The organism is Cupriavidus sp. WGlv3 (genome assembly GCF_023952475.1).
Classification (GTDB): Bacteria; Pseudomonadota; Gammaproteobacteria; order Burkholderiales; family Burkholderiaceae; genus Cupriavidus; species Cupriavidus phytorum.
In genome coordinates this window covers 1-115,343 of record NZ_JALHRX010000009.1, presented here as the reverse complement: position 1 = coordinate 115,343, position 115,343 = coordinate 1, and the positions used below count along the sequence as shown (strand labels likewise).

The 115,343-nt window shown below is 69.6% G+C and carries 89 protein-coding genes (1 of these 89 running past the window's edge); 49 read left to right on the top strand and 40 right to left on the bottom strand.

Annotated features, from left to right (window positions below):
• The 4 genes in view from MKD38_RS16565 to MKD38_RS16550 are tightly spaced (at most 27 nt apart) and all read left to right on the top strand, a layout consistent with a single transcriptional unit that may run on beyond the window.
• Positions 1-97, top strand: partial view of a LamB/YcsF family protein gene (locus MKD38_RS16565; protein WP_501985976.1) — the 3' portion only. It extends 2 nt beyond the left edge of the window; the window shows 97 of its 99 coding nt (coding positions 3-99); its start codon straddles the left edge of the window (only 1 of its three bases is visible, at position 1); its stop codon occupies positions 95-97.
• A gap of 20 nt (positions 98-117) precedes the next feature.
• On the top strand, positions 118-936 hold the full coding sequence (locus MKD38_RS16560; protein WP_252678344.1) for a putative hydro-lyase: 819 nt from the start codon (positions 118-120) through the stop codon (positions 934-936).
• 27 nt (positions 937-963) lie between these two features.
• On the top strand, positions 964-2,634 hold the full coding sequence (locus MKD38_RS16555; RefSeq protein WP_252678342.1) for a 5-oxoprolinase subunit B/C family protein: 1,671 nt from the start codon (positions 964-966) through the stop codon (positions 2,632-2,634).
• A complete protein-coding gene (locus MKD38_RS16550; RefSeq protein ID WP_252678339.1) occupies positions 2,631-4,361 on the top strand; it encodes an acetyl/propionyl/methylcrotonyl-CoA carboxylase subunit alpha in 1,731 nt (576 codons plus the stop codon). The genes MKD38_RS16555 and MKD38_RS16550 overlap by 4 nt, the downstream gene beginning before the upstream one ends.
• A gap of 31 nt (positions 4,362-4,392) precedes the next feature.
• Here the strand turns inward: MKD38_RS16550 and MKD38_RS16545 are convergent, their stop codons facing one another.
• The gene (locus tag MKD38_RS16545) at positions 4,393-5,280 is read right to left on the bottom strand and encodes a LysR substrate-binding domain-containing protein (RefSeq protein ID WP_252678337.1); all 888 of its coding nucleotides are present in this window, start codon (positions 5,278-5,280) and stop codon (positions 4,393-4,395) included.
• 123 nt (positions 5,281-5,403) lie between these two features.
• Here MKD38_RS16545 and MKD38_RS16540 point away from each other — a divergent pair, with 123 nt between their 5' ends.
• The 3 genes from MKD38_RS16540 (at position 5,404) to MKD38_RS16530 (ending at position 9,231) form a co-directional block, all read left to right on the top strand.
• Complete coding sequence (locus tag MKD38_RS16540; protein WP_252678336.1) at positions 5,404-5,889, top strand: (2Fe-2S)-binding protein; 486 nt, start codon at positions 5,404-5,406, stop codon at positions 5,887-5,889.
• The gene (locus MKD38_RS16535; RefSeq protein WP_252678335.1) at positions 5,886-8,030 is read left to right on the top strand and encodes a xanthine dehydrogenase family protein molybdopterin-binding subunit; all 2,145 of its coding nucleotides are present in this window, start codon (positions 5,886-5,888) and stop codon (positions 8,028-8,030) included. Before MKD38_RS16540 ends, MKD38_RS16535 begins: the two co-directional genes overlap by 4 nt.
• Before the next feature lie 169 nt (positions 8,031-8,199).
• Positions 8,200-9,231 (top strand): patatin-like phospholipase family protein, encoded by a 1,032-nt coding sequence (locus tag MKD38_RS16530; protein WP_252678334.1) that lies wholly within the window; start codon positions 8,200-8,202, stop codon positions 9,229-9,231.
• Here MKD38_RS16530 and MKD38_RS16525 read toward each other — a convergent pair.
• From MKD38_RS16525 to MKD38_RS16515, 3 genes are all read right to left on the bottom strand, one after another.
• Positions 9,212-9,853 (bottom strand): HD domain-containing protein, encoded by a 642-nt coding sequence (locus tag MKD38_RS16525; protein WP_252678333.1) that lies wholly within the window; start codon positions 9,851-9,853, stop codon positions 9,212-9,214. The genes MKD38_RS16530 and MKD38_RS16525 overlap by 20 nt on opposite strands.
• Positions 9,850-13,335: an adenylate/guanylate cyclase domain-containing protein gene (locus MKD38_RS16520; RefSeq protein WP_252678332.1), complete on the bottom strand. Its 3,486-nt coding sequence runs from the start codon at positions 13,333-13,335 to the stop codon at positions 9,850-9,852. Before MKD38_RS16520 ends, MKD38_RS16525 begins: the two co-directional genes overlap by 4 nt.
• 134 nt (positions 13,336-13,469) lie before the next feature.
• A complete protein-coding gene (locus MKD38_RS16515; RefSeq protein WP_252678331.1) occupies positions 13,470-14,396 on the bottom strand; it encodes a LysR family transcriptional regulator in 927 nt (308 codons plus the stop codon).
• Between the two features lie 125 nt (positions 14,397-14,521).
• Between MKD38_RS16515 and MKD38_RS16510 the strand changes: the two genes are divergently transcribed.
• Both MKD38_RS16510 and MKD38_RS16505 read left to right on the top strand, forming a co-directional pair.
• Positions 14,522-15,541, top strand: coding sequence for an aldo/keto reductase (locus MKD38_RS16510; RefSeq protein WP_252678330.1), 1,020 nt, complete (start codon positions 14,522-14,524; stop codon positions 15,539-15,541).
• Positions 15,542-15,575: 34 nt separating this feature from the next.
• Positions 15,576-16,001, top strand: a complete 426-nt coding sequence (locus MKD38_RS16505; RefSeq protein WP_252678329.1) for an SRPBCC family protein — start codon at positions 15,576-15,578, stop codon at positions 15,999-16,001.
• Between the two features lie 149 nt (positions 16,002-16,150).
• Here the strand turns inward: MKD38_RS16505 and MKD38_RS16500 are convergent, their stop codons facing one another.
• The 9 genes from MKD38_RS16500 to MKD38_RS16460 are packed head-to-tail and all read right to left on the bottom strand — an operon-like array spanning position 16,151 to position 24,465.
• Positions 16,151-16,504: a RidA family protein gene (locus MKD38_RS16500; protein WP_252678327.1), complete on the bottom strand. Its 354-nt coding sequence runs from the start codon at positions 16,502-16,504 to the stop codon at positions 16,151-16,153.
• A 45-nt stretch (positions 16,505-16,549) separates the two neighbouring features.
• Complete coding sequence (locus MKD38_RS16495; protein WP_252678326.1) at positions 16,550-17,707, bottom strand: NAD(P)/FAD-dependent oxidoreductase; 1,158 nt, start codon at positions 17,705-17,707, stop codon at positions 16,550-16,552.
• Positions 17,697-19,076: an FAD/NAD(P)-dependent oxidoreductase gene (locus MKD38_RS16490; RefSeq protein WP_252678324.1), complete on the bottom strand. Its 1,380-nt coding sequence runs from the start codon at positions 19,074-19,076 to the stop codon at positions 17,697-17,699. The genes MKD38_RS16495 and MKD38_RS16490 overlap by 11 nt, the downstream gene beginning before the upstream one ends.
• A complete protein-coding gene (locus tag MKD38_RS16485) occupies positions 19,069-19,437 on the bottom strand; it encodes a (2Fe-2S)-binding protein (protein ID WP_252678322.1) in 369 nt (122 codons plus the stop codon). The genes MKD38_RS16490 and MKD38_RS16485 overlap by 8 nt, the downstream gene beginning before the upstream one ends.
• Positions 19,427-20,563 (bottom strand): NAD(P)/FAD-dependent oxidoreductase, encoded by a 1,137-nt coding sequence (locus tag MKD38_RS16480; RefSeq protein WP_252678320.1) that lies wholly within the window; start codon positions 20,561-20,563, stop codon positions 19,427-19,429. The genes MKD38_RS16485 and MKD38_RS16480 overlap by 11 nt, the downstream gene beginning before the upstream one ends.
• Positions 20,564-20,575: 12 nt before the next feature.
• The gene (locus tag MKD38_RS16475) at positions 20,576-21,370 is read right to left on the bottom strand and encodes an ABC transporter permease (RefSeq protein WP_252678318.1); all 795 of its coding nucleotides are present in this window, start codon (positions 21,368-21,370) and stop codon (positions 20,576-20,578) included.
• Positions 21,371-21,382: 12 nt separating this feature from the next.
• A complete protein-coding gene (locus MKD38_RS16470) occupies positions 21,383-22,264 on the bottom strand; it encodes an ABC transporter permease (protein ID WP_252678507.1) in 882 nt (293 codons plus the stop codon).
• 34 nt (positions 22,265-22,298) lie between these two features.
• Entirely contained in the window at positions 22,299-23,378 is a 1,080-nt protein-coding gene (locus MKD38_RS16465; protein ID WP_252678316.1) for an ABC transporter ATP-binding protein, read from the bottom strand.
• Positions 23,379-23,430: 52 nt separating this feature from the next.
• A complete protein-coding gene (locus tag MKD38_RS16460; RefSeq protein WP_252678314.1) occupies positions 23,431-24,465 on the bottom strand; it encodes an ABC transporter substrate-binding protein in 1,035 nt (344 codons plus the stop codon).
• Positions 24,466-24,651: 186 nt separating this feature from the next.
• Between MKD38_RS16460 and MKD38_RS16455 the strand changes: the two genes are divergently transcribed.
• Positions 24,652-25,560 carry a LysR substrate-binding domain-containing protein gene (locus tag MKD38_RS16455; RefSeq protein WP_252678312.1) on the top strand — a complete coding sequence of 303 codons (909 nt, stop codon included), beginning with the start codon at positions 24,652-24,654 and terminating at the stop codon, positions 25,558-25,560.
• A 7-nt stretch (positions 25,561-25,567) separates the two neighbouring features.
• On the opposite strand, the gene MKD38_RS16450 is transcribed toward MKD38_RS16455, so the two are convergent.
• Positions 25,568-26,491, bottom strand: coding sequence for a LysR family transcriptional regulator (locus MKD38_RS16450; protein WP_252678311.1), 924 nt, complete (start codon positions 26,489-26,491; stop codon positions 25,568-25,570).
• A gap of 172 nt (positions 26,492-26,663) precedes the next feature.
• Here MKD38_RS16450 and dkgB point away from each other — a divergent pair, with 172 nt between their 5' ends.
• The 3 genes from dkgB (at position 26,664) to MKD38_RS16435 (ending at position 29,319) form a co-directional block, all read left to right on the top strand.
• Entirely contained in the window at positions 26,664-27,470 is an 807-nt protein-coding gene (dkgB, locus tag MKD38_RS16445) for a 2,5-didehydrogluconate reductase DkgB (RefSeq protein ID WP_252678310.1), read from the top strand.
• A 72-nt stretch (positions 27,471-27,542) separates the two neighbouring features.
• Positions 27,543-28,658: an alkene reductase gene (locus MKD38_RS16440; RefSeq protein ID WP_252678309.1), complete on the top strand. Its 1,116-nt coding sequence runs from the start codon at positions 27,543-27,545 to the stop codon at positions 28,656-28,658.
• A gap of 274 nt (positions 28,659-28,932) precedes the next feature.
• Positions 28,933-29,319: a hypothetical protein gene (locus MKD38_RS16435; RefSeq protein ID WP_147310516.1), complete on the top strand. Its 387-nt coding sequence runs from the start codon at positions 28,933-28,935 to the stop codon at positions 29,317-29,319.
• Between the two features lie 39 nt (positions 29,320-29,358).
• On the opposite strand, the gene MKD38_RS16430 is transcribed toward MKD38_RS16435, so the two are convergent.
• Positions 29,359-29,595 carry a DUF2795 domain-containing protein gene (locus MKD38_RS16430; RefSeq protein WP_252678308.1) on the bottom strand — a complete coding sequence of 79 codons (237 nt, stop codon included), beginning with the start codon at positions 29,593-29,595 and terminating at the stop codon, positions 29,359-29,361.
• Between the two features lie 328 nt (positions 29,596-29,923).
• On the opposite strand from MKD38_RS16430, the gene MKD38_RS16425 reads away from it, so the two are divergent.
• Positions 29,924-30,898 (top strand): Bug family tripartite tricarboxylate transporter substrate binding protein, encoded by a 975-nt coding sequence (locus tag MKD38_RS16425; protein WP_252678307.1) that lies wholly within the window; start codon positions 29,924-29,926, stop codon positions 30,896-30,898.
• A gap of 4 nt (positions 30,899-30,902) precedes the next feature.
• Here the strand turns inward: MKD38_RS16425 and MKD38_RS16420 are convergent, their stop codons facing one another.
• From MKD38_RS16420 to MKD38_RS16410, 3 genes are all read right to left on the bottom strand, one after another.
• Positions 30,903-31,805, bottom strand: a complete 903-nt coding sequence (locus MKD38_RS16420) for a LysR substrate-binding domain-containing protein (RefSeq protein ID WP_111517380.1) — start codon at positions 31,803-31,805, stop codon at positions 30,903-30,905.
• A gap of 107 nt (positions 31,806-31,912) precedes the next feature.
• Positions 31,913-33,151, bottom strand: a complete 1,239-nt coding sequence (locus tag MKD38_RS16415; protein ID WP_252678306.1) for a metal-dependent hydrolase family protein — start codon at positions 33,149-33,151, stop codon at positions 31,913-31,915.
• A 1-nt stretch (position 33,152) separates the two neighbouring features.
• Positions 33,153-34,478: an MFS transporter gene (locus MKD38_RS16410; protein WP_252678304.1), complete on the bottom strand. Its 1,326-nt coding sequence runs from the start codon at positions 34,476-34,478 to the stop codon at positions 33,153-33,155.
• A 448-nt stretch (positions 34,479-34,926) separates the two neighbouring features.
• Here MKD38_RS16410 and MKD38_RS16405 point away from each other — a divergent pair, with 448 nt between their 5' ends.
• Positions 34,927-35,640 carry a PA4824 family protein gene (locus tag MKD38_RS16405; protein ID WP_252678302.1) on the top strand — a complete coding sequence of 238 codons (714 nt, stop codon included), beginning with the start codon at positions 34,927-34,929 and terminating at the stop codon, positions 35,638-35,640.
• Between the two features lie 69 nt (positions 35,641-35,709).
• Here the strand turns inward: MKD38_RS16405 and MKD38_RS16400 are convergent, their stop codons facing one another.
• Both MKD38_RS16400 and blaOXA read right to left on the bottom strand, forming a co-directional pair.
• Complete coding sequence (locus MKD38_RS16400) at positions 35,710-36,618, bottom strand: hypothetical protein (RefSeq protein ID WP_252678300.1); 909 nt, start codon at positions 36,616-36,618, stop codon at positions 35,710-35,712.
• A 191-nt stretch (positions 36,619-36,809) separates the two neighbouring features.
• Positions 36,810-37,649, bottom strand: coding sequence for an OXA-1206 family carbapenem-hydrolyzing class D beta-lactamase (gene blaOXA, locus MKD38_RS16395; protein WP_252678299.1), 840 nt, complete (start codon positions 37,647-37,649; stop codon positions 36,810-36,812).
• Positions 37,650-37,793: 144 nt separating this feature from the next.
• On the opposite strand from blaOXA, the gene MKD38_RS16390 reads away from it, so the two are divergent.
• A complete protein-coding gene (locus tag MKD38_RS16390) occupies positions 37,794-39,434 on the top strand; it encodes a hypothetical protein (RefSeq protein WP_252678298.1) in 1,641 nt (546 codons plus the stop codon).
• 9 nt (positions 39,435-39,443) lie between these two features.
• Here MKD38_RS16390 and MKD38_RS16385 read toward each other — a convergent pair whose 3' ends face one another.
• Positions 39,444-40,253, bottom strand: coding sequence for an AraC family transcriptional regulator (locus tag MKD38_RS16385; RefSeq protein WP_252678297.1), 810 nt, complete (start codon positions 40,251-40,253; stop codon positions 39,444-39,446).
• 245 nt (positions 40,254-40,498) lie between these two features.
• On the opposite strand from MKD38_RS16385, the gene ggt reads away from it, so the two are divergent.
• A complete protein-coding gene (ggt, locus tag MKD38_RS16380; protein WP_371925706.1) occupies positions 40,499-42,250 on the top strand; it encodes a gamma-glutamyltransferase in 1,752 nt (583 codons plus the stop codon).
• 59 nt (positions 42,251-42,309) lie between these two features.
• On the opposite strand, the gene MKD38_RS16375 is transcribed toward ggt, so the two are convergent.
• A complete protein-coding gene (locus MKD38_RS16375; RefSeq protein ID WP_252678296.1) occupies positions 42,310-42,627 on the bottom strand; it encodes a TFIIB-type zinc ribbon-containing protein in 318 nt (105 codons plus the stop codon).
• A gap of 148 nt (positions 42,628-42,775) precedes the next feature.
• On the opposite strand from MKD38_RS16375, the gene MKD38_RS16370 reads away from it, so the two are divergent.
• Entirely contained in the window at positions 42,776-43,351 is a 576-nt protein-coding gene (locus MKD38_RS16370; RefSeq protein ID WP_252678295.1) for a M23 family metallopeptidase, read from the top strand.
• 20 nt (positions 43,352-43,371) lie between these two features.
• Here MKD38_RS16370 and MKD38_RS16365 read toward each other — a convergent pair whose 3' ends face one another.
• The 3 genes from MKD38_RS16365 to MKD38_RS16355 form a co-directional block, all read right to left on the bottom strand.
• The gene (locus MKD38_RS16365; protein WP_252678294.1) at positions 43,372-44,703 is read right to left on the bottom strand and encodes a nucleobase:cation symporter-2 family protein; all 1,332 of its coding nucleotides are present in this window, start codon (positions 44,701-44,703) and stop codon (positions 43,372-43,374) included.
• 273 nt (positions 44,704-44,976) lie between these two features.
• Positions 44,977-45,507 (bottom strand): thioredoxin family protein, encoded by a 531-nt coding sequence (locus tag MKD38_RS16360; RefSeq protein WP_252678292.1) that lies wholly within the window; start codon positions 45,505-45,507, stop codon positions 44,977-44,979.
• A 3-nt stretch (positions 45,508-45,510) separates the two neighbouring features.
• Positions 45,511-46,224, bottom strand: a complete 714-nt coding sequence (locus MKD38_RS16355) for a cytochrome c biogenesis CcdA family protein (RefSeq protein ID WP_252678503.1) — start codon at positions 46,222-46,224, stop codon at positions 45,511-45,513.
• Between the two features lie 236 nt (positions 46,225-46,460).
• On the opposite strand from MKD38_RS16355, the gene MKD38_RS16350 reads away from it, so the two are divergent.
• The 6 genes from MKD38_RS16350 (at position 46,461) to pgaD (ending at position 55,606) form a co-directional block, all read left to right on the top strand.
• Positions 46,461-47,201, top strand: a complete 741-nt coding sequence (locus tag MKD38_RS16350; RefSeq protein WP_111517394.1) for a response regulator — start codon at positions 46,461-46,463, stop codon at positions 47,199-47,201.
• On the top strand, positions 47,198-48,508 hold the full coding sequence (locus MKD38_RS16345) for a sensor histidine kinase (protein ID WP_252678290.1): 1,311 nt from the start codon (positions 47,198-47,200) through the stop codon (positions 48,506-48,508). Before MKD38_RS16350 ends, MKD38_RS16345 begins: the two co-directional genes overlap by 4 nt.
• A 776-nt stretch (positions 48,509-49,284) precedes the next feature.
• Positions 49,285-51,804 carry a poly-beta-1,6 N-acetyl-D-glucosamine export porin PgaA gene (gene pgaA / locus MKD38_RS16340; RefSeq protein ID WP_252678288.1) on the top strand — a complete coding sequence of 840 codons (2,520 nt, stop codon included), beginning with the start codon at positions 49,285-49,287 and terminating at the stop codon, positions 51,802-51,804.
• 15 nt (positions 51,805-51,819) lie between these two features.
• Positions 51,820-53,838: a poly-beta-1,6-N-acetyl-D-glucosamine N-deacetylase PgaB gene (pgaB, locus tag MKD38_RS16335; RefSeq protein WP_252678286.1), complete on the top strand. Its 2,019-nt coding sequence runs from the start codon at positions 51,820-51,822 to the stop codon at positions 53,836-53,838.
• Complete coding sequence (pgaC, locus tag MKD38_RS16330) at positions 53,835-55,172, top strand: poly-beta-1,6-N-acetyl-D-glucosamine synthase (RefSeq protein WP_111517398.1); 1,338 nt, start codon at positions 53,835-53,837, stop codon at positions 55,170-55,172. Before pgaB ends, pgaC begins: the two co-directional genes overlap by 4 nt.
• Positions 55,169-55,606: a poly-beta-1,6-N-acetyl-D-glucosamine biosynthesis protein PgaD gene (pgaD, locus tag MKD38_RS16325; RefSeq protein WP_252678284.1), complete on the top strand. Its 438-nt coding sequence runs from the start codon at positions 55,169-55,171 to the stop codon at positions 55,604-55,606. Before pgaC ends, pgaD begins: the two co-directional genes overlap by 4 nt.
• 70 nt (positions 55,607-55,676) lie before the next feature.
• Here pgaD and MKD38_RS16320 read toward each other — a convergent pair whose 3' ends face one another.
• On the bottom strand, positions 55,677-57,152 hold the full coding sequence (locus tag MKD38_RS16320; RefSeq protein WP_252678282.1) for a phytoene desaturase family protein: 1,476 nt from the start codon (positions 57,150-57,152) through the stop codon (positions 55,677-55,679).
• On the opposite strand from MKD38_RS16320, the gene MKD38_RS16315 reads away from it, so the two are divergent.
• The 3 genes from MKD38_RS16315 (at position 57,118) to MKD38_RS16305 (ending at position 58,299) form a co-directional block, all read left to right on the top strand.
• Positions 57,118-57,567 carry a GNAT family N-acetyltransferase gene (locus tag MKD38_RS16315; RefSeq protein WP_252678280.1) on the top strand — a complete coding sequence of 150 codons (450 nt, stop codon included), beginning with the start codon at positions 57,118-57,120 and terminating at the stop codon, positions 57,565-57,567. The genes MKD38_RS16320 and MKD38_RS16315 overlap by 35 nt on opposite strands.
• A gap of 88 nt (positions 57,568-57,655) precedes the next feature.
• Positions 57,656-57,916 carry a type II toxin-antitoxin system Phd/YefM family antitoxin gene (locus MKD38_RS16310; RefSeq protein WP_115713229.1) on the top strand — a complete coding sequence of 87 codons (261 nt, stop codon included), beginning with the start codon at positions 57,656-57,658 and terminating at the stop codon, positions 57,914-57,916.
• The gene (locus MKD38_RS16305) at positions 57,913-58,299 is read left to right on the top strand and encodes a type II toxin-antitoxin system VapC family toxin (RefSeq protein ID WP_252678278.1); all 387 of its coding nucleotides are present in this window, start codon (positions 57,913-57,915) and stop codon (positions 58,297-58,299) included. Before MKD38_RS16310 ends, MKD38_RS16305 begins: the two co-directional genes overlap by 4 nt.
• Positions 58,300-58,407: 108 nt before the next feature.
• Here MKD38_RS16305 and sctR read toward each other — a convergent pair whose 3' ends face one another.
• The gene (gene sctR, locus MKD38_RS16300; protein ID WP_012356083.1) at positions 58,408-59,067 is read right to left on the bottom strand and encodes a type III secretion system export apparatus subunit SctR; all 660 of its coding nucleotides are present in this window, start codon (positions 59,065-59,067) and stop codon (positions 58,408-58,410) included.
• A 43-nt stretch (positions 59,068-59,110) separates the two neighbouring features.
• Positions 59,111-60,298: a type III secretion system cytoplasmic ring protein SctQ gene (sctQ, locus tag MKD38_RS16295; protein ID WP_252678276.1), complete on the bottom strand. Its 1,188-nt coding sequence runs from the start codon at positions 60,296-60,298 to the stop codon at positions 59,111-59,113.
• A gap of 203 nt (positions 60,299-60,501) precedes the next feature.
• Here sctQ and sctV point away from each other — a divergent pair, with 203 nt between their 5' ends.
• From sctV to MKD38_RS16230, 13 genes are all read left to right on the top strand, one after another.
• The gene (gene sctV / locus MKD38_RS16290; RefSeq protein ID WP_252678274.1) at positions 60,502-62,652 is read left to right on the top strand and encodes a type III secretion system export apparatus subunit SctV; all 2,151 of its coding nucleotides are present in this window, start codon (positions 60,502-60,504) and stop codon (positions 62,650-62,652) included.
• A gap of 1 nt (position 62,653) precedes the next feature.
• Entirely contained in the window at positions 62,654-62,920 is a 267-nt protein-coding gene (locus tag MKD38_RS16285) for an EscS/YscS/HrcS family type III secretion system export apparatus protein (RefSeq protein WP_018007333.1), read from the top strand.
• 56 nt (positions 62,921-62,976) lie between these two features.
• Positions 62,977-64,722 (top strand): type III secretion system outer membrane ring subunit SctC, encoded by a 1,746-nt coding sequence (gene sctC / locus MKD38_RS16280; protein ID WP_252678272.1) that lies wholly within the window; start codon positions 62,977-62,979, stop codon positions 64,720-64,722.
• Entirely contained in the window at positions 64,722-65,858 is a 1,137-nt protein-coding gene (locus MKD38_RS16275; RefSeq protein ID WP_252678270.1) for a type III secretion system protein SctD, read from the top strand. Before sctC ends, MKD38_RS16275 begins: the two co-directional genes overlap by 1 nt.
• A 105-nt stretch (positions 65,859-65,963) precedes the next feature.
• Entirely contained in the window at positions 65,964-66,164 is a 201-nt protein-coding gene (locus MKD38_RS16270; protein ID WP_018007336.1) for a hypothetical protein, read from the top strand.
• Positions 66,165-66,223: 59 nt separating this feature from the next.
• Positions 66,224-66,694 (top strand): hypothetical protein, encoded by a 471-nt coding sequence (locus tag MKD38_RS16265; RefSeq protein WP_252678268.1) that lies wholly within the window; start codon positions 66,224-66,226, stop codon positions 66,692-66,694.
• The gene (gene sctJ / locus MKD38_RS16260; RefSeq protein WP_252678266.1) at positions 66,691-67,488 is read left to right on the top strand and encodes a type III secretion system inner membrane ring lipoprotein SctJ; all 798 of its coding nucleotides are present in this window, start codon (positions 66,691-66,693) and stop codon (positions 67,486-67,488) included. Before MKD38_RS16265 ends, sctJ begins: the two co-directional genes overlap by 4 nt.
• The gene (locus MKD38_RS16255) at positions 67,485-68,339 is read left to right on the top strand and encodes a type III secretion system protein SctK (protein WP_252678264.1); all 855 of its coding nucleotides are present in this window, start codon (positions 67,485-67,487) and stop codon (positions 68,337-68,339) included. The genes sctJ and MKD38_RS16255 overlap by 4 nt, the downstream gene beginning before the upstream one ends.
• The gene (locus tag MKD38_RS16250) at positions 68,321-68,929 is read left to right on the top strand and encodes a FliH/SctL family protein (protein ID WP_092315905.1); all 609 of its coding nucleotides are present in this window, start codon (positions 68,321-68,323) and stop codon (positions 68,927-68,929) included. The genes MKD38_RS16255 and MKD38_RS16250 overlap by 19 nt, the downstream gene beginning before the upstream one ends.
• 17 nt (positions 68,930-68,946) lie before the next feature.
• On the top strand, positions 68,947-70,329 hold the full coding sequence (locus tag MKD38_RS16245) for a FliI/YscN family ATPase (RefSeq protein ID WP_025584982.1): 1,383 nt from the start codon (positions 68,947-68,949) through the stop codon (positions 70,327-70,329).
• On the top strand, positions 70,326-70,838 hold the full coding sequence (locus tag MKD38_RS16240; RefSeq protein ID WP_252678262.1) for a type III secretion protein HrpD: 513 nt from the start codon (positions 70,326-70,328) through the stop codon (positions 70,836-70,838). The genes MKD38_RS16245 and MKD38_RS16240 overlap by 4 nt, the downstream gene beginning before the upstream one ends.
• Positions 70,831-71,646, top strand: coding sequence for a type III secretion system export apparatus subunit SctT (sctT, locus tag MKD38_RS16235; RefSeq protein ID WP_252678260.1), 816 nt, complete (start codon positions 70,831-70,833; stop codon positions 71,644-71,646). Before MKD38_RS16240 ends, sctT begins: the two co-directional genes overlap by 8 nt.
• A gap of 26 nt (positions 71,647-71,672) precedes the next feature.
• Entirely contained in the window at positions 71,673-72,707 is a 1,035-nt protein-coding gene (locus MKD38_RS16230) for an EscU/YscU/HrcU family type III secretion system export apparatus switch protein (protein ID WP_252678258.1), read from the top strand.
• Between the two features lie 100 nt (positions 72,708-72,807).
• Here MKD38_RS16230 and MKD38_RS16225 read toward each other — a convergent pair whose 3' ends face one another.
• A complete protein-coding gene (locus MKD38_RS16225; protein ID WP_252678256.1) occupies positions 72,808-73,794 on the bottom strand; it encodes a helix-turn-helix transcriptional regulator in 987 nt (328 codons plus the stop codon).
• 324 nt (positions 73,795-74,118) lie between these two features.
• Positions 74,119-75,411, bottom strand: coding sequence for an MFS transporter (locus tag MKD38_RS16220; protein WP_252678501.1), 1,293 nt, complete (start codon positions 75,409-75,411; stop codon positions 74,119-74,121).
• 539 nt (positions 75,412-75,950) lie between these two features.
• Between MKD38_RS16220 and MKD38_RS16215 the strand changes: the two genes are divergently transcribed.
• The 4 genes from MKD38_RS16215 to MKD38_RS16200 all read left to right on the top strand — a co-directional run bounded on the left by MKD38_RS16215 (position 75,951) and on the right by MKD38_RS16200 (position 89,458).
• Positions 75,951-76,556, top strand: coding sequence for an SRPBCC family protein (locus MKD38_RS16215; protein ID WP_252678254.1), 606 nt, complete (start codon positions 75,951-75,953; stop codon positions 76,554-76,556).
• 138 nt (positions 76,557-76,694) lie between these two features.
• A complete protein-coding gene (locus MKD38_RS16210; RefSeq protein WP_252678252.1) occupies positions 76,695-77,654 on the top strand; it encodes a LysR family transcriptional regulator in 960 nt (319 codons plus the stop codon).
• Positions 77,655-77,773: 119 nt separating this feature from the next.
• On the top strand, positions 77,774-78,577 hold the full coding sequence (locus tag MKD38_RS16205) for a putative hydro-lyase (RefSeq protein WP_252678250.1): 804 nt from the start codon (positions 77,774-77,776) through the stop codon (positions 78,575-78,577).
• A gap of 183 nt (positions 78,578-78,760) precedes the next feature.
• The gene (locus tag MKD38_RS16200; protein ID WP_252678248.1) at positions 78,761-89,458 is read left to right on the top strand and encodes an LWXIA domain-containing protein; all 10,698 of its coding nucleotides are present in this window, start codon (positions 78,761-78,763) and stop codon (positions 89,456-89,458) included.
• A 19-nt stretch (positions 89,459-89,477) separates the two neighbouring features.
• On the opposite strand, the gene MKD38_RS16195 is transcribed toward MKD38_RS16200, so the two are convergent.
• Positions 89,478-91,001, bottom strand: coding sequence for a Fic family protein (locus MKD38_RS16195; RefSeq protein WP_252678246.1), 1,524 nt, complete (start codon positions 90,999-91,001; stop codon positions 89,478-89,480).
• 1,044 nt (positions 91,002-92,045) lie between these two features.
• Here MKD38_RS16195 and oxlT point away from each other — a divergent pair.
• From oxlT to MKD38_RS16180, 3 genes are all read left to right on the top strand, one after another.
• A complete protein-coding gene (oxlT, locus tag MKD38_RS16190; protein ID WP_252678244.1) occupies positions 92,046-93,368 on the top strand; it encodes an oxalate/formate MFS antiporter in 1,323 nt (440 codons plus the stop codon).
• Positions 93,369-93,530: 162 nt separating this feature from the next.
• The gene (locus tag MKD38_RS16185) at positions 93,531-94,343 is read left to right on the top strand and encodes a helix-turn-helix domain-containing protein (protein ID WP_252678243.1); all 813 of its coding nucleotides are present in this window, start codon (positions 93,531-93,533) and stop codon (positions 94,341-94,343) included.
• Positions 94,344-94,420: 77 nt separating this feature from the next.
• On the top strand, positions 94,421-95,170 hold the full coding sequence (locus MKD38_RS16180) for a dienelactone hydrolase family protein (protein ID WP_252678242.1): 750 nt from the start codon (positions 94,421-94,423) through the stop codon (positions 95,168-95,170).
• A gap of 22 nt (positions 95,171-95,192) precedes the next feature.
• On the opposite strand, the gene MKD38_RS16175 is transcribed toward MKD38_RS16180, so the two are convergent.
• The gene (locus MKD38_RS16175; RefSeq protein WP_252678241.1) at positions 95,193-95,744 is read right to left on the bottom strand and encodes an RNA polymerase factor sigma-70; all 552 of its coding nucleotides are present in this window, start codon (positions 95,742-95,744) and stop codon (positions 95,193-95,195) included.
• Between the two features lie 247 nt (positions 95,745-95,991).
• Here MKD38_RS16175 and MKD38_RS16170 point away from each other — a divergent pair, with 247 nt between their 5' ends.
• The gene (locus tag MKD38_RS16170) at positions 95,992-96,750 is read left to right on the top strand and encodes a 4'-phosphopantetheinyl transferase family protein (protein WP_252678240.1); all 759 of its coding nucleotides are present in this window, start codon (positions 95,992-95,994) and stop codon (positions 96,748-96,750) included.
• On the opposite strand, the gene MKD38_RS16165 is transcribed toward MKD38_RS16170, so the two are convergent.
• From MKD38_RS16165 to MKD38_RS16150, 4 genes are read right to left on the bottom strand one after another with little or no spacing between them, the layout of a single operon-like run.
• Positions 96,714-98,072 carry a lysine N(6)-hydroxylase/L-ornithine N(5)-oxygenase family protein gene (locus MKD38_RS16165; RefSeq protein ID WP_252678239.1) on the bottom strand — a complete coding sequence of 453 codons (1,359 nt, stop codon included), beginning with the start codon at positions 98,070-98,072 and terminating at the stop codon, positions 96,714-96,716. The genes MKD38_RS16170 and MKD38_RS16165 overlap by 37 nt on opposite strands.
• Positions 98,069-99,139, bottom strand: coding sequence for a GNAT family N-acetyltransferase (locus MKD38_RS16160; RefSeq protein WP_252678238.1), 1,071 nt, complete (start codon positions 99,137-99,139; stop codon positions 98,069-98,071). Before MKD38_RS16160 ends, MKD38_RS16165 begins: the two co-directional genes overlap by 4 nt.
• A 60-nt stretch (positions 99,140-99,199) precedes the next feature.
• A complete protein-coding gene (locus MKD38_RS16155) occupies positions 99,200-100,225 on the bottom strand; it encodes an alpha/beta hydrolase (protein WP_252678237.1) in 1,026 nt (341 codons plus the stop codon).
• A 25-nt stretch (positions 100,226-100,250) separates the two neighbouring features.
• Positions 100,251-101,891 carry a cyclic peptide export ABC transporter gene (locus MKD38_RS16150; RefSeq protein WP_252678236.1) on the bottom strand — a complete coding sequence of 547 codons (1,641 nt, stop codon included), beginning with the start codon at positions 101,889-101,891 and terminating at the stop codon, positions 100,251-100,253.
• A gap of 682 nt (positions 101,892-102,573) precedes the next feature.
• Between MKD38_RS16150 and fhuF the strand changes: the two genes are divergently transcribed.
• Entirely contained in the window at positions 102,574-103,365 is a 792-nt protein-coding gene (gene fhuF / locus MKD38_RS16145; protein WP_252678234.1) for a siderophore-iron reductase FhuF, read from the top strand.
• Here the strand turns inward: fhuF and MKD38_RS16140 are convergent.
• The 4 genes from MKD38_RS16140 to MKD38_RS16125 all read right to left on the bottom strand — a co-directional run.
• Positions 103,307-103,501, bottom strand: a complete 195-nt coding sequence (locus tag MKD38_RS16140; RefSeq protein ID WP_252678233.1) for a hypothetical protein — start codon at positions 103,499-103,501, stop codon at positions 103,307-103,309. The two genes, fhuF and MKD38_RS16140, sit on opposite strands and share 59 nt — an antisense overlap.
• Positions 103,498-104,658: a PepSY-associated TM helix domain-containing protein gene (locus tag MKD38_RS16135; protein ID WP_252678232.1), complete on the bottom strand. Its 1,161-nt coding sequence runs from the start codon at positions 104,656-104,658 to the stop codon at positions 103,498-103,500. Before MKD38_RS16135 ends, MKD38_RS16140 begins: the two co-directional genes overlap by 4 nt.
• 96 nt (positions 104,659-104,754) lie before the next feature.
• A complete protein-coding gene (locus MKD38_RS16130; protein ID WP_252678231.1) occupies positions 104,755-106,884 on the bottom strand; it encodes a TonB-dependent siderophore receptor in 2,130 nt (709 codons plus the stop codon).
• A gap of 177 nt (positions 106,885-107,061) precedes the next feature.
• On the bottom strand, positions 107,062-115,343 hold an 8,282-nt coding region (locus MKD38_RS16125), incomplete at its 5' end, for a non-ribosomal peptide synthetase (protein ID WP_256505112.1).

Below are 115,343 nucleotides of genomic sequence, written 5' to 3'. Positions count from 1 at the left end.
GCAGGTCGACCTCAACGGCGACCTGGGCGAGAGCTTCAGCGCATGGAGCATGGGCAACGATGCCCCCATGCTGGATATTGGCAGCAGCGCCACCTGAAATCACTGGAGAAACACAACATGCAAGCTTCCGCACCGGAGCGCGCCACGGCCGCCGCGGACGCCATCCGTGCCGCCCGCGCAGCGCGCGCTAGCTATCGCGCCGGCACGGTGCAGCCCACCGCCGGCATTGCGCCGGGCATGACGCAAACCAACATGATCGCGTTGCCGCGCGACTGGGCCTGGGACTTTCTGCTGTACGCGCAGCGCAACCCGAAGGCTTGTCCCGTGCTCGACGTGACCGAGGCAGGCGCATACCAGACCGCGCTCGCGCAGGGGGCTGACCTGCGCACCGATATTCCGTTGTATCGCGTCTGGCGCGACGGCAAGCTGGCGGAGGAAGTGGCGGATGCCACGGCGCTGTGGTCCGCGCAGCCGGACCTGGTCACCTTCCTGATCGGCTGCAGCTTCACCTTTGAAACGCCGCTGCAAGAGGCCGGCATCGAGGTGCGGCATATCGCCGACGGCTGCAACGTGCCGATGTACCGCACCAACCGCCAGTGCCGGCCCGCTGGCCGCCTGCATGGCGAGATGGTGGTGTCCATGCGGCCCATCCCCGCGCATCGGGTTGCCGACGCGGTTTGCATCACCGCGCGCTTCCCGTCGGTACACGGCGCGCCGGTCCATGTCGGCGATCCGGCCGCACTGGGCATTGCCGATATCGCCAAGCCCGACTTCGGCGACGCGGTACGGATCGAGCCGGGCGAGATCCCGGTGTTCTGGGCCTGCGGCGTCACGCCCCAGGCGGCCGTGATGGCGTCCGGCGTGCCGTTTGCCGTGACCCATGCGCCGGGCCACATGTTAATCACCGACGTGCCTGACAGCGCGTATCACGTTTAAGACCGCCGGGTCACTGCGGAGCTCGTTTTGCGTTTCCTGCCCGTTACCTCTAATGCGCTGCTGGTGGAGCTGGCCGACCTGGACCAGACCCTGGCCTTGCTGGCCTCGCTGCAGCGCGATCCCCTTTGCGGCGTGGACGAGTTGGTGCCTGCCGCACGCACGATCCTCGTCCACTTCCGCCCGTCGGCCACCAGCGCCGCCGCGCTGGTGCGGTCCATCGCCGCGCGCGACCTGTCGCAGCGCGTCGAGCGCAGCAGCGTGCTGGTCGAGATCCCGGTGCGTTACGACGGCGAGGACCTGGCCGAGGTTGCGCACCTGTTGGGCATTACGCCCGACGAAGTGGTGCGCCGCCACGCCGGCAGCGAGTACACCGTTGCCTTTACCGGCTTTGCTCCCGGCTTTGCCTACCTGAGCGGCGGCCACCCCAGCCTCGACGTGCCGCGCCGAAGCACGCCACGCACGCGCATTCCGGCCGGCGCCGTGGGCCTGGCCGGTACCTTCAGCGGTGTGTATCCGCAGGCCAGCCCCGGCGGCTGGCAGATCATCGGCATTACCCCGGTGGCAATGTGGGACCTGGGCCGCGAACAGCCCGCGCTGCTGCAACCCGGCTATCGCGTGCGTTTTGTCGAGATCGCCACGCTCGATGGCGCGTTCGATACCGCCAGCGTTGGCGGGACGGTGCCCGATGTTTCCCCGGCGGCCGATCTCGGCAGCCACCCAAGCGCTGCGCGCGGCGCCGCCGCCCTGAAGGTGAAGGGGACGGGATTGCTGACCGTGTTCCAGGATCTGGGCCGCCACGGCCAGGCCGGGCAGGGCGTCTCGGCCTCGGGCGCGATGGACCAGGCGGCCCTCAAGACAGCCAACCGGCTGGTGGGCAACCGCAGCGACGGCGCCGCGCTCGAGACCGTGGGCGGCGGCCTGCAACTGCAGAGCCACGGCGAAACCGTGCTGGCGGTCACCGGCGCCGATGCACCGCTGACGGTGCGCACTACCGATGGCCGGCAATGGAGCGTCCCGAGCCACCAGGCCGTGGCGCTCGCCGCTGGCGACACACTGAGCATCGGCCAGCCCGTTGCCGGCGCCCGTTGCTATGTGGCGGCACGCGGCGGCTTTGCCGTTGCGCCGGTGCTGGGCAGCTGCGCCACCGACACACTGGCCAACGTCGGCCCCGCCCCGCTGAAAGTGGGCGACGTGCTGGGCCTGTTGCCCGCGCCGGCGGGCGCCGTGGTCGGCATGCCAACGCAGCCCGCCCCCGACCTTCCCAACATCGAACAGGAGGTGGTGCTCGACGTAGTGCTGGGTCCCCGCACCGACTGGTTCACGCGCGAGTCCGTGGCGCGCTTCGCCGCGCAGCGCTGGCAGGTCACGCCGCAGTCCAACCGCGTGGGTTTGCGCCTGGCCGGCGAAATGCCGCTGGAGCGCGCCATCCCCGGCGAATTGCCCAGCGAGGGCACCGCCCTCGGCGCGCTGCAGGTGCCGCCCAGCGGCCAGCCCGTGCTGTTCCTGGCCGACCACCCGCTGACCGGCGGCTATCCCGTGATCGGCGCGGTGGCACCCCACCACCTGGACCGCGCTGGCCAGATCCCGGTGGGCGCCTGGCTGCGCTTCAACCCGATCGGCGCCTTCGCAGAACTGAACTCGACTGAACTGCAGCCGTCTGCGCGCCTGAGCGCGCACACCAACCGAGATTTGCGATGAAGAAAGTCCTGATTGCCAACCGCGGCGAGATCGCCGTCCGCATCATCCGCGCCTGCGCCGACTATGGCGTGGGATCCGTCGCCGTCTATGCCAACGCCGATATCGACGCGCTGCATGCGCGCCTGGCCGACGAGGCTTACGGGCTGGACGGCGAGCGCCCGGCGGACACCTACCTGAACATCCCCAGGCTGCTCGATATCGCGCGCCGCAGCGGTGCCGATGCCGTGCATCCCGGCTACGGCTTCCTGTCGGAAAGCGAAGCCTTTGCCCGGGCGGTGATCGATGCCGGTCTGATCTGGATCGGCCCGTCGCCGGAGACGATCGCCCGGCTCGGCGACAAGGTGGAAGCGCGCAAGATCGCTTTGCAGGTCGGCGCCCCGCTGGTCGCCGGCACGCCCGACCCGGTCACGGACGCCAACGAGGTACTGGCCTTTGCCGACAAGCACGGCCTGCCGATCATCATCAAGGCCGCCTTCGGCGGCGGCGGCCGCGGCATGAAGATCGCCTGGCGCATGGATGAGGTGGAGGAGCTGTACGCCTCGGCCGTGCGCGAGGCGGTCACGGCCTTTGGCCGCGGCGAGTGTTTCGTTGAGCAGTTCCTCGACAAGCCGCGCCATATCGAAGCGCAGGTGCTGGCCGATATGCATGGCAATGTGGTGGTGCTGGGCACGCGCGACTGCTCGCTGCAGCGTCGCAACCAGAAGCTGGTGGAAGAAGCGCCGGCACCATTCCTGAGCGACGCGCAGCGCTCGCGCATCCACGCCGCCGCGCGCGACATCTGCGCCGCCGCCGGCTATACCAGCGCCGGCACCGTCGAATTCCTGCTCAGCACCGGCGGTGCGATCTCCTTCCTGGAGGTCAACACCCGGCTGCAGGTCGAACACCCCGTGACCGAGCAGACCACGGGCGTTGACCTGGTGATCGAGCAACTGCGCGTGGCTGACGGCCTGCCGCTGTCGATCACCGAAACGCCGGTACCGCTGGGCCATTCGATCGAGTTCCGCATCAACGCAGAAGACGTGGGCCGCGGCTTTCTTCCCACGCCAGGCCCGGTGCAGCGCTTCGACGCCCCGTCTGGGCCCGGCGTGCGCGTGGATTCGGGTGTGCAATCGGGCTCGGTGGTGCCTGGCACGTTCGATTCGCTGATGGCCAAGCTGATCGTGACCGGCGCGACGCGCGCACAGGCGCTGGCACGCGCGCGCCGCGCGCTGCGCGAGTTCCGCATCGAAGGCGTGGCGTCGGTGCTGCCGTTCCACCGTGCCGTGATCGACCACGCCGATTTCCTCGGCGCGGATGGCTTCAAGGTGCACACGCGCTGGATCGAGTCCGACTTCGCCGAGCCGCTGGCAGCGGCCGCACGCGCCGAGCCCCGGCACGATGGCAGCCTGCTGCGCACCGCCATCGAGATCGACGGCCGTCGCATGGTGCTCGGCCTGCCGGCGCAACTGCTGCGCGGCCTGGCCGAGGCGCCGGCGCAGGACAGTGCCACGACACCGGCGCAGGCGGCAGCCACCAACGCCGCCGATCTGCCGTCCCCGATCGCCGGCACCGTGCAGGCCTGGAAGGTGGCAGTCGGCGATGAGGTCAACGAAGGCGACCTGATCGCCGTGATGGAGGCGATGAAGATGGAGATGCAGGTCCACGCGCATCGCGCCGGCCGCGTAACGTGGCAGGCGGCCGCGGGCACCTTCCTGGCGGCGGGGACGCGGCTGGCAAATATCGAGTGACTTCAGTCCATCACAAGACCGGTGATCCCTCTCACCCCCGCAAAGCCACCTCCCGCAACCACTCCGCAAAGCCCCGGATCAACCGCTGCTTGGGATTATCCCCACGCCAGACGATGTAGCAGTTATGGCTGGCCGGAAAACTGTCCGCCAGCGGCCGCACCAGCCGGCCCGCGGCGATGGCCTCGCGCGCCAGCAAGCCCCGCGTAAGGGCCAACCCCATCCCGCTGGCCGCGGCTTCGATCAGCAGCGCGCGGCAGTCGAACACGATGCCGTCCTCGGGCTCGTCCAGTACCACGCCCGCGGCGGCGCCCCACTGCGACCAGCGGAAACGCGCGTGCCGCAGCCGCGGCAGGTGCGCCGCATCGGCCGCGGTCATGCCGGCATGCCGCTGGGCGAAGCCGGGGCTGCAAACCACGATGATGTCGTCGTCCAGCAGCTTCAGGCACTGGTAGCCAGTGAAGGGCGCGGGGCCGTAGCGCAGGCTGACGTCGAGGTCGGATCGGGCAAAGTCGGGGTCCCCGGTGCTGGCGGCGATGGACAGGTCCAGGCCGGGAAGCGCCTCGCGCAACTGCGGCAGCCTGGGCACCAGCCAGGCGCCGGCCAGTTCGGGGCTGACATTGACATGCAGCGACTGGCGCTCGCGCGCGCGGCGCTCGGCCGCGCCGGCCAGTGACAGCTCCACCGCGCGCAGGGCGCGATCGAGGTCGTCGGCGAGTTCACGGCCGGTGGCGGTCAGCTCCAGCTGCCGGCCGGCGCGCAGGAACAGGGTGCAGCCCAGCTGTGACTCCAGCGCACGGATATGCCGGCTGATGGCGCCATGCGTCACGCACAGCGCATCGGCCGCGCGCGTCATGCTGCCGGTGCGCGCGGTGGCGGCAAAGGCCTGCAGCACTTGCATCGAGGGGAGCCTGCGGATCATGGCTGTGATCTTGCCTCACAGGTGCTGGCAAAACAAGTCGATTGTCCCGCCATGCCGCCCGGCCGATACTGGCTCGCAGCCGAACCGGCCGCCCCGAAGCCGGTGCGCAACGAGGAGACCCCCATGAAACTGCAGTTGAAGATCAACGGCAAGCGCCACGCCGTCGAGGCCGAACGCGACATGCCCCTGCTGTGGGTGCTGCGCGATTACCTGGGCTATACCGGCACCAAGTTTGGCTGCGGTGCCGGCCTGTGCGGCGCCTGCACCGTGCATGTCGACGGCAAGGCGGTGCGCGCCTGCATCACGCCTGTCGGCAGCGTGGCGCGGGCCGACATCACTACCATCGAAGGATTGTCGGCCGACAATTCGCACCCGGTCCAGCGCGCGTGGATTGCCGAACAAGTGCCGCAGTGCGGCTATTGCCAGTCGGGCATGATCATGGCCGCCTGCGCGTGGCTGAAGGACAACCCGTCGCCACGGCCCGAGGAGATCCGCGCCGGCATCACCAACCTGTGCCGCTGCGGCACCTATCCGCGCATCGAACGCGCCATCCTGCGCGCCGCCACCGCGCAGAACGCGGGCGACCCCAAGGGGAGGGCGTCATCGTGAGCCATCTCCACTCAAGCCGCCGCCGTTTCCTGCAAGCCGCCGGCGCCATGCCCGCGGCGCTGGTGCTGGGTTTTCACCTGCCGCTGGCGAAGGCCGCCGAGGCCCGCGCGCCCGCGCGCGACCCGGACGACGTCAACGCCTGGCTGCGCATCGATGCCGACGGCGGCGTGACCATCATGGTGCCGTCGGCCGAGCTGGGGCAGGGCGTGATGACCTCCGCCCCCATGCTGATCGCCGAAGAGCTCGAGTGCGACTGGCGCCAGGTGCGCGCCGAGCTGGCACCGACCGACCCGGTCTACAACAACCGCATGTTCAAGGTGCAGGCCACCGCCAGCAGCACCTCGGCGCGCTGGTCGTTCGAGCCGCTGCGCCGCATCGGCGCCACCGCGCGCGAAATGCTGCGCGAGGCCGCCGCGCAAAGCTGGGGCGTGCCGGTGGCGCAGTGCCGCGCGGTGCAGGGCGTGGTGCGGCACCAGCCCAGCGGGCGCACGCTCGGCTACGGTGCGCTCGCCGCGCGCGCGGCCACGCTGCCGCGCCCGGCCAGCGTGGTGCTGAAGGACCCACGCGACTGGAAGCTGCTGGGCCGCCCGACGGACCGGCTCGACATTCCGCTGAAGACGCGCGGCGCCGCGGTGTTCGGGGTCGACGTCAAGGTGCCGCGCATGCTGGTCGGTTCGGTGATGGGGTGCCCGGCCTTCGGCGGCACGCTGCGCCGGGTCGATGCCCGGCCAGCGCTGGCAGTGCGCGGCGTGCGGCGCGTGGTGCCGCTGGACGACGCGGTGGTGGTGCTGGCCGACAGCTACTGGACCGCGCGCAAGGGCCTGGCCGCGCTGCAACCGGACTGGCAGCTGCCGCAAGGCAAGCCGGCCAGCGACGCGGCGCTGATGGCCGGCTATCGCGATGCCGCGCGCGGCGCCTCGGCGGTAGCGCTGCGCCAAGGCGATCCTGACACGCAGGTGCAGGGCGCACAGGCCTACACCGCCGAATACGAGGTGCCATACCTGGCCCACGCCACCATGGAGCCGATGAACGCCACCGCCGACGTGCGCGCCGACCGCGCCGAGATCTGGGGCCCGACCCAGGTCTGCGGCGAGATCGCGCAGCGGCTGTCGGGCGTGCTGGGGCTGCCAGCCGACCGCATCGCCGTGCATGGAACCTTCGTCGGCGGCGGCTTCGGCCGGCGCGAGGAGTTCGATGTCTTGGTCCAGGCCGCGCTGGCATCGAAGGCGGCGGGGCAGCCGGTCAAGCTGATCTGGTCGCGCGAGGAAGACATCCAGCACGACTTCTACCGCCCCGCGGCGGCAGCGCGCTTCAGCGCGGTGCTGGCACCGGACGCGGCCGGCATCCGCGCGCTGGATGCGCGCCTGGCCTGCTCGTCGATCAATGTCCGCAACTTCCCGGACCGGGTCAAGGGCGGGGTCGACCCGAAATCGGTCGAAGGGGTGGTGGACCTGCCTTACGCGCTGGCCCACGTCGCCGTGCGCCATGCGATGGTCAATACCGCCGTGCCGGTGGGCTTCTGGCGCGGCGTGGGCTATACGCAGAACACCTTCTTCGCCGAAAGCTTTATCGACGAGCTGGCCCATCACGCCAAAGCCGATCCGCTGCAGTTCCGACTGAACCTGCTGGCCGACCGACCGCGGCCGGCGCGCTTGCTGCAGCGCCTGGCGCAGCACGTCGGCTGGGGCAGCGCGCCGGCAGGGCGCTTCCACGGCGTGGCGCTGTCGCAGGCGTGGGGCTCGCTGTGCGCGACGGTGGTGGAGTTGTCGGTGCAGGGCCAGCGCATCACGCTGCATCGTATCGTCAACGCCATCGACTGCGGCACCGTGATCAACCCGGCGACGGTCGAGCGCCAGCTCGAGGGCGCCAGCATCTGGGGCCTGAGCGCGGCCATGACGGGCGCCATCACCATTGCCGACGGCCGCGTGCAGCAATCCAATTTCCACGACTATCCGCTGTTGCGGCTGGCGCAGACGCCGCGCTTCGAGGCGGTGCTGGCGCCCAGTGGCGAGCGCATCGGTGGCGTGGGCGAGTCGGCGGTGCCGACGCTGGCGCCGGCGCTGGCCAATGCGCTGTTTGCCGCGACCGGCCAGCGCCTGCGCTCGCTGCCGCTGGTGCGGCACGGGTTCGAGCTGGCGTAGCGGGGCGCGGTACGTCCGCAAGTGATGCCGCTGCCACGATCGCTGGGACCATCATGACGTGGCGGGCGCGGCGCTGTGTGTCATACCACGCACGGCGCCCTACGCCCCGGGCGCGGTTCTTCCCTACACTGGAGCATGGCGCCTTGTCGCCGCCCAGGGGAAGATACCTATGCCGCCCGAGCCTGTCCAAGCCAAGCCCGTGGCGCTGGCCTTGCAAGGCGGCGGCATGCATGGCGCGTTTACCTGGGGCGTGCTGGACCGCCTGCTGGAAGATGGCCGGCTGGTGGTCGAGGGCGTCAGCGCCACCAGCGCCGGCGCGATGAACGGCACGGTGCTGGCCTATGGCCTGATGCAGGGCGGCAGCGAAGGCGCGCGCCAGGCCCTGCATGACTTCTGGCAGGCCATCGCGCACTCTGCGCAGCGCTTCAACCCGTTGCGCTGGCTGCCGTGGTTCAAGGGCAGCCATACGCTGGGGCTGAACCATTCGCCGCTGTACGCCATGGCCGAGATCACGCTGCGGCTGCTGTCGCCGTACCAGTTCAACCCGGGCAATGCCAATCCGCTGCGCGACGTGCTGCTCGGCCAGGTGGATTTCGCGGCGCTGCGCGCGCATTGCCCGATCCGGCTGTACCTGTGCGCGACCAATATCGAGACCAGCCGCATCCGCATCTTTGCGCAGGAAGAGCTGAGCGTCGACGCGGTGCTGGCCTCGGCCTGCGTGCCCACGCTGTTCCAGGCGGTCAGCATCGACGGCCAGCATTACTGGGACGGCGGCTATGTCGGCAACCCGGCGATCTTCCCGCTGATCTATCACTGCGAGACCCACGATGTCGTGATCGTCCACATCAACCCGATCGTGCGCCGCGGCGTGCCGACCACGGCGGCGGAGATCCTGAACCGGGTCAACGAGGTCAGCTTCAATTCGTCATTGATGCGCGAGATGCGAGCGATCGGCTTCGTTACCACGCTGATCCAGCAGGGCAAGATCGACCGCAACGAGATGAAGGAGATGTGGATCCATTCGATCCGCTCGGACGAGACCATGGCCACGCTCGGGGTCTCGACCAAGTACAACGCCGACTGGGACTTCCTGTGCAGGCTGCGCGACCAGGGCCGCCAGGCCGCCACGCTCTGGCTGGAGCGCAACTATGACTGCGTAGGCCAGCGCTCCAGCGTCGATATCACCGGGGAATTCCTGTAGGCGCCGGCCGGGCCAGCCGCCAGGCCAGATTGGCACGGGCCTGCGCCTCGTAGCGGGACCGGAACAGGTCGGTGGCATAGATGCGGGGACTGGCCAGCAGGCGCTGCAGGAAGGCCCGTTCGGCGGCGTCATAGGCGCCATCGTCCAGGTCGGTGCGCTCGGCGCGCAGGCGCGCGCCGTTGTCTTCGAAGCGCGCGCGGCTGTATCCCAGCGCGGCCAGGTCGATGTCGGCGGTGAAGCGCCCGGCCAGGCTGGCGGGCACGTCGGCGTGCGTGGTCTCCAGGATCAGTGCGGCCACGCGTGCGGCGGTGCCGACCGTGCCGGCCGACCAGTGCTGCAGCCACGCCGCACTGCGCGCTTCGTTGTCGGCGGCGCCGGGCACGTAGATGACGTCATGGCACCACAGCGCCAGTTCGACGTCGGCGGCATCCGGTATCGCGCTGCGCGCCCAGTCGAGGTCGCGCAGGCAGCGCCGCACATGGTCCAGGGTGTGGTAATGCCGGGTCGGCTCGCCGTAGCAGCGCGCCAGGTCGGCATAAGCGTCGGCCGCGCGGGTGCCGCCCGCCAGGGTCCAGAGCGCGACAAAGCGCTCTTGCAGCGGGTTGGCGGCGGCGGTGCTCATGCGCGCGCCGGGCCCGGGTCGCGGGCCGCGTCGTTGTTGGCAAGCTCGGCCAGCTCGGCAAGCAAGGCCTGCGCCTCCTGCCAGTCGGCGCCATCGGTGCCCTCGCTGAAGCTGCCGTGGATGCGCGCCAGCGCTTCGCGCGCGGCGTCGCCCTTGCCCTGGCGCTGCCACAACCGGGCCAGGCTGAGCGCGGCCTGCAGTTCCAGCGGCCTGGCGCCCTGGCCGTGGGCGACCGCGAGCGCGCGCTGGAAGCAGGCCTCGGCTTCATGGCTGGCGGCCGCGCCGGCATCGGGCGCGGCCAGCTGCAGCAGCAGGTCGCCGCGCAGCCGATAGACGGCGGCTTCATCGAGCCGTTCGCCGGTCTCTTCGATCATGGCCTGCGCGCGCGTCAGCACGTCAAGCGCGGCGGCGGGCTGGCCGGCCTTGCCGCAGGCCTCGGCCAGCATCGCCAGCAGGTTCGGCATGCCGAGTTCGCCGCCGGTTTTCTCGTAAGCGGCCAGGCCCCGTCGCATCAGCGCAATGCCTTCCTCGTGGCTGCCCTGCTCGGACAGCGCCCAGCCCTGCAGCACGGTGCCCCAGGCCAGGTAGATCGGGAAGCCCTGTTCGCAGGAAATGGCAATGGCGGCTTCCGCAAACTCCCTGGCCTGCGCGGGATTCCGGCGCCAGCGGTACTGTTCCGCCGCAAACACCAGGCACAGCGCGAGGTTGTAGGCATCCGGGCGCGCACGGGCCAGCGTCAGCGCCTCGCGGCTGCGCGCCAGGGCCTGGTCGGCAAAGCCCTGGTACCACAGGATCCAGGCCAGCGTACTGGTGGCATGGACCATCGGGTCGCGGCCGTAGCCGGTCAGGAAGTCGTAGGCGGAATGTTCGGGATGCGGCACCGCCAGCACGGCCTCCATATGCGCGCGCGCCTCTTCCAGCAGGCCCAGGCGGAACAGCGTGGCGCCCAGCGCGCGATGGCCCTCGGCCAGCTGCTTGGGCTTCTGCGACTCGGTGGCCAGGGCAAGCAGGCGCCGGGCCAGCGGCAGCGACACCTGGTATTGCGCGCGCAGCTGGTAGAACGCCCACATGCCCAGCTGCGCCGAGAACATATAAGGTGTCTGCCGGCCCTGCTCGCACAGCGACATCGCGCGGCGGTAATTGGCCTCCACTTCGGTAGAGGCCTGGCCCCGCGCGGCGATCAGCGCGGGCCCCAGGGTCAGCAACAGCGTCAGCTCCAGGCGTTCGCGCTCGCCGCTGTCGGGCTGGCGCTTGAGCAGGGCAATGGCCTCGCTCAGGTGCCGGATTGCTTCTTCCTGCGCGGAGCGCTGCAGCGCCTGCTGGCCGGCGCAGTGCAGGTACTCGACCGCCTTCGGCACGTTGCCGCTGTGGCTGTAGTGGTGGGCCAGTTCGCTGCAGTAGTCCTTGAGCCGGCCGTGGAACATCGCCTCGATCGCCTGCGCCGAGCTTTCATGCAAGGCGCTGCGGCGCTCGGTCAGCAACGAGCTGCCGGCCACCTCCTGGGTCAGCGCGTGCTTGAAGGCGTACTCCACCTCGGGGAAGGCGGGGCGTTCGTAGATAAAGTCGGCGCTCTGCAGGTCGCGCAGCAGCGGATGCAGGCGCTCTTCGGGCAGGCCGGTGACGCGCAGCACCAGGCCCAGCGGAAACTCCTTGCCGATCACGGCGAGGGTCTGCAGCAGCTCCTTCTGCGGCAGCGGCAGCCGGTCGATGCGGGCGGCCAGCACGCCCTGCACGGTGGTCGGGATGTGCAGCAGCGCCGGCGCCTTCTCGATGCGGTAGCTGCCCGGCTGGCCCAGCAGCGCGCCTTCCTCGGCCAGGGTCTGGACCACTTCCTCCATGAAGAAGGGATTGCCTTCGGTCTTGTCGAGGATCAGCCGCTTCAGCGGCGCCAGGCTGGGGTCGTCGCCGAGCAGCGCGGTCAGCAGCTCCTGCGCCTCGGCCTGTCCCAGCGGCTGCAGGCGCAGCTGCGAGTAATGCGCGCCCGCGTCCCAGCGGTGGCTGTACTCGGGCCGGTAGTTCACCAGCAGCACGATGCGCGCGCCGGGCACGTGGTCGACCAGCATGTTGAGGAAGGCCTCGGTCTCGCCGTCCAGCCATTGCAGGTCCTCGAAGATGACTTCCAGCGGCTGGTTCTGGCTTTCGCGGACCAGCAGCCGTGCAATCGCGTCGAAGGTGCGCTGGCGCCGCAGGGCCGGGTCCATGGTCGGCAGCGCCGAGTCGGGCTCGACCACGCCGAGCAGGTAGAGCAGGTAGGGCAGGTGCTCTTCCAGCGAGCGGTCCAGCGTCAGCAGCCTGCCGGTCAGCTTCTCGCGACAGCTGCGGTCGCCGTCGTGCGCCGTGAGCTGGAAATAGTTCCTCAGCATCTCGATCAGCGGCAGGTAGGCAAAGGCCTTGCCATGCGAGACCGAGAACGTCTCCAGCGCCAGACAGCCTTGCTGCGACCTGACCTTGAATTCATGGAACAGCCGCGACTTGCCGACGCCGGCCTCGCCGACCACCGCGACGATGCGCCCGTGGCCGGCCTTGGCCAGCTCCAGCGCCGCGTTCAGGTGCGCAAGCTCGTCCTGGCGCCCGACAAAGCGCGCCAGGCCGCGGTGCGCGGCCACCTGCAGCCGCGTGCGCAAGGCCCCCGGCCCGATCACCTCGTACACCGCCAGCGGTTCGCGCACGCCCTTGACGCTGGTGGTGCCCAGTGCCGTGAATTCGAAATAGCCTTCGGTCAGCTTGTGGGTCGACTCGCTCACCAGGATCGACGCCGGCGTGGCGATGCCCTCCATGCGCGAGGCAATATGGATGGTGTGCCCGACCGGATCGTAGTCGGTGTGCAGGTCGTCCTTGCGGATCGAGCGCACCACCACCTCGCCGGTATGGATGCCGATGCGGACCTGCAGCGGAATGCCCTGCTCCAGGCGCACGCGGTCGCTGTGCCGGTGCATCGCGTCCTGCATGCGCAGCGCCGCGTACAGCGCGCGCAGGGCGTGGTCCTCGTGGGCGATGGGCGCGCCGAACAGCGCCAGGATGCCGTCGCCGAGGAACTTGGCGACGTAGCCCTCGTAGTGGTGGACCGCTTCCATCATCAGCGTTACCACCGGATCGATCAGCCGGCGTGCGTCTTCCGGGTCGAGGTCCTGCGTCAGCGCGGTGGAGCCGGCCATGTCGGCAAACAGCGCGGTGATGGTCTTGCGCTCGCCGGCGGTTTCGCCGCGGGCTTCCATTGCCGCCTGCTCGGCCAGGATGCGCCCGGCCAGGTGCGGCGGGGTGTAGTGGACCGGCGCCGGACTGTCCGGGCGCGCCGCGGCCGGCGCAGGCGCTGTGGTGGCGGGGGCGGCGTCGGGCAGGCCGACGCCGCAGACGCGGCAGAACCGCGCCGCCGCGGTGGCCTCGGCGCCGCATTGCGGGCACACGCGGGCAAGCCGCGCCCCGCACGCCTCACAGAAGTTGGCGCCAGCAAGATTGCCGAAGCCGCATTGGCTGCAGCGCATTTCGCCTCCCGGCCGTCATTGCCAGCTTGACGGTACCTAAGGCTATTAGAGGCGGGATAGCGTGGGTGTCAAGGACGCCGCTGCGTGGCGGCCCACGGATCGCGGCTTGCGTTGCCGCGCAGTACCGGTGCGGCTCACGCTGCCTGCGCCGCGGTGTGATCGGTGGCCATCATGCTCGACTGCAGCAAGGTCTTGCGGAAGATTTCGACCAGCGGCCGCAGGTTGACCTTGTGCCAGGCCGCCCACAACGGGGTGCGGTAGTCGAGCCACGACAGTTCGTGCAGCACTACGCCGGCCGGTGCCTGGTGACGAAGGCTCCGCTGGATGGTGGTCACGCCCAGCCCCGCGGCCACGAGCCCCAGCGCGGCCAGCGGCTCGGTCGCTTCCATGGTGATGGCGGGGGTAAAACCCGCCCTGGCGCAGGCCGCGATGAAGGCGTCGTGCCGCAGCGCGGTTTCCTGGTGCATCACGCCGATCCACTTCTGTGCGGCGAGGTCGGCCGGGGTGAGCGGCTCGGCCCCGGCCAGCGGGTGGCCCTCGGGCAGTGCCAGCAGCATCGGGTCGTTGAGGACCTGGGCGGCCTCGAGGTCCGGATCGTCCGGCAAGGGCGGGTCGCACACCAGCGCGATATCGAGGCTGCGCTGGCGCAGTCCTTCGAGCTGCGTTGCCGACTGCTGGTTGTAGAGCGCGATATGCACGGCAGGCCGGTCCTGGCGCAGCTCGCGCAGTGCGTTCGGCAGGATGCCGGAGTGCATCGCGTATTCGAGGTAGCCGATGCACAGGCCGCCTTCATCGCCGCGGCCAAGACGCCGGGCCAGCGATTCGAGCCGGGTGCCGTGGGTCAGGAAGGCCCGGGTCTCTGCCAGGAAGGTGCGGCCGTCGCGTGTGAGGCGTATGCGCTGCTGGGAGCGCTCGAACAGCACCAGCCCCAGCTTCTCTTCGAGCTGGGCGATCTGCCGGCTAAGTGGTGATTGAGAGATATGGAGTCGCTCGGCGCCGCGGCCGACGTGCTCTTCCTCGGCCACGGCGACGAAATAGTGAAGTTGACGGATATCCAGCATGTCCAGGCGTGGGTGATAGGTGAGGCTCAGACCTATAGGGTATCAAGTCTTTCAAATTCCGTCTTGGACAGACTTAACTGGCCACCCTAGACTGCCTTCACCCCAACTTACTTTGTGGAGCAGTCATGAGCATCAAGGACAAACTGGCCGGCAACGTACTCGGCTTTGGTACCGCCCCGCTGGGCAATATGTTCCGCGACATCCCGGAAGCAGAGGCGCAGGCCACGGTGGACGCGGCCTGGGCGCAAGGCGTGCGCTACTACGACACCGCGCCATTCTACGGCGCGGGCCTGGCCGAAATCCGGCTGGGCGAAGCGCTGTCCCGGCACCCGCGCGACGAATACGTGCTTAGCACCAAGGTCGGTCGCCTGATCCTGGATGAAGTCGAGGACGCCAGCGCGCGGGCGCTGGGCGAGAAAAGTGGCCTGTTTGCCGCCGGCCGCCCGAACAAGATGGTCAACGACTACTCGGCGGACGCCACGCTGCGCTCGATCGAGGACAGCCTGAAGCGGATGAAGGCCGACCGCCTCGACATCGTCTGGGTCCACGACATCGCCCAGGACTTCTACGGCGACGAGTGGCTGGCCTATTTTGAGACGGCGCGCAAAGGCGCTTTCAAGGTGCTGACCCGGCTGCGCGAAGAGGGCGTGATCAAGGCGTGGGGCCTGGGCGTGAACCGCGTCGAGCCGATCGAACTGACGCTGGACCTGGCCGAAGCGCAGCCGGACGGCTTCCTGCTGGCGGGCCGCTATTCGCTGCTCGACCACGAGCGCGCGCTGCAGCGCCTGATGCCGAAGGCCGCGGAGCGCAAGACCGAGATCGTGGTTGGCGGCCCGTACAGCTCGGGCATCCTGGCCGGCGGCTCGCACTTCGAGTACCAGAAGGCACCGCCCGAGATCATCGCCCGGGTCGAGCGCATCAAGGCAGTCGCGCAACGCCACGGCGTCAGCATCAAGGCCGCGGCGCTGCAATTCGTGCTGGCCAATCCGGCAGTGGCCGCGGTGATCCCGGGCGCGAGCCGGCCGGAGCGCATCGCCGAGGACGTCGCCGCGCTGAACGAGAAGATTCCGGCCGATTTCTGGCGCGAGCTGCGCGCGCAGCACCTGGTCGCGGCAAACGCGCCGCTGCCTGGCGATCGCATCTGATCCTGTTTTGCATTCTGATTTCAGGGAGCCAACCATGGCACAAGCTTCTGCAACGATCACGCTGCCGGTGTCACCGGACCGCGTCTGGCAACTGATTGGCGGCTTCGATTCGCTGCCCGACTGGCTGCCGTATATCCCCAAGAGCGAACTGAGCGAGGGCGGCCGCGTGCGCAGCCTCCTCAACCCGGACGGCGACGCCATCGTCGAACGGCTCGAGGCCTTCGACCAGGGCGCGCGCAGCTACACCTACTCGATCCTGCGGGCGCCGTTTCCGGTTACCGGCTACCGCTCCACGCTGCGCGTGATCGGCATCGACGGCGACCAGGCCGCTCGCGTCGAGTGGTGCGGCCAGTTCACGCCCGCCGGCGTGAGCGACGACGAGGCATCGCGGCTGTTCGAGGGCATCTATCGCGATGGCTTGCAAGCGCTGCAAGCGACGCTGGCCGGAGCGGCGTCATGAAGCGCCTGCTTGCACTATGGATGGCCCTGGCGGCCATGGCTGGCGCGGTGACGCAGGCCCACGCGGCCGCCGGCGTGCCGGGCGAGGGCCGCGTGCTGTTCCAGTACGGCGAGTAATGCGCGGGGTGGCGGTCTGAGGCGAATGTTGCGTCAGACCGCCGCCGTCACGATGATCTCCACCAGCAGCTCCGGCCGCGCCAGCCTGGCCTCGCAGGTGGCGCGCGTGGGGACCGCGTCCTCGGGGATCCACGCTTCCCAGGCGGCATTCATGCCGGCGAAATCCTGCTCGATATCCTTGAGCCAGATCTGCGCGGACAGCAGCCGGCTGCGGTCGCTGCCAACGCTGGCGAGGTAGCCGTCGATCTTTTCCAGCACATCGCGCGTCTGCGCGGCGATATCGCCGGAAGCATCGGTGGCCGTGACGCCGGCCACGTAGACCACGCCGTTATGCACGACGAGTCGGGAAAGACGTTTGGTGGACTGGAAACGCTGGATATTGCTCATCCGTAAGACCTCGGGAAAAAAGTTGGAAAAGGAGCCGGCTGAAAGCTAGTCGCGCAGCGCGCCGGCCGTGGCGCTGCGGGGTTGGTCGAAACGGTCGACGGCAAAGGCGTCGATCGGCAGGGTGGAGCGGCCCTCGGTGACAAGGTCGGCTACGATCTGTCCCACGATCGGCCCCAGTTCGAAGCCGTGTGCGGAGAAGCCGAAGGCGTGGACCACGTCCGGTGCCGAGCGGCTCGGCCCGATCACCGGTATCTGGTCCGGCAGGAAGCCCTCGACCCCGGCCCATGCGCGATTGATGCCGAGCGGGCCCAGGTGCGGGAACAGCGCGGTCACGGTCTGCGCGCTGGCGCCGAGCCTCAGCATGTCGACTTCGCCATGGCGGGCCCGGGCATCGGCGGCGCAGCGCAAGCCGCCGCCGATCAGCACGGTGCCGTTGTCGAACTGCTTGAACGACAGCGCGCGCCCGGTCGCGCCCAGCACCGGCCTGACGAACGGCGCCACGCGGTGGGTGATCATCAGCATCAGTCCGCCGGCCTCGACCGGCACCGGCTCGCCGAGCTGCGCGGCGAAGGCGCCGGCCCAGGCGCCGGCCGCGTTCACCAGCCGCTGCGCGCGAAACACGCCGCGCGGCGTGTGTACGTGCCAGCGGCCGCGCGCGTATTCCAGGCGTCCGGCGGGAGTGGCTTCATGGATGACCGCGCCGGCCGCTTCGGCGGCGCGGCGGAACGCGGTGACGGCGCGGTAGGGCAGCGCATGGCCGTCGCGGCTTGCCCAGATCGCGCCGGTGACATGGGGGGCGATCGACGGGACCAGGGCGCGCACCGTGTGCGCGTCGACCAGCGTTTCGTGGGTAAAGCCCAGGGCTTCGAGCTGCGCCACGCGCCGGCGCAGCACCTCCAGCTCGGCGTCGGTCTCGGCCACCTTCAGCTGGCCGCTGGGGACGAAGCCGGCGTCGTCGCCGGTCAGGTCTGCCAGCCGGTGCCATAGTTCCAGCGAGGCCAGCGCCAGTGGAATCTCGGCAAGGTGGCGCCCCAGCGTGCGCACGCCGCCCGCGTTGACCCCCGACGCGTGCCGGCCGCAATAGTCGGCCTCGAGCAGCGTCACGCGCAAGTCCTTGCGCGCCAGGTGCAGCGCGCTCGAGGTGCCCTGCAGCCCGCCGCCGATGACGATCACGTCGGCATCGGCCCCGCTGTCAGCCTTCATTGGCAAGTTCTCCGAGCGTGACCGGCTTGATCGGCGGGCGAATACGGTAGTAGCCGACCTGCTGCGGCGGCACGCCGCGCGCGTCGGCGATGATCTCGGTGACCGTCAGGCCGCACTGGCGCCCCTGGCACGGCCCCATGCCGCAGCGGCCGAACGACTTGGCCTGGTTGGGCCCGCTGCAGCCCAGCGCGACGAAGCCGCGGATGGCGCCGGCGGTCACTTCCTCGCAGCGGCAGACCACCACGTCGTCCGCCGGCACGCGGTTGGCCGGCTTGGGGCGGTACAGCGCGTCGAGGAAGGGCCGGATGCTCAGGTGCGAGCGCAGCGCGGCGCGCAGCGGCGCGGCCTGGCGGTCGCGTTGCGCGGCGTCGAGCCGGCCGAGGTTATGGGCCGCCGCCAGGCCGGCCAGCTCGCCCTGCAGCGCGGCCGCAACCGCGCCGCCGATGCCGCGGCCATCGCCGGCAACGAAGATGCCCGGCAGGTCGAGCGTGCCCCAGTCGTCGACCACCGGCTGCCAGCACAGCTGCGTGTCGTCCCAGCGGTGCGCCGCGCGCAGTGCCCAGCTGAACTGGGTATTGGGCACCACGCCCTGGTGCAGCAGCACGGCATGCGTGGCAATGCGGTGCGACTGCCCGTGGCTGGTGAAGCGCAGCGCCCGCACCGCCTCGTCGCCCTCGACCACCAGTTCCGTGGCGCCCTTGTAGAACGGCACGCCGCTACGCTTCAGCGCACGCATCAGCGCCAGGCCTTTCTTCAGGTAGCGCCAGCCTGCCAGCGCCCCGCCCAGGTGGGCCAGCGCACGCTGGTAGTCGGCGCCGTCGGTGGTGTCGACGATGGCGCGGATCGGCACGCCGGCGCGCACGTATTGCCAGCCGAGCAGGTAGAGCAAGGGCCCGCAGCCGGCCAGCACCACCGGTTCGGCCGGCACCACGTCGGCGCTCTTGAGCAGGATCTGCGCGGCGCCGGCGGTCAGCACGCCGGGCAGGGTCCATCCCGGGATCGGGAACGGGCGCTCCATGGCCCCGGTGCAGAGAATCACCTGGCGCGCCTGCACGCTGGCGACCCGGCCCTGGCGCAGGTAGTGCACGGCGTGCTCGCGCGTGACCTGCCACACCGCCGCGCCGGTGATGTGCTGCGCGCCGCTGGCGGCGAAGCGGTCGGCCAGCGCGCGGCCGGCGGCGTAGTCGGGACCGAGGATGCGCAGGCGCTCCGGTGGCGCGCTCTGGATGGCGCGGTAGATCTGGCCGCCGCAGGCTTCCTGCTCGTCGAGCAGGGCCACGCGCGCGCCGCTGGCCGCGGCGGCCACCGCCGCCGCCATGCCGGCCGGGCCGGCGCCGATGATGGCGATGTCGACGTCATGCTCAGCCATGGGCCACCTCCGCAGCGTGGCCAGCCTCTACCGGCGCGGGCAATGGCAGGGTGCGGGCGCCGTCCTGCGTGTGGACGCGCATGCCTTCACGCACTGTCACCAGGCAGCTTTGCCGGCTCGGCTGCCCGTCGATCTCCATCAGGCATTCGAAGCAGACGCCCATCATGCAATACGGCGCGCGCGGCTCGCCGCTGACCGGCGAATTGCGGAAGCGGGTCACGCCGCTGGCCAGCAGCGCCGCGGCAACGCTGCAGCCGGATGGCACCCGCAGCGGCGCGCCATTGAATTCGATGGTGACGGTGTCGGCGCCGCCATGGGCGGCGGACGCGGCAATCCGTTTGAACAGGCGATCAGTGGGCATGGTGGAAGGTCTGGTTGGAGTTCAGGAAGCGGTCGCCGGTGAATACGTCGATCCCCTGTGGCCGTTCGCCCCCGGCCACCCACGGGGCGACGCGCAGCGCATGCGCGGCGGCAAGCGTGACGCCGCTATGGCAGGTGGTGACGAAGGCGCCGGGGCAGGTCGGGCTTTCCTGGTAGATCGGGTAGCCGTCCGGGCTCATCACGCGCAGCGCGCCCCAGGCGCGCACCAGCTTCAGGCCGGCCAGCGCGGGGAAGCTGCGCACGCCGCGGCGCGCAATGTCGGCGAGCACGCCGGCGGTGGTGCCGTCGTCGAAGCCGACGTCCTCCATCGAGTCGCCCAGCTGGATCGTGCCTTCGTCGGTCTGGCGCACATAGGTGGTGGGGAAGTCGAGGAAGTGGCTGGCGCGCTCACCGATCAGCACCTGGCCACGGTTCGGTGCCACCGGCGCATGCAGGCCGACCTGCGCGGCAAGCTTGCGGTTGCCGAGGCCGGCGGCCAGCACCACGCGCGGCGCGGCAAAGCGCGCGTGGCCGCCTTCCCCCGCATTGACCGTAAAGCCGCCCGCTTCCGGCGTGATCGATTGCGCGCCATGCCCGCCGACGATGCGCACGCCACGCCGCTGGCAGGCGGCATGCAGCGCGCGCAGCAGCTTGAGCGGGTTGGTGTGCCCGTCCATCGGCGTATAGCTGGCGCCGACCACGGCCGGGCCCACGCCGGGCAGCCGTTGCGCGAGTTCGCGGTGGCCCAGCATCTCGAACGGATAGTCGCCCTGCAGCGCGTCCTGGATGCTCTGCAGGCGCTGGCGGCGCTCATCCATGTCCGCCTCGGAAAAGCACAGGTGGAAGCCACCAGGCTGGCGCAGGCACACGTCGATGCCGGTCTCGTCGCGCAGCGCATCGCGCAGCTGCGGCCACAGCCGCGCCGAGCCCAGCGTCCAGCGCGCGTAGGGCGCCATGCCCAGGCCCTTGCCCTGGACCCAGACCAGGCCAAAATTGCCGCGCGAGGCGCGCAGAGCGTCGTCGCCCTCGTCCAGCACGGTAACGCGCAGGCCTTGCCCGGCGGCGCCGTAAGCGATGGCGGTGCCGACCAGGCCGCCGCCAATCACGATCAGATCGGATGTGGTCATGTCAGTCGAAGTTCAGTTCTTGCCGATCAGCACGCGGTCGAGGCCGACGATGCGGTCCAGCAGCACCATCAGCACCAGCGTGCCGACGATCAGCACCGTGGACACCGAAGCCACCAGCGGATCGATGGTCTGGGCGATCTGGTTGTACATCGCCACCGGCAGCGTGGTGGTGCCCGGCGTGGCGACGAAGACGGTCATGGTCAGCTCGTCGAAGCTCTGGATGAACGACAGCATCCAGCCGCCCACCACGCCGGGCAGGATCAGCGGCAGCACCACGCGGCGGAATGCCGTGAAGCGGCTGGCGCCGAGCGAGAGCGCGGCGCGCTCGGCATCGCGGTCGAGCCCGGTGGCGGCGGCCAGCACCAGGCGCAGCGCGTAGGGCATCACCACCACCACGTGCGTGAGCGCGAGCCAGAAGAACGAGCCGGTCACGCCCAGCGTGGTGAAGAAGCGCAGGAAGGCCACCCCAAGCACCACGTGCGGGATCATCAGCGGCGACAGAAAGAAGGCCATCAGCGCGCCGCGGCCGGGGAAGCGATGGCGGATCAGCGCCAGCGCCGCGGGCACCGCCAGCGCCACCGCGATGGTGGCGCTGACCAGGCCCAGCGTCAGCGACAGCCAGATCGCATCGACGAGCTCGTGCGCATCGGCAATGGCGCGGAACCAGCGCAGCGAGAGCCCGTCGGTGGGCATCGAGATATAGCCCTTGCCGGTGAAGGACACCGCGACCACCACCAGCAGCGGCGCCACCATGAAGGCGATAAAGAGGGCGTGGTACAGCAGGGAAAGGGGACCGTTCTTGCGCATGGCATCAGCTCCTCAGGCTTCGAAGACCTGGCGGAAGCGGCGCTCCACCAGCCGGTTGCAGCCGACGATGACAATCACGTTGGCGATCAGCAGCAGCACCGCGATGGCGGCGCCGAGCGGCCAGTTCAGCGTGTTCAGGAATTCGTCGTAGGCGGCGGTGGCCACCACCTTGAGGCGGCGCCCGCCGAGGATGGCCGGGGTGGCGAAGGCCGAGGCCGACAGCGCGAACACGATGATGCTGCCCGACAGGATGCCGGGCAGGATCTGCGGCAGGATCACGCGGCGGAACACCGTGAAGGGCGAGGCGCCGAAGGCCTGGCCGGCCTGCTCGACTTGCGGGTCCAGCTTCTGCAGCGAGGCCCATACCGAGATCACCATGAACGGCATCATCACGTGCGTCAGCGCGATGATCACGCCGGTCTGCGTGAACACCAGCTTCACCGGCGCTTCGACCAGGCCCAGCCACTGCAGGGTTTCGTTGATCAGGCCGTTGTTGCCCATCAGGATGGCCCACCCCAGCGTGCGCACCACCACCGAGATCAGCAGCGGCCCGAGGATCACGATCAGGAAGAGGCCGCGCCACGGGCTGCGCATGCGCGACAGGATCAGGGTCTCGGGCACGCCGAACGCCACCGCAAGCACCGTTACCGCCAGTGCCATGCCGGCCGTGCGCAGGAAAATCTCGTGGTAATAGCTGTCGCCGAGGATCTCGAGATAATTGGCCGCGGTCAGCGCCGGCAGCACGCCGCGGGTGCCGTCGAAGGCGTGCAGCGACAGCAGGCCGGTGAGCAGCAGCGGCACCAGCAGCATCGCGCAGAACAGCAGCAGGGCCGGGCCCGACAGCAGCCACGGGGCCGCGCCGGCAAACGGCCTGCGCGGCAGGCGTGGCGCCATCGCGTGCGCGCCAGCAAGGTTGGGAGTGGCGGTATCAGGCATGGCGCGCCTCCGTGGCGGTTTCGGTGGCCAGCACGCGCAGGTCCTGGTCGTGCCACAGCACGCTGACGGCCGCGCCCTCGGCCGGCGGCGTCTCGCCCAGGTTGGGCTGGCTCACGCGCAGCCGGCCCAGCGCGCTGTCGATCTCCAGCATCCAGTGGTTGCCGAGGAACAGCCGCGTGTGAACCGTGCCGGGGATGCCGCCGTCACCGGACTGGCCCAGCCGGATCTTCTCGGGACGCACGTAGACCTGCACCTCGCGCCCGACCTGGCGGCCTTCATGCGGCACATGCGCCAGCGTGTCGCCAAGTCGCACTTCGCAGCAGCGCGCGTTGGTCTGCTCGACCACGCCGGCGAGACTGTTGGTCTTGCCCAGAAAGCCCGAGGCGAAGGCCGACTGTGGCCGCTCGTAGGCCTCGAACGGCGTGGCCAGCTGGACGATGCGCCCGCCATGCATCACCGCGATGCGGTCGCTCATGGTCATGGCCTCGACCTGGTCGTGCGTGACCAGGATGGTGGTGATGCCGAGCTGGCGCTGGATCGCGCGCAGCTCGATATGCATGTCCTCGCGCAGCTTGGCATCGAGGTTGGACATCGGCTCGTCGAGCAGCAGCACCTCGGGCCGGATTGCCAGCGCGCGCGCAATCGCCACGCGCTGGCGCTGGCCGCCTGACAGCTCCTTCGGATAGCGCTTGCCGAGTCCGCCCAGGCGCACCAGCTCGAGCGCCTCGTCGATGCGGCGGCCGCGCTCGGCCGCGGCCACGCCGCGCATCTCCAGGCCGAAGCCGATATTGCCGGCCACGGTCATGTGCGGAAACAGCGCATAGCTCTGGAACACCACGCCCATGCCGCGCTTTTCGGGGCGCAGCGCGGTGATGTCGCGTCCGTCCAGCACGATGCGGCCGCGCGTGGGTTCGACGAAGCCGGCGATCATCTGCAGCGTGGTGGTCTTGCCGCAGCCGGACGGGCCGAGCAGCGACAGGAATTCGCCGCGCTCGACATCGAGGCTGAGGTGTTCAACGGCATGGAAGCTGCCGAAGGCCTTCGCGAGGCCGCTCAGTGTGAGGAAGCTCATGGTTTTGCGGGGGCAGTCCTGGTGGCTATCGTGGGGCGATCGTGGTGCGGGCTCAGCGCTCGACCGTGCGGTTCCAGCGGTTGGTCCACTCGGCGCGCTTCTCGTTGACCACGGTCCAGTTGGTCGGCAGCAGCGTGTCGATCTGGGCCTTGCCGTACGGCACCTTGGCGGCCACCTTCGGCTCGAGCTTGACCCTGGCATTGACCGGTCCCCAGCCCTGGCTGTCGGCCAGCACGGTCTGCACCTCGGGCGTGAGCAGGTACTGGATAAAGGCCTGCGAGGCCTCGGCCACGTCGCTCTGCACCACCGGGCACGCAGCGGTCAGCAGCGCCGGGGCGCCTTCCTTCGGATAGACGAATTCCACCGGGAAGCCGGTGTCCTTCAGGCTTTGCGCGCGGCCGCTGCCCCACACCGCCAGCGTGACGTCGCCATTCTGGAACAGCTCGGTCATCTTGCCCGGCGACGGCTCCCAGGCCAGCACGTTGGGGCCGACCTCGCGCGTCAGCGCGGCGAAGCCCGGCTCGACATTCTGGTCGCCGCCCTTGCGCAGCTTGGCGAACATGATCAGCGTCTGCAGCCCGTAGGTGTTGCTGATCGGCGGGATCGCGACCTTCTGGCGGAATTTCTTGTCGGCCAGCACCTCCCACGAATCCGGTTTCGGCAGGCCGGCCTTGCGGAATGCCTCGGTGTTGTAGACCAGGCCCGTCGCCACCACGCCGATGCCGGTGGCCTTGTTGTCGCCCAGCTTCGCCAGCGGGTAGAGGTCCTTGTAGACCGGCGCATCCTTGACGGCATCGCAAAAGCCCAGCTGCAGCGCCTGGTACATCGGGCCGTCATCGAGCAGCACCACATCGAGTTCCTGGCGCGCCTTCTGCGCCTGCAGCTTGGCCAGCGTGTCGGTGGAATTGCCCGCGACATAGACCACCTTGACCTTATGCCGGGTCTCGAAGGCGGGGATGATCTTTTCCTTGAACACCTTTTCGGTCGAGCCGCCGTACGAACCGACGTAGAGGGTCGGCTGCTGGGCCAGCGCGGCCGAGGTGCCGCACAACGCGACCACGGCCGCGGCGAGAACTTGCTGTTTCATGCTTTCCTCCCTGTTATGCACCGTCAACTTGCCATCGATCCCCAAAACCATGCAGGCGGGTTATCGCTGCACCGCAACGAAGAACGTCTGGGAATATGCGGTGTCGGGATAGATTAGGAGGATGCTAGGGCCGTGAAAAATTCTTTTTTTTGGGACATCGATAACATGGTGTTATAGACTTGCAGCATGAAAATCCGCCAGCTCGAGGCCTTCCGGGCCGTCATGCTTTGCCAGACCGTCACGCGCGCCGCCGAGATGCTCCACATCTCGCAGCCGGCGACGACCCGGCTGATCGCCGATCTGGAAGAGGCGGTAGGGTTTTCCCTGTTCGAGCGCATGCGCGGGCGGCTGCACCCCACCGCCGAGGCGCAGGCGCTGTTCGAGGAAGTGCAGCGCTCGCTGGTCGGCATCGACCGCATCGCGCAGACCGCGCTGGATATCCGCGACATGCAGCGCGGCTCGCTGCAGATCGCCGCCGCGCCGGCGCTGGCGCTGTCGTTCCTGCCGCGCGCGATCGCGGCGTTCATGGCCGACCACCCGCAGATCCAGATCACGATGCTGCCGCACTCGTCGCGCACGGTGGTCAACATGGTCTCGGAGCAGCGCTGCGACGTGGGCTTTGCCATCCTGTCGATGAACCACCCCAGCACGCACGGCGAGCGGCTGCTGTCGACCCGGATGGTGTGCGCGATTCCGGCCGGGCACCGGCTTGCCAGCCAGGAAGTCATCCGCCCGCCGGACCTGGCGGGGGAGCGCTTCGTCTCGCATCCGCGCGTGCTCGACTCGCGGTTGCAGATCGATGCGCTCTTTGCCTCTTACGGCATCGAATGCAAGGTGCAGGTGGAAACGCAGGTGTCGTGGAGCATCTGCGCGTTCGTGGAGGAGGGGCTGGGCGTGGCGCTGATCGACCCGATCACCGCGCTGGAATACAAGGGCGACGGGGTCTGCTTCCGCATGTTCGACCCCTTGCTGACCACCGACTTTTCGGTGCTGTTCTCGGCGCAGCGCGCGCCGTCGATCCTGCTCAAGGCCTTTGTCGCGCACACCCGCGCGTTTGCGCTGGCCCGGCTGGATCCCAGGTTCGTGGTGGCCTAGGACATCGTCACGGCTGGGCCCACGCCGCCTGGCGCGCGCCGCCCTTGCCGCCGATCGCTTCGACCAGGTAGTCGACGAACGACGCGATCCGCGCCGAGATCGCGGTATTGCGGTAGTAGACCGCATGGATGGGCTGGTGCACGTCCTGGGTCTGGCGCGCCAGCACCTGCACCAGCCGGCCCGCCTCGCGGTCGTGCGCGGTCATGAAGTCCGACAGGCACACGATGCCCGCGCCCTCCAGCGCCAGTTGCCTGAGCGTCTCGCCGCTCGACGACCACACCGCCGGCTCGATCCGGTAGGGCTCGCCATCCGCACCCAGGATCGGCCACACGTTCAGCGATTCGGGCTGGTTGAAGCCCAGCAGCGCGTGCTTGCCGAGATCCTGCGCCTTGCGTGGGTGGCCGTGCGCGTCGAGGTAGGCCGGACTGGCCAGCATGCGCACCCGGCTGTTGCCGATCAGCCGGCTATGCAGCGTCGAATCCTTGAGGCGGCCGATGCGGATGGCCACGTCGGTGCGACGCTCGAGCAGGTCGATGATGCCCTCGTTGCTGTTCAGCTCCAGCTCCACCTGCGGAAAGCGCTCGCGGTAGCCGCGCACCAGCGGCACGATCACATGCAGCATGAACGGCGACGCGGCGTCGACGCGCAGGCGCCCGGACGGCTTCTCGCGCCGCGCCAGCATCTGCTCTTCCGCGCTTTCGACCGAGTCGATGATGGCGCGCGCGTCGTGCAGGAAGGCCTGACCTTCCTCGGTCAGCTCGAGGCGGCGCGTGGTCCGGCGCAGCAGCGTGGTCTTGAGCTTTTCCTCGAGGCGGGCGAGGGTGCGGCTGGTGGCCGAGACGGTGAGGTCGAGCTGCTGCGCGGCGGCCGTGATCGAGCCGCTGTCGACCACGGTCGCAAAGGCGAGCAGTTCGTCGAGCGTGATTTTCATGGGTGCGCCGGAATCAAGACAGATTGGTTTATAGACGATGCGGCAGCGCGTGGCAATCCTTGAATAAAAATCAAATATTTTTGTCCAGTAAAGGCGTTTATCTCATCAGTTACGGCGTGCAGAATGGCTGCATCGAACCAGCCTTCCCTGTCTTCTCCCAGGAGCAAAACGCATGAACAAGATTCCCGCCTTCGGCCTCGGCACCTTCCGCCTGCAAGACCAGGTTGTCATCGACTCCGTCCGCAACGGCCTCGAGCTCGGCTACCGCGCCATCGACACCGCGCAGATCTACGGCAACGAAGCCGAGGTCGGCGAGGCCGTCGCGGCTTCCGGCGTGCGCCGCGACGAGCTGTTCCTGACCACCAAGATCTGGGTCGACAACTACGCCCCGGACAAGCTCGTGCCGAGCCTCGAAGAGAGCCTGCGCAAGCTGCGCACCGACTACGTCGACCTGACGCTGATCCACTGGCCGGCGCCCGGCAACGGCGTGCCGGTGGAGACCTTCATGACCGCGCTGGCGCAGGCCCGGGAAAAGGGCCTGACGCGGCAGATCGGCGTCTCCAACTTCAATATCGCGCTGACCCGCCAGGCCATCGCCGCGGTCGGCAAGGACGCGATCGCGACCAACCAGATCGAGCTGAGCCCCTACCTGCAGAACCGCGAACTGGTGGGGTTCCTGCAGCGCGAAGGCATCCACGTGACGTCGTACATGACGCTCGCCTACGGCAAGGTGCTGGGCGACCCGGTGATCGGCGCGATCGCGCAGCGGCACCAGGCCACGCCGGCGCAGGTCGTGCTGGCATGGGCGCTGCAGCTGGGCTACTCGGTGATTCCGTCGTCGACCAAACGGGAGAACCTGGCCAGCAACCTGCTCGCGCAGACCCTGCAGCTAAGCGAAGACGACATGGCGCAGATCGCGGCGCTGGAGCGCAACGGCCGCGAGGTCAGCCCGGACGGCCTGGCGCCGCAATGGGATTGAGTGACCTGACGCGCCGACCTTCCCGATGACCCGTTCGCGGCCCCCGGCCGCGAACCTGACAGGACAAGCACCATGAGCAAGGATCCGCTGTTTCAACCGCTGCAACTGGGTGGCCTGACGCTGCCGAACCGCATCGTCATGCCACCGATGACGCGCTCGCGCGCCAGCCAGCCCGGCGACGAGGCCAATGACCTGATGGCCGCCTACTACGCGCAGCGCGCCGGCGCTGGCCTGATCGTCAGCGAGGGCACGTATATCGCCCCGCTCGGCAAGGGCTACGCCTGGACGCCGGGCATCCACACCCCGGCGCAGGTGGCCGGATGGCGCAAGGTGACCGGCGCGGTCCACGCCGCCGGCGGCCGCATCTTTGCGCAGCTCTGGCACGTTGGCCGACTCAGCCACACCAGTCTGCTGGGCGGCCAGCAACCGGTGTCGTCGTCGCCGCTGCAGGCGCAGGGCGTCAACGTCTTCATCGCGGGGGAGGACGGCAGCACGCCGGGCTTCGTCCAGGCCTCGATGCCGCGCGCGCTGACGGTGGAGGAAATCGGCGAGATCGTCGACCAGTACCGCGCCGCCGCCCGCAACGCGATCGCGGCGGGCTTCGATGGCGTCGAGCTGCACGGCGCGAACGGCTACCTGGTGAACCAGTTCATCGACTCGGGCGCCAACACGCGCACGGACCAATACGGCGGCTCGCTGGAGAACCGGCTGCGCTTCCTCGGCGAAGTGGCGCGGGCCCTGATCGAAGGTACCGGCGATGCGTCGCGCGTCGGCATCCGCCTGGCGCCGCTGACCACGCTCAACGGCTGCGTCGACGATGATCCCGAGACGACGTACCTTGGCGCCGCGAAGCTGCTGGGCGAACTCGGCGTCGGCTACCTCCATATCGCGGAAGCAGACTGGGACGACGCGCCGCTGATGCCGGTGGCATTCAAGCAACGGCTGCGCGAGGCCTTCCCGGGCGTGCTGATCTACGCTGGCAAGTACAACGCGGAGCGTGCGCGCGAAGCCGTTGCCGCGGGCTGGGCCGACCTGATCGCGTTCGGCCGGCCGTTCGTGGCCAATCCTGACCTGCCCGAACGTTTGCGCGTCGGCGCGCCGCTGGCGCTGCACCAGCGCGACACGCTGTTCGGCGGCGGGGCCCAGGGCCTGACCGATTACCCGACGCTGGCGCAAGCCGCGGCCTGAGCCGTCCCGCGGCGGACCTGAAGGCCTGGCGGCGGGATGCGCCGTTGCCGCCGTAGTGCTTTAGAGGGATATGCTGCGACCGACATAGCAGGGCAAGATCGGCACGGTCCGAATGCGCCCATCCGCATCGAGGAAAGCTCGCCCGCCAGGTCCTATCCGCGGGCGCTTTCTTTTTGGGGAGAAGCAAAGCGATATGAAGGCGCGAATCATTCGCGTTTGATCGGCTGGAGCCGTCGGCGCGCGATATGGAACTCTAAAAAAAAGGAGTGAGACAGTGCCTGCCCACCAGTCGCCAGTTCACCGCCTAGCGCCGGCACACCCCAACGGCCCCCCACTATCGCTCGCCCCGGGCCTGGTCGCGCCGTTTGAAACAGACACCAGCCACGAGCTTACCGGACCGGAAAGGACTGCCCTGGCGCTCTGTGCCCGCTGTTGTCCGCTCGCCGACGTGGGGCCGCCGTTCGGCGCCGAAACGCTGGCGTGGCGGGGCAGCGCCTACGTCTATGTCTTTGGCTGGGACAGCGACCGCCGGCGCCGCCTGTTCGAGGTGTTCCGGAACCAGCAGGGCGCCCTGGAGCCCGTGCTGGCATTCCAGTACCCCATTCCGCTGCGGAAACTGTTCCGGCACGACCTGGATCCGCTGTACAGCGATCGACGCTGAAATCCCGGGCACAGGTTCCGGCATGCGCGGCGGCTCGACCTATATGCCGAGGTGCCGCGCAACCGCCTGCGCCACTTCCGCTGCATCCCGGTAGTTTTGCTCAGGTATGCCCAGCAGGGCGTCCACGATCGCGTCATCCGCGTCGTTGTCGCGCGCGGTGGAAACCAGCGCGCCGCGCGTCGCGGGATAGTCCAGTCCGCGCAATGCCTGCTCGAGGGCGGCCGGATCCCATCGATCCGTGCGCGGATTTCCTTGCGGATGCTTGTCATTGGCCATGGCTGATCTCCGGTAGATTGCGCCGAACGCGCGATGATCCCGGTCCGGAATCACCGGCGCATTCCAGACCCCGGCGTCGGGCGCGACGCTCTGGTTCCCGACGTCAAAGCCTGATGGAAACGCAAGGCACATGCCATGGCGGAATTGCGCCGGGTACGGTGCTGCCTGCGTCTTCCGCCCGGCACTCCACCGGCTGCGCTGTCCGCACATACCCCTAATTGACGATAAAATTTATGTGCGTAAAATTTAATTCATAACTATGAATAACGGCGGGTGCCCACCTCGATGCCGGCACCGCTTCCAACCACCGCCATTCAGGAGACCCCCGATGCAACCGAACCCGCGCCGCCGCCTGATGCTGTGCGCCGCCGTGCTGAGCGCGATGCCCGCGCTGGCCTGGAGCAGCGACACCTATCCCAGCAAGCCGATCCGCATGGTGGTGCCGTTTGCCCCCGGCGGCGCCACCGACGTGGTGGCGCGACTGATTTCGCAGAAGCTGGGCGAGGCGCTGAAGCAGTCGGTGGTGGTGGAGAACCGTCCCGGCGCCAACGGCATCATCGGCACCGACGTGGTGGCGCGCGCGGCGCCGGACGGCTATACGCTGCTGCTCAATACCGCCGGCGCGCAGACCCTCAGCCCGGTGTTGTACAAGGCCGGCTATGAGCCGCTGAAAAGCTTCGCGCCGATCTCGCAGATCAGCAATATCGGCTTCGTGATGGTGGTGCACCCCTCGGTGCCGGCCAAGACCGTGCAGGAATTCGTCGCGCTGGCCAAGGCGAAGTCCCGGCCGCTGAGCCTGTCGGCCGGCAGCAGCATGATCGAGCTGATCGGCGCCACCTTCAAGAGCGCGGCGGGCACCCCCGACGTGGTCAGCGTGTCGTACCGCGGCACCGGCCCGCAGATGCAGGCGGTGGTCTCGGGCGAGGTCGACATGACCATCGACCCGTTCAACGGCATGGCAATGATCAAGGCCGGCAAGCTGCGCCCGCTGGCGGTGTTCGCGTCCAAGCGCTCGCCCGCGCTGCCCGATGTCCCGACCATGCAGGAAGCCGGTTTCGACGGCATGGCGTTCAATTCGTGGGCCGGCCTGCTGGCGCCGGCCGGCACGCCCAAGGAGATCGTCACGCGGCTGAACCAGGAGATGAACCGCATCCTGGCGCAGCCCGAGATCCGGCAACGGCTGGCCGCGATCGACTACGAGGTGGTGGGCGGCACTCCCGAACAGTTCGCCGCCACCATCGCCGACGACGCGGCAAGGTGGGCGAAGATCGTCAAGGATACGAACTACAAGGCCGGGTCCTGAGCCGTCACGACCCGGCCGTCGCCTGCCGCACCAGCCAGTTGCGGAACGCGCGCGCGGCGGCGGGTTCCATGCGGTCGCGCGGCCATACGGCGTAGTAGCCGCCGCCCAGGCTGGCGCTGGCGTCGCAGGCGCGCACCAGCAGGCCGTCGCGCAGGCAGGCGTCGATCATGTGGCGCCAGCCCAGCGCGATGCCCTGGCCCTCCATGGCCAGCTGCAGCAGGATCGGATACTGGTTCGAAGTCAGCACGTTGCGCGGCGTGGCGTCGGGCAGGCCCTGGTGGGCCAGCCAGGTCTGCCACGACATCCACTGGCGCTGGCCGTCGTCGAGCATCAGCAGGGTCTCGCCGGCCAGGTCGGACGGCGCCAGCGTGCGCCCGCCGAGATAGCCGGGCGTGCAGACCGGGAACACTTCCTCGCCGTACAGCCGGCGCGCGGCCAGCCCGGGCGGCGGCCCTTCGCGCAGGTAATACAGCCCGATGTCGAACTCCGCCGGCGACAGCGCCGACAGGCTGTCGTTGACGGTCAGGCGCAGCTGGATCTCGGGGTGGGCGGCGCGGAACGAGGTCAGCCGCGGCGTCAGCCACAGCACCGCGACGCCGCTGGAGCAGGCCACCGTCAGCGCGGTGTGGCTGCGCACCTTCATTACGTCTTCGGTGGCCTCGGCGCAGCCGACCAGCAGGCGCTGCACCACCTCGGCATAGCGTTGCCCGCTGACGGTCAGGCGCAGTGCGCGTGGCTCGCGGATAAACAGCTTGCGTCCCAGGAATCGTTCCAGCTGCGCCACCTGGCGGCTGATCGCGCTTTGCGTCAGGTGCAGTTCGGCCGCGGCGCGGGTAAAGCTGCCGTGCCGCATCGCGGCTTCGAAGGCGACCAGGTTGGGCAGGGGCGGGAGCGGGGAAATGCGCATGGAGGCGTCCGGGCCGGGGGATGCCGCCATGATAGACCGCCGGCACGTGCCGGCGGGAGGGGCAGAAGGAACGCGCCACCCGTGGCATCCGGGTGGCGGCAGCCGGCTCAGCCGGCGCGGCGGTGGATACGGCCGGCCTGCATCACCACGCTCAGGCGTTCGCCCTGGCCGGCGATCAGGCTGATGTCGGCGAGCGGGTTGCCGTCGACCAGCAGCAGGTCGGCCAGCGCGCCGGGACGCGTGGTACCGAGCTCGCCCTCGCGCTGCAGGATGGCCGCGGCGATCGAAGTGGCCGAACGGATCGCCTCCTGGTTGCCCAGCAGTTCGGCGCGAATGCGGAACTCGTCGGCCTGGTGGTCGTGCATTTCGCCGAGCAGGTCGGAGCCATAGCCCATCGGCACGCCGGCATCGGCGTAGAGCCGCAGCGAGTCGCGGCCGGCCTGGCGCACGGTCTCGATCTTGGCCACCGATTCGGCCGGCAGGCCCAGGCGGGCGCCGTCGCGCGCCAGCGCATCGTAGGTGACCAGCGTCGGCACGACAAAGGCGCCGTGCCTGCGCATCTCGTCGGCGGCGGCGCGGTCGACCAGGTTGCCGTGCTCGATGGTACGCACGCCGCAGCGCACCGCGCGCGTAATGGCGCGGCCGGTGTAGGCGTGCGCCATCACGTAGGTCTGCGCGGCCTCGGCCTCGGCCACGATGGCGCGGATCTCGTCCTCGCTGTACTGGGTGTTGCCGATCGGGTCGGTCGGCGACGCCACGCCGCCCGACGCCATGATCTTGATCTGGGTCGCGCCCTTCTGGATTTCTTCGCGCACTGCCAGCCGCACCGCGTCGACGCCATCGGCCACGCGCGCAATGGCGCCGGCGCGGAAGGCGCACGAGCAGGGCTCGAGCACATCGGAGCGCGGACGGAAGTCGCCATGGCCGCCGGTCTGCGACAGCGCCTTGCCCGAGGCAAAGATGCGCGGGCCGGGCACCAGCCCGGTGGCCACCGCTTGCGACAGGCCCCAGTCGGCGCCGCCGGCATCGCGCACGGTGGTAAAGCCGCGCTCCAGCATGCGCTGCATGATCGGCAGGGCGCGGATCGCGACCAGCACATTGGGCTGCACCGCGTTCAGGCCGAGGTTCGCCAGCGACGCCAGCACGTGTACGTGGCAGTCGATCAGGCCGGGCATCACGGTCTTGCCGCGCGCGTCGATGCGCTGGGCATGCGGCGCGTCGATGGCCGGGCCGACCGCCGCGATGCGCTCGCCTTCGACCAGCACGTCGTGGCCGCGCAGCAGTTCGCCCGTGCCGGGTTCGAGCACATCGCCGCCGTGGAAAAGGATCTGGGTAGGATGGGACATGTCAGCGTTGTTGCAGGTAGGAGGGTTCGCGCACGAAGCGGGTGCCGACCAGGCTGATGGCGGCGGCGATCATCACGTAGATGGCCGGCGCCATGCTGCTGCCGGTGGTGGCGATCAGCCAGGTGATGATGAACGAGGCAAAGCCGCCGAAGATCGTCACCGCGAAGTTGTAGGCCACCGACAGGCCGGTCGACAGCACCCGCGCCGGGAACAGCTCCGAAAAGGCCGCCAGGATCGGGCCGGTATAGGTGGCGATCAGCACCCCGAACACCAGCTGGAACACCAGCAGCGAGGCCAGGCCGGGCATGTGGTTGATATACGCGAACATGGGCCACGCCAGCACCAGGATCAGCAGCGCCGAGCCGCTCAGCAGCACGCGCCGGCCGATGCGGTCGGCCAGCAGCCCCACCAGCGGCGCGAACACCATGATGGCGCAGCCGCCCGCCATGCCGGCGACGAAGCCGTCGGTCTGCGGCACCTTCAGCACCTTGACCGCGTAAGTCGGCATGTAGAACAGCAGCACATAGGTGCACACGGTCCACAGGATCACCATCGAGAAGCTGGCCGCGGTCTCGCGCGGATAGGCCTGGAAGATTTCCTTCAGCGGCGAATCGGCGCGCTCGGCGGTATCGCGGAAGGCCGGGGTCTCGTCCAGGTGGTGGCGGATGTAGTAGCCCACCGGACCGATCACGATGCCCAGCAGGAACGGCAGGCGCCAGCCCCAGCTGTTCAGTGCCTCGGGGCTCAGCGAGCTGGTGACGAAGGTGCCCACCGCGGCGCCCAGCAGCACCGCCACGCCGATGCTGGCCTGGATCCAGCTGGAGTAGTAGGCGCGCTGGCGCGCCGGCGCATATTCGGTCAGGAAGGCGGTGGCGCCGCCCATTTCGCCACCGGCGGAGAAGCCTTGCATCAGCCGCGCCACCACGATCAGCAGCGGGGCCAGGATGCCGATCTGGTCATAGGTGGGAGCAATCCCGATCAGCGTGGTGCCCAGCGCCATCAGCAGGATCGTCAGCGACAGCGCCGCCTTGCGCCCGACGCGGTCGGCGTAGACGCCCAGCACGATGCCGCCCACGGGGCGCATGAAAAAGCCCACGCCGAACGTCGCCACGGCCAGCAGCAGCGAGCTGAGGTCGTTGCCGGTGGGGAAGAACAGCCTGGCGATGATGACCGCGAAGAAGCTGTACACGGTGAAATCGAACCACTCCAGGCCGTTGCCGATCACCGTGGCGATGATGGCGCGGCGGCGCTGGCTGGGCTGGATGGCGGGCGCCGCCTGGGTCGGCGGCGTGTAGGGCGCGCTCGTTGGCGCAGCACTGTTTGGCATCGGGTTTCCTCCTCTGTGGCACCTGCCGGGGGCAAGGGCCGGTCGCTGGTCCGCGCCCGGCCGGGCAGATGGTGCCGACGATGTTAGGAGAAGGCGGCCGGCGGGCGGTAGCGATATCTCCGCATGCCGCCATGCGCGTGGCGCATGGGTCAGGTTGACCGCACCACAGGCCGGCATTACACTGCGCCCCGTTCCAACCAACGGAGCTATCCGTGGACAGTTGTCCCAGTCCTTCTCGCGCAACGGGAGTTTCCCCGGCTGCGCCGGCGCGCTGAGACACTGCGGTCTTTCGCTGCAGTGCCGCCGCCCGGCGCTGCCATGCCCCCATGCGGCCAGGCCCATGCCTGTGCCCGCCGGTGCCAGACCTCCCTTGCTGCCTTTCGATGTCTTGTCATGGCCCGCGTGTATCGTCGCCGGCCAGATGGCTGTATTTGCTCAGGAGGTTGCCATGGTGTGGCACCCGTTCTTCGTACGCGTGGCCGCGCTGGCCATCGTGGCCGCGGCCTGCCGGCCGGCGCTGGCGGCGCGGCCGCTGATCACCGACGATGCCCGCATCGTCGATCCCAAGGCCTGCCAGCTGGAATCGTGGATGCAGTTCCAGTCCGGCGGCAATGAGCTGTGGGCGCTGCCCGGCTGCAATCCCACCGGCAACCTGGAGCTGACGCTGGGCGGCTCGCTGCAGCGCGTCGATGGTGGCTGGGACGGCACCAACGTGCAGTTCCAGGCCAAGACCCTGCTCAAGCCGCTGGACACCAACGGCTACGGCATCGCGCTGTCGGGCGGGGTGATCCACCATCCCGATGCCGAGCCCGGCAAGGTGCTGGGCAATCTCTATGTCAACGTGCCGGTGTCGCTCTCGTTCGCGGACGACCGCTTCGTCGCGCACCTGAACCTGGGCGCCAATCGCGACACCGGCAATCGCCAGACCCGCATGACCTGGGGCGTAGGCACCGAGACCCAGCTGCACCCGCGCGTGTTCCTGATCGCCGAGACCTTCGGCGAAAACCGCGGCAGGCCGTCATTCCAGGGCGGCTTTCGCTTCTGGGTGGTGCAGGACCGGGTGCAGGTCGACACCACCTACGGCAACGTGTTCGGCGGCGGTAGCGGGGCGCGCTTCTTTACGGTGGGCCTGCGCCTGCTGTCGCCGGCGTTCCTGCCGTAGGCGAGCGCTACGGGCTTTTGCGGCATCGATGCGGGCGGCGCATGCCGCGCCCCCCCGCCGGCGTGCCGCTTACTGCGGTTGCTTCGACATCTGCGTGGCCAAGAACCCTCCCGTGCCGGTGCTGGCGACCATGGCAAGCGTGCGCACATAGCGCGTGTTGCTGTTCACGATGACTTCACCGTTGGCCGGCATCAGCCGGATCGCGGCAAGGCCGTTGTGCGGGATGCCGGTCGACAGCGCGCACCCGGTGGTGCCCGGCTGCGTCGACGCCTGGGCGAAGATCCTGACCGCGTACAGGTTCTTCGCCGAGCCGGGAGTGGCCAGCGTGGCGGTACCCTGCAGGTCGCACACGCGGGTACCGATGGTGTAGGTACCCGTGACATGCCCCTCGGTATCGATCTGCATGGCAAAGCCGCTCTGCTTCCAGCTGCCGGCGATCGCGGCCTGGTCCACGGCCAGTGCATTGGACGGATCGTAGATGCCCGCCAGTTCGTTGGTATCGGTATTCGGCGGAATCACGAAGTTGCCGTTAAAGCGCTGGCCGGCGGTTATGGTGCCGCTGCCCGTGACTGGCCTGGGTAGTCCGGTTTCATAAAGGGTGTCGGGGCCCAGCGTCCAGGTAGATCCTGAGAACTGGAACGTGCCTCCCAGCACGGCCATCAATCTCGGCTGGATGAACCTGCCGCTGGAATCGATCAGCGTGGTCGTCGTAAAGCTGACCCAGATTCCCTCGCTGCCGTTGCCCACCGCGGCGGTCGAGCCTGCTTGTGGGGCGCTGAGGCTGGGCAGAAGTTCGCCCTTGGGTTCTGGCGTCGGCGCCGGTTCGGGCGCTGGTTTGGGCGCCGGTTCCGGAGCGGGCTGGTTGTCGGATGGCGGGGATTGTGGCGCCGTGGTGCTCGTGCCATCGTCGCCGCCGCCGCAGGCTGTCAGCAAAGCGATTGCCGACAGCAGGGCTGCCGGCATGAACAGTTGTCTCATTGGATTTCACCTCTGGATGGGGACGGTCCTGGCCGTCCCGTTGCTCGGACGCCGGCAGGCTCCCGCGTAACGCAGGTTGGAACACGCGGGAAAGGCCGGCCGAGTCAAGCTAGAGATCCAATGCACACCGGTAAATCAGCGCAATCCTAAAATTGCATTAATAGTTCCGCCGCTACAGGGTGAGCCCGGCCTCAGTCCGGCTGCACTCCCGCCTGCCGCAGTGCCGCGCGCGCAATCTCCATCCGCGCCCTGGCATGCTCCGGCCGCAGCAGGTCGAGATTCAGCGCGAACAGGTAGTCGTCATTGCCGCGCTCGACCCAGCCGACCAGCCAGCCCACCGCCGGTCTGGCCGAGTCGGCCCAGCCGGTCTTGCCGTGCAGGGTGTAATCGGCGGTGCGCTCCAGCACCGTGATGTCGTCGACGGCCTTGAAGCTGGCGGGCGAGAACGGAAGGGTGCGCTGCACCAGGCCCTTCAGGAAATCGATTTGCTGGTAGGCGGTGATCTGCAGCTTGCCGTTCAGCCAGAAGCGGTCCACCGGCCCGGAGCTGTCGGCATTGCCATAGTGCGATGCGGTCAGGTAGCGCTGGTAGGCCGCGCTGCCGACCCGGCGCGCCAATGCCTGGTAGGCCGGCACGCATGAGTTGGGCAGGGCCACGCGCAGCGGCACGTCGGCGTTGCAGGCCTCGGGCAGCACGGCCTTGCCACCGACCAGCCAGACCTTGCCGTCCCAGGGCAGCTTGTCGTGGTCGACGTCGGCCACAGCGCCGGTCTCGAGGCCGATCAGGGAGTTCATGATCTTGAAGGTCGATGCCGGCGAATAAGGCGTGGCGGCGCGCGACGGATTGTAGGTCAGCATGCGGTCGCGCCGCAGGTCGTAGATCACCATGGTGCCGGTGGTATCGGCCTGGCGGAACAGTGCCGCGGCGTCGAGCGGCGCTTCCTTTGGCGCGGCCAGCGCGGGCAGGTGGGCGGCAAGCAGGCCGAGGCCGAAGGCCACCGGCGTCAGCAGACGGGCAAGACGATTGTTCATGGTTGTGCGTGAGAAGTTGGGGAAAAGATAATCCGGGCCCGGACCGTGATGCGCAGCATAGGAGAGCGCCTGCGCAGCGCCAACCGCCTGCCCTGTAACTTGCGTAACATGGCGGGCATCGCCACTGATGCTCCTGCCAGATCGATGTCCGCTTCGCCTGCCCCGATCCATATCGACGTGTCGAGTCCCTACCGGGTCGATGGCCAGCCCGCGCGCTACCAGTCGGTCTGGCTGCTCGCGCGCGCCTGGCATGCGCATCGCAGCGGCGAGGGCGTGGTCACTGCCGCCGCGGTACGCAGCGCGTTTCCCACGGCGGCCAACCTGCGCATGCTGGTGTCGCGCGCATTTGCAGACTTCGCGCGCTGGGGCATCGTGGTGGGGTGGGGCACGGACCGCGCGTGCGATCCGGCCGCGGCCAACCCGGCGCAGCGCAGCCGCGGGCCGTTCTGGCTGGCTGCAGCCAGCGCGCGCCGGCTGCGCTTCGTCGCCAACGGCCGCACGCTGGGCCCGGTTGCGCTGGCGCGGCATTTGGGCTTCCCTGCCGGTGCTCATCCCGCGCAATCGGGAGAGCGCGATGGCACCCGCTACGTGATGCGCGACATGGCCTTCTGGAGCGAGCTGACGCAGGCCATGCGCAGCGCGCAGGACGGTCATGCGGGCGCCCACGGCTTCGCCGTGGCCGAGTCGTTCGGCGCGGCGCGCCGGCTGGCGGGTGACGGTTTCCAGCAGGCCTTGTCGCTGCTGAAGGAAAGCCAGGCGTGGCGCCGCTGCGGGCGCCTCGACCAGAGCCGCGCCGCGCTGCGGCGTTTCGACCGGCTGGCGCAGGCGGCCGACGCGGGCGCGGCCACGCCGGCGTTCCAGGCCATGGCGCAGGTGGTGCGCGCCTGGGAGCGCTATACGCGCGGCGACGGCGAGGGCGCGCGTGCCGGGCTGGAGCACCTGAACGCCGATGCCGAGCTGCGCCTGGTGGTGCGCTACAACCCGCGCGTGCGCTTCGAGGTGCTGAACCTCGAAGCGCTCTTGCACAAGGCCGATGCCATGCGCCCCGCGCATGCGGCCGCGGCGGCCGCGGCGCAGTGCGCGCTGGACACGTTTTCCGGCGCGCTGCAGGCCGCTTACGAAGCCGATTCGGTCGATGCCGTGCAGCATGCCGCGGCCAATATCGGGCTAAGCCTGTGGCTGTTCTGGCGCCACGGGCTGATCGATGGCGGGCGCGGCCTGTCCGCCAGCGCGGTGCAGCGGCAGGCGATGCGCTGGCTCGGGCTGTCGGAATGGATCTGCGACCGCTTTGGCGTCGGCGGCGGCACGGCGTGGAACGCGATCTTCCTGCTGCGCATTGCGCGCGGCAGCTGCGGGCCCGATGCGCCGCCGCTGGACCGCCCGGCCAGCGCCAGTGACAGCATGGCCATGTTCCGCCGCCAGCGGCCGCTTTCGGTGGCCGACGCGGTCGAGGCGCTGCGGCCGTTCCATGCGCCGTTTGCGCCGGCCAGGGGCTTCGTGCGCTGGTCGGCGGTGGCCGCCTTCGCGCTGGAAGACCACGACGCCGGCCACGTCAGGCTGGCGCCGCTGCAGCTGGCCAACCTGCTGCTGGAATCGGCGTGGTACCTGACCCATGAGCAGGGCGCCACCGCCGCCGCCTGCGCCGCGGTGGAGCGGCTGGCCGGGCAGCTGTCCGCGTTGCGTCCGGCGGAACGGGCCTTCTTCATGGCCGAGATCCGCGCGCTGCCGCCGGCGTTGCGCGACGCCGCGGCGGAAGCGGCGCGGCGCCACCGCAAGCGTGCCTGACGGCGTTCGCTAACTGCCCGCGGCAACGACGCGGTTGGCGCGCGACAACTCGCCCGGCGTCATGTTGTAGAGCCGCCGGAACGCCGCGATGAACGCCGACAGCGACTCATAGCCGCAGTCCAGCGCCACCTCGGTCACGGCTTCGCCGCGCTCCAGCCGCGGCACCGCATCGAGCAGGCGCAGCCGCTGGCGCCAGGCGCGGAAGGTCAGCCCGGTTTCGCGCTGGAACAGCCGCGTCAGGGTCTTGCCCGAGACCGCCAGCCGCGCGCTCCACGCCGCCAGGCTGGTGTCGCGGTCGGCATGGCGCTGCAGGCCGTTGCAGACCAGGCGCACGCGCGGGTCGGCGGGCAGCGGCAGCATGAATTCCACTTCGGGTGCGGCGCCAAGCTGGTCGATCAGCACACGCGCCAGGCGCCCGTCGGCGCCGCGCTCGTCGTATTCGGCCGGCAGGTGACTGAAGGTGCGAATCAGCTCGCGCAGCAGCGGGCTGACGGTGAGCACGCGGCAACGGGCCCGCGCCGCCGCGCGCACGCTGTTGTCGACGCTGTTGTCCAGGTAGAGGCTGCGGATGCGCGTGCCCGTCGCGCAGCGCACGCGGTGCGCCACGCCGGCCGGAATCCACACCGCCCATTGCGGTGGCGCGACAAAGCGCCCGCGGTCGGTCCATACCTCCAGCACGCCCTGCAGGGCATAGGCGAACTGGCACCAGGGATGCCGGTGGCGGTAGCCCAGCACGCGGTTGGGCAAGGCTTCGATGTGGCCGTACAGCGGGCGAGGCAGCCGCGCGAGCGCGCGCAGGGCGGGATCATGGGCAGGCATGCGTGGTCCGGTGGTAGTGGTGGAGGGAGTGGTGGACGAGGGCTGGCGGCACGGGCAGCGCCGCGGCCGATGTCCGCTCATGTCCGATTGCCGACACCGGATGCGACTTTGCCGTTAGCCAGATTGTCTGGCGCAGGCTAACTTGCGCTCGCCCCACAAGACAATCCGGGCAATCCGCTCTACCGCTCGTGCCGGTTGCGTCTGCTCCGGCATGCAACTTCGCTGTGTTACCCAGGGAGCCTGCGATGCATCGCACCAGATTCTTCACCGCTCTGCGCCTGGCCGGCATGTGCTCGGCATTGACGCTGGCCGCCGCGCCGGCATGGGCCGTCGACGAGGCCGGCAAGTACTGCGACACGCCTTCGGCCTGTCTCAACCCGATGGCCACCGGCGGCATGGTGACCTCTTCCAACCGCCTGGCGACGCAGGCCGGGCTGCGCGTGCTGGAGCGCGGCGGCAATGCGGTCGATGCCGCCATCGCGGTGGCGTCGACCATCGCGGTGGTGTACCCGCACATGAACTCCATCGGCGGTGACGCCTTCTGGCTGATCTACAACGCCCGCACGCGCGAGGTGCGCGCGCTCAATGCCAGTGGCCGCGCCGGCGAACGCGCCACCATCGCGCTTTACCGGGACAAGGGACTCGACCGGGTTCCCGCGCGCGGCTACCTGTCGGCGATCACGGTGCCCGGCACTGTCGCCGGCTGGGAAGCGGCGTACCAGTACGCGCGCCAGGGCATGGGCCGCAGCCTGCCATGGCCGGATCTGATGGCCGACGCCATCCGCCATGCCGAGAGCGGGTTCCCGGTGTCGGCGTCGCTGGCATCGTGGAGCCGCGTCAATCTCGACCCGGCCGACACCGAATTCCGCGCCTTGCAGCGCTTCGACGGCTTTCGCCAGACCTTCCTGAAACCGGATGGATCAGCCTACCGGATGGGCGAAACGCTGCGCCAGCCCGACCTGGCGGGCACGCTGCGGCAGATTGCGTCAGGAGGCGCCGCGGCGTTTTACCAGGGCGAGATCGCGCGCAAGATCGTGGCCGACCTGCAGGCGCACGGCGGCGTGCTGACCCAGGCCGACTTTGCCCGCCACCGCGCCGACTGGGTCCAGCCGATCACCGTCAACTACCGCGGCTACCAGGCCGTCAACGTTCCGCCCAACACGCAAGGCTTTGCCTCGCTGGAGATCCTGAACATCCTGGACAAGCGCGACGTGCGCGCGCTTGGCGAGGGCACGGCCGACTACTACCACGTGCTGGTGGAGGCCACCAAGCAGGCGTTTGCCGATCGCGACCGCTATCTCGCCGACCCGGACTTCGTGCAGATCCCGCTGGAACGGCTGCTGTCGTCGCGGCACGGGCAGGCCCAGTCCGGGCGCATCAGCATGCTGCGCGCCGGCGCGGACGTGAAGCCGATGGATCCGCACGGCGATACGGTGTGGTTCGGCACCGCCGACAAGGATGGCAACGTGGTGTCGATGATCCAGAGCGTCTATCACGACTTCGGTTCCGGCATCGTGCCCAGCGGCACCGGTGTGCTATTGCAGAACCGCGGTGCCTTTTTCTCGCTCGATCCCGCGCATGTGAACCACCTGGCGCCGGGCAAGCGCACCTTCCATACGCTGAATCCGGCGCTGCTGCTGAAGGACGGCAAGCCGTTCCTGGTCTACGGCACCATGGGCGGCGAGGGGCAGCCGCAAACGCAGGCGGCGCTGGTGACGCGCATCGTCGATTTCGGCATGTCGCCGCAGGACGCGGTCAATGCGCCGCGCCTGCTCTATGGTCGCAACTGGGGCGTGTCGTCGAACGATCTCAAGATCGAGGGCCGCGTGCCGGAAGCGGTGACCGCCGAACTGGCGCGGCGCGGGCATCCGGTCAAGCGGGTGCAGGCCTTCACCGACGCCATGGGGCATGCCGGCGCCATCCTGATCGACCCGGTCACCGGCGTGATGTATGGCGCTGCCGATCCGCGCGGCGACGGCCTGGCGGCCGGGCTGTAGCGGGACGTAAACGAGGAAAGGGCGACCGTGGTCGCCCTTTGTCTCAATCGCTGTCCGGCTTAGTCGAACAGCTCGTGCCAGATGCTCTTCTTCCGGTAGTGCTTCTGCTCGCGCTCGTAATTGCGGTCGCGGTCACGGTCGCCGTAGCCGCGCTGGTAGCCCTGCTGCGGCGGTGCATTGTGCACCGGCGCCTGCTGCTGTGGCGGGGGCTGCAGCGGGGCTTGCTGCGCCGGGGCTGCCGCCACCGAGCGCTCGAGGATCTTGTCGAGTTCGCCCCGGTCCAGCCAGACGCCGCGGCACTTGGGGCAGTAATCGATCTCGATGCCCTGGCGTTCGGACATCACGAGTTGGGTTTGCGGGCACACCGGACAGTCCATGGATTCTCCTGTTGCAAATGAAAACGGTCCAGTTATGACTGGCCGCGGCGCCGATGGTTCGGTCCGCACACCGAGCAGAAGTGGCGGGTGCGGCCCATGAACCGGGCTTGGGCGGGGAATTTGCATGCCAGGCTGCCGTCGAAGGCATATGGCTGCGTCGCGTCTCCTTCCCCCTGTGCTTGCGTTGGTCCGCCGGCTGGCATGGCTGGTGCTGTGGATCGGCCTGGGGTGGCTGGCCTGGCCCTGGCTGCAGCCGCCGCTGGAGCGCGCCATCTACGCGGCCCGGCTGTCCGCCCGGCCTGCGCCGGCGGCGCTGCCGGTGCCGGTTGCGGGCGTGGCTTCGCGGGCGCTGCGCGATACCTGGCACGGCGCGCGTTCCGGCGGACGCAAGCACGAGGGCATCGACATCTTCGCACCGCGCGGCCGCGAGGTGGTGTCGGCCACCGAAGGCATCGTCACGCGCGTCGGCACCAATCAGCTCGGGGGAAACGTGGTGTGGGTGATGGGGCCGGGGCGGCAGATGCACTACTACGCCCATCTGGACCGGTATGCCGGCGTGCGCGCCGGCGACATCATCGTCGCCGGTACCGTGCTGGGGTATGTGGGCACTACCGGCAATGCGCGGGGCACGCCGCCGCACCTGCACTACGGCATCTACACGGCGCGCGGGGCGATCAATCCGTACCCGCTACTGAAGCCATCCATGGCCGCCGGCGCGCGCTAGCGCAGCCGGCGTGGTGGCATTCAGGCGGCCTCGCCGACCGTGCCGTGGCCGGCTTCGTCGGCCGCGGCTTCCTTGCCGCCGGGCAGCAGCAGGTTCAGGATCACCGCCGACAGCGAGCCCACCGTGATGCCGGAGCCGAACACCTCGTGGACAAAGGCGGGCAGCTTTGCCAGCAGTTCCGGGCGGAAGGTCACGGCCAGGCCGCAGCCGATCGACACCGCCACGATCAGAGTGTTGCGCTGCGTGAAGCGGACCGTGCTGAGCATCTGGATCCCGCCCGAAACGATCATCGCGAACATCATCAGGCCGGCACCGCCGAGCACCGGCTGCGGAATCGTCACCACCAGCGCGCCCAGCACCGGGAACAGCCCGGCCAGCAGCAGCATCACGCCGGTCAGCGCCACCACATGGCGGCTGGCCACGCCCGTCAGCGACACTACGCCGACGTTCTGCGCAAAGGTGGACAGCGGCGGGCTGCACACCAGCGCCGCGAAGGCCGAGCCAAAGCCGTCGCACAGGATGCCGCGCGACAGGCATTTGCCCGACACCGGCCGCTGCGTGGCTGAGCCCAGCGCCATGAAGGTGCCGGTCGATTCGACGATGGTGACCAGGAAGGCGATCGACATGGCGACGATGCCGGAGATCGGGAACGACATGCCGAAGTGCAGCGGCTGCGGCACCGCGAACACCGGCGCCTGGTGGAACTGGGTAAAGTCGACCAGGCCCAGCGCCAGGCACAGCAGGTAGCCGCCGGCAATGCCGACCACGATGGCCGAGGCCGACAGCATGCCCTTGCCCCACTGCACCACCGCCACCACCAGCGCCAGCACGGCGACGGCAATCGCCAGGTTGCCGGGGGCGCCGTAGCGGCTGCTGCCCTGGCCGCCGGCGGCCCAGTCGATCGCCACCGGGATCAGCGACAGGCCGATCATGGTCACGACCACGCTGGTGACGGTATGCGGGAACAGCTTGCGGATCGCCGGCATGAAGAAGCTGCCGAGGATCATCACCAGCGAGCCGGCCAGCGCCGAACCCAGGATGCCGGCCACGCCGTGCTCCACACCCACGCTGATGGCCGCGCCGACGAAGGCAAAGCTGGTGCCCATCACGCACGGCATGCGGATGCCGACCGGGCCCACGCCCTTGCACTGGATAATGGTGACGATGCCCGAGCCCAGCAGCGCGGCATTGACCAGCGCTATCACCTGGTCGGAGGGCAGGCGCAGCGCGCCGCCGATCACCAGCGGCACCGCAATGATGCCGCCCAGCGCGGCCAGCAGATGCTGGAGCGCAAGCAGGAACGTCGTCAAGCGTGGGGGGCGGTCTTCCACCTGGAACAGCAAGGGCGCCATTCGTGTCTCCTGTCGTCTGCCCGGATGTTCCGGGCTGTCTTGTTCTTCTGGCGCCGGGCGGGGAACCCGGCGCCCTCGTGCACGCTCGCGGGCCAGGTGCGGCAGCTCCGCGAGCGAGGCGGGCAGGACCTGCATCCCCGCCTCAACAGGCGTGCAAGAATAACAGGGATCAGCGAACCGTGATACAAAGATTGCATACAATTTGTATCAACTCCCATGCGCTGGAAGACAAGGCGGAGGCCCCGGAAGCCGCCCGCATGGCGGCTTTGGGGCTCAGCGGCGCTGCCCCAGCGCCTTCTGGATCGCCGCCTCGGTCTCGGCGTACTGGCCTTCGCCGAAGTGCTTGTAGACTACGTTGCCGTTGGTATCGACCAGGTACAGCGCGGGCCAGTACTGGTTGCGCCAGGCGTTCCAGGTGGCATAGGCGTTGTCCTGCGCCACCGGGTAGCGGATGTCGAAGCGCTTGAGCGCGGCCTGGACGTTGCTGGTGGAGCGCTCGAACGCATACTCCGGCGTGTGCACGCCCACCACGACCAGGCCCTGGTCGCGGTATTTGTCGTACCACTTGCGGACATGGGGCAGGGTGTTGATGCAGTTGATGCAGCTGTAGGTCCAGAAATCGACCAGCACCACCTTGCCGCGCAGGCCGGCAAGGGTCAGCGGTTCGGAATTCAGCCACTTGCCGATACCGGTGAATTCGGGCGCCGTGCCGTAATTGGCTGGCGCGGCGGCGGCGGGCTGGATTGCCAGGGGAACTGCGGCAAAGGCGGCAGCGGCAAACAGGGTGCGAAGGATGCGGGGCATGGTTCAGGCTCCAGGTTGGGTTGCGGGGAAAAGCGAAGTCAGCCAGGCGACGGCGAGGGTGTCGTACTGGAAGTACATGGCGATGGCGGTGGCCACCACCAGCACGCCGAAGGCTTGTTGCAGCCGCGGCGTATGGCGTGCCAGCCGGCGCACATGGGTGGTGGCGAACTGGCCGCCGTAGGCGATGCCCAGCATCGGCACGGCGGCGCCGGCGGCAAACAGGGCCAGCAGGCCGGCGGCGCGGTGCAGGTCCTGCGCCTTGGCCACCAGCGCCAGGATCGAGGCCAGCACCGGGCCCGCGCACGGGGTCCATACCGCGCCCAGCGTCATGCCCAGCACAAAGCCGCCGGCCAGGCCGTTGCCGGCGCGGCTGCCGGCGCCGGCGGCGCGGTCGGTGAGCGCGGCGAACGGCGCGGCGAACGGGGCCGTGAGGCGGGCGAAGCCGGACGGCCACAGCCGCGCCAGCCCGGCGGCCAAAAGGATGGCGATGGCGACGTTGCGGACCACGCCCGGGGCGTCGCTGAAGGCGCTGGTGAGCGCGCCGAAGACAATGCCCAGCGCGGAAAAGGCGGAGACGAAGCCCAGCGCGATCGCCAGCGGGCGCAGGCGGCTGGCTTCGCCCAGCGAAGCGCCCAGCAGCATGGGCAGCACGGGCAGCACGCACGGCGACGCAATCGTCAGCACGCCGGCGGCAAAGGCAAGGTAGGCATCGATCATGGCGGTGGACTCGGGGATTGGCGATGACTGCATTGCACCGCCCCGGCGTATCGGCGTTGTTTCCGCATCCGGCCCGCTGTGCAATGTTTCTTGTCCGGGCCCGGCCCGGATACACAGCGATACAAAGCGCGCCGCCAGCGCCGCATAATGGCGGCACCGGGAAAGGCGAGGGCCATCCTTGGCAGCGCCGGCCGCCCCCTTTTGCTTCTTCTCCTTCTTCGATTCCGGGACCCGCCATGACCCCGCAGGACCATATCCTTATCGTCGACGACGACCGCGAAATCCGCGAACTGGTTGCCGCCTATCTCGAGCGCAGCGGCATGCGCGTGTCCCTGGCCGCCAACGGGCGCGAGATGCGCGCGGCGCTGGACAAGGGCTCGGTCGACCTGGTGGTGCTGGACCTGATGCTGCCCGGCGAAGACGGTCTGGCGCTGTGCCGCGACCTGCGCGCGGGCGAGCGGCGCAACCTGCCGGTGCTGATGCTGACCGCGCGCAACGAGGAAGCCGACCGCATCCTGGGGCTGGAGATGGGCGCCGACGACTACCTGGTCAAGCCCTTCGCCGCGCGCGAACTGCTGGCGCGGATCCGCTCGGTGCTGCGGCGCACGCGCATGCTGCCGCCCAACCTGCAGGTCACCGAGGCCGCCAGCGTGCTGGCGTTCGGCCCGTGGCGGCTCGACACCAACGCGCGCCACCTGATCGACGAGCAGGACGTGATCGTCGCGCTCAGCGGCGCGGAATACCGGCTGCTGCGCGTCTTCGTCGACCACCCGCAACGGGTGCTGACCCGCGACCAGCTGCTGAACCTGACCCAGGGCCGCGACGCCGAGCTGTTCGAGCGCTCGATCGACCTGCTGGTGAGTCGCCTGCGCCAGCGCCTGCGCGACGATGCGCGCGAGCCGCGCTACATCAAGACCGTGCGCAACGGCGGCTATGTCTTCAGCGCCACCGTCGAAATCCGCGAGGAGCGCGCATGAGCGGCCGCGCGCGCAAGGGGCTGGCATGGCCGCGCACGCTGTTCGCGCGGCTGATGGTGATCCTGCTGGTCGGGCTGGTGCTGGCGCAGAGCCTGTCGTACAGCCTGGTGATGATGGAGCGCAAGAGCGCGGCCGACCGGCTGATGCTGGGCAACCTGGAGCGCGACGTGGCCAGCTCGGTGGCGATGCTCGACATGCTGCCGGCGGAGCAGCGCGCGCCCTGGCTGGAGCGGGTGCGGCGCGACAATTACAGCTACCGCCTCGATGCCGGCACCCCGGGCGAGCCGCCGCGCGCGCCGCTGGCGCGCAAGGCCGTCGACACCATTGCCGAGGCGCTGCAGGGCCGCTATCCGGTCTCGGCCAGCAGCCAGCCGGGCGGTGGTTTCCAGGTGCACCTTCGGCTGCACGACGGCAGCCCGCTGACGATCGACGTGCAGCCCAGGCGTTCGCTGGTCTCGCCGTGGCTGCTGGCGATGCTGGCGGCGCAGCTGGCGCTGCTGGTGGCCTGTGCCTGGCTCGCGGTGCGCGTGGTCACGCGCCCGCTCAGCCAGCTCGCCAGCGCCGCCGAGAACCTGGGGCCGGACCTGAAGGCGCAGCGCGTGCCCGAAACCGGCCCGACCGAGGTAGCCCATGCCGCCGCCGCCTTCAACGCCATGCAGGCACGCATCGCCGGCTACCTGGATGAGCGCATGCAGATCCTGGCCGCGATCTCGCACGACCTGCAGACGCCGATCACGCGCATGCGGCTGCGCGTGGACCTGATGGAAGACTCGCCCACGCAGCAGAAGCTCTACAACGACCTGCGCGAGATGGAGCACCTGGTGCGCGAAGGCGTGGCCTATGCGCGCACCCTGCAGGGTGGCACCGAGACCCCGGCCCGCATCGATCCCGATGCGCTGCTCGACAGCCTTGCCGGCGACTACCTCGACGCCGGCCATGCCATCGCCATCGAAGGCCACGCCGGGGCGCCGCTGCTGACACGCCCGCAGGCGCTGCGGCGCATCCTGACCAACCTGATCGACAACGCGCTGAAGTTCGGCGCGGAGGTCACGCTGGCGGTAGCGCGTCAGGACGATGGCTGGCTGCAGATCGCCGTGCAGGACCGCGGTCCGGGCATTCCGGAGGCGGACCTGGAGCGCGTGATGCAGCCGTACTACCGCGTCGAAACCTCGCGCAACCGCGGCACCGGCGGCACCGGCCTGGGCCTGGCGATCGCGCAGCAACTGACGCAGGCGCTTGGTGGCACGCTGCAGCTGGCCAATCGCGAAGGCGGCGGCCTGCAGGCCACACTGCGCCTGCCCGCCTGAGAGCGTTTTTTTTCTCCCTCTCCCGCCTGCGGGAGAGGGGCGGGGAAGAGGACCGGCGCCCCCACGAAGTCAGGCCCCCAGATATTCCAGGCACCGTCCTCGCGGCGCCAATCCCCCAAATCCGTTAAGCAAAAAATCCCATTCCATCCCCTGATCGGGGGATAAATGTTCTCTGGCCTATTCGGGTTATGTCATTAAAATCATAATCAATTATTGCTAGGGAGATGCACATGGCCGGATCGATTTATTGCTTGAAATCGGCGGAACCATGTTGAATTTTGATAGCGAAAGCAGCATGCATCGATTCCCGTAAAAGCCTCGTCTGTGCGGGATGTGGGCTGCATCGCAGGCCCCCACCAGGCTCCGTATCGCGCAACCGAATCCGGATATTTCGCGCGCGACATAAACGAATTAGTGATTTGGATAATTTATGCAGTCACCAATTCGTTTGCGAAAATTAACAATCTCTCCGCCGCACTCTCCTTACAATCGCCTTCGCATTAGCGGCAACGCAGCCCGATTTATCGGCCCTGCGGTTGCACGACGCCATTCCCGCTGCGAATGGCCATCCGGCGCAGTTCCTCGGTGCCGCGCCGGATCCCGTAGGCCTGTTCTGCCGGTTTTCGCACCCGGCCAGGCCCGATCGGGTTCCGTGTCCTCGTGCCGCCATGCGATAAGCCGATAACGGAGCTCAAGCCCGCGCGCGCCTGTGTCAACGGTGCGCGGCGGCAGCTTGGGCAACACAGAGACAGGCTACGGATCCCATGGATTCACTGATGAAGCGCCGTGAGCGTACCCGCGACGGGGCGCTGCGGCGGCAAGGGAGGCGTCGGCGCGGTCCCGCCGCGCTGGGTACCGGACTGACCGCGGGGCTCGCCGCGGGCCTGGCGGCAATGTGCTGGCTGCCGGCACTCGCGCACGCGGATTCCGACTATGACGCTTTGATCCAGGGTGCCCGCGCCGGCGACTATGCGCCCGCGCTGGCGATGCTGCGCGAGCGCGTCGCGCGCGCACCGTCGGACCAGCGGGTCGCGTGGGACCGCATCGTCATCGCCGGTTGGGCGGGACGGCCGGGCGAAGTGCTGGAAGCCTATGGCAATCTGGGCCAGACCCGCGCGCTGCCGCCCGAAGTGCTGGCGGCCGTGGCCGGCGCCTTGCGCGACCAGCGCCGCTGGGACGAGGCGCTGGCGCGCTATCGCGAGGGCCGGCAACGCTTTCCAACACATGCGGCATTCGCGCTGGGCGAGGTGAAGGTGCTGGCCGACAGCGGCCAGGCCGCCGAGGCGGTGGCGCTGGGACAGGTGCTGGTGCAGCGCGAGCCCGCCGCCGTCGACAGCCGCCTGGCACTGGCCTACGCGCAGGCGCGCGCCGGCGAGCCGTATGCGGCCTTGTTCGAGGCCGACCAGGCGTACCTGCGCGCGCCGCAACGCGCCGATGTCGTGCGCGAGTATGCCGGCGCGCTGCAGCGCGCGGGACTGCCGGAGGCGGCGCTGCGCGTCGCGGGCGAACATCCCGAACTGTTCGACCAGCGCGCGCGCCTGGCGCTGGATCTCGACGTCGTGGCCGAGCTGGTGCGCCTGGCCGACATGCCGACGCGCACCGAGGGCGAGCGCTTTGCCATTGCCGATCGCGCGCTGGCACGCTATGACGCATTGCTGCCCGCACTGCAGGCGCTGGGGCCGCCGGCCGCACCGCAACTGCGCCGCGCGCGCATCGACCGGCTCGCCGCGCTGCATGCGCGGGTCCGGATGCAGGACGTGGTGAACGAATACGAGGCGCTGCGCGCCGAGGGCGTCGAGGTCCCGGCCTATGCCCTGGGCGATGTCGCCGCCGCCTACCTGTACCTGCGCCAGCCGGAGCAGGCAGCGCCGCTGTTCCGCCAGGTGCGCGACGCCTACCCGCAGGGCCTGGATGCCGAAACCCGGCTCAAGGCGCAGACCGGCCTCTACTACGCGCACGCCGAGTCCGAGGCCTTCGATCCCGCCGCACAGGCCGTCGAGCAGGCCAGCGCCGAGCAGCCGCGCTGGCGCTGGGTGCGCGGCCAGCCCATGCGGCAACCCAACGACCTGTGGCTGCAGGCCGAACAGACCGCCACCCGGGCCGACCTGCAGGCCGACGCCACGGCTTCGGCGCAGCAGAAGCTGGAAGACCTGGTGCGCAAGGCACCCGGCCATTCCGGCCTGCGCGCCGCGCTGGCCGACGTCTACCGCGCCCGCGGCTGGCCGCGCGCGGCCGAAGGCGAGCTGAAGCTGGGCGAGACCCTGAACCCGCGCAGCCTGCCGGTGGAGGTGCAGCAGGGTCACGCGGCGCTGGATCTGCAGGAATGGCGCCAGGCCGAACTGCTGCGCGACGACACCCTGGCGCGCTTCCCCGAAGACCTCACCGCGCGGCGCCTGGACCGCGAGTGGCAGGTCCACAACAAGGCCGAGCTCCGCATCGAGGGCTACCGCGGGCTGGCCAATGACAGCGCGGTGGTCGGCAACGGCAACTTCGGCATCGAAGCGGTGCTGTACACGCCGCCGGTCAACTACGACTGGCGGGCCTTCGGCGGCATCGGCTATGCCACCGGCCGCTTCGACGAGGGCCGCGTCGATTACCGCTGGGCCCGCGCCGGCGCGCAATGGCGCGTGCGCGACCTGACCGTCGAGGGCGAGCTGTCGCTGCATGGCTATGGCCAGGGCGCGCGCCAGGGCGGCCGCATCGCCGCCGACTACGACATCGACGACCGCTGGCGCGTGGGCGCCTCGGCGGCGCTGCGCTCGACCGGCACGCCGCTGCAGGCACTCAAGCACGGCATCTATGCCGACACCGTGCAGGCCTACGCGCGCTGGCGCCGCAGCGAGGCCAGCGAATGGATGCTGACGGTGGCGCCGTCGCGCTTCAGCGACGGCAACGACCGGCTCGAAGTGGGCGTGTCCGGCGTGCAGCGCTTCTACACCGCGCCGCACCTGAAAGCCGACCTGCTGGTCGACCTGTGGGCATCGCGCAATAGCCGCGCCGACACGCCGTACTACAACCCGCGCTCGGACCTGACCGTGCTGCCGTCGGTGCGCCTGATGCACACGCTGTACCGGCGCTACGAGACCGTCTGGGAGCAGCAGTTCCTGGCCGGCACTGGCGCTTACAGCCAGCGCGGTTTCGGCACCGGCGCGATCCTGCTGTTGGGCTACGGCCAGCGCTTCCGCACCAACGACGTGTTCGAGGTCGGCGCCACCGTGACCGGCACCAGCCGCCCTTATGACGGCCAGCGCGAGCGCGAGCTGCGCATCGTCTTCGACATGACCTACCGCTTCTGAACAGGAATGCAAGCCATGAACGCAACCCTGCGGCGCGCCTGCCGCCTGCTCTGGCTGGTGCTGGCCGCGTGCCTGCTGGCCGGCTGCGCCAAGGACATCCCGGTGTTCACGCCTCCCGTACAGCGCCCGGCCGCGGCCGCCGAGCAGCCGTGGCCGCGCAACCATGTGGTGGTGCTGGCCTATCACGACATCGAAGACAAGGACCCCGACCAGGCCTACCTGAGCGTGCGCACCGACCACCTGGTCGGCCAGCTGGCCTGGCTGCGCGAGAACGGCTACCGCGCGGTCTCGGTCGACCAGGTGCTGGCGGCGCGCCGCGGCGGGCCGCCGCTGCCCGAGCGCGCGGTGCTGCTGACCTTCGACGACGGCTACCGCAGCTTCTACACGCGCGTGCTGCCGATCCTGAAGGCCTACCGCTGGCCGGCCGTCCTGGCGCCGGTAGGCAGCTGGCTCGATACCCCGCCGGGGCAGCCGGTGGATTTCGGCGGCACGCCGACGGCCCGCGAGCGCCTGCTCGACTGGCAGCAGGTGCGCGAGATCGCCGCATCGGGCCTGGTGGAAATCGGCGCGCACACCGATGCCTTGCACTACGGCGTGCGCGCCAACCCGCAGGGCAATACCGAGCCGGCCGCGGCGGTGCGCGCCTTCGATGCCGGCACCGGCCGCTATGAAAGCGATGCCGCGCAGCAGGCGCGCCTTCGTGCCGACGTGGCCCGCATCACCGCCAAGGTGCGCGCCGTCACCGGCAAGCCGGTACGCGTGTGGATCTGGCCGTACGGCGCCGAGGGCGGCGCGGCGCTGCGCATCGTCGCCGAGAACGGCTACCAGATGGCGCTGACGCTGGAAGACGGCCTGGCCACGGTGGACCGCATGATGTCGGGCGCGCGCCTGCTGCTCAGTGACGATCCCGGCCTGCGCGGCTTCGCCCGTTCGGTGGTCGCGATGGAAGAGCCCAACGGCATGCGCGTCGCGCACGTGGACCTGGACTATGTCTATGATCCCGATCCCGCCCAGGTCGAACGCAACCTGGGCCTGCTGGTGCAGCGCATCGCCGACCTGAAGATCGACACCGTGTTCCTGCAGGCGTTCTCCGACGATGACGGCGACGGGCTGATCAGGTCGGTGTACTTCCCCAACCGCTGGCTGCCGGTGCGCGCCGACCTGTTCAACCGGGTCGCGTGGCAGCTCGACAACCGCGCCAACGTCAAGGTGTATGCGTGGATGCCGGTGCTGAGCTTCGACCTCGACCCGTCGCTGGCGCGCGTGGCGCGCTGGGATCCGGCCACCGGCACGGCGGCGGTCGACCCGAAGCAGTACCGGCGCCTGTCGCCGTTCGACCCGGTGGCGCGGGCCCGCATCGGCGACCTGTATGAGGACCTGGCACGCCACGCCTTCTTCGACGGCATCCTGTTCCACGACGACGCCTTGCTGGGCGATTTCGAGGATGCCAGCGCGCCGGCGCTGGCCGCGTATCGCGCCGCGGGCCTGCCCGGTTCGATCGCCGAGCTGCGCGCCAGCCCCGAGCAGATGCAGCGCTGGACGCGCATGAAGAGCCGGGCGCTGGTGGACCTTACCCACGAGCTGACCGCGCGCGTGCGCGAGGTGCGCGGGCCCGCCATCAAGACCGCGCGCAATATCTTCGCACTGCCGGTGCTGCAGCCGGACAGCGAAGCGTGGTTCGCGCAGAACCTGGACGACTTTCTTGCCGCCTACGACTGGACCGCGCCGATGGCGATGCCATACATGGAGCAGGTGCCGGCGGGCCAGGAGAACGCATGGCTCGACCGCATGGTCGACATCATCGCGCAGCGCCCGGGCGCGCTGCGGCGCACCGTGTTCGAGCTGCAAGCCCGTGACTGGCGCGCCCCTGGGGCCCGTCCGGTCGACAGCGCGGTGCTGGCCGGCTGGATGCAGCGGCTGCAGCGCCGCGGCGCGCGCAATTTCGGCTACTACCCGGACGACTTCCACAACAACCAGCCCCGGCTCGAGGTGATCCGGCCGGCGCTGTCCAACGCCTGGTACCCCGCACCATGATCGAACGACTGTTTGCCCTGGTCATCCTGTGCCTTGCGCTGGCGCTGCCGTTCGCGCTGGCCGCCCTTGCCACCGGTGACCTGCTGCTGGCCTTTGTGTTCTTCTATCCGCTGTTCATGTCCGGCCTGTGGATCGCCGGCGGCCTGTACTTCTGGTGGCACTGGGAGCGCAAGTGGCGCTGGGGCGCCGAACGCGAGGCGCCCGAGGTGCCCGGCGAGCCGTTCATTTCGATCCTGGTGCCGTGCTACAACGAGGAAAAGAACGGCGAGGAAACCCTGCTGGCGGCGCTGGCGCAGCGCTACCGCAACTTCGAGGTGATCGCCATCAACGACGGCTCGCGCGACGGCACCGGCGCCCTGCTCGACGCGCTGGCGGCGCGCCACCCGCGCCTGCGCGTGGTGCACCTGGCGCACAACCAGGGCAAGGCCATGGCGCTGCGCATGGGCGCGCTGGCCGCGCGCGGCGAATACCTGGTCTGCATCGACGGCGATGCCGCGCTCGATCCCGACGCCGCCGCCTACCTGGTCGCGCCGATGGTGGCCAATCCACGCGTCGGCGCAGTCACGGGCAATCCGCGCATCCGCACCCGCTCGACGCTGGTGGGGCGGATCCAGGTAGGGGAGTTCTCGTCGATCATCGGCCTGATCAAGCGCACCCAGCGCGTCTACGGCCAGGTCTTCACCGTCTCGGGCGTGGTCGCCGCGTTCCGGCGCCGCGCGCTGGACCGCGTGGGCTACTGGAGCCTGGACATGATCACCGAGGACATCGACATCAGCTGGAAGCTGCAGCGCGACCACTGGTCGATCTTCTACGAGCCGCGCGCGCTGTGCTGGATCCTGATGCCCGAGACCGTGCGCGGCCTGCTCAAGCAGCGCCTGCGCTGGGCCCAGGGCGGGGCCGAGGTGTTCATGAAGAACGTGCGCTCGATCTGGATCTGGCGCCACCGCCGGCTGTGGCCGCTGATGGCGGAGTATTGCCTGTCGGCGGGCTGGGCCTTCGCCTTCGCCATGTCGCTGCTGCTGTGGGCGCTGGGGCATTTCGTCGAGCTGCCGGCCAATATCCGCATCCAGAAGCTGATGCCGCCGGGCTTTACCGGCATGGTGCTGGCCGCGGTGTGCCTGCTGCAGTTCGGCCTGAGCGTGCTGATCGACCGCCGCTACGAGCCGCGCCTGGCGCGCACGCTGTACTGGATCATCTGGTATCCGCTGGCGTACTGGATGGTCGGCATGCTGACCACGCTGCTGGCCTTTCCCAAGGTCATGCTCAAGACCCGGCGCCAGCGTGCGCGCTGGACCAGCCCCGACCGGGGCATCCACACCATGAGGTCGTCATGAAACCCGAAAGCATGATCATCCGTACCCGCGGCTCGCGCCTGCGCTGGCTGCTCGACGCCGTGCTCACGGCGCTGGCCTGGGCCGGCTTCTTCTACCTCGGCGCGAGCGGCATCCGCGCCATCCTGGAGGAAGCCTCCGCGGGCCCCGGCGTACCGTTCTGGGCCGCGCTGCTGCCTACCATGGGCACGCTGACGGTCTACGTGCTGGTGGGGCTGTTCAACGGCATCGTGCTGCTGTCATGGGCGCTCTACAACCAGTATCGCTTCGCCGGCCTGGACCGCCGCAAGCCGCTGCCCGCGCTGCGCATCGACGAGCTGGCGCGCAGCTTCGGCCTGCCGGGGCAGCGCGTACGGGCGCTGCAGCTGGCCAAGGTGGCGGTGGTGGACCACACGCATGAGGGGGAGGTGGCGGAGGTGAGGGCGGTGGTGTCGTGACCAGCCCAAGGCATCGTAGTCCATGGCTTCTTCCAGGCTGATGCCAGCCGGCGCTCCCTGGCCAATGACGTCAGCTCGACCGAGACAAGTCCGCAACCAGCGACTCCGCGGACTGTATGCCAGACAGCATTGCCGACGGCACGCCATAGCCCGGGAACGTGGTTTGTCCGCCCAGGTATAGCCCGCCGATCGGTGTCCGATGCGGGAGGAATCGGTGGGGTGGCGAACCCGGGGCAATTCCATACAGCGCACCTTCATACAGTTGTCGTTCCCGGGCAAAGTCCTGCGGATCGAGCACGCGGGTTGTTTCGATGGCCATGCCCGGCACTCGCTTCCGCAACGCGTCCAGGTATCTCTCCACTGCCGAATCGCTCCATGCCGGATTCCATTCGGATACCGAGCGAATATCGCTGGCGGGCGCGTACAACTCGATGACATGCCTGCCTCCAGGTGCCAGTTCCGGCAGAACCCGCGTTGGCTGCGTGTACGAAATCCATTGCGGGACGTCGGGTTTCAGAACGTGCATGGCGCCTTGTTTTTCCATCGCCGGTACATGGTTGACGATGAACGCGTCGGCTGCCGCAGCACCGGAATATCCGATCTGGATGGAGATGGCTCTGTGTGACAACGGCGCCTTATCTGCCTTTGCGGCCAGGTTTCGCGGGACGTCGGCGGCACGCAGCAGGTTCTTCACGACACCCAATCCGGAACACGTGGCGACGACGTGCGAGGCCGGGATGTGTTCTCCGTCGGTCAGCACAACGCCATGCACCCGGCCGTCGCTGACGACGATTTCCTTGACGCGGGTTCCGAAACGTACCGAGACGGATTGACTCCGCAAGGCTCGCAGCAGCGCATCACTAATGGCGCCCATGCCGCCGCGCGGCAGGTGAAAGCCTTCTTCCAGCAAAGCCAGCAAGCCGATGATCTGTGTCGAGGGCAGCCGGTCGGGTGCGAGCCCCGTGTAGAGCAACGTGGACGCGACGGCAGCCTGCAGATCCCCATCCGGAAAATAGGACGCGATCAGGCCGTTTACGTGCCCGCCCATTCGCGGCAGGTGCCTCCAGAGTTTGCCGATCGTACGTAGCAGCGACGGTTCTTCCGGCAGCACGTCGCGGACCAGGGTTCCGTAGATCGGACGCCAATCGTCCCGTAGCCTGGCGAGCCCGTCTCGAAGCGCCTGCGTGCGGCGGTTGTGGTCGGCGCCGTCCACGTACGAGTGCTCCGCGGTTGAAAGGTGCACTGCGGTGCCATTGTCCAGAAAGGTGGCGTGGGGCTTTGCTATGCCGATGAGCTCGACTTCGTCATCGAAGCTCAGGCCCAGGCGCCCGAAGGCGGCATGAAGCAATGAAGGCACGGCCACGTATACCGCGCCATTGTTAAAGGTATATCCGTCGGAAACCTCGGTCGAACAGCATCCGCCCCCGCTCTGCTGCGCCTCCACAACCATCACCGGGATGCCCCGACGAGACAGCGAAAGCGCAGCGGCCAATCCTGACAGCCCGGCCCCGATGACCACCGTGGGAACTTCTTTCCTTGCGCGCATCAACGACTTCCAACTGATCATCACGGCCCTGAGGGCCGCGGGACAGTCGCAGATCTCGCTTGTCGCGGAACTGTCCGGCCAAGTTGTCGGCCATGTCGCCATTTCCCCGGTCGACATCTCAGACGGAAGTGCGCAATGGTACGGACTTGGTCCGGTATCGGTGCTGCCTGCTCATCAAGGCATCGGGGTGGGCTCGCAGCTCATCCGTGCGGCCCTGGATCGCCTGAAACAGTCCGGCGCGCATGGCTGCGTGGTACTGGGGGAACCGGCCTACTATTCCCGCTTTGGATTCTCGACACAGTCATCGCTCGTACTACCCGGGGTTCCGGCAGAGTACTTTCAAGCCATAGCGTTCGGCCCGCACGTGCCCTCGGGCGTGGTCAAGTATCACGAGTCATTTGACGTAAAAAGCTAGCTCCGGAGCAGGATGGGGGCACGAGCACACGGTTCGGATCGGGTTCGCCTGGGCTATACTTAGCTAACTTTCCTAGCTAGGAGGCTATATGCTGACGATCAACATGCATGACGCGAAGAGCCAACTCTCCCGACTGGTCGACGCGGTCGAGTCGGGCGCGGAATCGGTCGTGATCATTGCCCGCAACGGCAAACCGGCTGCGCAACTGGTACCGGTTCCGTCGCCGCAGTCGCAACGTATCGGTGGAGGCAGGGCGCTTCTTGGCGATGCGTTCGATGATCTGACGCTTGACCGGTTCAACGAGAGCGACGAGGAGGTCGGCAAGCTCTTTCTGGGAGAACACGGTTGAAAGTTCTGCTCGACACGCATATCGCGCTTTGGGCTGCCTTGGCCAGCCCGCAATTGCCGGCCGTCGCCCGGCAAGTCATCGCGGATCCGGCCAACGAGATCTTTGTTTCCGTGGTCAGCCTGTGGGAAATCGGCATCAAAGCTTCGCTTGGCAAGCTTCCGGTTACGGCGACACAGGCATCTGCGGTGTTCGATTTGTGCGGCTACAAGAGCCTGGATCTGAGCAAACAGCACCCACGAACGCTCGACGGCCTCATTCTGCACGCGGAGCATAAAGACCCGTTCGACCGGATGCTGGTGGCCCAGGCACTCAGCGAAGGCATGACCTTGCTGACGGCCGACGCGAAAATGGCGGGCTACCACCCGGTGTCGAGAGTGGTATAGCGAGTCCAGCGCGGCGCGCGGATGAATGACGCCCTGAAGGATTGGCTTCGTACGCATCGTCCCTGACTCGTCACAGTCCCAGTGGGATGAGAGCGACGGCACCCACCCTCACCGATACGACAACACCAGCCCCTGGATCAGCTGCGTCCAGCCCTCCAGCATCACGAACAGCAGCAGCTTGAACGGCACCGAGATCGTGGTCGGCGCCACCATCGACATGCCCAGCGCCAGCAGGATGGCGGCGACGATCAGGTCGACCACCACGAATACCAGGTAGACCACGAAGCCGATCTGGAAGGCCCGCGTCAACTCGGACAGCGTGAAGCTGGGGATCAGCACCATCATGTCGTCGGACTTGAGGTCGTCGGCGCGGCCTTCGGGCCAGATGCGCTTGGCGGACTGGACGAAGAAGGTGCGGTTGCGCTCCTCAGTGTGCTTGACCAGGAATTCCTTGAGCGGGCCGCTGACCGCGTCGTAGACGGTGACCACGTCGTTGACGTTGAAGGCGGCGTTGGCGTCGGCGCGGCGCTTGATGGCGTCGAAGGCGTCGGAGCCGATCGGCGCCATGATGTAGGCGGTCAGGATGATGGCGATGCCGTTCAGGACCATGTTCGGCGGCACCTGCTGCAGGCCCAGCGCGGCGCGCAGCAGGCCGAACACGATCACCAGCTTGGTATAGCTGGTCACCATCAGCGCGACGAAGGGCGCAATGCCGAACGTCAGGATGATGGTCAGGATCAGGACCGGATTGTAGAGTCCGCTGTTCATCGCATGCACCCGGGCAGAACGGGAGAGGGCGGCCTGCCGCGACTCATGCGTCGCCGCCGGCAAAGGTGGTGATGCGCACGCCCAGCCGGTTGCCGACCGCGATCAGGGTGCCGGTGCCGATGCGGTTGCCGTTGGCGACGATGCGCACCTCGCTCTGCTTGAGCGGCTGCGGCAGCTCGAACACATAGCCCGGTGCCACCGCGCGCAGCTCGGCCAGCGGCACCGCGACGTCGCCCACCTCAAAGCGCAGCGTCACCTCCAGGCGGTCCAGCCGCGACAGCGTCGGCTGCGCCGCGTCGGGATGGGGCATGGGCTGGGCCTGTCGTGCGGGATCTTGCTCTTCCATATGCGCTCCGTTTGAAACATCCGTACTGTCGGCGCCGGCCTGTACCACCAGCCGCCGGCCTTCGGCCAGCGCGGTCCAGTCCGGGCCGTGGCGCCCGGTGGTACAGCGCACCACCAGCGCGCTGCCCTGCGAATGCCAGTCGTCGATGCCGACGATGTCGCCGGGCTCGATGCCGTGCATCTCGCCCAGCGCCAGCCGCGTGGTGCCGATGCGCACCGCGAGCGGCACCGGCAGGCGCTCCATCCACGCCGGTGCCGGCGCGGGCAACCCGGCGGGCAGCGCCGCGAGGCGCTCGGGCCGGTCCAGCTGCAGGGTGCCGCGCAGCCGCGCCGGCGATGCCTCACGCCGCAGCTCGAAGCCAAATGCATGTGCCGCAGCCACTGCCTGCGCCCGGGCGGCATCGGGCTGCCAGCTGAAGGCGTCGGGCACGGCATGGCCCAGTGCCGCCACCGCGTCGGCCAGCGCGTCCGCCATCAGCGCGTAGCGCAGCAGCGCAGGCAGCGCTTCGGCGGCGCCGGGCGCCGCAAGCAGCAGCCGTTCGCTGGCCACATCCCAGTGCAGCACGCCGTGGCTGGCGCCAAAGGTGAAGGCATAGCCGCCACCGGGCCGCGCCGCGATCTCCGGATCGGCGGGGACAAAACGCAATTGCCAGTCCTGGCCGCCCGCTCGCACCGGCACGGCGGCCGCGCGGCAGGCCAGCCAGCCGGATAGCCGCGCGGTATCGGGCTCCATATGCGGCAGCGCCGGGGTGGTATCGAGCCCCGCCGTGGCCAGCCGTGCCGCCGCCGCGGCGCTGTGCACCAGCACGCGCGCGTGACCGGGCGGCGCCGCGGCGGGCGCCTGGGCGGACGGGTCGCGGCCAGGGCGAGGCAGGACGGAAGACATGTTGGGAGGCTCGGTTGCTCGAGACGCAACGATAAGCAGCGGGGTGCAGCCACGTCCACTACGAGGCCTTGTAGGCCGGCGCGCAAAACCGCCCGGCGCCGGCCGTGCAGGCCGGATGTGCGGCGCGCGCTACGAATCCTCGGTACTGGTCGCTGTGCGGGGCCGGCCATACACTGCGCCCACTGATCCCACCGGCAAGGACGATGGCGAAACTCCCGGCAAACCTCCCAGCGTTCCCGCGCGGCCTCGGCCCGGGCGCGCCGGGGCTGCAGCAGATGGCGGCGGCGGCGTCGCGCCAGGCAGACCTGGCGCTGACGCTGCTGCTGTTTGCCGTGATCGCGCTGTTCGTGCTGCCGCTGCCGACCTTCCTGCTGGACCTGCTGCTGACGATCAACCTGGGCATGAGCCTGACGCTGCTGATCGTCGCCACCTATATCCCGTCGGCGCTGTCGCTGTCGACGTTCCCGTCGCTGCTGCTGTTCACCACGCTGTTCCGGCTGTCGCTGAACATTGCCTCGACCAAGCTGATCCTGCTGCATGCCGACGCGGGCCACATCATCGATACCTTCGGCAAGCTGATCGTCGGCAACAACGTGGTAGTCGGCGGCGTGGTGTTCCTGATCATCGCCATCGTGCAGTTCATCGTCATCGCCAAGGGCTCGGAGCGCGTGGCCGAGGTGGGGGCGCGCTTCGCGCTGGATGCGATGCCGGGCAAGCAGATGAGCATCGACGCCGACGTGCGCGCCGGCACCATCACCGCCGGGCAGGCGCAAGAGCGCCGCCGCGCGCTCGAGCAGGAATGCCAGCTGCATGGCGCCATGGACGGGGCGATGAAGTTCGTCAAGGGCGATGCTATCGCCGGCGTGGTGATCGCGCTGGTCAATATCCTGGCGGGCATCACCATCGGCACGCTGATGAAGGACATGAGCATCGGCGAGGCGCTGCAGCGCTACGCCATCCTCACCATCGGCGACGGCATGGTGTCGCAGATCCCGTCGCTGCTGGTCTCGATCGCGGCCGGGGTGGTGATCACGCGGGTCTCGTCCGATGAAGAACGCACCCGCTCGCCCAACCTGGGTGAGGTCATCGGCAAGCAGCTCCTGGCACAGCCCAAGGCGCTGGTGGTATCGGGCCTGGCCATTGCGGTGTTCGTGGTGGTGCCGGGCTTTCCCAAGTGGACCTTCGGCCTGATGGCGCTGGTGGTGGCCGGCGGCGGCTACCTGCTGCTGCGCCGCGCGCAGCGCAGCACCGGCACCGTCACCTGGATTGAGATGGCCGATGCGGACGAGGGCGCGGCGGCGGCCGGCACCCAGGCCGCGGTGGCGCCGGCGCTGGCGCTGGAGCTGGACCAGGCGCTGCGCGGGCGTATCGACCTGCGGCTGTTCGAGCAGCGCATGACCACCGCCAAGGGCGAAGTCGAGGCCGAACTCGGCATGGTGTTCCCGCGGCTGCGCATCCAGCACCGCGCGCTGGCCGAGCGCGATGCCTATGCCATCCGCGTGCAGGACGTGGTGGCGTCCGGGGGCGTGCTGCGCCCCGGCAAGCGGCTGCTGGAGCCCGGTGCCCGCGCACGTGTCGACCAGGGCGTGGCCGAGGCCGGCGCGCCGTTCGGCCCGTTCCAGGAAGTGGTGTGGGTGCCGGCCGAGCCTGGCGCCGCCGACAGCGTGCGCACGCTGTCGTGCGAGGAGGTGCTGGCGGTGCACGTGGGCGCGGTCATCAAGCAGCATGCGGCGCCGCTGCTGGGCATCCAGGACGTGCAATCGATGATCCACGTGATCCAGGCCGAAGCGCCGGATCTTGTCATGGAGCTGGCGCGCGTGGTGCCGCTGCAGCGCGTCACCGACGTGCTGCGCCGGCTGCTGCAGGAGGGCGTGCCGATCCGCAACCTGCGCACCATCTTCGAGAGCCTGGTCACCTGGGCCCCCAAGGAAACCGATGCGATCGCGCTGACCGAGCTGGTGCGGGTGGACCTGGGGCGCCTGATCACCAGCCGCCATGTCGGCGCCAACCGCTCGCTCGACGCGGTGCTGTTCGAGCCCGCGCTGGAAGCGCGCGTGCAGGGCGCGATCGAGAAGGCCGCGCGCGGCAACCTGCTGCTGCTCAGCCACGACGTCACCCGCGATATCCGCGAGCAGCTGCGCGTGCTGCTGGAGCAGGCCGCCGAAAAGGCGGGCGCGGCGGGCGGTGCCGGCGCCGCCCGCGTGGTGGTGGTGGTCAGCGTCGACGTGCGCCGCTATATCAAGCGGCTGATCGAGCCAGTCGCGCCGCGCATCCCGGTGCTGTCGTACCAGGAGGTCGATGAAGACGTGACGCTGGTGCCGGTGGGCTGGATCCAGAACCCGGCCGGAGAGTGAGATGGGCGCCGACACCATCCTCGACATCACGCGCCAGGCGCTGCTGGTGGTGCTGTGGGTCACGCTGCCGGTGGTGCTGATCGGCACGCTGGTGGCGCTGGTGGTGGCGGTGCTGCAGGCGGTGACGCAGATCCAGGACCAGAGCATCGGCACCTCGGCGCGGCTGATCGCGGTGCTGGTGTCGCTGGTGCTGCTGGGCGGCTGGCTGGGCGGCGAGGTGATGCGCTTCGCGCAGCGCGCGCTGCAAACCATGCTGACCTTTCTTTAACGAGGCGGAAGCGATGCGCAGGCAACCACGCAGGAACAACGGACAAGCAAACTGACATGATGCTGGGGTACCACGGGGAACACGGATCGACTGGCCGCGCCACGCGCTTGCCGGCATGGCGCACCGCTGCAGGGCTGCTGTGCCTGGCATGCGCGCTGCTGGGCGGCACGCAGCCGGCGCGCGCGGCGGACCTGCGCTGGCCCAACAAGCCGTTCCAGGCCTCGGCCAGCGACAAGCGGCTGGCGGACTTCCTGCGCGAGCTGACCGCCTCGCAGGGCACCACCGCGGTGATCGATCCCAAGGTCGAAGGGACCATCAGCGGCAAGTTCAATGAATCCGCGCAGCACGTGCTCAAGAGCGTGTGCTCGATGTTCGGGCTGACCTACTACTACGACGGTTCGCTACTCTATATCGACGTCGCCAGCGAGGCGCGCAGCGAGGTGCTGCCGATCGCGCGCGGCTCCGGCCCGCGCCTGCGCGATTCGCTCGAGCGCATGCAGGTGCCTGACTCGCGCTATCCCATCACCATCAACGATGCGGAAGGCACGCTGATGGTGTCGGGGCCCAAGCGCTACGTCGAGACCGTGCGCGCCGCCGTGCGCGCGGTCGACGACCGCTCCATCGCCGACGAGCGCGCCGAGATCCAGCTGTTCCCGCTCAAGTACTCGTGGGCCTCGGACTTCCGCATCAACCGCGCCGGCAAGGAGATGACCGTGCCCGGCGTGGTCACGGTGCTGCGCAACCTGTACGGGCGCAACCGCACGCTGGCCACCGGCACCGGCCCCAGCCTGGGCACCAGCCGCGGCGCCACGCGCCAGGCCCAGCTGCGCATGGGCGAGGGCGGCGGTGGCGGGGGCATCCCGAGCGCGGACCCGTCGCAGATGCTCGACGCCAGGGGCGGCGGTGGCGTCGGCCTGGGCCTTGGCATGCAGAACAACTGGGGCAGCGGCCAGCTGCCGCAGTTCCAGGCCGATACCCGCCTCAATGCGGTGATCGTGCGCGACACCCCGGACAAGATGGCGCAGTACCGGCGCCTGATCGAATCGCTCGACGTCAAGCCGCGGCTGGTGGAGATCGAGGTCACCATCATGGACATCAGCCAGGCCGACCTGGACAGCCTGGGGGTCGACTGGCGCCTGCATACGCCCCATGTCGACCTGCAGCTCGGCGGCGGCAACGGCAACGCCGGGCTGAGCTTCGGCAATCTCGCCAACGAGGCCGGCACCACTGCGGCGACCATCGGCAGCGGCCTGCAGTTCACCGGCGCCATCGGCAGCGACGTGACCCGCTACCTGCTCACGCGCGTCAAGGCGCTGGCCGAGCGCGGGCAGGCCAACTTCGTCGCGCGGCCCAAGGTGCTGACGCTCGACAATACCGAGGCCGCGCTGGAGAATCTGCAGGAATTCTATGTGCGCGTCGACGGCTTCCAGGATGCGGGCCTGTTCAACGTCACCGCCGGCACGGCGGTGCGCGTGACCCCGCTGGTGGTGGACGAACAGCAGAGCCGCGCGGTGATGCTGACCATCGACATCGCCGACGGCAACCTGTCCGGCGAGACCGTCGACCGCATTCCGGTGGTGCGGCGCCGCTCCATCACCACCCAGGCGATGGTGGAAGAGGGCAAGAGCCTGCTGATCGCCGGCTACACCACCGAAGAAAAGATCAACGCCTCGTCCGGCGTGCCGCTGCTGCAGGACGTGCCGATCATCGGCAACCTGTTCAAGTACCAGGAGAAGCGCCAGAACAACATGGAGCGCTTTTACCTGCTGACGCCGCGCCTGGTGATCCCGGGGATGAGCTGATGGCGGACCTGCGCGATTCTCACGCTTCCGGCTGGACGCTGCGCTTTCTCGGCGGCGACGTCTACGGCCGCCAGGTCACGCTGCGGCGCGGCGCCAATGTGCTCGGCACCGCGGCCGACGTGGACATCAGCGTGCCCGGCGCCGAGGTGCAGCCGCGCCACCTGGTGCTGAACGTGGGCGAGCTGGCGGTATCGGCCGAGCGCGTCGGCGAGGCCGCGGTCAACGTCAATGGCCGCGCCACCACGCAGCGCGCATTCGCGCTGGCAGGCGGCGACATCCTCACCATCGGCGCGCTCGACGTGGAATTGCTGCGGGCGCAGCCGGGCGTGTCGGAGGCCACCGACACGCTCTTTGCCTGGGCCGAATCCGGCCGGCGCGCCGCGCGCGATGCCGACGCACAGCAGCAAGACGGGCGCCGGCCCGGGCGCGCGCTGCTGGCGGCACTGGGCGTGGCCGGGGTGGTGGGGCTGGTCGGGGCCGGCTGGCTCGCCGCCACCTATGCCAACGGCGGGCTCGCGCCGCGCACGCAGCAGGCCGACCCCGCGGCGGTGCGCAAGACCGTGGCGGCGTATCCGGAACTGGAGGTGGTGTCGCTGCCCAACGGCACGGTCACGGTCAAGGGCTTCGTCAATTCGCGCGTGGACCGGCAGCGCATCGTGCAGGCGCTGGCGCCGTTCGGCCGCGGCGTGCAGCAGCAGGTGCGTTCGGCCGACGACCTGATCGAGCATATCCAGCGCTATCTGGACGAGCCCGGCGTGGGCATCGCCTACCAGGGCCAGGGCCGCGTGCTGCTGAGCGGCACCGCCGACCCGGTGCACGGGCGCGACAAGGTGCGGCGCGTGATCGAGGACCTGCACCCGGGCGTGCTGGTGTCCGACAAGATCGATTACCGCGAGACCGCCGACAGCCGGCGCCGGCAGGTGCGCGACGGCCACATGGAGAACTGGCAGGGCGTGTTTCCCGCGCGCGTGGTCAGCATCACCGAGGACGGCAACGGCACGCGCTCGGTGCAGCTGGCCAACGGCGCGCGCTATTTCGAAGGCGCGGTGCTGAAGAACGGCGCCGAGATCGAACGGATCGACGCGGACGGCGTGGTGCTGAAGGACAGCCCGGTGCCGCCGCAGGCACGGCGATGACGGCGCACGCGCGCGCCGTGCCACAGGATTTGCGCCCGCGGGCGCAGATGCCGCTTGCCCCCGGAGGGCAGGTGTATGACGCCAACCTACCTGAAGGAGATTGTCATGGCTGAAGTCGACCTCAATGCCAAGATGCAGGAAATCCAGCAGAAAGCACAGGAGTTCTCGGTGAACATCCTGGGCCTGCAGGACACGCTGACGCGCCAGAACGCGGTGGTCAGCAGCGAGATGGCCCACAACACGCAGAAGGCCAACCTGGTCCAGGGCGCGATGCAGGACGTCAAGCAGACCTCGCGCACCAACTGACGGCAGGCATGCCATGCGCCCCGGCTTGCCGGGGCGCCCAACGCTTTGCAAGGAGAGCCATGATGGACCCGACCGCCGCCATAGCCGCCACGACCACCGCCGCCGGCGCCGCGCCCGACAGCGCCACCGTTGCCGCGCACCAGTCGCCGGCCGCGGCCCCCGCCGCGCAGCCCGACCCGGCCGATGCCCGGCAGTTCGCGCAGATGGTCCAGCAGGGCCGCGCCGCCGATGGCTCGCGCACCGCGCACGTGAGCCAGGCAGCAGACCCCACTTCGACCACGCTCGGTAACGCCATCCGCGCCAGCTATGTCTCGGCCGGCGAGGAATCGGCGCGCCAGGCCGCGCGCCTGCAGGAACTGCGCGACGGCATGTTCGCGTCGATCTACCAGGGCAGCACCAGCGAGGTGGTCTACCAGGCCATGCTGCTGCAGACGCAGTCGCTGGAGCTGTTCTCGTCGATCCACGTGACCTCCAGCATCGGCAGCGCCGGCACCAACCTGTTCAACAGCCTGCTGAAGAACCAGCAATGATGCCCACGCCACCGCTGTGCCGGCGCCTTGCGCGCGCGGCCCGGCTGGCGCCGGCGCTGATGGCGCTGGCGCTGGCCGCATGCAAGGTCGACCTGTACGCGTCGCTGAACGAACCCGAGGCCAACCAGGTGCTGGCCGCGCTGACCGCCGAGGGCATCGATGCGGAAAAGGCGCGCGCCGACACCAGCGGCGGCACGGGCGAGGGTCAGTGGCGCGTGCGCGTCGAGGAATCGCAATTGCCCGCCGCGCTGGAGATCCTGCGCAGCGAAGGCCTGCCGGGCGAACGCTTTGCCTCGCTGGGGCAGGTGTTCCAGAAGCAGGGACTGGTGGCGACGCCGACCGAGGAACGGATGCGCTATATCTTCGCGCTGTCGCAGGAGCTGTCGGAAACGCTGCGCAATATCGACGGCGTGGTCACCGCGCGCGTGCATGTGGTGATCCCCGCCACCGATCCGCTCTCGGACAAGATCCGGCCGTCGTCGGCGGCGGTGTTCATCAAGCACCGCGCCGATACCGACCTGCGCCTGCTGGTGCCGACCGTCAAGGACATGGTGGCGCACAGCATCGAAGGGGTGACCCACGACAACGTGTCGCTGTCGCTGGTCGAGGCGCGCCCGTTCGCGCCGCAGGCGGGCGCACCGAGGCCGGCGGCCGGCTTTGCGGTCGGACGCTTCGCCGCGATCGCGGTCGGCGCGGCGGTGGCGATTGCACTGGCCGTGGCGGCCGTGGTGGCATGGCAGCGCGGCGTGCTGCGCTGGCCGCAGCGGCGCGGCGCGCCGCGGAGCGCCAATTGACGGCGCCATCCACCGTTGCCGCCGCCGAGGCCGCGCCTGGCGCCTACCTGCCCGGCGCGCTGGCTGCCGCACTGGCGCCGGCGCCGCCGGCGTTGCCGGATCCGGCGCTGGCGCGCGTGGTGGCGGACCTGTTGCAGCGGCCGCTGACGCATCTGCATCCCAGCTGGCTGCCGGCCGACTGGCCGCTGGCGTGGCGCCGCGCGGGGCGCTTCGGCCCCGCCGCCGCCGACGTGCTGGCGCAGCCGCTGGGCCTGGCCGGCGCGGACGCCGCTCGTGACGCCGTGATCCACCTCCTGCTCGAGGCGCCGCCCTCGCTGGCACGGCTGGTGCTGATGCCGCGCAGCGACCTGCGCCTGCTGGCGTGGTGGCTCGGCCTGGCGGTGCACCAGGCGGGCTTTGCCAGCGAGCGCCGCATGCTGCCGGCGCAGCTGGCCGACAGCATCGCGCCGCTGCCCGGTGCCCTGGCGGCGCCGCTGATCGGCAGCGCGCCGCGCGCGATGCGCCGCGCCGCGCGCCGGCTCGATCGCCACGCCGTCGCCTTTATCCTGAAGCGCGTGCCGGCGCTGCCGGCGCTGCCGATGAACCTGGCGCCGCTGCGCGCGCATCCGGCCGGCGCCGGCCGGCTGATGGCCGAGCGCGGCTATCGGCTGTTGTGCGGGCTCATGGCCGCCGCGGCGCCCCACGCGGAGCACGCGGCGCCGCTGCTGCAGGCGCTGCAGCGCAAGTTTCCCCTGCGGCTGGCGGCGTTGTCGCCGGCAGCGCTGACCCCGGCGCAGGCCGCGCAGCTGCGCGAGCTGTTGCTGCTCAACCTGATCCCCGAACGGTTCCCGGCATGGCATTGGCTTTTCTGATCACCAGCGAAAACCTGCAGCTGCTGTCCGAGCGCAAGGTGCTCAAGGAGGCCGAGTATGCCGCCTTGCTCGACGCCGCCGCGGTGATCGAATCCGCGCGCAGCGAGGCCATGCATATCCGCTCCGAAGCCCAGCGCGAGGCCGAGGAGCGCCGCCAGCACGGCTACCGCGAAGGCTGGGCGCGCGCGCACGCCGACCACGCCGCGGCGCAGGTCAGCACCGCCGCCGAGGCTGAGCGCCAGCTGGGCGCGATGCGCCGCACCATGGCCGAGATCGTGATGAAGGCGGTGCAGCAGATTGCCGGCGAGCTCGACCCCGACATCATCCTGGAGGTGGCGCTGCAGCGCGTCGAGGCGCTGGTGCGCGCCGAGCCCTTTATCACCATCCAGATCCCGCTGGGCCGCGAGCAGGCGGTGCGCAGCCTGCTCGACCGCCTGGCCGAGACCCAGGAGTGGCCGCGCCGCGCCAACGTGGTGGTCGAGCCCGGGCTGGAACCCGATGCCTGTCGCATCCAGACTCCCTCGGGCACCATGGAAGTGGGTCTGCAGGCGCAGCTCGAAGCCTTTGCGCGGCGGCTCCGCGCGGGCTGACTCTGAGGCTGACAATCATGTCCACCGAACTCCCCGCCACCGATATCGAAGCCGCGCTACAGCATGCCGCCGCCGACCTGGAACGCGCGTTCGAGCATTTCACGCCGGTGGCGATGCGCGGCCGCGTCAGCAAGGCGGTGGGCATGCTGATCAACGCCACCGGCATCCAGGCCCATGTGGGCGAGCTGTGCCAGCTGGTCACGCCCGGCGAGCCGCCGCTGCTGGCCGAGGTGGTCGGCTTCGTGCAGCAGACCGCGCTGCTCACGCCGCTGGGGCGCACCACCGGGGTGTCGGCGCTGACCGAGGTCATCCCGTCGGCCCACGGCCACCAGTGCCCGGCCGGCGCCGCGCTGCTGGGCCGCGTGCTCGACGCGCTGGGCGAGCCCATCGACGGCAAGGGCGCGCTCGACGGCGTGGCGCGCGTGCCGGTGGACAACGAGCCGCCCGACCCGCTGACGCGCCGGCTGATCCGCGAGCCGCTGGCCACCGGGGTGCGCGCCATCGATGGCCTGCTGACGCTGGGCGAGGGCCAGCGCGTGGGCATCTTCGCGCCGCCCGGCGTGGGCAAGTCCACCTTGCTCGGGATGCTGGCGCGGGGCGCGTCCAGCGATGTCAACGTGGTCGCGCTGGTGGGCGAACGCGGCCGCGAGGTGCGCGAGTTCATCGAGTACAACCTGGGCCCCGACGGCATGGCGCGTACGGTGCTGGTGGTGTCCACCTCGGACCGCTCGCCGATGGAGCGCGTACGCTGCGCCTATACCGCCACCGCGATCGCCGAGCATTTCCGCGACCAGGGCCGGCGCGTGCTGCTGCTGGTCGATTCGCTGACGCGGCTGGCGCGCGCGCAGCGCGAAATCGGCCTGGCCAGCGGCGAGCCGCCGACGCGGCGCAGCTATCCGCCGTCGGTGTTCTCGATGCTGCCGCAGCTGCTGGAGCGGGCCGGCACCGGCGTGCAGGGTTCGATCACCGCGGCGTATACCGTGCTGACTGAAGGCGAGGACGACAGCGACCCCATCGCCGAAGAGGTGCGCTCCATCCTCGATGGCCATATCGTGCTGTCGCGCAAGCTGGCCAGCGCCGGCCAGTATCCGCCGGTGGACGTGCTGCAGTCAGTCAGCCGGGTGATGCCGCAGGTGGTGGCCGGCGCGCATGCGCGCGACGCGGCGCGGCTGCGCCAGCTGCTGGCCCGGTACCAGGAGCTGGAGCTGCTGCTGCAGATCGGCGAATACCGGCCCGGCGCCGACCCGGTCGCCGACGCCGCCGTGGCGGCGATGCCGGATATCCGCGCCTACCTGGCGCAGCCGGCGGCGCGGCTCGATACCTTTGCCGGCGCCGTCGACAAGCTGGCGCAGGCGCTGCGCGTGCGCGAGCCCGCACCGCTTGCGGGAGCCGCGCGATGACGGCCGGCGGCGCCGACCCGCGCCTGGGCCAGCTGGAGGCGGTGCGCCAGCGCCGCCAGGAAGACGCGCTGCGCGCGTTGCAGCACCACCGCGCGCAGGTGATGGCAGGGCTGCAGCAGGCCGAGGCCGCGCAGCAGGCGGTGCAGGCCGCGCTGGCCGAGCGTGCGGCGTTTATCGATCGCCTGCGGCAGGGCGCCTCGCAGGGCGGGGTGTCGGTGTCGGGGCTGCTCGATGCGCAGGGCTGGCAGAGCGCCTTCGATGCCCGCATCGCCCGGGCCAATGCCAATCTGGCCACGGTGCTCGACGACGTGGCGCGGCGGCGCGCCGCCTTCGACGAGGCCCGCCGCGCGCTGCTGCGCGCGCAGGCGCGGCTGGACGGCGCGCGCGAACTGGCGCTGCGCGAACGCCGCGCGCTGCGCGCCGGCGCCGGGCGGCGCGAGGACGAAGCCATCGACGAAGCCGCGGCGCGCGCCTGGCACGCTGATCGGCACGACGCGCGGCATGCCTGAGATGCAGGGCGAACTGCTCGATCCCGCCTTGCTGTTCCAGTGGGGACGCGAGGTCATCATGCCGATCGTGATGGTGATGCCGCGCCTGCTGACGGCGTTTACGGTGCTGCCGTTCCTGTCGCAGCAGGCCATCCCCGGGGTGGTGCGCAACGGCATCGTGCTGGCGATCGCGCTGTTCGTGTCGCCGGGCGCGCGCATCGACCTGGACGCCGTCGCCGGTGGCCTGTGGCTGGTGCTGATCTTCAAGGAGGCCTTTATCGGGCTGCTGCTGGGGATGGCGTTCGGGCTGTTCTTCGTGGCGCTGCAGATGATCGGCGAGCTGATCGACTTCCAGACCGGCTCGGGCAACGCCACCTTCTTCGACCCGGTGACGCAGCAGGAGGACGGGCCCATGGAAAACCTGCTGTCGCACTTCGGCATCGCGCTGTTCGCGGCGCTGGGCGGCTTTATCGCCATGACCGGGGTGATCGTGGAGTCGTTCGCGTTCTGGCCGGTGATGTCGTTCGGGCCGGAGATGTCGCTGGCGTCGATGGGCTTTGCCAATCTCTACGCCGGTACGCTGTTCTCGTGGGTGGTCAAGCTGGCCGCGCCGATCCTGCTGCTGCTGGTGATCGTCGAGCTGGGCTTTGCGCTGATCGCGCGCTTCGTACCGCAGTTCGACGTGTTCCAGTTCGCGCAGCCGGTCAAGATCTCGGTGGCGTTCCTGATGCTGGTGCTGATGCTGGCGGTGATGGTGGATACGCTGCAGGGCTTCCTGCGCCCGGACAATATCCTGATCGAGATGCTGCGCCGGGGCGCGGCGCGCTAGCACCGGCGGCGGCATATCGATACCCAATGAGCGACAGCGAAAAGAACCTCGAGGCAACCCGGCGCAAGCTGGACGAGGCGCGCAAGCGCGGCGAGGTGCCGCGCAGCAGCGACGTCACTTCGGCGGTGGTGTTCCTCGGCGTGCTGGCCGGCTTGTGGCTGCTGGGGCGCTATTTCGTGCGGCTGTTCCAGGCCTTGTGGCATAGCGCCATGGGCAGCGTGCCGCAGCACCTGGCGGACCAGCAGATGCTGGTGCTGGGCGAGGCCGCGGCGCGCTTCCTGCTGATGGGCGTGCTGCCGATCGTCGGCCTGGCGCTGGTATGCGGCATTGTCGGCGCGTTCCTGCAGGTGGGGCCGCTGGTGGCGTTCGAGCAGATCAAGCCTGACCTGGCGCGGCTGAACCCGGCCGAGGGCCTGAAACGCATGTTCGCCGTGCGCAACCTCGTGAACCTGGCCAAGATCCTGGTCAAGATCCTGCTGCTGGCGGGGCTTGTCTACGTGCTGGCGCTGGGCGCGATCGAGGACGGCGTGCGCACCGGCTACGCGCGCCCCGCGGAAATCCTGCTGCTGGTCGCCTACATCATCCTGCGCATGTGCTGCTGGGCCGCGGTGATCTACCTGGTGATGGCGGTGGTGGACTACGTGCACGAGCGCCACCAGTTCATGAAGCGCCAGCGCATGAGCGTCGACGAGTACCGCCGCGAATACAAGGAGACCCAGGGCGACCCGATCATGGCCGGGCGCCGTCGCGCGGCCTTCTTCGAGGCCGCATTCTTCGGCGTCAGCGAGCGGGTGCGGGTGTCGACCGCGGTGGTGTACTCCACCCAGTACGCGGTGGCGCTGCGCTACGACGGCCCCGGCACGCTGCCGCGGGTGGTGGCCAAGGGCAGCGGCCAGGTGGCGGCGCGCATCCGCCAGGCCGCGGCGGACTACCTGGTGCCGTCGGCCTTCGATTCGGACCTGGCGCAGCGGCTGTACCTGAACGTGCCGCTGGACCGGTATATCGACCAGACCTTGTTCGAGCGGGTGGCGGAGTTGATGCGGTGGGCTAAGGGGGAGTGAGGTGGGGTGGGAATATCCACGCTGCGGATTTGCTCCCTCTCCCGCTTGCGGGAGAGGGAGTACACCGTCGGTCGAGCCAAAGCTAACCCGATAGCGAAAACTAAGCCGCAATCACCCCCGCCGCGTCCTTGTCCCTGTCCACCGACAGCGGTGCCCCCGGCGGCCGCAGCAATGTCGCCGCGCTGGCCAGCTGCACGCGGTTGCGCACGCCGAAGTGGCTGCGCAGCCGGCGCATGTGGTAGTCGACGTTAAAGATCGACATGTCCATGCGCCGCGCGATCTCCTTGTCCGACAGGCCCTGCGCCAGGCAGGCGAGGATATCGCGCTGCACGTCGGACAGGCCTTCGCGATGGCGGCCGGCAAACGCGGGAATCTCGACGTGGCAGGTCAGGAACTCATGCAGCGCCAGCCCCATCGCCAGCGCCTGGCCCACCACCGAATCGCCGATCCAGCGCCGGCTTTCGATGCCCGACATAAAGCTGATCAGCACGAACTCGCTGTTGCCCGGCATCGGCAGGTTGAGGAAGATGCCGCTGCGCACGCCGGCGTCGCGCAGGTCTTCCAGGAAGCGGCGGCGGCGCAGTGGCGGCACGTTGCCCAGCGGCGTTTGTGCCAGGTCATCGGCATCCCACACGGTGGGCAGGCAGAAGGTGCCCGGCTGCGGCGTGCGCGGATCGATTTCGTAGTAGCGCTCGCGGAAATAGCGCTCGCGCCAGCCCGGCGGCGAATAGCTTTCAAAGAAGGTGCGCGGCTGCAGCTGGCCGCCGACATGCGCGGCGGTGGCATAGCCCAGCCAGTCGAAGCCGATGGCGCGGATGGCGGACTGCATCACGGCGCTGCGGCCTTCGTGAGTCGGCTCGGCCTGCAGCGCGGTCACCAGGCCGGGGGTGGCGCCGTGGCGCACGCGCTGCCTGACCGGCACCAGGTGGCGCTCGCCGAATACCTTGATGCCGTTGTTGGCCACCAGTGCCGGGGCGCTGCCAGGCGCGGTGGCCGGGCGGGCCGTGGGGCGTGCGGTGGTTGCTGCGGTGCCATGCCCGGACGCCCCCGCGTCACGGTACGGCACGACTTCCACATCTTTGATCATGTAGGCCTCCGACAACGAGTCTTGGCGTGCGAACACGGCCTTGTGAGCCGGTCCACGCGCGCAAATGGGGCTGGCCTGCGCGGCGGCATTGCGGGGCGCGGGGCGTCGTGCCGGTCGTGGCGGTCCGCCGATGCTGCACGGAGCCTGGCCATCGCCAGCGCGTATCGCGGCTGCGCTGCACTGCCGTCGAGCTGGCAAGCCCGACATACTGCTGACCCGATTCCCGCCGGAAGAAAACTGGGCAGCCCGGCGTGGGGCTGCCGTGATTGTTATTGTGGTCTGCACGAGCCGCGGCGCCAGGCCGCGGCGGTGTCATGTTGCGGCCTACGCCTCCAGTGCCTTGCCGCGCGTTTCCGGTAATGTCAGCGCCGCCAGGATCAGCACGCCATACGCGGCCGCGGCAAAGATGCCGATCGCATGGCCCAGCGACATCTGCTGGCTGACATGGCCGATCAGGAACGGGAAGAACGCGCCGATGGCACGGCCCACGTTGTAGCAGAAGCCCTGGCCGGAGCCGCGCACGCTGGTCGGGAACAGCTCGGTCAGGAACGCACCCATGCCGGCGAAGATGCCCGAGGCAAAGAAGCCCAGCGGAAAGCCGAGCAGCAGCATCACGGTGTCGTTGACCGGGATGTGCGTATAGGCCAGCGCGATCGTCATCGAGCCCAGTGCGAACAGGATGAAATTGCGCTTGCGGCCGATGCGGTCGGTCAGGTAGGCGCTGGTGACGTAGCCGATATAGGAGCCGACGATCACCATCGCCAGGTAGCCGCCGGTGCCCAGCACGGTCAGGCCGCGCTCGGACTTGAGGAAGGTCGGCAGCCAGGTGGTGATGGCGTAGTAGCCGCCCTGCGCGCCGGTGGTGAGCAGCGCCGCGCGCAGCGTGATGCTGAGCAGGCGCGGCGAGAAGATCGCGGCGAACGAGGTTTTCTCGCTGGCCTGGGCCTCGCGCGCCTTGTGCTCGGTATAGACCTCGGGCTCCTTGACCAGGCGGCGCAGCACGATCACGAACACCGCCGGCAGCAGCCCGATCAGGAACAGCACGCGCCATGCGGTCTCGGCGGGCAGCAGCGAGAACACCAGCGCATAGAGCAGCGCCGCCAGCCCCCAGCCCACCGCCCAGCCGGCCTGCACCATGCCCACCGCCTTGCCGCGGTCCTGCGCGCGGATGGCTTCGCCGATCAGCACCGCGCCAGCGGTCCATTCGCCGCCGAAGCCGAAGCCCATCAGCGCGCGCGCCACCAGCAGCTGTTCATAGGTCTGCGCCAGCCCGCACAGGAAGGTGAAGAAGGCAAACCACAGGATGGTCAGCTGCAGCGTGCGCACGCGGCCGATGCGGTCGGACAGGATGCCGGCGACCCAGCCGCCCGCGGCCGAGGTCAGCAGCGTGGCGGTGCCGATAAAGCCGGCGTCGGCGCGGCTGATGCCCCAGGTGGCGATCAGCGTGGGGATGACGAAGCTCAGGAACTGCGTGTCCATGGCGTCGAGCGCATAGCCGACCTTGCAGCTCCAGAAGGTACGGCGCTCATTGGCGGTGATGTCGCGGTACCAGGAGAAAAAGCCGCGCGACGGTGCTGCCTCGGCGCTGGCGGGCGATGATGGCTGGGGGCTCTGGATACTGCCGATCTGCGTTTCCATGCATTCCTCGTCTTGGTATGTCTGGCTCGGCCCTGGCAGGGGCGCGCGGTACGCGGCGCTTGCCTTGTGGTCCCGGCAGGCATTGCCGGCTACCGCTGGCGCGTGTCGATGGCGCGGCGGTGCGGGCTTGCAGCGCCTCCCGCGGTGCACCCGCTGACTGCATTCTTGAAAGGCCCGGTAGCCGGCGTCCAACTAGTTTTTCGGGCGGCAGCCGATAAGAAAAATTGATTCCTGTGCTGAACGCCCGTCAATGCGCGGCTGGCGCCGTTCCGGCCCGTGGCGTCATCGCCACGGCCCGCGGGTTTTCCCCGATGCCGCGGCGGCGCGCGCGGGCCCGGACCCGCGAGGGCATAAGCATACGGCGCGCCAGCGCATGCGGGTTGGCCACGGGCCTACGGAAACCCGTAGGCCGGGGTGGTGCAAGCCCCAGGCGCTACGAGCCTTCGGTAATGGCACACGCCGCCGCGCTCGGCTAGGCTTGCACCCATTGCCCTCACCGTGCGCGTGCCGCCTTGCCGATGCCTAGCCTTGTCCGCCTGACCCTGTCCACGCTCCGGCTCGCCGTGCCTGCGCTGCTGCTGGCGTGGCAGGCGCCGGCGCACGCGCAGCTGATCCCCGTGGAGCGCTCGGTCGAGGTGCTGGCCGATCCGGCGCGCGTCTGGCAGCTGGCCGGCGGCTACTGCGCGGTGCCGGACTGGGACACCGTCTACAAGGACTGCCGCGTGGTGCTGGGCAACGGCAGCCCGGGCACGGTACGGCGCATGGCCCACCAGGCCGGCGGCTTGCCCGCGGTCGACGTGCTGACCGACAAGGGGCCGTACTCGTACAGCTACCGCAAGCTCTCCAGCCATACGCGCGGGCGGCTGCAGGCCACGCCGGGGCAGGACGTAGGCACCACGCGCGTGACCTGGCAGGTGTGGCTGGACCCGTCGGCCGTGCCCGACGGCGCGCGCGCGGAGTACCCGGAGGCGCTGGGCGACGACCTGCTGGCCGCGCTGCAGCGCATGAAGGCGCAGGCCGAAGCGGCGCAGCATGAGGCCGAAGAGGACGCGGCGCGCGGCCCGGCACTGATCCCGCCGCGCCAGCCGCCGACGCCGTCGCAGCCGTCGCCGCTGGGCGCGTGAGCGCGGCGCGTCGATGCCGCACTGCAGCGGGCCACGCTACCGAGCGCCGCTGTCAAACGCTTGTTTGCCACCGTGTCATCGCGTAGATTCTTTCGCTCGACACGCTGACGCCGGAGCGGCAGCCCATCCCCATCGCCCATGAACCTGCGCTTTCTCGAAACCTTTGTCTGGGTCGCCCGCCTGCGCAGCTTCCGGCTGACCGCGGAGAAGCTGTTCAGCACCCAGGCCTCGATCTCCAGCCGCATCGCGGTGCTGGAGGAAGACCTGGGGGTCAAGCTGTTCCTGCGCGATTCGCGCGGCGTCACGCTGACGCCGGAGGGCCAGCGCGTGCTGGAGTATGCCGAGAAGATGGTGAACACCATGCACCATATGCGGCAGTCGCTGGACCGTTCGCGCGCCATCGCGGGGCGGGTGCGCATCGGCGCGATGGACTCGGTGATCCATACCTGGCTCTCCACCGTGGTCAAGCGCGCCATGCAGGCCTACCCGGCGCTGGAGATCGAACTGACCGCCGATGCCGCGCTGAACCTGTGCGACCAGCTGCAGAAGGGCTATCTCGACGTGATCTTCCAGACCGACCTGCTGCGGCTGGAGACGGTGCGCAATGTCGAGCTGGCGCGCTACCCGATCCGCTGGATCGTCGCCACCGGCTCCGCCTGTGACCGGCCCTATGCCTCGCTCGACGAACTGGCCGCCGAGCGCGTCATCACCTTCGTCAAGAACTCGCGCCCGCACCAGGACATCCTGAGCCTGTTCCACCTGAACGGCGTGGCCTCGCCGCGCATCAACTGCGTGAACTCGGTGGCGGCGATGACGCGGCTGATCGGCGACGGCTTCGGCATCGGCGCGGTGCCGCCGGCATTGGTGCGCAAGGAGCTGGCCGATGGCACGCTGTCGGTGGTCGACGTGGAGAACCATCCGCCCGCGCTCGATATCGTCGCCTCGTGGCGCATCGGCGCGGGGCTGGAGGTCAACGAGTCGATCGTCGGGCTGGCCACCGGCGTGGTGGCGGAGTTCTGCGCCGAGGTGGGCGAGGACATGGCGGTGCCGGTGCAGGCGCCCGCGGCGGCACCGGCGGCGCCCCACGCGGGCTCGTAGTCATCGGATTCCTTTATCGCGCTCGATCCGAAAGATTTGTTGGACGCCGGCGCCGGCGGGCGCCCAGAATCGGCAGGTCAACCCGACTTTGCGCGCCGCCCGGCGCCTGCCTGCCGACCATGAACCAGCCGCTCCAGCACGCCGCCTCGCTCCTGCCCGAAGACCCCGCCGCACTGCGCCAGCTGATCCGCGCGGGCCGCTACCACGGCCACACCAGCGGCCTGGCGCGCGGCCACGTGCAGGCCAATATCGTGATCCTGACGCGCGACTGGGCCTATGACTTCCTGCAGTTCTGCGCGCTCAACCGCAAGGCCTGCCCGCTGATCGACGTGACCGATCCGGGCGACCCGGTGTTCCGCAACCTCGGGCGCGATGTCGACATCCGCACCGACGTGCCGATGTACCGGGTCTACCGCGACGGCAACGCCTACCGCGAGACCACCGGCATCACCGAGCTGTGGCGCGACGACTTCGTCGCCTTTGCCATCGGCTGCTCGTTCTCGTTCGAGCAGGCGCTGCTAGCGGCCAACGTGCCGCTCAAGCACATCAACCTGGGCCGCAACGTGGCCATGTACCGCACCGCGATCGAGACCCGGCCGGCGGGCCGGCTGTCGGGCAAGCTGGTGGTGTCGATGCGCCCGCTCAAGGCCGCCGATGCGATCCTGGCCACCGAGATCACCGCGCGCTATCCCGACGTGCATGGCGCGCCGGTGCATATCGGCGACCCGCGGCTGATCGGCATCGAGGATATCGAATCGCCCGACTACGGCGACGCGGTGCCGCTCGACGCCGATGAAATCCCGGTGTTCTGGGCCTGCGGGGTCACGCCCCAGGCGGTGATCCGCGAGGCGCGGCCGGAGATCTGCATCACCCATGCGCCCGGCTGCATGCTGGTGACCGACCTCGACAACAACCGCCTGTAGCCAATCTGCCGGCGCAGGCCCTACGAATTCCCATAGTTGGCCTGCGCCGCCGACGCGCGCAGAATCGGCGCGCATGATGCCCGCGGCTTGCCCGCTGCTTGCGCATGGCTTCGGCCGCGCGCCAGGGCATCGGCAACCGTCTGACCTGCCGGCACGCGCCGGCGTCGCCAGGAGACTTGCGTCATGCTGGATTTCATGGATGCCATCCGGGCGGCCGCGCGCGCGGCCGCCGAGGCCGCGGCCCGCGCCGCCGCCGAAGCCGCGCGCGAGGCCGCCGAACGGGCCGCCCGCGAAGCTGCCGAACGCGCCCAGCGCGCCGCCGAGGCGCGCGAGATCCAGCGCCAGCAAGACACCCAGAACACGCAGCAGGCGCAACAGTCGCAACAGTCGCAACAAACCCAACAAAATCAGCAGGCCAGACCCGCGGACCAGCCCGACAAGCCGCAGGCGGCGGTGGTGACGCCGGCGCTCTACACCGCCAACGCCACCGGCGCGCAGTCGCCCAAGGCCATGCAGGTCGATGCGCCGGCGCCGGAAAAACCGAAGACCGACCCCGCCGAGGAAGCGCGCAAGAAGAAGGAAAACGATGCGAAGGCGCTGACCGATGGCTGGCAGCAGCAAGCGCAGGACGCCTATGACAAGGTCGTGGCCGATCTCGACGGCCGCGCCATGACCGACAAGCAGTGGCAGCCGCTGGGCCTGAAGTACGGCAACGTGATGGGCGGCGCGCAGAACGAACTGCGCGTGGCCGCCAACAACGCCGCGGCCACCGGCGGGGATGTCAAGGCCGCGGTCGAGGCCAAGGCCGAGGAGATCCGCAAGCGCTATGACGATCCCAATGTCGCGCTGAATATCGAAGAGACCAAGACGCAATTCCTGAAGACCGAGAGCACGCAGCAGGCACGCGACACCCAGGGCGCGCGCTTCAACGTGGTGCTGGCGCAGGAAAAAGAGCAGCAGGCCGCCGCCAGGGTCGACGAGGAACAGGCCGCCTACCTGAAGATCCCCGGCGGCATCCGGCGCTTCGAGCTCGAGGCCGATGACCAGCTGGTGGCTGCGCGCGACGCCCATGAGCAGGCACAGCAGGAACGGGTAAAGGCCGAGGAGACCTTCCTCGCCGCCATGCAGAAAGAGATCGACACGGTCGCGGCGAACGGCTACAAGCAGGACGCCGACCAGGCCCTGAAGGACCTGCGCAACGATCCGCACGACCGCACCATCTCGATGGCGGACCGCTCGTACGACCTGACCCTGGCCAACGGCAAGGTCAGCGACGCCGACGCGCAGCTGCAGGCGCTGGCGTCGGGCCAGGGCGTCAAGGTGCCGGACAGCTATCGCGCGCAGGCGGTGCAGGACCTGAAGGCGCGCTATGGCACCGAGGGCGGCATGGGCCAGCTGATCGACCGGATCGACCTGCGCGGGCGCATCGCCGGCGAGATGGAGCACCTGACGCCGTCGACCGACTTCGAGCGCAAGCTGGCGCAGAACGACCCGACCACGCTGGCGATGGCGCAGGCGCAGGGGCTGACGCTGGATCCCCAGGCCAGGACCGATCCCAACTCCACCACGCCGCGCGACCTGCCGCAGGCCGAGCGCGCGCTGATGGAACACAACCCGGCCGGCTACGTCATGTTCAAGGCGCTGGGCGCGGACGCCCTGGTGCCGGCCCCCGACCTGCCAGCGACCGACCCGGCCCGGATCGCCTACGACAAGGGCGTCGCCGAAAAAGGCCTGCTCGGCTACACCGTCGAGCAGCTCAAGGCGCGCAGCGAGGATCCCAAGCTCAGCCAGGCGGAACGCGACCAGGCCGCCAGCGGCCTGAACCGGATGCTCGGCTTCATGGAGGGTTCGGTGCCGCTGCGGGTGGATGCCATGACCCGCGGCATCGCGCAGAAGCTGGACAGCGGCGACGTCACCGGCGCGCTGCAGATCCGCAAGGCCGGCGCCGATGCCGCGCAGACGCCCGAGGAGCGCCAGCTCTACGTCGACGTGCACAACGACCGCTTCAGCAGCGACCTGTTCAAGGCGCAGATCGAAGCGTCGATGGACCTGGACCTGAAGAACAAGACCCACGACGACGAGGGCCGGCCCATTATCGGCCAGGAGAAGATGTACGCCGACAAGGTCGGCGTGTACCTGCAGGAAGTGGCGCCGCACCTGATCGAGGAAGACGCCGGCACGCTGCTGGATACGGTGAAGACCGAGTACAGCAACGACTGGACCGGGCGCAACAACAGCCAGTCGCCCGGATACAACGACTGGGACGACTTCTACCATGGCCTGTCGGCGCTGGTCGATGCGGCCGATGCCGGCTACCATGCGCGCAACCCGCAGGCCAAGCCCGGCACGGCCCCGGCCGCGACCAGCACGGCCAGCTGGCTGACCGATCGCGACAACGAGGTCAGCATGCTGATGATGATGAACCAGGGCGGCTCGTCGCGCCAGGGACGCATCTATGGCGGCGCCCAGGACGCGGCCGCCAAGGGCCACATCGGGCTGTCGGCGGCGTTCGAGCAGTCGCTGAAGTCGAGCAAGGACGCGCCGGTGATGTCCGACGTCTACCTGCGCAATGCGGTGCAGCGCGGCAGCGAGGACTACGCCGGCACCGAGGAGGCGAAGGAGGCCAACCAGCGCTTCGAGCTCGACAAGGACGAGATCCTGCGGCAGACCTTCGACAGCCTGGCGATGCGCAAGGAAGAACTCAGCGCGAAGGCCTCGGACGAAGAGGGGCTGTCCGAGGCCATCGCCCTGGGCGCGCCGCAGGGCGACGCCAACGCGATCCGCGAACAGATCGCCGCCGACGCCAGGGCCGGTACCACGGTCAAGGCGATCCCGATGTACGTGGCCGGGCCCGGCGGGGTGCCGTACCAGACCGCGGTGTTCGAGTTCGAGGGCAAGGACGGCAAGACCCTGTGGGTGGACGACCAGGGCTCGGTCTACGGCAAGGAGGAACTGGACGCGAAGCGCGATTTCCAGGAGAACAACCTGCTCTCCGACAAGGGCACGGTCTACTTTGCCGAGAACCTGGAGCTGGGCCGCGACGGCCATGCGAGCTATGCCTCGATGGACGCGCATATCGTCACCACCAGCGAGAAGGTGTGGGGCTGGGTCAACCTGGGCGTGGCCGCGGTCGGCGCGGTCGCGGGCGGGGTGCTGGCGGTGGCCTCGGGCGGCACGCTGACGCCGCTGGTGGCCGCGGCGTGGGTCGGCATGGTGGGCAGCATGGGGTACGGCGTCGGCACCTCGTGGGCCGCGCTGGACAATATTGCGGACCATGGCCGGTCGGTCAATCCCTTCGCCAGCCAGGAAGCGATGGCGCAGTGGCTCAACGTGGCCGGCTCGCTGGCGGGCATGGGCGGCATGGGCCTGGCCAAGACCGGCGCGCTGGCGATGAACGCGGGCACCCGGCTCGCTGGCAGCACCAATCCGCTGCGCCAGATGGCGGGCGGCATGCTGACCCAAAGCGCCGGCCACTACGGCAGCGCCAGCCGCGTGCTCAATGGCGTGGGCTTCGGCATCGGCGGCGTGCAGACGCTGCAGCAGGCAGCCATGTTCGCCGAGCATGGCAGCGAGATGAGCGTGTCGGAGAAACTGCAGAACGGCGCCATGCTGCTGATGGGTGCCACGCAGATGCTGCCGATGGCGGTGCAGAAGCGTATCGGCGAATCCGTGCGCGACGGCTACCAGGGGATGCGCGGGCGCGGCGTCGGCGCGGGCGACCCGGCCGGCGTCGGCGGACCGGCGCGCGGCGTGGCGCCGGACGCGCTGGGGGCGTTCCGGGACGGCGATGGCGTGCCCGCCGCGACGCGGCCCACCACGCGCCGGGGCACGGCCGGGCGCGACGTCGAGGGCCAGCCGGTCGCGCGCACCGACGCCGATGGCCATTCCGGCCGTTCCGGCAGGCAGGCCGAAGGCGAACCCGCCCCGGGCGCGGCCAGAGCCGCGACGCCGGAGCGCAGCAACGGCTCCGCCAGGCCGACGAGCGACGGCGGCACGGCTCCAGCCCGCGACCTGCGCACGCCGCACCGGCTCACGCCCTGGCAATCGGCCAGGCTCAGCACCGCCGCGGCCTTCGACATGGCGGTCACGCGCGGCGCGATGCTGCAGGAACGGGTGATCCACGGCATGATGGACCGCGCCATGAGCCGGGCCATGGCGCGCTACGCGACGGAGTCCGCCGCGCGCAACCCGTCGGGCGAGCGCGGCGGCAGCGGCCGCACCGACGCGCCCGTGCCGGCCTCGCGCCGCCGCACTGCCAGCGGCACGCCGGCGCTGGCGCGCGCGCCGCGCCACCCCATGGCCGAGGGCGAGGCCGGCGTGCAGCGCCGCACGATACGCCATGGCCCCGCGGTGGTGGCGCATGCCGACGGGCCCGAAGCGCCCGCGCGCATGTCGCTGCGGCAGAACGCGATCTCGCCGCTGGACAACGTGCTGTGGATCGACGGCAGCATGGAGAACATCGGCGTGCCCTACGGCGCCGAGATGGCCGCACGCGCGCTGGCGGACCTGGACTCGGTGATGATCGTCACCGGCCCGCTGACCGCCCATGGCCGCGCCGAGACCAACGGCCCGGTCGGGGCGGCCTCGCTGGGCGCCTACCTGGCCTCGCTGGGCAAGGACGTGGTCTATGTCACCGACCGCGCCCATGCGCGCACGCTGCGCAAGATGCTGCGCCAGGACCTGAACCAGCCCAATGCGCGCGTCGAGACCTTCTCGGCCCGCGACTTCGCCAGCGCCGGGCGCCAGTCGCGCGCGCTGCTGGCGATGCACAAGCCGCAGGCGGTGGTGGCGGTGGAAGTGGCCGGGCGCAACACCAACAACGAATACCGGCTGCAGAACGGCGAGCGGGTGCGCGGCAATGCCATGCTCGACCAGTTGCTGATCGACGCCAACGACATTGCCGACATGGTCACCATTGCCGTCGGCGACCACGGCAACGAGGCCGGCATGCGCGCCGCGCGCGACCGCCTGCTGCGCGACATGGCGGTGACCGAGCAGCTGGCCGACAGCTGGTCCGACGTCGGCGCCGACCACCTGGTGACGGGCATGAACTCCAACCTGGCGGCGCAGGCGATCGGCTTCGGCGTGCAGCGCGCGCTGGGCCGCGACAGCGGCATGCCGAGCGTGGAAACCGTGGGCGCGCTGCTCGACACCATGGCGCGCCACAAGGCGCGCGACGGCGTCACGCTGGAAGTCGGCGCCACCAGCGTGCGCGGCTACGACAAGACCGTGCAGAAGGGGGTCTACGAGCTGCTGCAGAAGGCGTCCGAGCGCCTGCCCGCGGGCCTGGACATGGCGCAGCTGTTCGAGGGCATCCAGCGGCGCTTCCTGCCCGACGGCATCGACCCGGCCGACTTCGGCATCCGCGTGCAGGACGATGCGATCGTCATCACCGCCTTCGATTCCAGCAACGGCGGCCTGCTGGCCGCGCAGAACATCGCGCGCCACACCTATGCCATGACCGGCAAGGCGGTGCAGGTGGTGGCCTTTACCGACCATGCCGCCGGCACCTACGGCGGACGCGAGCGCGGCGACCTGGTCAACCTGGTCCATGCCGGCGTGGTCGCGGCGCAGAAGGCCAAGGGCGCGGTCGACCTGTTTGCCTGCAACACCGCGTGCACGGCGTTTCCCGAGGCGCTGGCCGGCACCCACCAGGCCAAGGTGGTCAACCTGATCATGCAGACCGCGCCCAAGATCGTCACCGAGGGCGGCGCGCGCCCGGTGGTGGTGGCCACGCCCGGCACGGTCAAGCTGCACGCCTACCTGGAAGCGGTGGCCGAGGCCAGCGGCGGCAGCGTCACGGTCAAGGAGATCGGCGCGACCGAGTGGGCCGATGCGGTCAACAACCTGATGCACCTGGCCGACGGCGCAAAGCTGGACCAGCTCAAGGGGCTGGTGGCCAAATACATCAACGCCGAGCAGATCCCGGCCGACGCCACCTCGCTGTGGTTCTGCTGCACCCACTACCCCGCGCTGGAGACGCTGGTGCGCCAGCAGCTCGATGCCATCGGCCGCAGCGACGTCAGGCTGATCGACCCGATGCAGTACCAGGCGCGCAAGGGCGTGGAGATGCTGGTCGACCAGGGCCTGATCGACCGCAGCGCACTGCTGGAGCAGCCGCTGGACCCGTCGGCGGTGCCCGACGACAAGACCCTGCCGACCATCGTCTTCACCACCGGCCAGCCGTCGCGGGTGTCCGGCCTGGCGCACGCGATGGGACGGCGCCCCGACATCCGCGTGTTCAAGACCGCCTTCGGCGAGGCCGCCGACGTGTCGCCGGCGCTGGCGCTGGTGGACGGCGGGCGCCACCTGTCGCCGGTCGACCGCGTCAGCTTCAACTACATCGGCCGCGGCCTGCGCGAGTTCTACATGCCGGGAGGGGCCGAGCGCGCGGCGGCGTCGCTGGAAGACGCCAGCAACGTGATGCTGGTGACCGGCTTCTCGGTGGCCAAGGACATGCCGGAAACCGACGGGCCCCCGGGCACCGCGGAACTGGGCCGCGCGCTGCGGCTGCGCGGCAAGCAGGTGACCTACGTGGTCGATTCGGCCAACCGGCCGATCCTGGAAGGCATCCTGCGCGAGATGGGCGAGCCGCTCGACAATATCCGCGTGTTCGATGCACCGGTGGGCCGCGCCGCCGAACCGGCGCGCGCGCTGTTGCGCGAGGTCGGCCCCGACCGGGTGATGGCGATCGAGCTGCCGTCGCGCAGCGCGCGCGGCACCAAGCACAATATGCGCGGCATCGGCATCGACGACTTCAACCCGGCGCTGGACCAGATCGTGCTGGAAGCCAATGCCATCGACGGCATCGAGACCCTGGGCGTCGGCGACGGCGGCAACGAGGCCGGCATGGGCGGCGTCGGCGGGCTGATCCCGCGCGCGCTCGACGGCAGCGATATCGCCGCGGTGGTGCCGGTGGACCATGTGGTTACCGCCAGCGTGTCGAACTGGGGCGCGTATGCGGTGTCGGCGCTGCTGCTGCGCCGGGGCAATATGCCGGAACGCTTCCAGAGCCCCGAGGAACTGGGTCGCGTGCTGCAGGCCGCGGCCGATGCCGGCGCCGTCGACGGCGTGTCGCGCGAGCGGGTGGCAACGGTGGATGGCTTCTCGACCGAGGTGCATCAGGCGGTGATCACGCTGTACGGACGCGCCGCCGCCGGCGGCCAGCCGCGCGGGCCGGGTGCCGCGCGCGCGCCGCTGCCGGGCGGGCCGGCGCTGGCGCGCACGCCGCTGGCGGATGCCGCCGAAGCGGTGGTCGCGCACGGCGGGCAGCTGCCGCGCAAGGCCGCTTCGGCAAGCCGCGCCGACGACGCGGGCAGCCCGCCGGCGGCGATGCCCGCGGCGCGGCCGGAGATTCGTGACGGCAGCTGGTCCGTGCGCGATGGCGCGCCGAGCCGTGCCGCGATCGAGGCCACGGTCGACGGCATCCACGGCTCCGGCGGGCGCCTGGCCGGCGTGCACTACGTGGTGACCCATGGCGATGGGCTGTCGGTGCCGCTGCGCGCGGGCCTGCCGGAAGCGTCGTTCCTGTCGCTGCAGCAGGCCATGCGCGACCTGGGCCCGGCGCTGCAGGCGGGCGGCAACTTCCGCATCGCCATCGTTTCGCAGCGCGAGGCGGCGCGGCATGGCGCGGTCGACGCGCGCAGCGTGATCGGCACGGTGCCGCTGTCGCTGCGCGGGCACCAGCCGCACGCGGACGGGTTTGCGCTCAATCCGGATTACCACGGCGAGATCCGCGCCGCGCTGCCCGACGACTTCCGCGCCGGCCTGCCGCTGGTGCGCCAGCAGGACGGCCGCCGCATCGACGTGCTGGCCCAGCTGGAGCAGTTTCCGCGCGGGCGCGCGGACCTGGACCTGGCGCAGCAGGCGGGGCAGAAGACCTTTGGCGACGAGGCGGTGGCGGTGTCGGTGCCGCAGATTCCCGGGCATTTCACCGTGCGCGCCGAGGGGCTGTTCGGCGGCATCGCGATGCGGACCGGCGGCCGCGACGATGGACCGCGGCCGTTGCTCGATGCGCCGGCGGTGATCGACCGCATCCGCGCGCATCCGGACTACCAGGAAGGCATGCCGGTGGTGCTGTACGGCTGCTACGGGCAGGACGGCGCGGTGTCGCTGGTGCAGCAACTGGCCACCGGCCTGAACGCGCGCGTCTACGGCGCCGACGGCCGGCTCGACGTGGACGCGTTCCGCGCGCCGGGCAGCGACCTGGCCTATGGCGCGCGCCTGCGCGTGGCCGCCGATGCCGCCGCCATGGCCGCTTCCGGCGCGCCGGTGCATGTGCAGGACGGCGGCCGCTTCCACGGCGCCATGCCGGCGCTGCCAGTGGTGGCGGTCACCCGCGGCGGCAAGCCGGTGCGCCAGCATGGCGCGCGCGCCGCCGGCGATCCGGTGCCGGCCAGCTGGCGCCAGGCGCCGGACCGCTGGGCCGAACTGGCGCTGGGCGAGGCGGCGGTGCGCGTCAACGCGCCCAGGGATCATCTGGTGGTGGTCGGGGCCGTACGCCCTGAAGGCGGCTTGCGTGGCGAGGGGGGCGAGGGCATCGGCGCCCACGAGCTCGCCTTCCAGCTGGCGCACGACTGGGAGCCCGGCCAGCCCATCGTGCTGGCGCTGGACGGCGCGCACGCGCCGCAGGGACGCATGCTGGCGCAGCAGGTGGCCGACGTGATGAGGACCGAGGTGCTTGTGCCGGAGTTCGCGCTGCGCCGCGGCGCCTACGCGCACGACCCCGGCAAGAGCCAGATCGACCTGGCGCAGCCGGGCCGCTGGCGCCGCCTTTCGCCGCAGCCCGACCCCTACGCCGGCCACAGCTTCAAGATCGACCACCACGGCAACGTGTTCCTGCGCCGGCCCGATGGCACCCGCGAACGGGTGCAACTGGAAACCTACCTGGGCCCGCGGCTGGGCAGCGGCGGCGCCAAGACCGTGTTCGCGCTGGGCAAGGACCTGGCGGTCGGCATTGCCAACGAGGCCTGGCTGGGCGACATGGTGCACGGCGAGCGCGCCGCCATGGCCGACGCCGCCGGCACGCACGGGCTCCAGACCGTGCGCAGCTTCGGGCCGGCGTCGCTCGAGGCGTTCGGGCGCCCGGCCATCGGCTACGAACGCTACGCGGCCAGCACCAAGGACCTGTTCGACGCTGCCGGCCAGTTGCGGCCCGAGCATGCCGCGCTGCTCAACGACCGCTCGGCGCACGATATCGCCGCGCTGGTCGACACCATGAAGACGCGCAGCCTGCACCTGGGCGACGTGGAGTTCGCGCTGTTCCCGGACGGTACGGTCAAGGTGGCCGACCTGACCCATGTCGAGACCGGCTCGGATGCGTCGCAAGGCAGCGCCGTGTACCGCATGCTGGACCGGATGCAGCAGGCCGCGCGCGCCAGGGCGAGCGACGGCACCCAGGGCGGCGAGGGCGGGGTCGTGCGCGCCACCATCTCGCATGGCCCGGCCGCAAACACACCGCCGCCCGGCAGCAATGGCCCGCGGCCGTGGAAGGTGCGCACCGCGCTGGCGGTGTCGGCCGCCGGCACCTTCGCCGCGGCTTCCGGCGCCGCGGCGATCTCGGCGCAGACCGGTGCCAACCTGGTGCTGACCAGCGCCGGCTGCTTCATCTACCGCGGCAGCGTGGCGATGGGGCGCACCGTGCATGCCAACAAGGTGATCCGGCGCGCCGGCACGCACGCGCCCGCCGATATCGCCTGGCTGCGGCGCGCGCTGACCGAGAAGCCCGGCACCGCGGCGTGGGGCATCAACGAGGCGAACCAGCAGAAGTTTGCCAGGGCGCTCGACCAGCTGGACGCCTACGCCCACCATGCCGACAAGAAGGACCTGCCCGAGGCCGCGGACAAGATCCGCGAGGCGCAGGCGGTGATCGGCACCATCGGTGCCTCGCTGCTGACGCCCGATACCCGCGCCGGGCAGGTCAACGACGCGCTGCAGCTGACCACGCTGGCGATCAACAACGGCAACACCATGCTGTGGTTCGGCGAGCACGGCGTGACCCAGATCGGCGAGCCGCTGACCTATAGCAACGCGGTGTTCCTGGCCGCCAATTCGGTGCTGAGCACGGTCAATTTCGCCGCCCGCGCGGGCTATCACAGCGGGCTGGCACAACCCGCGCTGCTGGGCGCGCGACTGCGCAAGTTCGTGATGAACGCATATTCGGTCGGCGCGGTGCCACTGGCCGTGGCCGACATGGTGCATACCGGCGGCGTGGTCGGCGCGATCGAGGCAGGCAGCCTGGCGGTGTTCGGCATCGGCGCGCACCTGCAGTCGCGCAACGAGCAGAAGCTGATCAATGCCGAGAAAAACCGGCTGGCAAAGGCCGCCGATCCCGACGCCGTGGACAAGCCGGTCACGCCATGGCTGGCGCAGAAATGGGATTTCTTCGGCCGCGCCATGCCCAAGGGGCTGGTGCTATTGGGCGGCGGCGTGATCGTCAACTTCGGCGCCAAGATCCTGGTGGAGCTGTTCAAGGACGAGGACAAGGGCGCGCCGCGGCCGACGCCGACGCCCAGCGGCGGCCCCTCGACTCCGCCGGCCCCGCCGACCACCGATCCCGGCGGATCCACCCCGCCGAAGGACCCACCGAAAGAACCGCCCAGCGAGACCCCGAGGGAGCGCCCCGCATCCGGATCGGTAAGCGTGCAGCCCCACAGCCCGGACCACGTCGCCGGTTCCACGCTATGGGGCATCGCCGGCGCGCATCTCGACACGCTGCTGTCCGACGGCCAGAAGGCCGAGGCGCGGGCGCAGGCGATGACGCCGGACCAGCAGGTGGCCAACTTCGCGCTGCGCGAACTGATCAACCTGAATCCGCGCTATCGGCTGGCCGACAACCCGGACCACCTGGAGCCTGGCTGGGAACTCGACGTGACGCGATAGGGCCGCGGGGGGGCGCGCTTCAGTTGCTGGCGTGGCGCTCCAGGTAGTCCGCGAACTCGTCGCGCACCACCGTTTCGATGCGGGCGAGCTCGTCGTCGGTGATGTCCTCGAACAGCTTGCGCTTGCGCCGCGACAGCTCGCCGTGGTTCTGCACGATCAGGTCGATCAGGTTCGACAGCCGCGACTGGCGCAGGTCGAGCCAGCTTTCGAGCCGGGTCACGCTGGCGTCGTACGCGCGCAGGTACTGGATCTCCTGCGCCAGGTCCTGCTCGACGCATTGCTCGATGCACTCGAACACGAATTCGCACAGCGCGGTGGCGTCGAACGAGGCATAGAGCCAGTAGGGCTGCGGCGACTTGATCAGGATGGTGTCGCTGTCCGCATCCAGCGCGTAATTGAGCAGCGCGGTACGCGGCGCGGAATAGGCCTTCAGCAAGCCAGCGTAGACGTCGAGCTGCTTGAGCATGCGCGCCGACACCGGCAGCACCACGCCCTCGGGCGTGACGCCGGCCTGGCGCAGCAGGTGGTGGATCAGGAAGCGATGCAGGCGGCCGTTGCCGTCATAGAACGGGTGCGCAAAGACAAAGCCGAACGACACGCAGGCCGCCACCACGATCGGGTTTGCCGCGTGGGACTCGACCAGTGCCGCGACCGCGGCTATGCCGTCCATCATCGCGCCCAGCTGCGCCGGCGGCGGCGGAATATAGTCCGCGATATTGCGCAGCCGCCCGCCGCGCGACAGCCAGTTCTGCTGGTCGCGGAAGCTGTATTCGGCGCGCAGGCCCGAGATGATCTCGTTCTGCCATTCGCACAGCTGCGCTTCGGTCAGCGGCGCGCGCTGGCCGGCATATTCCAGCAGCCGCCGGAACTTGGCGACGCGCTGGTTATCGGGAATCTCATGCTCGATCGAATAGGTCGAGCGGGTCTCGGCCAGGTAGAGATAATCCACCGCGCGCGCCAGCAACTCGGGCTCCAGGCGCCGGATGGCACTGCCCACACGGCCGGGCAGGTCGGCGGCAAGCCAGCGCGCGAGCTTCTCGGTACGGCGCACCACCGGGCAGAATGCCGCCGGCCCGAGGTGATTGTTCTGGATGCCAAACTGCAGGTCCGGCGTTGACGGGCCGGTCACGTATTCCGCCTCATCCAGCGCCAGCACCCGCGGCGCGCCCGCGGGCAGCTTGTAATCGAACTGCGCCCCGGCCAGCCATCTGGCATAGAAGGCGCTCAGCCGGGCATAGCGCGAGGTCGGCGTGGCTGCCAGCCAGGCGCGCACCTCCTGCACCGCCTGCGGCTGCTCGAACAGCGCCGCCAGCACGGTCAGGTCGAGCTGTTCCTTCTTCAGCGCAAAGGTGAGGTGGTCCACCGTGGTGTCGCCGCCGCGGTAGCGGTTGCGCGGGTAGACCGTGCGCGTGGTGCCGTCCGGCCCGGTATGCGTGCTGAGCACGCCGGTCTTGTCGCCCAGCGCGGAGGTGCAACGCAAGGGCGGCACGCGCAAGCCGAACTGGCGGATCAAGGCGTCGTAGCCTAGTGGTGCATGAGCCATGCGGGGGACCGGTGAAAGATGGGGCAGATGCCCGCGGAGCTTACCATAGCTTCTATCGGGCTTACCAAAACATCTACTCCGCGCCGAATTTTATCTATTCGATCTATGATGCTCGCGCATAGCGGGTCAGGCTGTCAGCCGGCGGCTCGGCTTTACGAGGCGCTCTACTGCGCTTGCTGTTTTGTCTATTCCACGCACCGGCGGTGACGTTTTTGTCTACATGGAGCGGCCAGCGTCGCGCCAACGCCGTGGGTTTTTACGCGTCGCTTGAAAATGACAGGCTTGTCATAATCGGCTGGGTTTTCCACATAATCGACGGCGCGGCTGAAAGACTGGCTCAGGGTTTTCTCTGAGTTTGTCGATTAATCGGCGTAAAACCCATTTCCGGTATTTGACCGGCGTCATTTATCGCCTATAACTGCAGCTACATGTTGCGGCCGATGTCACGCACCATGCCTCAGCCCGCCAGGTCCGCCTGCGGGCATTTTTTTTATGTCGGCGCGTGATAAATAAAAGGCATTTAGCCTGAATCTTCCACGGTGACCGCGAGATAACCATGACAATTCTGTAATCATGACCCGGCTGTCATCATGACAATATTGTAATGATTATGCGCCATTGTGACCGGGGTGGATTCAGAAAAAGTACTCATCGATCCCGGAGCTAGCGCCGGATTTCGGCGCCAGCAAAGGCATTGCGGCCGTCATCCGGCACCGCGGCCAGATTTTGCATACAGCTTCTGATGCGATTTTGTCGTGAATATCCGGCGCCCATCCCTGGTTCGCATTAATTCAGTGAAAACCCTGCCCCGGCTTTCGCTTGACTTCGTTGATATATCACATACTGTGTATCCCATCGCCGCTCCTAAGTTTGAGAGAGAGGTGAGGGCGGAGACCTCAGGTCGCGTCGAGATAAGAGGCAAAAATGCCAATGACATTAGGAGACATGAAATGCCAGCAGCCACCCCTAAGCTGAGGCGCAGCGCGACCGTATATTCCTCTGCCCTGTCGCGAGTTAATGGCCAATCTATTCAAGGAGCGCGCAATGAGTAATCCATCGGCAATGGGGCTGAGCGGTAATCACCAGGTCCCGGAAGGCACACGCTGGATGCAGCTGGTGGTGGGGGTGATCTGCATGATCGCCACCGCCAACATCCAGTACGCCTGGACCCTGTTCGTCCCGGAGATCCAGGACACCTATGGCTGGTCGCGCGCCAGCATCCAGATCGCGTTTACCGTCTTTGTGCTGGTTCAGACCTGGCTGGCACCGATCGAAGGCTACTTCATCGATAAGTTCGGGCCGCGCATGATGGTCGCATTCGGCGCGGTGTTCATCGGCGCGGCATGGTGCATCAACTCGCAGGCGACCACGCTGATGGGCTTCTACGTCGGCGCGGCGGTGGGCGGACTGGGCGTGGGCTCGATCTATGCCACCTGCATCAACAACGCCCTGAAGTGGTTCCCGGACCGCCGCGGCCTGGCCGTGGGCCTGACCGCCGGCGGCTACGGCGCGGGCTCGGCGGCGACCATCCTGCCGATTGCGGCGATGATCGAGTCGCAGGGCTTCCAGCACACCTTCCTGTTCTTCGGCCTGCTGCAGGGTGGGATCGCCTTTGTCGCGGCATGGTTCCTGCGCGCGCCAAAGGGTACCGAGGTGAGGGCATCGCAGAAGCTGGTCCAGGCCACGCGCGATTACACGCTCAGGGAAGCGATGTCCACCAAGCTGTTCTGGCTGATGTTTGTGATGTTCATCCTGGTCGTCACCGGCGGCATGATGGCGGTGGCCCAGCTCGGCGTGATCGCCAAGGACCTCGGCGTGAAGGAGTTCAAGGTCGACCTGCACTTCTTCGTGATGGCCGCGTTGCCGCTGGCGCTGATGCTGGACCGGATCATGAACGGGATCTCGCGTCCGCTGTTCGGCTGGATCTCGGACAATATCGGCCGCGAAAAGACCATGGTGATCGCCTTCACGCTCGAAGGGCTGGGCATCATCGCGCTGGGCTACTTCGGCAGCAACCCGTACGCGTTCCTGATCCTGTCCGGCGTGGTGTTCCTGGCCTGGGGCGAGGTCTACTCGCTGTTCTCGGCGCTCGCCGGCGACGCTTTCGGCACCAAGCACATCGGCAAGATCTACGGCGTGCTCTACACCGCCAAGGGCATCGGCGCGCTGTTCGTGCCGATCGGCAACCTGATGATGGAAGCGACCGGTACCTGGTCCACCGTGCTCTACACGGTGGCCGCGATGGACCTGACCGCGGCCTTCCTGGCGATCATGGTGCTGCGGCCGGTGCTGAAGAGCCACGTCGCCAACGCGAGGAGCCTGTTCTCGAAGGAGACGGCGGCAGCCGGAACGCAGGTACCGGCCTGAGCGGGGATGACGGCGGCGACGCCAGTCATTGCAGGGCCTTCGTAGCAACAAAAGGCGGGCTTCTTCGGAAGCCCGCTTTTTTTCATGGGGCCGGGTGTTGGCGCCGAGGGCGGGGCGCCTGTGATAAAGGTATGCCCGTGCCCACCCCAGCGCCCCTCCGTCATGTTCCAGGTCCTCGCCCCGTGCCCACCCCTGACGCCCTATGTCGACGGCTACTGGTTCGTGCAGGACCTGGAAGGCGCCTACGCCGGCAGCGATATCACCACCTGTCCGTACCCGGGCGCGGTGCTGTCGGTCAACTTCGGCCGCCCGAACGCGATGGTGGGCGGCCCCATCGTGCCGACGGTGTCGCTGCTGGGCTTCCAGTCCGCCAGCCGGCGCTGGCAGTCGTGGTCCGATACGTATTTCGTCATGGCGATGCTGAGCGGCGTCGGGCTGGCGCGGCTGTTTCCCGGCATCGGGCCCGACTGCAGGGACCAGTTGCTGGACCTCGCCGGGTACCTGGGCGACCGTGCCAGCCACGCGCTCAGCGCCGACCTGAGCGCCGCCTGGATGCCGGCACGGATCGTTGCCCGGCTCGATGCGTGGCTGCTGCGGCGGCTGGCGGCGCTGCGGGAGCCGGCGGCGCTGCAGTCGATGCGCGCGGCCCAAGCGCTGTTGCGCGAGGGGCGGCAGGTACAGGAAGTCGCCAGCCTGATGGCGGTCAGCCGGCGCCAGCTGAACCGCTGGTTCGCGCAGCAGCTGGGGCTGGGGCCAAAGCAGCTGATGGAGCTGGAGCGCCTGCAGCACAGCATCCAGGCAGTGCAGCGCGGCGCGGACGAGGCGCTGCACGGCTACAGCGACCAGTCCCACCAGATCCGCGCATGGCGTCGCCGCGTGGCGCAGACACCGGGCGCGTATGCGCGCAGCGGGCAGTCGGCGCTGGCGGCTTCCTTCGGGCAGCGCCCGGCCGGGGCGCCGGCGTTCTACCTGTGAGTGGGCCAGGCACGTCCCAAACGTTCAATACAGCGTTCCCGCGCGGCCGCATGCTGGCAGCCTGAACGGAGGGAACCATGAACGCTGCAAGCCTGCCGCCGGAGCGCGGCTTTATCTCTTATACGGATGGCACCACGGTCTTCGAGGGCTACCTCGCCAGGCCGGCCGCGATGGCCGCGTCACGCACGCCGTGCGTGGTGCTGGCCCATGAGTGGAGCGGCCTGAACGCGGCGATGCGCCGCTGCGCCGACCGCTTCGCGGCACTCGGCTATCCCTGCTTTGCCGCCGACGTGTACGGCAAGGGCGTGCGCGGCGACGAGCAGGGCGACAACGCGCACCTGATGAACCCGCTGCTGGCCGACCGCCGCTTGCTGCGCCGGCGGCTGCTGGCCGGGGTTGCCGCGGCCACGCGGTTGCCCGGCGTGGACCCTCGCCGCATGGCCGCGGTGGGCTACTGCTTCGGCGGCCTGTGCGCGCTCGACCTGGCACGCGCCGCCGCCCCCGGCCTGGTGGCCGCGGTCAGCTTCCACGGCGTGTTGCAGCCGCCGCGCATCGGCGCGCAGGGCCCCATCGACGCCAGCGTGCTGCTGCTGCATGGCTGGGAAGATCCCGTGGCGCCGCCCGCGGACGTGCTCGGCATCGCCACCGAGCTGACGCAGGCCGGAGCCGACTGGCAGCTGCATGCCTATGGCCATGCGCAGCACGCGTTTACGTTCGAGGGCGCCAACTTCCCGGAGCGCGGCATCGTCCATGATGCCGCGGCCGACCGGCGCTCGTGGGCGGCATGCGCGGCGTTCCTGGCGGAGCGGTTCGCAGTGGCTGCGTAGCGGCAGGACCGGCGCATCGCGTTCAGATCGCCTGTTGCCGCGTCAGCCTGGCGCGGCAATGGATGCAGGCGTCGCGCACCATGAAATTCACCAGCGTCGGCGAGACCCCGAGCTCCGACGCGATTTCCTTCTGCGTCATGCCCTGCAGCCGGCACATCTCGAAGGCGCGCTGGGTGCGCTCGGGCAGTTCCGCCAGCGCGCCGGCCAGCGCGCACAGCGCCTGACGGTCCATCGCAATGATGTCGGGCGTTGTCGTGGGCGACGGCGCGTTGATGCCTTCGTCTTCGGGCGCCATCCATTTCTGCTCGAGCGTCTGGCGGCGGTAGGTGTCGATGGCGAGGTTGCGCACCACCTGGAACAGGTAGCTGAGCCGGCAGCGGATCGACGGCTCGTCGGCCATGCCGCGCAGGCGCAGGAAGGCGTCCTGGACCACGTCCTCGGCCTGGTCGCGGGTGCCCACGATGCGCGCAGCGGCGCCGACCAGGGCGCGGCGGTTGGCTACGAATAGTCCGAGCAGGGAATCGCCTGCCAGGATGGGAGCGGCGTGTAGGCCTGTTTCGGTCAGGGAAAGCATGGGGGCGGCTCCTGGGTTTGCTGCGGTGCGGAGTCGTACGTTAATACGAATGCGAATGATTCGCAATAAAGTAAAACGTAACGCAGATGTTATCCAGATTGAAATTAATGGCACCGTTTCGGCATATGAGAGAAATTAAATTTCTCGGTGGATGCTTCGTCTAGGGGCGGGGCAGGTGGCGCTAGGCCGCTTCCTAGTCCGTCGGAGCCTCCTTAAATTTGTGCCGCCGCCATTCGTCACGACTTGGATGGACTGTCGAAACCTTCCCCATGCCGAATTTCCGCGCCGCCTCCCGGCGCCGGTGCCGCAGTTGTCGCTGTGGCAGGTGGATCTGGCCGATCCGGTGCATGCGGCGGCGATTGCGGTTGCCAGCTGCCTGGCCCCTGCCGAGCAGGCGCACTGCGCCACGCTGCGGCAAGCCGCTGACCGCAGCCGCTTCACGGGCGCGCGCGTGGCCTTGCGTACCATGCTGGCGCAGCGGCTGGAGTGCGCGCCGTCCACGCTGCGTTTCCGCACCGGCAGCCATGGCAAGCCTTATCTCGACGGCATCGCGGCACCGGCGTTCAACGTCGCGCATGCGGGGGACTACGCGTGGATCGCGCTGGCGGAAGCAGGCGGTGAGGTCGGCGTCGATATCGAGCGCATCGACCCGGCTCTGGGTTTGGCGACGATGCGCGAACTGGCCGCGCACTGCCTGACGCCGCGTGAGCGCGCGTGGCTGGCGCCGCTGTCGGCCGAGGCCTGGCCGCGTGCGTTCTTCCTGCTATGGACGGCCAAGGAGGCGCTGCTGAAGGCGTCGGGACTGGGGATTGCCGACCACCTGCAGCATGTGTCGGTGGTGGCGGACGGGCAGGGCGGCGCGGGCCGCCTGGCCGTGGTGGCTGAATCTGGCAAACTCGCCGGCCAGCTCGCCGGGCATGCGGCGGCGCTGGCGCGGATCCAGCTGTACCGGCTTGCCGCGCCGGACGATTACGCGGCGGCGATCGCCTGGTTGCCGCCCGCCTGAGCCGGCTGCGCCATCCAGCGGCGTTCGCCGGCGAGCGCGTCGTGGATGTCGCTGGCGATTTCCTCGGCGCGCGCGGGCAGCACCGACAGCAGCGTGTCGCTGAGTCCGTGGCTGCTCTGGCAGAAGCCCTGCAGGTACACCGGCACCGCCAGCTCCGGCGCGGCCCGCACGCGGTAGTTGCGGTCGACGCTGAAATCGCCCAGGTAGCGCGCCAGCGGCGCCAGCAGCCGGCGATGGCTTTCGCGCTCGTAACCGGTGGCCAGCACCACCGCATCGTAGCGGCGCGTGTCGGTATCGGCGGGCGCGCCCGGCGCAGTGGCGCCGATGGCCAGCTCGATGCCGCCGGCGCTGCATTGCGCGGCCTGCACCGCCTTGCAGGTGAGCAGGTTGACGCGGAACTGCCCGCACACCTTCTGCCGGTACAGCATGGCGTAGATCTGGTCGATCAGGTTGGCGTCGATGACCGAGTAGTTGGTGTTCAGGTATTCGTCGATCAGCCGGTCGCGGCCGGCCTGCGCCTGCTCGAACACCACATCGGTGTAGGCCGGCGCGAAGATCTCGTTGACGAAGGGGCTGTCGTCGGCCGGCTTCAGCGCCGCGCCGCGGATGATCCAGTCCACCTTGGCCGAAGGATAGTTGTCATGCAGGTCGATAAAGGCCTCGGCAGCGCTCTGGCCGGCGCCGATCACGGCGATGCGCATCGGTTTGCCGCTGGCGCACGGCTGCGTGCCGATCCAGTTCAGGTAGCCGCTGTGGTGGGTCAGGCGCGGGTCGCCGCACAGGCCGGCAAACGCCTCCGGAATGCGCGGCGTGCCGCCGGTCGACAACACGATGGCGCGCGCCAGCCGCGTGTGCTCGCGGCCCTGCGTATCGACCGATACCACGCGCACGCGCCCGATGCGGCCGCGCTCGGCTTCCGGCTCGATCCGCGCCACTGCCTCGCCATGGTTGCATTGCGCGGCAAAGTGGCTGGCGGCCCAGCGCAGGTAGTCGTTGTACTCCATGCGGCTGGGGTAGAAGGTGCGCAGGTTGATGAAATCGACCAGGCGCCCGTGGCGGTGCAGGTAGTTGATAAAGCTGTACGGACTGGTGGGGTTGCGCATCGACACCAGGTCCTTCAGGAACGAGATCTGCATCTCGCTCTGGGCCACCAGGGTATTGCCGTGCCACTGGTAGTCCTGCTGCTTCTCGATGAAATGCGCGTCGAGCGTGCGGCCGGCCGTGGCCTGCTCCTGCAGCGCGATTGCCAGGGCCAGGTTGGACGGCCCGAAGCCGATGCCGACCAGGTCGTGGGCGGCCGGGGAAATCTCGCGTAGCGTCATGGGTTCGGTCCTTGCTGAGCAGTCGAAGGGGTGGCCAGGGAGGGGAACAGCAGGTGTTCGCCAAAGAAGCGCTCGCGCAGCAGCATCACCAGCATGGCGCGCTTGTGCGGGAAGTCGAACTCCTTGACCTTGGAAAAACCGGCCTTGTCGAGGTTGGCGATCTGGCGCACATGGTCGGCGCGTGGCTCGCCCACGATGCGCTGCGTGCGCGGATCGTCGAGGAACTGGTAGTGCTGGATCGCGGGGAACCAGGCGGTCAGGAAGGCCTTGCCGCGGAAGGCCGGCTCGCCGATCAGCACATGCCAGCCACGGTCGTGATCGTGCGCGTCATAGAACGGCGCGATGCGGTTTTCCTTGGCCCAGTACACCTCGAAGTAGCCGAACGGCACGTCGTCGAAGGCGGCGATCAGCGGCAGCATGTGCGGGTCGTCGATCAGCCCCTGCAGGTAGGCGCGATGCCTGGCCTCGTCGCCTTCCTCGTTCCAGAAATACGCCACCTCGGGGTCGTTCATCCAGCGGTGCAGCAGGGGCAGGTCGCGCTCGAGCCCGGCGGCGCGCAGCGTCAGCGTCCGGTCCAGCCAGGGGATATGGCGCGCATAGACCACGCCGTGCGGCTTGGGCGCGCGCTGCGGATGGCGCTTGCCGTCGGTCAGCGCATAGCGCAGCGGATACGGCCCGGCCGATGGCGCAAGGTAAAGCTCGGGGCGTTGCCACAGCAGCCCGGCATGGGCCACGCTGCCGCGCGCGCCGGACGCATCGCGCACCAGCACGCCGAGCGCATGCAGCCGTCGCTCGGCGTCGCGCGACTCGAGCTGGACGCGCAGCGTGCGCGGCGCGCCGTGCGCAAACGCGGCGTCCAGTGCCGCCATTGCGGCATGCGCCAGCGCGGCGGCATCGGCCTCGGTATCGAGCAGCCGCAGCGCGTCGCCGTCGAGCGCGAAGCGCACCGGCGCGGCGGCGGCTTGCGTGACGGTAAGCTGCGCGCCGTCGAAGCGGCTTTCGCAGCGCAGCGCGGGGTCGGCGGCGAAGGAGACGTGGCGAGGGAAGGGAGAGAGCGTAGTCGGCATCGAAGTCCTGTGCAGGCGAGGCGATGGTTGCGGGCACGCGCGAGGCGCTGCCCGTCTTGCCTATCGAGACGAGGCAGCGGCCGTCGAATTTAGGTCCGCCGCGAGCGGCTGCACGCGGCCCGGCACACAGGCAAACGCCTGCGCCAGCGCCTCGGCGATGTCCTCATGCGCCTGCGCCGCATCGGCAACGATATTGCCCATGCGCAGGAACTCGTGGACCATGCCCGCATACTCGCGCACCGTCACCGGCACGCCGGCGTCGGCCAGCTTGCGCGCATAGGCATGGCCCTCGTCGCGCAGCGGATCGCACTCGGCCAGCACCAGCAGGGCCGGCGCCACGCCGCGATGATCGGGCGCCAGCAGCGGCGCGAAGCGCCAGTCGCGACGGTCGCCGGCATCGCGCAGGTACTGGCGGTAGAACCACTTGATGGTCTCCGTATCCAGCAGGTAGCCCTGGCCGTAGCGCCGGTGCGAATCGGTGTCGGTGCGCCCGCCCAGTCCCGCGTAGCACAGCACCTGCAGGCAGGGCTGCGGCAGCGCGGGGTCGTCGCGCGCGGCCAGCGCCAGCACCGCGCCGAGCGTGCCGCCGGCGCTGTCGCCGCCCACCGCAATCCGCTCCGGGTCCAGCCCCAGCGTGGCGGCGTGCGCGCCCAGCCACGCCAGCGCGTCGATGGCATCGTGGGCCGCGGTCGGGAAGCGGTGTTCCGGTGCCAGCCGGTACGCCACCGACAGCACCGCGCACGGCGTGCGCGATGCCAGCGCGCTGCACAGCGCGGCATGCGAGTCCAGGCTGCCGACGGTGAAGCCGCCGCTATGGAAGTGCAGCAGCACCGGCAGCGCCGGCCCGTCGCCGTGCGCGCGCGGCGCATAGAGGCGAGCATCGAGCCGCTGGCCGTCGCGGGTCGGGACCAGCAGCGCTTCGACCCGCGCCAGCGGCTCGGGCGGCAGGTCCAGCGCGGCCGAGGCAGCGTCGAATTCGCGCCGCGCCTGCGCCGGCGTGAGCTGGTGGATGACCGGGCGCTTGCCGGTCGCGGTGGCGATTTCCACCATGTCGAGCAGCGCTTCGAGATCGGGATGCAGTGCCATGATCGGTACGGAGGGGAAGAAGGGGTCAGGCGGCGGAGGCTTCCGGCACCGGCGTGGCGACGGGCGGCGCGGTGTCGCCGGCTATCTGCCCGTTCTCGATCCTGACCACGCGGTCGGCCAGGCCGAAGTAGCGGTCGTCGTGCGAGATCACCAGCATCGCCTTGCCCTGCGCGCGCAGTTCCGGCAGCACCTCGCGATAGAAGATGTCCTTGAACAGCGGGTCCTGGTCGGCGGCCCATTCATCGAGGATCAGCACCGGCCGGCGCTCCAGGCAGGCGACGATCAGCGCCAGCCGCTTGCGCTGGCCTTGCGACAGCGCCTGCGTGGTGAAGCGGCCCGCGCGCACGCTGACCTTGTGGCCGAGCTGGAAGCGCTCGATCAGACGGTTGGCCAGGGCCTCGTCCTGCGGGTCGTGCGCGAGCAGCGTGTCGAACAGGTGGAAGTCCGAGAACACCGCCGAGAACAGCGCCCGGTAGTCGGCCAGCCGCGCCGGGTCGGCCGCCTTGCCGTTATGGAGCAGGCGGCCCGACAGCGGCGGGTACAGCCCCGCGACCAGCTTGGCCAGCGTGGTCTTGCCGCTGCCGTTGCCGCCCACCAGGAACACGATCTCGCCGGCGCGCAGCACCAGGTCGACCGGCCCGAGCGCGAAGAAGCTGTTCTCGCCCTCGTGGAAGTAGCGGTGGCTGGCGCCGTCGAGTGCCACCGACGAGAACGACGCGGCAGGCGCCGCGCCCGGCGGCGCTTCCGGGTCGGCATCGGCGCCGAGCGCCTCGATGCGCGCGTAGGCGACGCGGCCCATGCTCAGCGCCGGCAGCGCGTTCAGCAGCGATTCCAGCGGCGACATGATGTACAGGAACATGATGGTGAAGCCCGTCATCACCGCCGGATCCAGCGGCGTCGCGCGCGGCGCGAACAGCACGCCGCCGATGACCGCGAAGAACAGGAAGCTGCCGAACCCCAGCGCCACGAAGAAGATCGACAGGCCGCGCGTGCGCGCCGCGCGCACTGCCTCCAGCGTGGTGCCCAGGCTGTCGCGCAGGAAGCCGCGCTGCTTGTCATGGTTGAGCTTGAGTTCGCGTGCGCCGGCCACCAGCGCCTTGAACTGGCCGTGCAGCGCGTCCTGGGCGACGCCGGCCTGCTTCAGGTGCACCAGCGCGCGGCGGTGGTTCAGGTGATAGATCCACGAACCCACACCCAGGATCGCGCAGGCAATGGCGAAGGTCGGCAACGACAGCCAGGCCAGGTAGCCCAGGCAGCCCAGCACCACCATGGCGTTGGTCAGCACCACCGGAATCACCGACAGGCCGTTGGCGACATGGGTGCTGTCGTCCGCCAGCGCCGCCTGCACGCGCGCATTGCCGGTCTGCTCGATATGCGGATAGGGCGCGCCGATAAAGCGCTCGCAGATCTGCGCGCGGATGCGCGCCAGCGCGCTCTGGCTGACGCGCACGAACAGCGTCGACGCCAGCGTGCGGCACGCCAGCACCGCGATCGCCAGCGCCGCGAACGGCAGCGCCAGCCGCGGCGCTTCGGCGCCCTGCGTGGCCAGCACGCGGTTGATCAGCGCCACCATGCCGACCGCGCACAGGCCGGCGGCCAGGCTGGCCGCGGCGGCCAGGACGATGGTAAGGCGCAGCGTGCGCGGCAGGGAGGCAAATAGCGTCATGCGGGCTTGGAGGCGGAGGGTCGTTACTGAGCGGATGACGTGCGGCGGCGGGGGAAAATTAGGTTCGTCGCGGAATTCCGGGGGTGAGGTGATGCGCGCAGATGGATGCGGTTGACTTCGTGGATGCGCCGGCCCTCACCCCCGGCCCCTCTCCCGCGAGCGGGAGAGGGGAGCAAACAAGCGGGCAACAAAAGCCAGAGAGATCGCCCGCGACAACGCGTGCGAGCGCAGCGATGCACTCCGTGCCAGAGCAGTAGACCTAAGATTGGAAGCGCGCGCAGCGCAGCCGAAGGCGTCCCACCGATAGCGCCAGCAGCAGGCTGCCTACACCCTGTTGGGATCGTTCAAAAGCAGGTGATCGAAGGCACCGCCCCTGACTCACATAGCGTTAGCAGGTTCGAACGGGCACCCACGCCAAACGGAAATCACCACCTCCCGAACCACCCACGCCGCGGAATTGATTGCCAGCCGCACAGGCGACGCGTTTCTTGCCTACTTCTTGGCGCTCGGCCAAGAAGTAGGTCGCCGGCTGCGCCGGCGAAACAGCCACGCCCGCCAAGCACGACACCCAAACCAAACCAACCACAATAACCCGCCAGCGCCACTAATTTCCACTCCAGCGCATTCGTCATCCGTAAGGCACCCCCGCATATGGCGCGGGGCCGCGCGCACCAGAACCCCGATGATCCCCTTGCTTGCGCCATTCTTTACCGGCCCGCTACGCCCGTTCGGCGAGCGCCTGTCCATTGCCGCACAGTCAGCCCACCCCCCGCTCAGCACCGCGGCCCTGGACCGCAGCTGGGCGGATGCCTGCCTCGCCAGCCTGGCGCAGGCACTGAGTTGCAATGATCGGCGCGCGCTCGCAGCCGCATGGTTCCGCGACTACACGCTGGCAATCCTGCCAGGCACGCTGGTGGCCGCAACCCTGCATCGGCGCGGCCTCCCGTTCGATCATCCGGCGCTCGCATGGCAAGCCGCGCCCGATGGCCGTCTGGCCACCCTGGTTCTGCCCGATGACGGCGCGCCGGCCGCAGGGACGCTGCCGCGCTTGCTGTCGCCATTGCTCATCCAACATCTGCCGCAAGTGGTGACAGCCTTCGCCGCCGCCGCGGGCATATCACCGCGCTTGCTCTGGTGCACCGGTGGCGTCGCCGCCGCCGGCGTCGCGCGGCAACTGGCCGCACATCCCACGCTTGCCGCGGCACAACGCGCGGAAGTGCTGGCCTGGAGCAGCAATGCCGTGTCCGCCGACGGCTTCGGCAACCCCTTCCACGGCGCCTTCCGTCCAGGCGCGGAGCCCGGGGTACCCGGCGTAACGGCGGTGCGGCGCATCTGCTGCCTGAACCATCGCCTGCCCGGCGAACGGTATTGCGGCACGTGCCCGCTGATGGCGGATGCGCGGGCACGCGCCCGGCTCAGCGGTGCGGAGACTGCTTCCGCGCGCGCCGCTGCCGCCATAGCCAGCCCCCAGTAACCGCCACCGGCACGCCCAGGCCGACCCAGCACAGCGCATCCCACGCGCCATCGCCAAAAATGCCGGCGGCGAGGCCGCCCAGCGACAGCGCGCCCAGCAGCACCGGCATCGGCCAGGTATCGTCGATCAGCTTCATGCCTGGTCTCCCGACAGTTGCGGCGGCAGCGGTGCGCGCGCCTCCTCGCGGCTGCGCCGCGGCCGCCTGAGCCAGAAGATCAGCCCGGTCACGGTGGCCCCCGCCGTGATCGCGGTCAGCAGCGCCCACAGGATCTGCAGCGGCCTGCCGGCATAGTCGCCGAAGTGGAACGGGGCCGACAGCAGCAGCACCTGCAGGTACCACGGCATGCCGCGCACCGCGGCGACGCTGCCGTCGCCTGCATCGACCAGCACGATCGCATAGACGCGCTTCTGCAGCTCGGTATGGCCGCGCAGCACCACGCCGTAGTGGCGGCCGGTGGAGAACTCGGTGCCGGGATAGAACACGAAGGCCGGATCCTTGCCCGGCACGGCCTGGTGGGCGGCCTCCAGCGCGCGGTCGACCGGCACGAGTTTCGGCGGCGTCGGGCCGGGCAGGGTGGCGATCAGATGCTGCAGTTCCGTCTTCTGCCACAGCCCGATGATCAGCGGCGAAAACGACAGGAAGGTGCCGGTCAGCCCGACCACCAGCGCCCACACCATCACCACGATGCCGAACAGGTTGTGCAGGTCCGCCTGCACCACGCGCACCGGCTTGCCGAAACGCACCAGTCCGAAGGCCAGCTTGCGCATGAAGGGACCGTAGAGCACCAGGCCACTGATCAGGCTGAGTGCGAACAGCACGCCGATAAAGCCGATGAAGAACTGCCCGGGCAGGCCCAGGAACAGGTTCAGGTGCAGCTTGAGAATGAAGCCGCTGACGGTCTCGCCGGCCGGACCGGGCTTGCGCGGCGCCCCGGTGGCGGCATCGAACTGGATCGTGGTGCCGTGGCGCAGCTTGGGCTCGCCGGGCGGGCCGACCCGCACGCCGACGGCATCGGCGTCATCCTCGGCAAAGGCGATCGACTTGGGCGTCTGGCCCGCATGGGCGGCGCGCGCCGCGTCGACCATGCCCTGCAGCAGCGGGCGCTGCGCCGGCACAGGCAGGGTGCGTTCGGCCGACACCAGGCCGTGGTGTTCCTGGCCGGCGAGCGCGTCGATGTCCTCGTGGAAGATCAGCAACAGGCCGGTGAGGCAAAGCACCAGCAGGTTCAGGGTGCAGAGCAGGCTGGTCCAGCGATGGATGGCGTACCAGAAGCGTAGCGTGGGGGCTTTCATGTGATGGGACTCCTGCAAGGGCACGGCCCCGCACCCGGGTTGCGGGTGCGGGGCCGTGCCTGTCGCCAGGTATAGGCATGCCAGGCCATGCCCGGCTTACCAGCGGTACGTCACCGTGCCGATGATGGTGCGGCGGCGCCCGTAGTAGCAGTTGGTGGCGCTGTCGCATGCGGCGACGTAGGTCTTGTCGAACAGGTTGTTGACGTTCAGCCGCAGCGTGTAGTGCCGGGCAAACGAATAGCTCGCGGCCAGGTCCACCAGCGTGAAGCCCGGCACCTCGGTCACGTTGGTCTGGTCGTAGGTCTTGCTGACGTAGCGCACGCCGCCGCCCAGCCAGACCCCGGCGAGGAAGCCGCTGGACAGTCGGTAGTCCGCCCACAGCGAGGCCATGTGGCGCGGCACGTATTGCGGCGTCTTGCCGGCGTTGGGCGCGTTCGGGCCGGCCTTGGTGACCTCGGCGTCGGTGTAGGTGTACGACGCCAGGATGTTGAAGTTGGGCGTGACCGACCACGTGCCTTCCAGCTCCACGCCGCGCGACCGCACTTCACCCAGCTGCGACGAGAAGCCGCTGACCGGCGAGGTGGTCAGCACGTTGGCCTGGGTCAGGTCGAACAACGACAGCTGGGCAAAGCTGCGGCTGCCCGTGGGCTGCCATTTCAGGCCGGCCTCGTACTGCTTGCCGGTGGTCGGCTGCGGCGTGCCGCCGCCGAACAGCGGCACCGCCGTGGCCGGCTCGAACGAGGTCGAGTAGCTGACATAGGGCGAGAGACCGTACGGCCCTTCCCACAGCAGGCCGGCGCGGCCGGTGAACTTGCCGTCGTCGCTGCCGGTGCGGGTGACCGCGTTGGTCGACAGCGCGCGCGTGTCGGTGCTGACCTTGGCCTTGTCATAGCGCCCGGCCAGCTGCAGCATGAAGCGGTCGGAGATCCGCACCATGTCCTGCAGGTAGAAGCCGATCTGGCTGCGCGTGGTGTCCTCGTCGGTCTGGTAGTTCGGCGCGACGAAGTTGCCGTAGACCGGGTTGAAGATATTCAGCGGCGGCTGCGCGGCCGGCGTGTTGCCGGTCAGGCCGCGCAGGCGGTTGAAGGTCGAGCGCGAGTAGTCGATGCCGGTCAGGATGGTATGGTCGAAGATGCCATGCCTGACCTTGATCTGCGCCTGGTTGTCGACCGTGAACAGGTCGAACGACTCGTTCGAGCGCAAGCCGATGCGCCGCATCAGGTAGGGCCCGTTGGGCGGATTCGCCACCAGCCCGCCGTTGCCGCCGATGTTTTCGTAGCTGACGTACATGTGGCCGTAGCGCAGGTTCTGGCGCAGCGTCACGGTATCGTTCAGGCGGTGCGAGAATTCATAGCCGGCCAGGTACTGCTCGCGCTTGAAGCGGTCGAAGCCGGGCTCGCCGGTAAACAGGTCGGTCGGGATCTTCGAGCCGTTGGCCAGCGGCGTGACCGTGCCCAGCGCCGGCAAAAAGTTGGCGCTGTTGCCGGCGTTGTCGTGGTAGATCTGCGCGTAGGCCGTGAAGCTGGTGGCATCAGTGGGGCGCCACGTGATCTGCGGCGCGATGAAGAAGCGGTCGTCGCCGGCCATGTCGGTCTGCGTGCCGCTGTCGCGCGCCAGCGCGGTCAGGCGGTACAGCACCTTGCCGTCCTGGTCGAGCGCGCCGGTGAAGTCGCCGGAAACCTCCTTGCGGTCGAAGTTGCCGAAGCTGAGGTTGATCTCGTTGGCGGTCTCCGCCTGCGGCCGCTTGCTGATCTGGTTGATCAGGCCGCCGGGGGAGGTCTGCCCGTACAGCACCGACGACGGGCCGCGCACCACGTCGACGCGCTCCAGGCTGTACGGCTCCAGCTCCCAGCCGCCGTAGCCGCCGGACGCCGGCAGTTTCAGGCCGTCCCAGTACTGGCTGTTCTGGGACACGGTGAAGCCGCGGATCATGTACGTGCTGCGCCGCGTATCGACGATCGGCTCGGTGCGCACGCCGGCGCTGTAGCGCAGCGCTTCCTCGACCCGCTGCACGCCCTGGGCGCGCATCTGGTCGGCGGTGATGACGCTGATCGACTGGGGCGTGTCCGCGATCGGCACATCGGACTTGGTGGCGGACACCGACTTCTTGTTCGCCGGCCCGTAGTTCTCGACGCTGTCGGCGCGCACGCTGACGGTCGGCAGCTGTACCTCCGCGGTGGTGCGCGCCTGCGCCGTGCCGCTGTCCTGCGCCTGCGCGCACTGCATGGAGACTGCCAGCGCCAGCGCCGTCAGCGCAAATGGTTGATGGCCTGGCCGACCCCGGCCCGGGCGACCCGTTCTACCCCTGTGCATATTCCTCCTGGAATTCGGCTTTCTTGATTTCGGCCGTATTGTAAATGCAAATCATTGTTATTAGCGTTAAGAAATTTCATTCGCAGCCTCCTACGTCGGGAGGGTGGCCGTGCCGGTAGCCGGGTGCGGCGCTTCGGTTTCGCGCTCGGGCTCGGGGCGGGCCTCGACGCTGCGGCCCAGCTGCGCCAGCAAACGCGGGTCGCGCACGATGGCGTGGTGGTCCACGCCGTCCAGCACGGTCTCTTCACGCGGTGCGCCGAGCCAGCCGGCCAGCCGCGCGGCAGCGCCGTCACGGCCGGTGCGCCACCAGACCGCGCGCGGCGTCCTTACCACGGGCAGCGTGCGCTGGGCCGCGGCCAGCAAGCCCAGCCGGTGCGCAGCCAGGAACATGTGCGCCAGCTCGTCCGCGCCCAGCGCGGCCTGTGGTGCAGTGGACGCGGCAATACGCGGCGCGAGCAGGGCGCGTACGGCTTCGGCGTCGGGCTCGGGAGTGGCATCGCGCGGCAGCGCGAGCGGTTCCGCGCCGGGCAGCAGTCGCTCGGCAAACGCCGCCAGCGCCGCAGGCCAGCCGGGCGCCGCACTGGCGTGCGAACGCGGCTCCGGCACGAACGGATCGACCAGGCCCAGCCACTGGACCGTCTGCCCCTGTGCCTCCAGCTCGCGCGCCATCAGCGTGGCCAGTGCCGCGCCGAGCGACCAGCCCAGCAGCAGGTAAGGCCCTTGCGGCTGCGCCACGCGCCATTCCCGCACATAGTCCGCCGCGATCGATGCCAGCGACGCGTCGCGCCATGCCGGATCGGCCAGCGCGCGCGCCTGGAAGCCATAGACCGTGCGCTGCGCGCCAAGCTCCGCGACGATGGCGTCGTAGTCGAACAGCGTGCCCAGCGCCGCGTGGACGCAGGCCACCGGCGGCAGCGTGGCGTTTGCCGGGCCAGGCGCGAGCACGCGCAGCGCGGCGGCGGGCGTGGCATCCGGCAAGGCCGCGGCAGGCTCGCCGTCCGGCAGCAACTGGCCGATGGTCGGCGTCCGCATCAGGTCGCGCAGCTTCAGGTCCAGCCCCAGTGCCCGGTTGGCGCGCACGCGGGAAATCACCTTCAGGCTCAGCAGCGAATCGCCGCCGAGCGCGAAGAAGTTGTCGTCCAGCCCCACGCGCGGCACGCCAAGCACGTCCTGCCACACCTGCGCGAGCCAGCGTTGCGCTTCGGTCCGCGGGGGCACGTGCTGGTCGGCGCTTTCCGCTCCCGGTACAGGCAGGGCACGGCGGTCGAGCTTGCCGTTGGGCGTCAGCGGCAGGGTGTCGAGCACGACGAAGGCGGCCGGCACTATATAGTCCGGTAGCTCGGCAGACAGCGCGGTGCGCAACGTGGCGCCATCCACGGTCGCGCCCCCAGCGGGCACCACATACGCCACCAGCCGCGCACCGGACGGTCCCTCGGCGGCGATCACCGCCGCGTTGCCGACACCGGGCTGCGCCAGGATGCGCGCCTCGATCTCGCCCGGCTCGATGCGGAAGCCGCGGATCTTCAGTTGCTGGTCGATGCGACCCAGGTATTCGAGCTGACCGTGGGGCAGCCAGCGCGCCAGGTCGCCGGTGCGGTAGAGCCGCGCGCCATCGCCGGCAAACGGATCCGGAACGAAACGCTCGGCGGTCATGCCGCCCTTGTTCAGGTAGCCCCGCGCCAGCCCCTCGCCACCGATGTAAAGCTCGCCGGCCACGCCCGGCGGCACCAGGTTCAGTTCGGCATCGAGCAGGTAGCAGCGGCGCGCGCCGACCGGGCGCCCGATCGGCGCATAGGTGCCGGCAAACTCGGCTTCAGGCGCGTCGGCGCGTACCTTCCAGACCATCGGCGTGACCACGGTTTCGGTTGGGCCATAGCCGTTGATAAAGGTCTGTGGTGCCAGCGCGCGGCGTGCCTGGGCAAACGCGGCGCGCGGCATGGCCTCGCCGCCGAACGAGTAGAGCGCCACGGGGGGACACTCGCCGCTCTGTTCGCAATGCTCGGCCAGCTGGCGCAGGTAGGCCGGCGGGAAGCCGGCGTTGGTGACGCCGTGGCGGGTCATGGCCGCGGCGGTCTGCTCCGGTGTCCACAACGCATCGTCGCGCAGCAGCAGCGAGCCGCCGCAGGCCAACGCGCACAGCCAGCGCTCGTGGGCGCCGTCGAAGGCGAACGAGAGGAAATGCAGTTCGCGCGAATGGGGGCCCATCTCGTAGGCGTCGATGGTCGCGGCCACGTGCATGGCGAGCGGGCCGTGCGCGACGCAGACACCCTTGGGCCGGCCGGTCGAGCCCGAGGTGTAGATCACGTAGGCGAGCTGGCCGGGGTGGATCGGCTGCTCCGCCAGCGGCGCGATGCCATCGTCGACCGTATCGAGCGTCAGCACGGGCAGCGCCGCCGGCGCGGGCAGCGCATCGAGCAGCGCGGGCTCGGTGACCAGCAGCCGGATCGCGCTGTCGTCGAACAGGTAGGCCAGCCGGTCCCTGGGATAGGCGGGATCGAACGGCACGTAGGCGGCGCCGCTGCGCATCACGGCCAGCAGTGCGACGATCAAATCGGGCGAGCGCGACAGGGCGATGCCAACGCGATCCTCGGCGCCGATGCCGCGTGCGCGCAGCACAGCAGCGAGGCGGTCGGCGCGGGCCAGCAGCTCGCCGTAGCGCAGCACCTGTTCGCCGCAGATCACGGCGACGGCGTCGGGGCGGGCCGCGGCGTGGCGGGCGATGTGCGCGTGCACCGGCAGGGTCTCGCCGGCAGGCGCTTCGCCCTGGCCCAGCGCCAGCAGTGCCGCGTGCTCATCCTGCGTCAGCAGGCTGAGCGCGCCAACGGTTTGTCCCGGCACGGTGCCGATGGCTTCCAGCAGCCCCGTCATCTGCGCGCAGATGCGCGCCACCTGAGCGGCGTCGAACGCGCGCCGCATGTAGGTGAAGCCGAGCCGCAGCGTCTGGCGCAGGCTGACCTCGACGTCCATCTCGTATTCGGTCAGGCCCGTGCTGCCCTGCGTGGCGAAGCGCAGGCCGCTGCGGCTGGCGGATGCCAGCGCGTCTTCGAGCGGGAAGTTCTCGAACACCAGGATGCTGTCGAACAGTCGCTGGCCGGCCTGGCCGCCCCAGCGCTGGATATCGGACAGCGGCGTGTGCCCATGCTCGCGCGCGGCCAGGTTGAAGCCTTGCAGTTCGCGCAGCCAGTCGCCCACCGCCTGCTCTGGCCGTGGCGCGGCCAGCACCGGCAATGTGTTGATGAACAGCCCCAGCATCTGCTCGCTGCCAGGCACGTCCGCGGGCCGGCCGGCCACGGTGGCGCCGAAGGCCACGCGGCGCTGGCCGGTGTAGCGCTGCAACAGCAGCAGCCACGCGGCCTGCACCACGGTGTTGAGCGTCACCTTCTGCGCGCGGGCGTAGGCTGACAGCCGTTCGGTCAGCGCCGCGCCGCAGTCGTGCTGCAGCAGCCCGTAGCCTTCGCTGCCGGCCGGCGCCGGCAGCGCCTGCGCCAGCCGCGTGGGCGTGTCGAAGCCATCGAGCTGGCCGGACCAGAACGCCTGCGCCGCGCCGGCATCGCGCTGCTGCAGCCAGCGGATGTAGTCGACAAAGTGGCCTTCGGGCGGCGCCACCGTCTCGCCCGCATAGCGCTTCAGCACCTCGCCCAGCAGCTGGGAAGTGCTCCAGCCATCGAGCAGCAGGTGGTGCACGGTCCAGACCAGGTGATGCCGGCCAGGACCGGTGCGCACCAATGCCAGCCGCATCAGCGGCGGGCATTCCAGGTCGAAACCCTTGGCCAGGTCCGCCGCCGCGAACTGGTCCAGCGCGGACGGCAGCGCCTCGGCCGGCTGCGCCGACCAGTCGTGTTCGACCAGCGGCAGTTCTACCGCGTGCGCCACCCATTGCAGCGGCTGCTCGCCGCGCTGCAGGAAGCCCGTGCGCAGGGCATCGTGGCAACCCAGCGCCGCGCGCCAGGCCCGGGCGAAGCGGCCGGGGTCGAGCCCCTCGACCTCGACCCGCAGCTGGTTGATATAGGCACTGCCGGCATCCGCGCGCGCCACGCTGTGGTACAGCATGCCCGCCTGCATCGGCGATAGCGGATACAGGTCCTGCACCCGCGCGGCGTCGAGGCCGAGGCCGTCGAGCTGGCCTTGCGACAGGCGTGCCAGCGCAAAGTCCTCGCTGCGCAGGCTGGTCCGGCGCGGCGATGCCTGGGTATGCACCACGTCGGCCTTTTGATCCAGCGGCGACAACGCCTCGGCCACCGCCGCCAGCGTCTGCCGCTCGAACAGCTGTCGCGGCGTCAGCAGCCAGCCCAGCGCGCGCAGCCGCGCGACGATCTGCAGGCTCAGGATCGAATCGCCGCCCAGTTCGAAGAAGTTGTCATGGCGGCCCACGCGTGCCACCTTCAGCACCGCGGCCCAGGTGCCGGCCAGCACCGCTTCCACGCCGGGCTGCGGCGCCTCGTAGGCACTGGTACCGGCGAATTCGGGCGACGGCAGCGCGCGGCGGTCCAGCTTGCCGTTGGGCGTGACCGGCATGCGCTCCAGCACGACCATGGCGCCGGGCACCATGTAGTCGGGCAACGCCTGCGCCAGCCAGCCGCGCAGCGCGTCGGTGTCGATCGCCGAACCGGCGGCGGGCACGACATAGGCCACCAGCCGCGCCGGTCCGTCGCCGGTAAGCGCGATGACCACGGCCTCGCGCACGCTGCCGTGCGCGAGCAGGCATGTCTCGATCTCGCCCAGCTCGATGCGCAGGCCGCGGATCTTGACCTGGTGGTCGAGCCGCCCCAGGTATTCGATCTGACCGTCGGCGCGCCGCCGCGCCAGATCGCCGGTGCGATAGAGCCGCTCGCCGTGCGCGCCGTGCGGATCGGCGACAAAGCGCTCGGCGGTCAGCGCGGCGCGGCCGAGATAGCCGCGCGCCAGGCCGGCGCCGCCGAGATACAGTTCGCCCGCGATGCCGTCCGGCACCGGATGCATGGCTCCGTCCAGCACATGCGCGCAGACATTGGCGATCGGGCGCCCGATCGGCACCGCATGCCCGCCGTCGTCGCGGCAGGTCCAGTGGGTGACGTCGATGGCCGCCTCGGTGGGGCCGTACAGGTTGTGCAGGCCCGCCTGCGGCAGCAAGGCCATGGTGCGCCGGGCAAGGTCCGCCGGCAGCGCTTCGCCGCTGCAGACGATGTGGCGCAGGCTGGCGCACGCGGCGGCCACGGCGCCATCGGCAACAAAGGCCTGCAGCATCGCCGGCACGAAATGCAGCGTGGTGACCCGATGCTGCGCGATCAACGCGGCGAACCGCTGCGGGTCGCGATGGTCGCCCGGCGCCGCCAGCGCCAGCCGCGCGCCCGTCATCAGCGGCCAGAAAAACTCCCAGACCGAGACATCGAAGCTGAACGGAGTCTTCTGCAGCACGGTGTCGCCGGCACCCAGCTGGTACTGCGCCTGCATCCACCAGAGCCGGTTGTGCAGCGCGCCGTGCCGGTTGCCGGCGCCCTTGGGCCGGCCGGTGGAGCCGGAGGTGTAGATCACGTAGGCCAGGTTTTCCGGCGACAGCGCGGGCGACGGATTATGCTCGCCGCGCTGCGCATAGAGCGCCGGATCGGCCAGGTCGACGCCGGCCACGGCACGGGACAGCGCCGGCATCGCATCGGGGCGCTGCATCAGCACCAGCGCCACGCCGCTGTCCTCGATCATGTAGGCCAGGCGGTCGGCGGGATAGTCCGGATCGAACGGCACGTAGGCGCCGCCGGCCTTGAGGATGGCCAGCAGCGCGACGACCATTTCGACGGAGCGCTCGGCCAGCACGCCGACCGGCACGTCCGGGCCAACCCCTTGCGCGATCAGTCGATGCGCCAGCGCGTTGGCGCGGCGGTTCAGTGCCGCATAGGTCAGGCGCTCTTCGCCGAAGCACAGCGCAATCGCGTCGGGATGGGCGGCAGCACGGGCTTCGAACAGACGGTGCACCGGTTCCGCGGCGGGATAGGGCTGCGGATCGGCGCCCAGCGCCAGCGCGGCGCGTGCCTCGGGCGGCGCCATCAGCGCGATCTCCCCCAGCGGACGCGCCGCGTCGGCGGCCAGCTGGCGCAGCACCGCAAACAGGCTCCGTGCCAGCTGCGCGGCATGCGGCTCGGCCAGCTGTGCGCGGTCGAAGCGGCAGGTCAGGTGCAGCGTGTCGGTATGCGCGAACAGCAGCGTCAGCGGGTAGTTGGTCTCGGCGCGGTTGCCGATGCCGGAGAACGACAGCCCGGCAGGAGCGCGGCGCAGCGCGGCATCGACCGGATAGTTCTCGAACACCACGATCGAATCGAACAGGGCCTGGCCACCCTGGCCGGCCCAGCGCTGGATGTCGTAGAGCGGGGTGTGCTCGTGCTCGCGCAGCGCCAGGTTCAGCGCCTGCACCTCGCGCAGCCAGTCGCCCACCGCTTGCTGCGGACGCGGCGACGCGATCACCGGCAGCGTATTGATGAACAGCCCCAGCATCTGCTGCGCGCCCGGCAGCTCGGCCGGGCGGCCGGCCACGGTGGCGCCGAAGGCCACGCACGGCTGGCCGGTGCAGCGCTGCAGCAGCAACAGCCAGGCAGCCTGCACCAGCGTGTTCAGCGTGAGCTTCTGCGCGCGGGCAAAACCAGCCAGCGCGCTGGTTTCTGCGGCGTCGAGTTCGTGGTGATGCTCGCCCTGGCCTTGGCCGTCTTCCGGGGCCGGCAGCGCCGCCAGCAGGTGGGTCGGCGCGTCGAGCGGTGCCAGTTGCGCCTTCCAGAAGACTTCGCCGGCGACGGCGTCGCGCGACTGCAGCCAGCCGATATAGTCGGCAAAGCGGCCGCCGCTGGCGGGCAGCGTTTCGCCGGCATAGTGGCGCAGCACTTCACCGAGCAGTTGCGCGGTGCTCCAGCCGTCGAGCAGCAGGTGGTGCACGGTCCAGACCAGATGATGGCGATGCGGGCCGGTGCGCAGCAGTGCCAAGCGCATCAGCGGCGGGCGCTCGAGGTCGAAGCCCTGCGCGTGCTGGCCATCAGCGAAGGCGTCGATCTCGTCCGCGCCGCGTCCGCGCCAGTCCTCGACCAGCACGGACAGCGCCGCCTGCCTGGCCACCCACTGCAGCGGCGGGTCTGCCCGGTGCAGGAAGCCGCTGCGCAGGGTGTCGTGGCGCGCCAGCACGGCTTGCCATGCGGCGCGGAAGCGATCCGGCTCGATGCCGTCGACATCGACGCGCAGCTGGTTGGTATAGGCGCTGCCGCGCTCGCCAAACACGCTGTGGAACAGCATGCCGGCCTGCATCGGCGACAAGGGGTAGAGGTCCTGCACCTGCTGCGGCGCCAGGCCAAGCGCATCCAGCCCGGCCTGCGAAAGGCGGGCGAGCGGGAAGTCGGACGGCGTCAGGCCCGCGGCCCCGGCGGTGCAATGGGCGACAACCGCCTCCAGTTCGGCGCGAAACGCCGCCGCCAGCGCTTCGATCGTTGCGCTGCGATAGCGTCGGCGGGCATAGGCCACCGACAGCTTGAGCTGACCGTCCTGCACCTGCCCGCTGATCGACAACGGATGCGACAGCGGCGTGGCAGGGTCCTGGTTGGCGCCCGCGCTGTCGCCCGAGAGCCGCCACGGGCTGTCGTCGGCAAAGCTGGCGTCGAGCTGGCCCAGGTAGTTGAACACCACTTCAGGCTTCGGCACATCGGCCAGCGCCGCCTGTTGCGCGGGCGAGCCGAAGCGACGCAGCAGGCCGAAGCCGATGCCATCACCAGGAACCGCCCGCAATTGCTCCTTGACCGCCTTGATCGCGCCATCGAGCGCGCCCGTGCCCTCGAGCGCGACCGGGAACAGCGTCGTGAACCACCCGACGGTGCGGCTCAGGTCGAGGGTATCGTCAACCCCGGCGACGCGGCCATGGCTTTCGAGGTCGATCAGCACCCGATCGCGGCCACTCCAGCCGGCCAGTGCTCGCGCCAGCGCCGTCAGCAGCAGGTCGTTGACGCGCGTGCGGTACGCCGCTGGGGTGCGCTGCAGCAGCGCCTGGGTCAGTTCGGCCGGCAGCGTCAGCGTGACGGTGTCGCGTTCGGCGATGGCCATGGCGCCCGTCGGTTCGTCGCAAGGCAGGCTGGCATCGGCTTGCGCCAGCGCCCGCCAGTGCGCCATTTCGCCACCGCGCTCTTTGGCATTGGCGCGCAGCGCCTGCGACCAGCGCTGGTACGACGCGGTGCGTGCGGGCAGCACGGCAGGCTGGCCTTGCCGGCGTTGCGCGTACGCGTCGCGCAGATCCTCGACCAGCACGCGCCACGACACGCCATCGACCACCAGGTGATGGATCACCAGCAGCAATTGCCAGCGCTCGCCACCTTGCAGCGCGACAACACGCAGCAGCGGACCCTCGGCCAGATCGAGGCTGCACTGGGCGGCGT

Coding starts and splice junctions, on each gene's coding strand:
- MKD38_RS16475 (WP_252678318.1), bottom strand. CDS start 21,370: ATGCGCAAGAACGGTCCCCTTTCCCTGCTGTACCACGCCCTCTTTATC.
- MKD38_RS16195 (WP_252678246.1), bottom strand. CDS start 91,001: ATGGCTCATGCACCACTAGGCTACGACGCCTTGATCCGCCAGTTCGGC.
- MKD38_RS16245 (WP_025584982.1), top strand. CDS start 68,947: ATGTCCACCGAACTCCCCGCCACCGATATCGAAGCCGCGCTACAGCAT.
- pgaB (WP_252678286.1), top strand. CDS start 51,820: ATGAACGCAACCCTGCGGCGCGCCTGCCGCCTGCTCTGGCTGGTGCTG.
- MKD38_RS16135 (WP_252678232.1), bottom strand. CDS start 104,658: ATGAAAGCCCCCACGCTACGCTTCTGGTACGCCATCCATCGCTGGACC.
- MKD38_RS16410 (WP_252678304.1), bottom strand. CDS start 34,478: ATGCCAAACAGTGCTGCGCCAACGAGCGCGCCCTACACGCCGCCGACC.
- MKD38_RS16510 (WP_252678330.1), top strand. CDS start 14,522: ATGAGCATCAAGGACAAACTGGCCGGCAACGTACTCGGCTTTGGTACC.
- MKD38_RS16150 (WP_252678236.1), bottom strand. CDS start 101,891: ATGACGCTATTTGCCTCCCTGCCGCGCACGCTGCGCCTTACCATCGTC.
- MKD38_RS16425 (WP_252678307.1), top strand. CDS start 29,924: ATGCAACCGAACCCGCGCCGCCGCCTGATGCTGTGCGCCGCCGTGCTG.
- MKD38_RS16175 (WP_252678241.1), bottom strand. CDS start 95,744: ATGCTTTCCCTGACCGAAACAGGCCTACACGCCGCTCCCATCCTGGCA.
- MKD38_RS16390 (WP_252678298.1), top strand. CDS start 37,794: ATGTCCGCTTCGCCTGCCCCGATCCATATCGACGTGTCGAGTCCCTAC.
- sctJ (WP_252678266.1), top strand. CDS start 66,691: ATGATGCCCACGCCACCGCTGTGCCGGCGCCTTGCGCGCGCGGCCCGG.
- MKD38_RS16455 (WP_252678312.1), top strand. CDS start 24,652: ATGAAAATCCGCCAGCTCGAGGCCTTCCGGGCCGTCATGCTTTGCCAG.
- MKD38_RS16140 (WP_252678233.1), bottom strand. CDS start 103,501: ATGAAGCTGATCGACGATACCTGGCCGATGCCGGTGCTGCTGGGCGCG.
- MKD38_RS16530 (WP_252678334.1), top strand. CDS start 8,200: ATGCCGCCCGAGCCTGTCCAAGCCAAGCCCGTGGCGCTGGCCTTGCAA.
- MKD38_RS16440 (WP_252678309.1), top strand. CDS start 27,543: ATGAGCAAGGATCCGCTGTTTCAACCGCTGCAACTGGGTGGCCTGACG.
- sctQ (WP_252678276.1), bottom strand. CDS start 60,298: ATGTCTTCCGTCCTGCCTCGCCCTGGCCGCGACCCGTCCGCCCAGGCG.
- MKD38_RS16420 (WP_111517380.1), bottom strand. CDS start 31,805: ATGCGCATTTCCCCGCTCCCGCCCCTGCCCAACCTGGTCGCCTTCGAA.
- MKD38_RS16165 (WP_252678239.1), bottom strand. CDS start 98,072: ATGACGCTACGCGAGATTTCCCCGGCCGCCCACGACCTGGTCGGCATC.
- MKD38_RS16275 (WP_252678270.1), top strand. CDS start 64,722: ATGGCGGACCTGCGCGATTCTCACGCTTCCGGCTGGACGCTGCGCTTT.
- MKD38_RS16285 (WP_018007333.1), top strand. CDS start 62,654: ATGGGCGCCGACACCATCCTCGACATCACGCGCCAGGCGCTGCTGGTG.
- MKD38_RS16360 (WP_252678292.1), bottom strand. CDS start 45,507: ATGCCCCGCATCCTTCGCACCCTGTTTGCCGCTGCCGCCTTTGCCGCA.
- MKD38_RS16375 (WP_252678296.1), bottom strand. CDS start 42,627: ATGGACTGTCCGGTGTGCCCGCAAACCCAACTCGTGATGTCCGAACGC.
- MKD38_RS16400 (WP_252678300.1), bottom strand. CDS start 36,618: ATGAGACAACTGTTCATGCCGGCAGCCCTGCTGTCGGCAATCGCTTTG.
- MKD38_RS16550 (WP_252678339.1), top strand. CDS start 2,631: ATGAAGAAAGTCCTGATTGCCAACCGCGGCGAGATCGCCGTCCGCATC.
- MKD38_RS16385 (WP_252678297.1), bottom strand. CDS start 40,253: ATGCCTGCCCATGATCCCGCCCTGCGCGCGCTCGCGCGGCTGCCTCGC.
- pgaC (WP_111517398.1), top strand. CDS start 53,835: ATGATCGAACGACTGTTTGCCCTGGTCATCCTGTGCCTTGCGCTGGCG.
- pgaA (WP_252678288.1), top strand. CDS start 49,285: ATGAAGCGCCGTGAGCGTACCCGCGACGGGGCGCTGCGGCGGCAAGGG.
- MKD38_RS16520 (WP_252678332.1), bottom strand. CDS start 13,335: ATGCGCTGCAGCCAATGCGGCTTCGGCAATCTTGCTGGCGCCAACTTC.
- MKD38_RS16310 (WP_115713229.1), top strand. CDS start 57,656: ATGCTGACGATCAACATGCATGACGCGAAGAGCCAACTCTCCCGACTG.
- MKD38_RS16345 (WP_252678290.1), top strand. CDS start 47,198: ATGAGCGGCCGCGCGCGCAAGGGGCTGGCATGGCCGCGCACGCTGTTC.
- MKD38_RS16230 (WP_252678258.1), top strand. CDS start 71,673: ATGAGCGACAGCGAAAAGAACCTCGAGGCAACCCGGCGCAAGCTGGAC.
- MKD38_RS16405 (WP_252678302.1), top strand. CDS start 34,927: ATGGTGTGGCACCCGTTCTTCGTACGCGTGGCCGCGCTGGCCATCGTG.
- MKD38_RS16250 (WP_092315905.1), top strand. CDS start 68,321: ATGGCATTGGCTTTTCTGATCACCAGCGAAAACCTGCAGCTGCTGTCC.
- MKD38_RS16465 (WP_252678316.1), bottom strand. CDS start 23,378: ATGAGCTTCCTCACACTGAGCGGCCTCGCGAAGGCCTTCGGCAGCTTC.
- MKD38_RS16430 (WP_252678308.1), bottom strand. CDS start 29,595: ATGGCCAATGACAAGCATCCGCAAGGAAATCCGCGCACGGATCGATGG.
- MKD38_RS16460 (WP_252678314.1), bottom strand. CDS start 24,465: ATGAAACAGCAAGTTCTCGCCGCGGCCGTGGTCGCGTTGTGCGGCACC.
- MKD38_RS16210 (WP_252678252.1), top strand. CDS start 76,695: ATGAACCTGCGCTTTCTCGAAACCTTTGTCTGGGTCGCCCGCCTGCGC.
- MKD38_RS16225 (WP_252678256.1), bottom strand. CDS start 73,794: ATGATCAAAGATGTGGAAGTCGTGCCGTACCGTGACGCGGGGGCGTCC.
- MKD38_RS16370 (WP_252678295.1), top strand. CDS start 42,776: ATGGCTGCGTCGCGTCTCCTTCCCCCTGTGCTTGCGTTGGTCCGCCGG.
- MKD38_RS16180 (WP_252678242.1), top strand. CDS start 94,421: ATGAACGCTGCAAGCCTGCCGCCGGAGCGCGGCTTTATCTCTTATACG.
- MKD38_RS16130 (WP_252678231.1), bottom strand. CDS start 106,884: ATGCAGTGCGCGCAGGCGCAGGACAGCGGCACGGCGCAGGCGCGCACC.
- MKD38_RS16540 (WP_252678336.1), top strand. CDS start 5,404: ATGAAACTGCAGTTGAAGATCAACGGCAAGCGCCACGCCGTCGAGGCC.
- MKD38_RS16525 (WP_252678333.1), bottom strand. CDS start 9,853: ATGAGCACCGCCGCCGCCAACCCGCTGCAAGAGCGCTTTGTCGCGCTC.
- MKD38_RS16470 (WP_252678507.1), bottom strand. CDS start 22,264: ATGGCGCCACGCCTGCCGCGCAGGCCGTTTGCCGGCGCGGCCCCGTGG.
- MKD38_RS16205 (WP_252678250.1), top strand. CDS start 77,774: ATGAACCAGCCGCTCCAGCACGCCGCCTCGCTCCTGCCCGAAGACCCC.
- blaOXA (WP_252678299.1), bottom strand. CDS start 37,649: ATGAACAATCGTCTTGCCCGTCTGCTGACGCCGGTGGCCTTCGGCCTC.
- MKD38_RS16515 (WP_252678331.1), bottom strand. CDS start 14,396: ATGCTGGATATCCGTCAACTTCACTATTTCGTCGCCGTGGCCGAGGAA.
- pgaD (WP_252678284.1), top strand. CDS start 55,169: ATGAAACCCGAAAGCATGATCATCCGTACCCGCGGCTCGCGCCTGCGC.
- MKD38_RS16170 (WP_252678240.1), top strand. CDS start 95,992: ATGGACTGTCGAAACCTTCCCCATGCCGAATTTCCGCGCCGCCTCCCG.
- MKD38_RS16560 (WP_252678344.1), top strand. CDS start 118: ATGCAAGCTTCCGCACCGGAGCGCGCCACGGCCGCCGCGGACGCCATC.
- MKD38_RS16365 (WP_252678294.1), bottom strand. CDS start 44,703: ATGGCGCCCTTGCTGTTCCAGGTGGAAGACCGCCCCCCACGCTTGACG.
- MKD38_RS16350 (WP_111517394.1), top strand. CDS start 46,461: ATGACCCCGCAGGACCATATCCTTATCGTCGACGACGACCGCGAAATC.
- MKD38_RS16450 (WP_252678311.1), bottom strand. CDS start 26,491: ATGAAAATCACGCTCGACGAACTGCTCGCCTTTGCGACCGTGGTCGAC.
- sctV (WP_252678274.1), top strand. CDS start 60,502: ATGGCGAAACTCCCGGCAAACCTCCCAGCGTTCCCGCGCGGCCTCGGC.
- sctR (WP_012356083.1), bottom strand. CDS start 59,067: ATGAACAGCGGACTCTACAATCCGGTCCTGATCCTGACCATCATCCTG.
- MKD38_RS16480 (WP_252678320.1), bottom strand. CDS start 20,563: ATGACCACATCCGATCTGATCGTGATTGGCGGCGGCCTGGTCGGCACC.
- MKD38_RS16155 (WP_252678237.1), bottom strand. CDS start 100,225: ATGGCACTGCATCCCGATCTCGAAGCGCTGCTCGACATGGTGGAAATC.
- MKD38_RS16415 (WP_252678306.1), bottom strand. CDS start 33,151: ATGTCCCATCCTACCCAGATCCTTTTCCACGGCGGCGATGTGCTCGAA.
- MKD38_RS16495 (WP_252678326.1), bottom strand. CDS start 17,707: ATGAAGGCTGACAGCGGGGCCGATGCCGACGTGATCGTCATCGGCGGC.
- ggt (WP_371925706.1), top strand. CDS start 40,499: ATGCATCGCACCAGATTCTTCACCGCTCTGCGCCTGGCCGGCATGTGC.
- MKD38_RS16160 (WP_252678238.1), bottom strand. CDS start 99,139: ATGCCGACTACGCTCTCTCCCTTCCCTCGCCACGTCTCCTTCGCCGCC.
- sctC (WP_252678272.1), top strand. CDS start 62,977: ATGATGCTGGGGTACCACGGGGAACACGGATCGACTGGCCGCGCCACG.
- MKD38_RS16315 (WP_252678280.1), top strand. CDS start 57,118: ATGACCACCGTGGGAACTTCTTTCCTTGCGCGCATCAACGACTTCCAA.
- MKD38_RS16200 (WP_252678248.1), top strand. CDS start 78,761: ATGCTGGATTTCATGGATGCCATCCGGGCGGCCGCGCGCGCGGCCGCC.
- oxlT (WP_252678244.1), top strand. CDS start 92,046: ATGAGTAATCCATCGGCAATGGGGCTGAGCGGTAATCACCAGGTCCCG.
- MKD38_RS16270 (WP_018007336.1), top strand. CDS start 65,964: ATGGCTGAAGTCGACCTCAATGCCAAGATGCAGGAAATCCAGCAGAAA.
- MKD38_RS16265 (WP_252678268.1), top strand. CDS start 66,224: ATGATGGACCCGACCGCCGCCATAGCCGCCACGACCACCGCCGCCGGC.
- sctT (WP_252678260.1), top strand. CDS start 70,831: ATGCCTGAGATGCAGGGCGAACTGCTCGATCCCGCCTTGCTGTTCCAG.
- dkgB (WP_252678310.1), top strand. CDS start 26,664: ATGAACAAGATTCCCGCCTTCGGCCTCGGCACCTTCCGCCTGCAAGAC.
- MKD38_RS16545 (WP_252678337.1), bottom strand. CDS start 5,280: ATGATCCGCAGGCTCCCCTCGATGCAAGTGCTGCAGGCCTTTGCCGCC.
- fhuF (WP_252678234.1), top strand. CDS start 102,574: ATGATCCCCTTGCTTGCGCCATTCTTTACCGGCCCGCTACGCCCGTTC.
- MKD38_RS16355 (WP_252678503.1), bottom strand. CDS start 46,224: ATGATCGATGCCTACCTTGCCTTTGCCGCCGGCGTGCTGACGATTGCG.
- MKD38_RS16215 (WP_252678254.1), top strand. CDS start 75,951: ATGCCTAGCCTTGTCCGCCTGACCCTGTCCACGCTCCGGCTCGCCGTG.
- MKD38_RS16500 (WP_252678327.1), bottom strand. CDS start 16,504: ATGAGCAATATCCAGCGTTTCCAGTCCACCAAACGTCTTTCCCGACTC.
- MKD38_RS16485 (WP_252678322.1), bottom strand. CDS start 19,437: ATGCCCACTGATCGCCTGTTCAAACGGATTGCCGCGTCCGCCGCCCAT.
- MKD38_RS16185 (WP_252678243.1), top strand. CDS start 93,531: ATGTTCCAGGTCCTCGCCCCGTGCCCACCCCTGACGCCCTATGTCGAC.
- MKD38_RS16490 (WP_252678324.1), bottom strand. CDS start 19,076: ATGGCTGAGCATGACGTCGACATCGCCATCATCGGCGCCGGCCCGGCC.
- MKD38_RS16320 (WP_252678282.1), bottom strand. CDS start 57,152: ATGCGCGCAAGGAAAGAAGTTCCCACGGTGGTCATCGGGGCCGGGCTG.
- MKD38_RS16240 (WP_252678262.1), top strand. CDS start 70,326: ATGACGGCCGGCGGCGCCGACCCGCGCCTGGGCCAGCTGGAGGCGGTG.
- MKD38_RS16505 (WP_252678329.1), top strand. CDS start 15,576: ATGGCACAAGCTTCTGCAACGATCACGCTGCCGGTGTCACCGGACCGC.